Origin of the sequence: Streptomyces achromogenes subsp. achromogenes (genome assembly GCF_000720835.1) — a bacterium.
GTDB classification, from domain to species: domain Bacteria; phylum Actinomycetota; class Actinomycetes; order Streptomycetales; family Streptomycetaceae; genus Streptomyces; species Streptomyces achromogenes.
On sequence record NZ_JODT01000010.1, the window covers coordinates 169,615 to 284,573 of the forward strand.

The window sequence follows — 114,959 nt, forward strand, 5'->3', positions numbered from 1 at the left end:
TCCCGGCGGGGGACTGGGGCACCGCGCTGAAGTCGGTGAAGGAACAGCTGCGGGCCGTACCCGACCGCGGCCTCGGCTACGGCGTGCTGCGCCACCTGGCCCGCGACCCACGGCTCACCGGCACCCCCGAACCCGGCATCAGCTTCAACTACCTGGGCCGCTTCGACTGGTCCGCCGACGACGCCGCCCTGGTCCGGGCGGTGCCCGGCGGCCTGGGCGGCGCGGAGGCACCGGACACCGAGCGGCCGCACCTGCTGGACGTCGTGGCCCGCGTCGAGGACGACCGGCTGGAGATCACCTGGTACTACAGCGGCGGACGCCACCGCGAGGACACCGTCACCGCCCTCGCCGAGGGCATGCTGGACGCGCTCGGCGGCATCGTCGCCCACTGCGCCCGCCCCGGCGCGGGCGGCCGCACCCCGTCGGACTTCCCGCTGGCCCGGCTCGACCAGGCCGCCGTGGACCACATCGCCGGCGACGGCCGGGACGTGCAGGACATCTACCCGCTCACGCCGATGCAGGAGGGCATGCTCTTCCACAGCCTGCTCGACCCCGCCGGCCGCACCTACGTCAACCAGGTCCAGCTCGTGCTGGCCGGCGTCACCGATCCGCACGCGCTCGCCGAGGCCTGGCAGCACACCGCCGACGCCAACCCCGTGCTGCGCACCGGCCTGGTCTGGCAGGAGACCCCCGAACCCCTCCAGGTCGTCCGGCACCGCGCCACCGTGCCCGTCACCCACCACGACTGGTCCGCATGGCCCGACGAACGCCGCGCGTCCGAACTGGACCGGCTGCTCGCCGAGGACCGTGAGCGGGGGATCGACCTCGCCGCCGCGCCCCTCATGCGGCTGACCCTGATCCGGCTGGCCCCGGACCGGGTCCGCCTGGTGTGGACCTTCCACCACGTCCTGCTCGACGGCTGGAGCGCCGCCCAGGTCTTCGAGGAGGTGTGCGAGCGGTACGCCGCCCTGACCTCCGGGCACCGCCCGCACCTCCCCGAGCGCCGGCCCTTCGCGGACTATCTGCGCTGGCTCGCCGGACGCGACACCGGCCAGGCCGAGCGGTACTGGCGCACCACCCTGGCGGGTTTCCAGGCCCCCACCGCACTGCCCCGCGACCGGCGGCCCGCCGAGGCCCACCGCACCTCCTCCTCCGGATCCGTGCGCATGACCCTCGGCCCGGACCTCTCCGCCCGGCTGCGGGAGACCGCCCAGCGCCACGGGCTCACCCTCAACACCGTGCTCCAGGGCGCCTGGGCGCTGCTGCTGTCCCGCTACGGCGGCGGCAACGACGTGGTGTTCGGCACCACCGTCTCCGGACGGCCCGCCGAACTGCCCGGCGTCACCACGATGGTGGGCCTGTTCATCAACACCTTGCCCACCCGCGTCCACGTCGACGGCTCGCGCCCGCTGCCCGAGTGGCTGCGGGAGATCCAGACCGCGCAGTCCGAGGCCCGCCGCCACGATTTCGTCTCGCTCGCCCAGGTCCAGTCCTGGAGCGAACTGCCCGGCGGTACCAGCCTGTTCGACTCCCTCGTGGTCTTCGAGAACTACCCCTTCGACGCGGACGCACCGGCCCGGCACGGCCTCACCATGGAACCGGAGCGGGACCTGGAGCCGACCAACTACCCGCTCAGCGTGGTCGTCGCGCCCGGCGACACCCTCACCGTGAACCTGGACTACGACCCGGCCGCCTTCGACACCACCACGGTCACCGCGCTCGGCGAGAGCCTGCGCACCCTGCTCACCGGCATGGCCGGCGGTCTCGACCGCCGACCGGCCGACCTGCCGCTGCTGGACGCGGCCGAGGGACGCGCGCTGGTGGCCCGGTTCGGCGGACGGACCACCGAGGCACCCCGGGGCACCCTGCCCGACGTATTCCGCCGGCAGGCCGAGCGCACCCCCGACGCCCCGGCCGTCCGCCACGGCGACCAGGTGCTCACCTACCGGGAACTCGACGCCCGCTCCAACCGGCTGGCCCGGCGGCTCATCGCCGCCGGCGCCGGACCCGAACGCTTCGTCGCCCTCTGCCTGCCCCGCACCACCGGCCTGGTCACCGCGCTCCTCGCGGTGCTCAAGAGCGGCGCCGGCTATCTGCCCGTCGACCCCCAGTACCCGGCCGAGCGCGTCGCGTTCCTCTTCGAGGACGTACGGCCCGACGCCGTGATCACCGCCGCCGAGACCGAAGGCCGGCTCCCCGAGGGCCCCTTCACCCGGATCCTGCTCGACGACACGGCATCCGAGGCACCGGACACCCCGGTCGGCGACGACGAACGGCACACCGCCCTGCTGCCCGGCCACCCGGCCTACGTCATCCACACCTCCGGCTCCACCGGCCGCCCCAAGGGCGTCGTCGTCAGCCACGCCTCCGTGCTCGCCCTCACCGACTGGGCGGCGGCCGAGTTCGCCGGGCGGGGACTGCACCACGTGGTGGCCTCCACCTCGCTCAACTTCGACGTGTCGGTCTTCGAGATCTTCGCACCGCTGCTGTCCGGCGGCTGCGTGGAGATCGTCCGCGACCTGCTGGCCCTCGCCGAGCGCCCCGGACCCTGGCGCGCCGGACTGCTCAGCGCGGTCCCCTCGGCCCTGGACCGGCTGCTCGCCGAGGACGCCGTACGGATCACCGCCGACACCGTCGTCCTCGCGGGGGAGGGGCTGCCCGCCCGGACCGTACGCCGGGTCCGCGACGCCATCCCCGGCAGCGAGGTGCGCAACATCTACGGCCCCACCGAAGCCACCGTCTACGCCACCGCCTTCACCTGCGACCCGGCCGACCCCGACCGGGACCCGCCGATCGGCCGCCCGCTCGGCGGCGCCCGCGCCCACGTCCTGGACGAACGGATGCGCCCGGTGCCCGTCGGCGTGCCCGGCGAGCTGTTCCTCGCCGGGACCGGTGTCGCCCGCGGCTACCTCGGCCGCCCCGGCCTGACCGCCGCCCGCTTCCTGCCCGACCCGTTCGGCCCGCCCGGCAGCCGCATGTACCGCACCGGCGACCTGGTCCGCTGGACGGCCGACGGCGACCTCGTCTACCTCGGCCGCGGCGACGACCAGGTGAAGGTGCGCGGCTTCCGCATCGAACTCGGCGAGGTCGAGGCCGCGCTCGCCCGCCACCCGGCCGTGGCCGCGGCGGCGGCACGCGTGATCGAACACGCCGGACACCGCCGCCTCGTGGGCTACGTGGTGCCGCGTACACCGGCCTCGGCGGACGGTTCCGGGGTGCCGGTGTCAGCCGGGTCCACCGGCGCGGCCGGCCTGCCGGGGACCCGTCCGGTCGGCCCCGACCCCGCCGAGCTGCGGGCCTTCCTCGCCCGCAGCCTGCCCGACCACCTCGTCCCCGCCCTCGTCGTCCCGCTGGAGCGGCTGCCGCTGGGGGCCACCGGCAAGCTCGACCGGCGGGCGCTGCCGGTGCCCGAGTGGGCCGCGCCGGCCACCGGTACGGCCGGGCGGCCGCCGCGTACCGAGGCCGAGCGGACCCTCGCCGCGATCTGGACCGAGGTACTGGGCGTGCCCGAAGTCGGCGCGGAGGACAACTACTTCACACTCGGCGGCGACTCCGTCCTCGGCATCCGCATCGTGTCCGCCGCCCGCCGGGCCGGTCTCGCGCTGACCCCCCGGCACCTGTTCACCCACCAGACCCTCGCCGAACTGGCCGCCGCGGCCGAGCGGTTGCCGGTCTCCACCGTCACCGCCGAGCAGGGCCCGGTGACCGGCGACACCCCGCTCACCCCCGTACAGCACTGGCTGCTGTCCACACTCACCGGCGACCCCGCCCACTTCAGCCAGACGGTCGCCCACGAGCTGGCCGCCGACCCCGACGAGACGCTGCTGCGGGCCGCCCTGGCCGTCGTACTGGAGCACCACGACGCGCTGCGGATGCGCTACGAGCGCCAGGCGGACGGAAGCCTGCGGCAGTACGGCACCCCGCCCGGGGAGCTGGACCCGCATCTGGAGGTGCACCACGGGGCGGACCCGGCGGCGGTGGCCGAGACCCTCGGCGCCGGGTTCGACCTGGCCGGCGGGCCGCTGCTGCGGGCTGCGCTGTGCCGCCCGGCCGGCGGAACGGACCCGGCCGGCGGTGCGCGCCCGGTGCTGCTGCTGGCCGCCCACCACCTGGTCGTGGACGCCGTCTCCTGGCGGCTGGTCCTGGAGGACCTGGACGCCGCCTACCGTGCGCTGCGGGACGGCGGACGGCCCGCCCTCCCCGCGAAGAGCACCGCGTTCCGGGACTGGGCCCGGCGGCTCGCCGCACACACCGAGGCGGGCGGCTTCGACGCCGAACTCCCGTACTGGCAGGGGACGGACACCGGCACCACGCTGCCCGTCGACCACCCCGGCGGCCCGAACACCGTCGCCGACGAGGACGCCGTGACCGCCGGACTCGACGCCGAGGAGACCCGCCGGCTGCTCCAGGACGTGCCCGAGGCGTACCGCACCCGCGTCAACGACGTGCTGCTCACCGCGCTGGGCCGGGTCCTGGCCCGCTTCACCGGCCGGGACCGGGTGGCGGTGACCCTGGAGGGCCACGGCCGCGAGGAGCTGTTCGAGGACGCCGACCTGGCCCGCACCACCGGCTGGTTCACCGCGATGTACCCGGTCGCCCTGGACGTGCCCCGGGACGCCGGCATCGGCACCGCGCTGAAGTCCGTCAAGGAGACCTTGCGGGCCGTACCGCACGGCGGACTCGGCTACGGCGCGCTGCGCCACCTGCGCCCCACCGCCGGCCGTGACCTGCCCGCCCTGCCGCCGGTCTGCTTCAACTACCTGGGCCGGCCGGACGCGGCCCCCGCCCCCGGCGGACTGCTGCACGCCCCCCTCGGCGGCCTCACCGGCGGCATGGACCGCTCGGCGGACCGGCCGCACCTCCTCGACATCCTCGGCCAAGTCACCGAGGACCGCTTGGAGTTCACCTGGTCGTACTCGCGCGGGCGGCACCGGCGGGAGACCGTCGCCCGGCTGGCGGCCGAGCTGACGGAGGAACTGCGCGCGATCATCCGGCACTGCGCCGAACCCGGCGCGGGCGGGCGCACCCCCTCAGACTTCCCGCTCGCCCCGCTGGACCAGGCCGCCGTGGACCGGCTCGTCGGCGACGGCACCGGCGTCACGGACGTCTACCCGCTCACACCCACCCAGACCGGCATGGTGATGCACGGCCTGGACGAGGCCGAACACGGCCTCTACGTCGAGCAGATCACCTTCGTGGCCGACGGCGCGCACGACCCCGCGACGCTGGCCGAGGCCTGGCGGCACGTGGTCGACCGCACCCCCGTCCTGCGCACCTCCGTCGCCCTGCACGGCGTGCCGGTGCCCCTCCAGATCGTCCACCGGCACGTGAGCCTGCCGGTCACCGAGCACGACTGGAGCGCGCTGCCGGCCGCACGGCACACGGCGGAGCTGGAGCGGCTGCTCGCCGACGAGCGGGCCCGCGGCCTCGCCCTGGACCGGGCCCCGCTGCTGCGGCTCGCCCTGGTCCGGCTCGGCCCGGACGCGGTCCGGGTCGTGTGGACCTTCCACCACGTCCTGCTGGACGGCTGGAGCGTCTTCCACGTGCTGTCCGACGTCATGGCCGCGCACGCCGCCCTCACCCGGGGCGAGCGACCCCGGCTGCCCGAGCGCCGGCCGTTCGCGGACTACGCCGCCTGGCTCGCCGCCCGCGACACCGCCGCCGCCGAGGAACACTGGCGCGACACGCTGGCCGGGTTCGGCGCCCCGACCCCGCTGCCGTACGACCGGCGGCCCGCCCCCGGCCACACCGCCCGCTCCGGCACCTGGCTGTCCCGGCGGCTCGACCCCGGACAGACGCGGAGCCTGCACGAGTTCGCCCGCCGCCACCGCCTCACCCTCAACACCCTGGTCCAGGGTGCCTGGGCGCTGCTGCTGGCGAGGTGGAGCGGGGAGCGGGAGGTCTGCTTCGGCACCACCGTCTCCGGGCGGCCCGCCGCACTGCCCGGCGCCGACACCATCACCGGCCTGTTCATCACCACGCTGCCCGCCCGCACCGAGGTCGACGGCACCGCCCGCCGCGACACCTGGCTGCGCGCCCTCCAGGAGGCCCGGTCCGAGGACCGCCGCCACGACCACCTGCCCCTGAGCGCGCTGCACTCCTACACCGAACTCCCGCCGCAGACACCCCTTTTCGACAGCCTGGTGGTGTTCGAGAACTATCCGGTCGGGGACACCACCGCGGGCGCGCACGGACTCGCGCTGCGCGACCTGGACGCCCGGGAGGCCACCAACTACCCGCTCACCGTGGTCGTCTCGCCCGGCGACCGGCTCACCGTCGAACTCGGCTACGACCCCCGGTACTTCGAGCGGGCGACCGCCGACTCGATGGCGGAACAGCTGCTGCACACCCTGCACGCGCTGGCCGCCCCGGACGACACCGCCCGCCTCGACGACCTGGATGTGCTCCCGCCCGCACACCGCGCACGGCTGCTGCGCGGCCCGTCCCGGCCCGCGCTCGACCCGGTGCCCGCCGCCACCCTGCCCGCGCTCGTGGAAGCCGCCGTCGACCGGTGGCCCACCGCGCCCGCGCTCGACGCCCCCGGCACGCTGCTCACCTTCGCGGAGGCCGAGGTGCGGGCCAACCGGCTCGCCCACCGGCTCATCGCCCGGGGCGCCGGGCCCGGCGACCTCGTCGCGCTGCTGCTGCCCCGCTCGGCGGACATGGTGCTGGCCCAGCTCGCGGTGGCCAAGTCCGGCGCCGCGTTCCTGCCGGTGGATCCCGCCTACCCCGAGGAGCGGATCGCCCTGATGCTGCGCGACGCCGCCCCCGCCCTCACCCTGGACGCCAAGGAGATCGCCGCCCTGCTCGCCGCACCCCCGGACGACGCCCCCGGACACCGGCCCACCGACGCCGACCGGACCCGCCCGCTCGACCCGGACGACCCGGCCTACGTCATCTACACCTCCGGCTCCACCGGCACCCCCAAGGGGGTCGTCGTCACCCACCGGGGCCTCGCCGCGTTCAGCGCCGCCGAGGCCGCCCACTACCAAGTCGCCGCCGGGGACCGGGTGCTGGCCTTCGCCACGCCCAGCTTCGACGCCTCCGTGCTGGAGCTGTGCATGTCCCTGCCGCACGGCGCCCGGCTCGTCGTCCCCCGGCCCGGCCCGTTGCTCGGCGCCGAACTCGCCGGCGTACTGCGCGCCGGAGGTGTCACGCACACCCTGCTGCCGCCGGCCGCGCTCGCCACCCTGCCCGCGGACACCCCCGGCACCCTGCCGGACCTGAAGACCCTGATCGTCGGCGCCGACGCGTGCGGCGCGGAACTCGTCGCCCGCTGGGCCCCGCACCACCGCATGGTCAACTCCTACGGCCCCACCGAGGCCACCGTCGTCGCCACCTGGTCCGCCCCGCTGGAACCGGACGGCGGCGCGCCGCCCATCGGCCGCCCGCTGCCCGCCACCGGCGCCTACGTCCTCGACGCCCGGCTGCGGCCGGTCCCCGACGGCGTGCCCGGCGAACTGTGGCTGAGCGGACCGTCGCTGGCCCGCGGCTACCTCGGCCGGCCCGGACTGACCGCCGCCCGGTTCCGCGCCGACCCGTTCGGGCCGCCCGGCACCCGCATGTACCGCACCGGCGACCTGGTGCGCCGGGACGGCGCCGGGGAACTGCACTACCTGGGCCGCACCGACCACCAGCTCAAACTGCGCGGCCACCGCATCGAGGCGGGCGAGGTCGAGGCCGTCCTGGTGCGCCATCCGGGCGTGCTGGACGCCGTGGTGACCGTACGGGAGGAGGAGCCCGGCCTGCCGCGCCTGGTCGCCCACCTGCTCACGGCCCCCGGCGCCGAACCGCCCACCGCCGCCGCCCTGCGCGAGCTGGCCGCCCGCTCGCTGCCCGGGTACATGGTGCCGTCGGCGTTCGTGGTGCTGGACCGCTTCCCGCTCACCGAGAACGGCAAGACCGACCGGACCGCGCTGCCCGCCCCGGCACCGGCCGAGGAGGAGCGGGAGCGGCCGGAGTACGTGGCGCCCCGCACGCCCACCGAGGAGGCACTGGCCGCCCTCTGGGAGGAGACCCTCCAGACGGCCGTGGGCGCCGAGGACGACTACTTCCTGCTCGGCGGCGACTCCCTGCGCGCCCTGCTCATCGCCTCCCGCGCCAACGACGCGTTCGGCGTCACGCTCACCCCCCGCGACGTCCTGGTCTCCCGCACGGTCGCCGCCCTGGCGGAACTCGTGGAGGAACAGGTGCTGAGCGAACTGGAGGCCGCCGCGTACGGCGGTGACGGACCAGACCCCGCCCACGGCGGACCCGATGACGAAGACGCCGCGTACGGCGGCCCCGACCACGACGAACGGTGAGGATCCGACGACCATGACGTCTTCGACCCCTTCCCACCCCTCCGGCGCCTCCGACTCCGCCGCCGACTCCCCTCGCCCCGCACGCCCCACCCGGCCCGCCGGCGCCTCCGGTTCGTCCCGGCGGGACCGCGCCGAGGCGCTGCCCGAGGAGATGCGGGAGGCGCTGCGGCGGCGCCTGGCCGGCCGGGCCGCCGACGGCGCGCCGGCCGCCCGCAGGGGCATCCCGCGCGCCGACCGGGACCGCCCGCTGCCGCTGTCGTTCGCCCAGCAGCGCCTGTGGTTCCTGGACCGGCTGCGGCCCGGCGACGCCCGCTACAACAGCGCGGTCGCGGTCCGCTTCACCGGTACGGTGGACCACGAGGCGCTGCGCACGGCCCTCGCCACCGTCGTCGCCCGGCACGAGGCCCTGCGCACCACCTTCGAGGAGACCGACGGCCGCCCGGCACAGCGCGTCCACCCCGCGGGCCCGGTGCCGCTCCCGGTCCGGGACACCGGCGACCTGGACGCCGACCTGCTGGCGGAGTACTCCCGCCCCTTCGACCTGCGGCACGGGCCGCTGCTGCGCGCCCTGCTGCTGCGCGAGTCGGCGACCGCGCACGTCCTGCTGCTGACGGCCCATCACATCGTCACCGACGGCTGGTCGATGGGCGTGGTGCTGGACGAACTGTGCACCGCCTACGACGCGTTGGCGCGCGGCGCCGACCCCGGGCTGCCGCCGGTGCCGACGCAGTACCCGGACTTCGCGGTCTGGCAGCGCGCCCAGCTGACCGGCCCCCGCCTCGACCGCGAACTCGCCCACTGGAAGGAGAGGCTGGCGGGGACGGTGGCGCCCGAGCTGCCCCTGGACCGGCCGCGGCGCGGGGAGGAGGCGGGCGAGGGCGCCGTGCACACCTTCACCGTCCCGGCCCCCCTGACCGCGCGCCTGCGCGACCTCGCGGCCGAGCGGCACGGCACCCTGCACACCGCGCTGGTCGCCGCCGTCCAGGCGCTGCTGGCCCGCTGGTCCGGGCAGGACGACATCGCCGTGGGCTCCCTCACCCCCGGCCGGCCCCGCACCGACCTCGAACGGACCGTCGGGTTCTTCGTGAACACCGTCGTGCTGCGCACCCCAGTGGACACCTCCGGATCCTTCCGTGACCTGCTGACCAAGGCCGCCGACACGGTGAGCGACGCCTTCGCCCACGGCGACACGCCGTTCGAGAGGATCGTGGAGGCGGTGGGCGCGCCCCGCGAGGCCGGCCGCAACCCGCTGTTCGACGTGATGGTGCTGCTGCACCCCGCCCCGCCCGCCGCGACCGCCCCGCGCGGCCTGGCCACCACCCCGGTCACCGTGCCCCGGCGGGCGGCCACCTTCGACCTGAGCATCGAGTTCGTGCCGGACGGCGCCGGCCTGACCGGACTGCTGGAGTACCGCACCGACCTGTTCGACGCCGCCACCGCCGAGCGGCTGGCCGGACAACTGCTTCGCCTGCTCCAAGGCGCGGCCGAGGCACCGGACCGCCCGCTGGACAGCCTGCCGCTGCTGTCCGCGGAGGAACTGCGCCAGGTCCTGCACGACTGGAGCGCCGGCCCCCGGCAGCCCCTGCCCGAGGCCACCCACGCGGAGCTCTTCCAGCGTCGTGCGGCCCGCACCCCGGGCGCCCTCGCCCTCGTCGCGGGGAGCGAACGGCTGGACTACGGCACGCTCAACGCCCGCGCCAACCGGCTCGCCCACCACCTCATCGCGCTCGGCGCCGGCCCCGAACGGCTGGTCGCGCTGCGGCTGCCGCGCACCGCCGACATGATCACCGCGATCCTCGCCGTGTGGAAGGCCGGCGCCGGCTATCTGCCGCTGGATCCGGCACTGCCCGAGGAACGCGTCCGGTTCCTGCTGGACGACGTCCGCCCGGCCCTGGTCCTGGACGAGGCCGCGCTGCGCGCCGTACCCGCGACCGCCCCGGACACCGACCCCACCGACGCCGACCGGCTCGCCCCGCTGGATCCGGAGCACACCGCGTACGTCATCCACACCTCCGGCTCCACCGGCCGCCCCAAGGGTGTCGCCGTGCCCCACCGCGCGGCGGCCCACCTGCTGGCCGCGCACCGGTCCGGCTTCGTCGCCGAGGCGGGCGGCGGCCCGCTGCGGGTCGCGCTCACCGCGTCCTTCTCCTTCGACACCTCCCTCGAAGGCGTGCTGCTGCTGGCCGACGGCCACCCGCTGCACCTGGTGGACGAGGACACCCGGATGGACCCGGCCGCGCTGGTCGAGTACGTGGCCGAGCACCGGATCGACTTCCTCGACCTCACCCCCTCCTACCTGCGGCAGCTGCTGCCCGCCGGACTGCTCACCCACCCCCGGCACCGCCCCCGCGTCCTCATGCTCGGCGGCGAGCCGGTCGGGCCCGCGCTGTGGCGGGAGCTGGCCGCCCACCCGGACGTGACCGCGTACAACTTCTACGGCCCCACCGAGTGCACGGTCGACGCGCTGTCCTGCCGGATCGACGGCCGCGACCGCCCCCTGGTGGGCCGCCCCCTGCCCGGGCTGCGGGCGTATGTGCTGGACGCCCGGCTGCGGCCGGTGCCGCCCGGCGTCGGCGGCGAGCTGTATCTGGCGGGCCCGCAGCTCGCCCGGGGCTACACCGGCCGGCCGGGGCTGACCGCGGCCCGCTTCCTCGCCGACCCGTTCGGGGCGCCGGGGGAGCGGATGTACCGCACCGGCGACCTGGCCCGCTGGACCGCCGACGGCCGCCTCGACTACCTCGGGCGCGCCGACGACCAGGTCAAGGTGCGCGGCCACCGCATCGAGCCCGGCGAGATCGAGGCCGCCCTGCTCGCCCTGGACGGCATCGCCGCCGCCGCGGTCGTCGCCGTGCCCGACCCGCACGGCCACACCCGCCTGGCCGCCTACGTCGTCCCCGCGCCCGGCGCACCCCGGCCCGCCCCCGCCGACCTCAGGGCCGCCCTGCGCCGGGTGCTGCCCGAGGCCCTGGTGCCGTCCTCCTTCACCCCGCTTCAGGCGCTGCCGCTGACCACCAGCGGCAAGCTGGACCGCCGCGCCCTCCCGGCCCCCGAACACGCGCTCCAGGAGCGGGAGTTCACCGCGCCGCGCACCCCGGAGGAGGAGCTCCTCGCCGGTATCTGGGCCGAGGTGCTCGGGGTGGACCGGGTGAGTGTCACCGACAACTTCTTCGAGCTGGGCGGCGACTCCATCCTCGGCATCCAGGCCGTGTCCCGGGCCCGCGCCGCCGGGCTCGACATCGGCTCACAGGACGTCTTCCGGCACCAGACGGTCGCCGACCTGGCCGCCGCCGCGCCCCGCCGCACCGCCGCCGTACCCGCGCCCCGGCGCCCGCGGGAGGACGGGCCCGCCCCGCTCACCCCGGTCCAGGAGTGGTTCCTCGCCACGCACGGGCCGCTGCGCCACTTCAGCATGTCGATGCTGCTCGACCTGCCCCACGACCTCGACGCCGGGGCACTGGAACGCGCGCTGGACGCCGTGGTGGACCACCATCCCGCCCTGCGCACCCGCTTCACCCGCACCGGGGACACCTGGCGGCAGGAGCCCGCCACCGGCCCGGCCGGCGGGCTGCTGACCCGCTGCGCCCCCGGCACCCCGCCCGCCGAGGCGGCCCGCGCCGCCCGCGCCGCGCTGGACCCGGCCACCGGCACCCTGCTGCGCGCCGCCCTGCTCCCCGGCCCCGACCGCCCGCGACTCTTCGTAGCCGCGCATCACCTGGCCGTCGACAGCGTCTCCTGGCGGATCCTGCTCACCGACCTGGAGACCGCCTACCGGCAGGCCGCGGCGGGCCAGGAACCGCGACCGGAGCCCGAACACACCCCGTTCACCACGTGGGCGCGCGCCCTCGCCGAGCGGGTCCGGGCCGGCGGCCTGGACGACGACCTGCCCTACTGGACGGAGCAGACCGCCGAACCGCCCGCCCCGCTCCCCGTCGACCTGCCCGGCACCCCGCTCGCCGGATCCGTGCGCACGGTCCGCACCCGGGTGGACCGGGCCACCACCGAGGCCCTGCTGCGCAAGGTGCCCGGCGTCTACCGCACCCAGGTCAACGACGTGCTGCTGAGCGCGCTGGGCCGGGTGCTCGCCGACTGGACGGGCACCGACCGGGTGACCGTCGCCCTGGAGGGCCACGGCCGCGAGGAGGACCTGGCCGCGGGCGCCGACCTGGCCCGCACCGTCGGCTGGTTCACCACCCAGTACCCGGTCACCCTCACCCCGGCGGACCCCGACGACTGGGGCACCACCCTCAAGGCCGTCAAGGAACGGCTGCGGGCCGTGCCCCGGCGCGGCCTCGGCTACCAGGCCCTCGGCCACCTCGGCTCACCCCGGCCCGAGGCCCGGGCGCTCGGCGAACTCCCGCTGCCCCAGGTGTGCTTCACCTACCACGGCCAGTGGGAGGCGCCCGCCGGCGGCGACTTCGCGCCCGTCGCCGACGTACCCGGCACCGACAGGGACCCCGGCGCGCCCCTGGACCACCTCCTGGACGTCTCCGCCCTGGTCACCGGCGGCGAGCTGGAGATCACCTGGCACTACAGCGACCAGGTGCACCGCACCGGCACCGTACGGCGGCTGGCCGACGCCATGGTGGCCGCGCTCGGATCCATCGCCGAGCACTGCGCCCGGCCCGACGCGGGCGGCCGTACCCCCTCCGACTTCCCGCTGGCCCGCCTGGACCAGGCCGCGGTGGACCGCCTCGTGGGCGACGGACGGGCCGTGGAGGACCTGCTGCCGCTCACCCCGCTCCAGGAAGGCATGCTCTTCCACCGGCTGGTCGGCGGACCGGACGACGTGTACGTGGACCAGGCCGCCCTGCTGCTGGAGGGCGTGACCGACCCCGACGCCCTCGCCCTGGCCTGGCAGCGCGTCACCGACCGCACCCCGGCCCTGCGCACCTCGGTGGTCTGGGAGGGCGTCCCCGTGCCGCTCCAGGTCGTCCACCGGCACGTCACCGTACCCGTACAGCAGGTGGACTGGCGGGACCTGGACGCGCGGGAGCGGGCCGGACGGCTGGAGCGGCTGCGCGCCGACGACCTCGCGCGCGGCCTGGATCTCGGCACGGCACCGCTGATGCGGCTCACCCTCGTCCGGCTGCCGGACGCCCGGCTGCACCTGCTGTGGACCTCCCACCACCTGATCCTGGACGGCTGGAGCCTCGCCCAGGTGCTCACCGACGTGTTCGAGGAGTACACGGCCCTCACCTCCGGCACCGCGTCACGGCCCCCGGCGCGGCGGCCGTTCGGCGACTACGTGCGCTGGCTGGCCGGCCGGGACACCGAGGCCGCCCGCGCGCACTGGCGGACCGTCCTCGCCGGGTTCGCCACCCCCACCCCGCTGCCCGCCGACCGCGTCCGCCGCCCCGGCCACGAGACCCGCTCCGGCCGCGTGCACACCGCCGCCCTGACCGACGAGGTCTCCGCGCGCCTCGCCCGCACCGCCCGCGCCGCCGGACTCACCCTCGGCACCGTCGTCCAGGGCGCCTGGGCCCTGCTGCTGTCCCGCTACGCCGCCGAGCCGGACGTGCTGTTCGGCACCACCGTCGCCGGACGCCCCGACGACCTGCCCGGCGCCGAGTCCATGGTGGGCATGTTCATCAACACCCTGCCCACCCGCGTCCGCGTGGACGACTCCGCCACCGCCGCCGACTGGCTCCGGCGGCTCCAGGAAGAGCAGGCCGAGGCCCGGCGGTACGCCGACGTGTCCCTCGCCGAACTGACCGCGCTGAGCGACGTACCCACCGGCAGCCCGCTGTTCGACAGCATGGTCGCCTTCGAGAACTACCCCTTCGACCAAGCGCGTTCCGCCGCCGCCGGCATCCGCCTGGCCGACGTCTCCGCCCGCGACGCCACCAACTACCCGCTGGTGCTGCGCGCCTGGCAGGGCGAGCGGTTCGGCTTCGACCTCGGCTACGACCCCGAGCTGTTCGACACCCCGACCGTGCGCTCCCTCGCCGACCGGCTGTGCCTGCTGCTCACCGAGCTGGCCGACGACCCGGACCGGCCCGTGCGCGCCCTCGCCTGGACCACGGCCGAGGAGCGGCACCGGATGCTGACGGACTGGAACGGCACCGCCGAAGGCCGGCCCACCGACACCCTGGACGCCCTGTTCACCGCCCAGGCCGCCCGCACCCCCGACGCCGAGGCCGTCACCTGCGGCGGCGAACGGCTCGACTACGCCACCCTGGACGCGCGTTCCGGCCGGCTCGCGCACCGGCTCGCCGAACTCGGCGCCGGACCCGAGACGTTCGTCGCCCTCGCCCTGCCCCGCTCCACCGACCTCGTCGTGGCCGTCCTCGCCGTCCTCAAGACCGGCGCCGCCTACCTGCCCCTCGACCCCGCCCTGCCCGCCGAGCGCGTCCGGCACCTGCTGGACGACGCCCGGCCGGTGGCACTCGTCACCACCGGGCAGACCCTGGCCGGCACCGGCGTGCCCCGGGTGCCGCTGGACGACCCGGAGACGCGCGCCGACCTGGCCCGCCGCCCGGCCGCCGGCCCGCCCCGCCGCGCGCTGCCCGAGAGCCCCGCCTACGCCATCTACACCTCCGGCTCCACCGGCCTCCCCAAGGGCGTCGTCGTCCCGCACGCAAGCGTCGTCCGGCTGTTCACCCGCACCCGGGACTGGTTCGGCTTCGGCCCCGACGACGTGTGGACGCTGTTCCACTCCTACGCCTTCGACTTCTCGGTGTGGGAGCTGTGGGGCCCGCTGCTGCACGGCGGCCGGCTCGTGATCGTCCCCGAGGACACCGCCCGCTCCCCGGAGGACTTCCTGCGCCTGCTCGCCGACGAACGGGTCACCGTCCTCAACCAGACCCCGTCCGCCTTCTACCCGCTGATCCGCGCCGACGCCGAACTCCCCGAGGTCGGCCGGAGGCTGGCGCTGCGCACGGTGGTGTTCGGCGGCGAGGCGCTGGACGTCGCCCGGCTCGCCGACTGGTACGCCCGCCACCCGGACACCGCGCCCCGCCTGGTGAACATGTACGGCATCACCGAGACCACCGTGCACGTCACCTACGCCCCGCTGGACGCGGCGGCGGCCCGCGCCGGCACCGCGAGCCCCATCGGCACCGGCATCCCCGACCTCAGGCTCTACGTCCTCGACGGCCGCCTGGAGCCGGTACCGCCCGGCGCCGTCGGCGAACTCTTCGTCGCCGGCGAGGGCCTGGCCCGCGGCTACCTGGGCCGCCCCGGACTGACCGCCACCCGCTTCCCCGCCGACCCGTTCGGCCGCCCCGGCACCCGCATGTACCGCACCGGCGACCGGGCCCGCTGGCGGGCCGACGGCACCCTGGAGTACCTGGGCCGCGCCGACCAGCAGGTCAAGATCCGCGGCTACCGCATCGAACCCGGCGAGATCGAGGCCGCCCTGCACCGCCACCCGGGCGTGGGCGCGGCCACCGTCGGCGTGTACGAGGACACCGCCGGCACCCGCCGGCTCGTCGCCCACGTCGTCGGCACCGGCACCGGCGACCGCGCCGTGCCACCCCCCAGCGCCGCCGAACTCCGCGCCCACCTGGCGGGGTTGCTGCCCGCGCACATGGTGCCGGCCGCCTATGTGCCGCTGGCCGCGCTGCCGCTCACCGCCAACGGCAAGCTCGACCGGCGCGCCCTGCCCGCGCCCGGACCCGACGGCTTCGCCGCCGACGCCGCCCGGACCCCGCCGCGCACCCTCGCCGAACGGCTGGTCGCCGCCGCCTGGACGGACGTCCTGGACACCGACGAGGTCGGCGCCGACGACGACTTCTTCGCCCTCGGCGGCGACTCCATCCTCGCCGTCCGCGTCACCTCCCGGCTGCGCGCCGCCTTCGGCACGGACGTCTCACCCCGGCTGCTGTTCACCCACTCCACCCTGTCCGGCCTCGCCGCCGAACTGGGCGAGCCCCGCACCGGAGGCACCACCGCCGACGCCATCCCGGCCACCGACCCGGACGCCCCGGCCCCCTTGTCGTACGCCCAGCAACGCCTGTGGTTCCTCGACCGGTTCGAGCCGGGCGGCACCGCGTACACGACCCTGTCCGTGCTGCGGCTGCGCGGCGCCCTGGACACCGGCGCGCTGCGCGCCGCGCTGGACGGCCTGGTCGCCCGGCACGGGGCACTGCGCACCACCTTCGCCGAACACGACGGCCAGGCACGGCAGTTCGTGCACCCGCCCCGGCCCGTGGACCTCCCGGTGGACGACCTCCCGGACGGCGCGGCGCTGGACGCCCTGCTGGACCGCGAGGCCGCCACCCCCTTCGACCTGGCCACCGGACCCCTGCTGCGGGCCCGTCTGGCCCGGCTCGCCGCCGACGAGCACGTCCTCGTGCTGGCCGTCCACCACATCGTCACCGACGGCTGGTCCGGCGGCGTGCTGGCCCGCGACCTCGGCGAGCTGTACACGGCGGCCCTGGAAGGCCGCCGCCCCGACCTGCCGGCCCTGCCCGTCCGCTACGCCGACTACGCGGCCTGGCAGCGCACCCGCGCCGAGCGCGCCGAGGCCGACCTCGCCTACTGGCGCGAGGCCCTGGACGGCGTGGTCCCGCTGGAGCTGCCCACCGACCGGCCGCGCCCCGCCGTGCGCACCCGCGACGGCGCCCTGCTGACGTTCACCCTGCCCGCCGCCCTCACCGAGCGGCTGCGCGAGCGCGGCCGGGAAGCCGACGCCACCCTCTACATGACCCTGGTGACGGCCTGCCAGGTGCTGCTCGCCCGCTGGGCGGGCCAGCAGGACGTCACCGTCGGCACCGTCACCGCCGGCCGGGAACGGCCCGAACTGCACGACGTGGTCGGCATGTTCGTCAACACACTGGTGCTGCGCGCCCAGGTCCGCCCCGACCTGTCCTTCCGGGAACTGCTGGCCGAGGTGCGCACCACCGTCCTGGAGGCGTCCGCCCACCAGGAAGTCCCCTTCGAACGCGTCGTGGACGCCGTCCAGCCCGAGCGGGACACCAGCCGTACACCGCTGTTCCAGGTCATGGTCGCCCTGCACAACCTCGACGCCGGTCCGCCCCGGCTGCCCGGCCTGACGGTGGAACCGGTCACCCCGCCGGTCCGTACCGCCACCTTCGACCTCGCCTTCGACTTCGTGGAGGGCGACGACGGCCTCACCGGCCATCTGGAGTACAGCACCGGTCTGTTCGACGCCGACACCGCCGAACGCCTCGCCACCCGGCTGCGCCTCCTGCTGGAAGCCGCCGCCGACGACCCCGGGCAGCGGGTGGGCCGGCTCCCCCTGATGACCGGCGACGAACGGCACCAGGTGCTCCGCCACGGCCAAGGCGCCCCGCTGCCCGCGCCGGACACCACCTTCCCCGCCCTCTTCGAGGCCCAGGCCGCCCGCACCCCCCACCACACCGCCCTGGCCGCCCGCGACACCACCCTCGACTTCGCCGCGCTCAACCGGCGCGCCAACCGGCTCGCCCACCACCTCATCGCCCAAGGCGCCGGCCCCGAGGACATCGTGGCCGTACGCCTGCCGCGCACCACCGACCTGGTGGTCGCCCTGCTCGCGGTCCTCAAGGCGGGCGCCACCCTGCTCAGCCTGGACCCCGAACTACCGCAGCAGCGACAGGACTTCCTGCTCGCCGACGCCCGCCCGCACACCCTGCTCACCGGCCTCGACGGCGTGCCCTGGGACCGGCTGCCCGACCACGACCCGACCGACGCCGACCGGATCCGGCCCCTGCTGCCCCGGCACACCGCCTACCTCGTCTACACCTCCGGCTCCACCGGCCGCCCCAAGGGCGTCGCCGTCGAACACCGGCACCTGGTCAACCTCTGCCACGACCACCGCGAGAACCTGCTCGCCCCGCACACCACGGACGGGCGCCGGCTGCGGGCCGCGCTCAGCGCCTCCTTCTCCTTCGACACCTCCTGGGAGGGACCCCTGCTCCTCGCCCTCGGCCACGAGGTGCACCTCATCGACGAGGACGTCCGCCTGGACCCGCGGGCGTTCTGCGCCCAGGTCACCGAGCACCGCCTGGACCTGGTCAACGTCACCCCGACGTTCCTGCGCGAACTCACCGCCGCCGGCCTGCTCGCCCCCGGCCGCCACCACCCGCGCCTGCTGCTCGTCGGCGGCGAGGCCGTCACCCCGGCGCTCTGGCACGAACTCGCGCGTGCCGAACGGGAACTGGGGGTGGCCGTGTACAACATGTACGGGCCCACCGAGTGCACCGTCGACGCCGTCTACGGCCGCACCCAGGACCGCCCCGACCGCCCGGTCATCGGCCGCCCCGGCGCCGGCCTGCGCGCCTACGTCCTCGACGGCGCCCTGAACCCGGTGCCGCCCGGGGTGCCCGGCGAGCTGTACCTGGCCGGGGCACAGGTGGCCCGCGGCTACCTCGGCCGGCCCGGCCTCACCGCCGCCCGCTTCCTCGCCGACCCGTTCGGGGCGCCGGGGGAGCGGATGTACCGCACCGGGGACCGGGCCCGCTGGGACCGGGACGGGCTGCTGGAGTTCCTCGGCCGGGCGGACGAACAGGTCAAGATCCGCGGATTCCGCGTCGAGCCCGGCGAGGTGGAGGCCGCCCTGCTGGACCACCCCGACGTCACCGACGCCGCGGTGACCGTCCGGGAACACGCCGGCCGGCCCATGCTCGTCGGCTACGTGGTGCCCGCCGCCGGCCGCGTCCCGTCCGCCGACGCCCTGCGCCTCGCGCTGCGCCGCACCCTGCCCGACCACATGGTGCCCGCCGCGTTCGTCCCGCTCGCCCGCATCCCGCGCACCACCAGCGGCAAGACCGACCGGCGCGCCCTGCCCGCCCCGCCCGCCCAGCCCGACAGCACCACCCCCTACGTCGCCCCCCGGCCCGGCACCGAGGAACGCCTGGCCGCGATCTGGGCCGAGGTGCTCGGCGTCGAACGCGTCGGCGCCCGCGACAACTTCTTCACCCTCGGCGGCGACTCCATCCTCAGCATCCAGATCGTCTCCCGCGCCCGGCAGGCCGGACTCGCCCTCACCACCAAGGACGTCTTCCGGCACCAGACCGTCGCCGAACTCGCCCTGTGCGCCAAGGAGTCCACACCGCACACGGCCGTCGAGGAGACCGGAGAGGCGCCGCTGACCCCGATCCAGCACTGGTACCTGGACGGCCGCGACCCCGCCGAGCCGCTGCGGTTCACCATGACCCAGCGCCTGGAACTCGCCGCAGGCACCCGCTCCCCGGCGCTGGAGCGGGCCACCGAGGCGGTCGTCCGCCGCCACGCCGCCCTGCGCACCCGGTTCCGCCGCACCCCCGACGGCTGGCGCCAACAGGCGCTGCCCGAGGCACCGGACGGCGTGTTCACCCGGCACGACGTGGCCGCGCTGGACGACCCGGCGCTGGAGCGCGAGGTCCAGCGGCTGACGGAGCAGGCGCAGGCCGCCCTCGACCCCACGGCCGGGCGGGTCGTCCGCGTCCTGTTCCTCGACCGGGGCCCGCAGCGTCCGGGCCAACTCGTCATCACCGCGCACCACTTGGTGATCGACGGAGTGTCCTGGCGCATCCTGCTCGCGGACCTGGAGACCGCCCACCGGGCGGCGGCGGCCGGCCGGCCCGCCGACCCGCCCGCCGCCGGCACCCCCTACGGCCACTGGGCCGCCCGCCTGGAACGGCACACCCGCTCCGGCGCCCTCGACGCCGACCTGCCGTACTGGACCCGCACCGGCGAGGCCCCCGCCGAACTGCCCGCCGGACAGCCCGGGCCGAACACCCACGGCACCGCCGCCACCCTCACCGTCACCCTGGACCGGCCCACCACCGACGCCCTGCTGCGCCGGGTCCCGGAGACCTACCGCACCCAGGTCAACGACGTCCTGCTCAGCGCCCTCGGCCGCACCCTGGCCCGCTGGTGCGGACGCGACACCGTCCTGCTGGGCGTGGAGGGCCACGGCAGGGAGGAGCTGTTCGAGGACGTGGACCTGTCCCGGACCATCGGCTGGTTCACCGCCGAGTACCCCCTCGCCCTGCGCGTCGCCCCGGACGCCGGCTGGCACGACACCCTCCGCTCGGTCAAGGAACAACTGCGCGCGGTCCCGCTGCACGGCCTGAGCCACGGCGCCCTGCGCCGGCTGCTGCCCGAAAGCCCCCTCGCCGACGCCCCGGCCCCCCAGGTCGGCTTCAACTACCACGGCCAGTGGGACACCGACGGCACCGACGGCCTGTTCCGCGCCGCGCTGCCCCCGGCCGGCCGCGACACCGACCCGGACGAACCCCGCCCCTACCTGCTGGACATCACCGGCGTCGTCCAGCACGGCCGCCTCGAACTCGGCTGGACCTGCCCGGCGGCCGTCTACGACGAGACCACCGTCCGCCGGCTCGCCGAGGACACCCTCACCGCCCTGCGCGAGATCGTGGCGCACTGCGCGATTCCCGGGGCGGGCGGACGTACCCCCTCCGACTTCCCCCTCGCCGGCCTCGGCCAGGAACAGCTGGACCGGCTCGTCGGCACCGGCCGGCACATCGAGGACGTCCTGCCGCTCACCCCGCTCCAGTCCGGCATGCTCTTCCACGGCCTCGTCGACACCGAGCACGCCTACTTCGACCGCACCGCCGTACGGCTGTCCGGGGTGGCCGACCCGCGCGCCTTCGCCGCCGCCTGGCAGCAGGTCGCCGACCGCACCCCGGCGCTGCGCACCAGCGTCCACTGGCACGGCCTGCCCCACCCCGTCCAGATCGTCCACCGCCACGCCGAACTGCCCGTCACCCACCTCGACTGGCGCACCCTGACCCCCGCCGAGCGCGCCGCGGCCACCGAACGGCTGCTCGCCGAGGACCGCGCGGCCGGCCTGGACCTCACCAGCGCGCCGCTCACCCGGCTCACCCTGGCCGCCCTGCCCGGCGACGAGGTGCTGCTGCTGTGGTCCACCCACCACATCGTCCTCGACGGCTGGAGCACCGGACAGCTGCTCACCGAGGTCTGCGCACGCTACGCGGCCCGCACCGGCGGCCCCGAGGAGGCACCCCCGGCCCGGCGGCCCTTCGCGGACTTCCTGCACTGGCTGCGCGCGCAGGACGAGACGGCCGCCGAACGGCACTGGGCCGACGCGCTCGCCGGGTTCACCGCCCGTACCCCGCTGCCGTACGACCGCACGCCCGCCGAGGCCCACCGCGCCCGCTCCACCGCCGCCGTCCACCACGAGCTGGACCCGGAGGTCTCCCGGCGGCTGCGGGAGGGCGCCGCCCGCGCCGGACTCACCGTCAACACCGTGGTGGAGGGCGCCTGGGCGCTGCTGCTGGCCCGCTCCTGCGGCCGGGACGACGTGGTGTTCGGCACCACCGTCTCCGGCCGCCCGGCCGAACTGCCCGGCGTCGAAGGCATGATCGGCATGTTCGTCAACACCGTGCCGACCCGGGTCCGGGTCGCCGCCGGGCCGGTCCTGCCATGGCTGCGCGACCTCCAGGAACGGCAGAGCGACGCCCGCCGCTTCGACTTCCTCGCCCTGCCCCGCATCCAGGCCGTCAGCGAAGTCCCGCCCGGGGAACCGCTGTTCGACAGCATGGTGGTGTTCGAGAACTACCCGGTGGATGAATCGGCGACCGCCCGCACCGGCGTCCGGGTCGAGGAGGTGCGCGCCGACGACGCCACCACCTTCGCCTGGTGCCTGCGCGCCCACCTGGACGAACGGCTCGGCTTCGAGCTGGCCTACGACCCCGCCCTGTTCGACCCCGGCACCGCCGAGCGCGCCGCCGGCCGGCTGGCCGCGCTGCTCACCACCCTCGCCGACGGCTTCGGCACCGACCTGGCCGGCCTGGACCTGCTCACCCCGGCCGACCGCGAGCTGCTGGCCGCCTGGAACACCACCGCCCGGCCGGCCGCACCGCGCAGCCCCGTGGACCTGTTCGCCGAGCAGGCCCGCCGCACCCCGGACGCGATCGCGGTCCACGACGGCGACCGCGAGCTGACGTACCGCGAACTGCACGAGTGGGCAGCGGCGTTGGCCGGCCGGTTGCTGGCCGGCGGGCTGGCGCCCGAGGACCGGGTGGCCCTGCTGATGGACCGCTGCGCCGAACTCGTCGTCGCCCAGCTCGCGGTCCTGCTGGCCGGCGGCGCCTACGTCCCCGTAGACACCCGCGCCCCCGAGGAACGCCGCCGCACCCTGCTCACCCAGGCGGGCGCCACCACCCACCTCACGGCAGCGGACGTGGCCGCGGCCCGTACCGGTACGGCGGGGCACCGGTTGCCGCCCGCCGACCCCGACCGGCTGGCCTACGTGATGTTCACCTCCGGCTCCACCGGGCTGCCCAAGGCCGTCGCGGTACGGCACCGGGACGTGGCGGCGCTCGGTACCGACAGCCGGTTCGGCGGCGGGGTGTGCGAGCGGGTGCTGCTGCACTCGCCGGTGGCGTTCGACGCGGCCACCTTCGAGGTGTGGGCGCCCCTGCTCAACGGCGGCCGCGTGGTCGTGGCACCCGGCGACGGCAGCGTGGACGCGGCCCTGCTGCGCCGGCTCGCCGACGGCGGCGGGCTCACCGCGCTGTGGCTGACCGCCGGACTGTTCCGGCTGCTCGCCCAGGACGCCCCCGACTGCTTCCGGGGCCTCGCGCAGGTGTGGACCGGCGGCGACGTGGTCCCCGCCGCCGCCGTGCGCCGGGTGCTGGCCGCCTGCCCGGGACTGACCGTCGTGGACGGCTACGGCCCCACCGAGACCACCACCTTCGCGACCTCCTTCGCCCTCACCGACCCGGCGGCCGTGCCGGACACCGTCCCCATCGGCCGGCCGCTGGACGACATGCGGGTCCACGTCCTCGACGCCCGGCTGCGCCCCGTACCGCCGGGCTGCCCGGGCGAGCTGTACCTGGCGGGCGAGGGCGTCGCGCGCGGCTATCTGGGCCGCCCCGGCGAGAGCGCCGCCCGCTTCCTCGCCGACCCCTCGGGCCCGCCCGGCGCCCGCATGTACCGCACGGGCGACCTGGCCCGGCGGCGCCCGGACGGCACCGTGGAGTTCCTGGGCCGGGCCGACGACCAGGTCAAGATCCGCGGCTTCCGGGTCGAGCCCGGCGAGGCCGAGGCCGCGCTCGCCGCCCACCCGGGCGTGACGGACGTCGCCGTCCTGGCCCGCGAGGACCGGCCGGGCGCCAAACGGCTCGTGGCCTATGTCGTCGGAGAGGCCGGCCGGGACGCCGGGGAGCTGCTGGCCTTCGCCGCCCGCACCCTGCCCGACTACCTCGTGCCCACCGCCGTGGTCCCGCTGGCCGCCCTCCCGCTCAGCCGCAACGGCAAGGTCGACCGGGCCGCGCTGCCCGCGCCGGAGGCCCTGCCGGGGCGCGCCCGGACCGAGCCCCGCACCGAGGCCGAGCGCCGCACGGCGGCCGTCTTCGCGGAGGTGCTGGGCAGCGAACCGCCCGGCGTGGAGGACGACTTCTTCCAGCTCGGTGGCGACTCGATCCTGAGCATCCGGCTCGCCTCCCGCCTCGCCGAGGCCTTCGACACCGACGTCACCCCGCGCGCGGTGTTCACCCACCCCACCCCGGCCGCCCTGGCCCGCCTCCTCGGCACCCGGCACGGCTCCGGCCGCCCGGCACTGGCCCCGGCCGACCGCGACGCCGTCGCCCCGATGTCCCACGCCCAGCAACGCCTGTGGTTCCTCCAGGAGTTCGAGCCCGGCGGCACGGAGTACGTCACCGCGCTCGCCCTCAGGCTGCGCGGCACCCTGGACACCGGGGCGCTCCGCGCGGCCCTCGCCGCCGTGGTGGCCCGGCACGAGTCTCTGCGCACCACCTTCGACAGCGTCGACGGGCGCGGCGTCCAGATCGTCCACCCGCCCCGGGAGGTGCCGCTGCCCGTCCGCGACCTCGCCCACGTCCCCGACTCCCGGCGGGAGCCGGAGCTGCGGCGGCTGCTCGCCGAGGACCGCGCCCGCCCCTTCGACCTGCGCGAGGGCCCGCTGCTGCGGGCCGGCCTGGTCCGGCTCGGCGAGCGCGACCACGTCCTCTCCCTCGCCCTGCACCACATCGTCACCGACGGCTGGTCCACCGCCGTCCTGCTCGGCGACCTCGCCCACCACTACCGCGCCGAACTCGGCGTACGGCAAGAGGAGTTGCCGCCGCTGCCGGTGCAGTACGCCGACTACGCGCACTGGCAGCGCACCGCCGGGGACGGCGACGCCGACGAGCACCTCGCCTACTGGAAGGAGCGGCTGGCCGGCACGGAACCGCTGGAACTGCCCACCGACCGGCCCCGCCCGCCGGTGCGCACCAGCGCCGGCGCGACCACCCGGCTGACCGTGCCCGCCCCGGCCGTCGCCCGGCTCACCCGGCTCGCCCGGGACCACGGCACCACCCTGTTCACCACGCTCGTCGCCGCCGCCCAGGCCTACCTCGCCCGGCTCTCCGGCGCCGAGGACATCGCCGTGGGCACCGTCACCTCCGGCCGGGACCGGCCGGAGACCCAGGGCCTGGTCGGATTCTTCGTCAACACCCTGGTGCTGCGCTCCCGTGCCGAGGCCGCACGGCCGTTCTCCGCGTTCCTCACCGACGTACGGCAGACCGTCCGCGACGCCTTCGCCCACCAGGACGTGCCGTTCGAACGGGTCGTGGACGCCGTCCAGCCCGAGCGGGACACCAGCCGCAGCCCGCTCTTCCAGGTCATGGTCGTCCTCCAGAACACCCCGGCCGCCGACCTGGACCTGCCCGGCCTGGACGTCGCCGACGTCGAACCGGAGTCGGAGCAGGCCGCGTTCGACCTCACCGTGGAGTTCGCCGAGACCGGCACCGGCGCCCTGCACGGTCTGCTCACCTACAACACCGACCTGTTCGACGCGGCCACCGCCGAACGGATGGTCGCCCAGCTCACCACCCTGCTGCGCGCCGTGGCCGAGGACCCCGACCGCCCGCTGGGGGCCCTCCCGCTGGCCTCCGGCGACGAGCTGACGGCCCTGGCGGCGCACGGCCGGGGCACCTTCCGCCCGGTGCCCGAGTCCACCCTGCCCGCCCTGTTCGAACGGCAGGCGGCCCGTACCCCGGATGCCGTGGCGCTGATCGACGGCGACCGGGAACTGACCTACGCCGAGGTGGACCGGGCGGCCAACCGGCTGGCCCACCGGCTGCTCGCCGACGGCGTCGGACCGGAGCGCGTGGTGGCCCTGGCGCTGCCCCGCTCGGCGTCGGCCGTGGTGGCCCAGCTCGCCGTCGCCAAGGCCGGCGGCGCCTTCCTGCCCGTGGACCCCGACTACCCCGCCCCCAGAAGGGAGTTCATGATCCGGGACGCGGGCGCCCACCTGGTCCTCGGCGACCCCGCCGAGGTGTGGACCGCCGACGGACCGGACACGGCGCCCACGGACGCCGACCGCCCCGCCGCGCTCACCCCCGCCCACCCCGCCTACGTCATCTACACCTCCGGCTCCACCGGCACCCCCAAGGGCGTCGTGGTCACCCACCGGGGCCTGGCCTCCTTCGCCGCGGCGGCCGCCGAACAGTACGCGGCGGGCCCCGGCGACCGGGTCCTGCAGTTCGCCTCCCCGAGCTTCGACGCCTCCGTGCTGGAACTGTGCGTCTCCCTGCTCGGCGGGGCCGCGCTGGTCACCGGCGAGGAAGGGCCGCTGGTCGGGGAACGGCTCGCCGAGGTGCTCGCCGGGCGGGAGATCACCCACACCCTGATCCCGCCGGCCGCGCTGGCCACCGTTCCGCCCGAGACCGCCGCCGGACTGCCCCGGCTGCGCACCCTCATCGTGGGCGCCGAGGCCTGCCCCGCCGACCTGGTCGACACCTGGGCCCCCGGCCGCCGGATGATCAACTCCTACGGTCCCACCGAGGCCACCGTGGTCGCCACCTGGACCGGCCCGCTGACCCCGCACACCGGCACCCCCTCCATCGGCCGCCCCGCCGGCACCACCCGCGTCCAGGTGCTCGACGCCGCCCTGCGCCCCGTACCGCCCGGCGTGACCGGCGAGCTGTACGTCTCCGGGCCCGGCCTGGCCCGCGGCTACCTGGGCCGGCCGGGACTGACCGCCCGGCGGTTCCTGCCCGACCCGTCCGGGGCGCCGGGGGAGCGGATGTACCGCACCGGCGACCTGGTGCGGTGGACCGCCGACGGCCGGCTCCGGTTCGCCGGACGCGCCGACGACCAGGTCAAGCTGCGCGGCTACCGCATCGAACCCGGCGAGATCGAGAGCGCGCTGCGCCGCAGCCCCCTGGTCCGGGACGCGGCCGTCATGGTCCGCGCGGACCGGCCCGGCCGGCCGGCCCGGCTCGTCGCCTACGTCGTCCCGGCGGAACCGGACGGCACCGCCGTGCCCGTCGGCGAACTGCGGCTGCACCTGGCCGAGTCGCTGCCCCCGCACATGGTGCCGTCGGTGTTCGTCCCGCTGGAGCGGCTGCCGCTCACCCCGAACGGCAAGACCGACCGCCGTGCCCTGCCCGCGCCCGGCCCCGCCCAGGCCGCGGACGGACCGCGCACCGCGCCGCGCACCGACACCGAGCGCCGGATCGCCCGGATCTGGGCCGATGTGCTGGGCATCGAAGAGGTCGGCGCCGACGACAACTTCTTCGCGCTCGGCGGCGACTCCATCCTGAGCATGCAGGTCGTCTCCCGGCTGCGCCGCGACGGACTGCACGTGGCCACCCGGGACCTGTTCACCCACCAGACCGTCGCCGGCCTCGCCACCGTCGTCCGCACCGCGCCCCGGCGGTCCGCCGACGGCCCGGTCACCGGCGAGGTGCCGCTCACCCCGATCCAGCACTGGTTCCTCACCAGCCCGCGCGCCGCCCACCACCACTTCAACCAGTCGGCACTGCTGGAACTCGACGGCACCCCCGACCCGCGCGCCCTGCGCACCGCCCTCGACGCGCTGCTGGAACACCACGACGCCCTGCGCATGACGTTCACCCGGGAAGCGGACGGCTGGCGGCAGTTCAACCCGCCGCCCACCACCGGCCGGGACATCCTCACCCGGTACGACCTGACGGGCCTGTCCGCCGACGACGCCGACGCGGCCATGGCCAAGGCCGCCGACGAACTCCACGCGAGCTTCGACCTGGCCCACGGCCCGCACCTGCGCGCGGCCCTGTTCACCGGCGCGGCCGACCGGCCCGCCTTCCTCCTCCTCGTCGCCCACCACCTGGTCGTGGACGCCGTCTCCTGGCGCATCCTGCGCGACGACCTGGAGACCGCCTACCGGCAGGCCCGCACCGGCGGCCCGGTCACCCTGGGGGAGCGGAGCACCAGCTTCCTGGAGTGGTCCCGGCGGCTCGCCGCACACGTCGCCGAGGGCGGCCTCGACCACGAACTGCCCCACTGGGAACAGGCGGTGCACACCGAGGAGCCCCCGGCCCCGGCCGCCGATGCCGGACCGGCCGCCACGGTGAGCGTGGAACTCGGCGAAGAGGACACCACCGCCCTGCTGCGCTCCGCCCCCACCGCCTACCGCACCCGCGTCAACGACGCCCTGCTCGCCGCCCTCGCCCTGGCCCTGGCCCGCTGGACGGGACGCGACCGGGTCCGCCTGGACCTGGAGGGACACGGCCGCGAGGACCTGCTCGACGGCGTCGACCTGACCCGCACCGTCGGCTGGTTCACCACCGTCCACCCCGTCGTCCTGGAGGTGCCCGCCCCCGGCGACCTCGGCCCGGACCGCGACTGGCGGACCCTGGTGAAGTCGGTGCGCCGCCGGCTGCGTGCCGTACCCGCGGGCGGCATCGGCTTCGGCGCGCTGCGCACCTTCGGCCCGCCCGAGGTCCGCGAACGCCTCGGCGGCACCGCCCACAGCCAGGTGGTGTTCAACTACCTCGGCCAGTGGGACGCCCGCCCCGACACGGCGGACGGCGGCCTGGTCCGCGCCGAACACGGCTCCTTCGGCCAGGACCACGACCCCCGGGACCCCGGCTCCCACCCGCTGGAGGTGGTCGGCGCCGTCCAGAACGGCCGGCTCGCCTTCACCTGGCACCACCGGCCCGGCGTCCACGACACCGCGACCGTGCGCCGGGTGGCCGAGGAGTTCGCCACCGCCCTGCGCCACCTCGCCCGGCACGCCAGGGGAGGCCGGTGACGATCCCCCGCCCCCGCGCCCCGCACGGCCCCCGCGCACCGCCCGCCCGTCCCCGACCACCCACACGCCCAACCAGGACACCGGACACCGGACACCGGACACCGGACGACGAAGGAAGACGACATGGACGAGAACACCCGCTACCAGGTGCTGCGCAATGACGAGGAGCAGTACTCCCTCTGGCCCGTCGACATCGAGGTGCCCGCCGGCTGGCAGCCCGTCGGCAAGGAGGGCACCGAGGCCGAGTGCTCCGCCTACGTCGACGAGGTCTGGACCGACATGCGGCCCAAGAGCCTGCGCGAGCGCATGGAGAACGCCGGCGCCTGACCGCCGTACCGCCAGGACCCGCCGGGCCGGCCACGCGCCGGCCCGGCCCCCCCCGCACAGCAGTCGCGTACCGGCGCCCCACCGCCGTCCCTCCGCCCGCGCGGCACCGGCGCCCCACCGCCCTCGGCCCCGCCGCACCGCATCACTCCCGAGGAGCCCGCCATGACACCCGAGACCCCCGTCCTGCGCACCGAACGCCTGGAATTCCTCCCCTACCGGCCCGAACACGAGGACGACTTCGTCGCCCTGCTGCGCGACGAGGAGGTGTGCCGCTGGATGGGGCAGGACCTCGTGCCCGAACCGCAGCTGCGCGAGCTGTTCCGCGCCATCCTCACCGACGTCTACCCCCAGCGCCGGTTCGACGTGTGGGGCCTGTGGCTGGAGGGCACGTACGTCGGCCACGCCGAGGTCAAGCCGACCGGCAACGTCGACGGCCACGAACTGGTCACCGCGCTCGTCCCCGCGTACTGGGGACGCGGCCTGGGCGGCGAGGTGGTCCGCGGCCTGCTCCGGCACGCCGCCGACCACCTGGGCCTCACCGAGGCGTACGGCATGGTGGGCGCCGGGAACACCGCGAGCCTGGCCATGTGCCGCCGCCTGGGCTTCCGCCATGTCCGGGACGTCGTCGGCGACGACGGCTCGGTCACCAAGCTGCTCGTCATCCCGACCCGGGATCCGGGATGACCCGGCCCGGGACCCGGGATGAGCGGGTCGGCCGTTTCCGGTCGGCACCCTCTCCGTTTGTCCGGTTTTCTCGTTTCATCACCCTGGGCCCCGTCTCGTAGAGTGGCGCCGACCTGTTCCCGGAATCCGGGAGCAATACGGCGGGAAACGCGTTCCGCGCAGCCCAGGGAAAGGGGAATCCCGCAATGGGGCTCATCGAGACCAGCGGTAAATTCACGGGGACCAGTGTGGACCTTCCGGGTCTCACGGGCGTCCACACCAACCAGATCAGATGGGGGCAGCCCGCCACCGCCGGCGGCGCTGTGAGCGGCTACGACTTCGAGGGCCACCCCGTGGAGGCGATCCTCAACGGCCGGGAATTCCCGATAGGCCAGTTCACGCACCACAACTACCCGGTCCTGCTGTCGGGGCAGTCGCAGTTCTGGGTGTACCTCACGGTCACGGTGCATTTCGAGAACGGGAACTTCAACCACGACATCAATCTGCGTTTCCGTCATGACGAGACACCCAACCAAAGCGCACACCCGAACGACGCGGTCCAGCTACAGGAATTCCGGGAGCCGGAAAGGGTCTACATCGACAACGTCGAGTACGACGTGGAGATCACCGGATTCCGAAGGCTGACGGAGACCAGGACGGCGACCAGCTTCGACGTCAAGGAGGGCGGGTCGGACAACGCCTGGATCTTCGCCCGGTTCCAGCGCAGGGCCCCGGTGGAATCCTGACCCGCCGGGGGCCGGCCCGCGCACAGGGGCTGCGCGGGCCGTCGCCCCGCGCTGTAATGGCGAGGTGGTGAGAGAGGGCGCCGCGACCGGCGGAGCGGGGACGGCGCCGCGGCGCGCCGAAGCCGCCCTCGCCTCGCTGGAGGCGTCCCCGGCCGCCCCCGACCGGCTCCGCCGCATCCTGGAACAGGCACTGGTCCTCGCCGGGGCCTCCTTCGCCGGTGTGTACGCGCCCGGCGACGACCCCGCGCTGCTCCGCCTCGCCGAGTCGGCCGGCCTGCCCCGCTCCCTGTACGGACTGCCGGACGGCTACCCGACGTCCGGCGCCTCCCCGGTCGCCGAGGCCCACCGCACCGGCCGCCCTCTCTGGCTCACTCCCGCCCCACAGCCCACGACCCCGGCCATGGCCGCCCTGCCGCTCGGTCCGCCGGGTGGTGGATGCCTGCTGGTCGTCGGCGATCGCCCCGGCGGCTTCGGCCCCGAGGACCGCGCCTGTCTGGAGCTGATCGCCCGGGCGATCCCCGTACCCGCCCCGGCCGTCGCCGCCGACACCGGGGAACTCGCCGCCGACGCGTTCAGGCTGGCCATGGACACCGGCCGGATGGAGGCCGGCGCGGAGCTCCTGCGGCTGTTCGGGATCGCCCCGGACTCCTTCGACGGCCGGGTGGAGACCCTGCTCGCCCGCACGGTCCCCGAGGACCTGCCCGCGCTCATGTCCGTGGTCGAGGCCGACCACATGACCATCGGGGAACGGGAACTGGAGTTCCGTATCCTGCAGCCCGCCGGCCCGCCTCGCTGGCTGCGGCTGCGCGGCCGGCTGCTGCCGCGCGGCGAGGACCGCCCCGCCCGGCTCGTCGGCACGGTCGTCGACGCCTCCACCCTGCGCTCGGACGGCACCGACGTCGCCCGCGTACAGCGGCTCGCCGCCTCCCTCGCCACCGCCGGCACCGTCCAGGACGTCGGCCGGGCCGTCGTCGCCGCCCTGCGCAAACCCCTCCAGGCCGACCGGATCGCCCTGGCCGAGCTGGAGAACGACCGGCTGGTCGTCACCGTCCTCGACCCGCCCGAACCGGAGGCCTGGCCCGAGGTGTGGCGCAGCGAATGGCGCACCGAGTGGCCCGACGCCCCGGTGCGCGCCATGCCCACCCTGGCCGCCGCGCTGCGCGCGGGCCGCGCCCGGATCTGGCCCGCCGGCTCGGCGCTGGAGCCCGCCTTCGGCGAGGTCGGCCCCGGCGGCCTCGCCGTACTGCCGCTGCCCGCCGGCAGCCGGATGGCCGGTGCCTGCCTGATCGGCTGGGACCGCCCGCACCACTTCGCCCCCGACGAACGCGCCCTGCTCACCGCGTGCGCCGCGCTGACCGGTCAGGCCCTGCTGCGCGCCCAGGCCTTCGACGCCGAGCACGAACTCGTCGGCATGCTCCAGCGCACCCTGCTGCCCCGCCGGCTGCCCCGGCTGCCCGGCGGGGCCGCCGTCGCCCGCTATCTGCCCACCACGGCCGGCCTGGAGGTCGGCGGCGACTGGTACGACGTCATCCCGCTCGCCGACCACCACGTGGCCCTCGTCATCGGCGACGTCCAGGGCCACAACGCCGGCGCCGCCACCCTGATGGGCCAGATGCGCACCGCGCTGCGCGCCTACGCCGTCGAGGGCCACCCCCCGGACGTGGTCGTCGCGCACGCCAACCGGCTGCTGCTGGACATGGAGACCGGCCTCTTCGCCACCTGCGGTTACGTCGACGTCGACATGGAGCAGGGCACCGCCTGGTGCGTACGCGCCGGCCATCCGCAGCCGGTACTGCGCCACCCGGACGGCACCGCCGAGATCGTGCGGTGCGAAGGCGGCCCGCCGCTCGGTGTGCTCGACCGTGCCGAGTACCCGATGACCCCGCTGCGCCTGCGGCCCGGCACGGTGATCGCGCTGACCACCGACGGCCTGGTGGAATCGTCCGGCCTGGACCTGGACACCGGCATGGACCGGCTGGCCCGCGAACTGGCCGCCGCCGACCCCGGCCACCTGGGCCTGGTCGCCGACGCGCTGCTCGCCGGCGCCCAGCGCGACGACGACGTGGCGCTGCTGCTGATGCGCTACGACGGCATGGCCGTACGACCGCTGCGGGAGAGCTGGACGGTGTGGCGGGTACCGCAGGCGGCCCGGCACGCCCGCCGCTTCACCCGGCGCACCCTGCGCGCCTGGCAGCTGCCCCCGGACACCGTCGACGCGGCCCTGCTGGTGGTCTCCGAACTGGTCACCAACGCGCTCGTGCACACCGGCGGCCCGGTCCGGCTCGACCTCGACCTGGCCGGCCACCGGCTGCGGCTGGCCGTCACCGACTCCTCCCCGCGCGGCCCCGTCAAACCCGCCGGCATCGGCTGGGAGGCCACCGGCGGCCGGGGGATCCGGCTGGTGGAGGCCGTGTCGGCGGCCTGGGGCACGGTGCCGGTCAGCGGCGGCAAACAGGTGTGGGCGGAGCTGGTGACCGGCGGCTGACCCGCCACTCGGGTGCGGGTACGGCCGCGTACGGACGCTTCCGGCAGGTCGCTCTGGGCGGGAGCGCCGAAGCTGCCTAAGGTCGGTTGGCGTGTCGCACAACTTCGAAGAACTGGTCGCGAAACAGCGCGCGGCCGACGCCGCCCAGGCCCAGGTCCAGGAGCTGCGGGAGGCCTACGGTCCGCCGGCCGAGCAGCGGCTGACCGGCGTCCAGGCGGGCACCTACGAGACCGCCCTGCGCGCCTGGCGCGACCTCGCCCGCGATGTGCAGACGGCGGTGAGCGAGTACGCCAGGCAGACGGGCCGGCCCCGGGCCGAGGTCGAGGCGGAGGTGGAGCGCGCGGCGGCCGACGGGCAGGACGGAGCGCCGTAGGGCCGCCGGACCAGGCATTCGCCGCCCGCCCCCGGGTACCCGGCGCTCATGAACACTGCCATGTACCAAGCGGCCACGGGCGCGCAGGCTTTCGGATACGTCCTGATCCTGATCGCCGGAGTGGCCCTCGTCGCGGGAATCATCTGGGCCTTCCGGCTCGGCGCCAAGGTGCGTGAGCGCGAGCCCGCGCCGCCGCGCCCGGACGAGCAGCCCAAGATGCCGCCGGGCGGACCGGTGCGCGAGACCCGCGAGGTCCGGGAGCCCGACGAGGTGCCCCGGGCCGGCGACGAGAGCGAACGCCTCACCCCGCACCAGCTCGGCAACGTCGGCACCAAGCGCGCCGCCGACCAGAGCCGTCCCCGCTGGACGCCGGGGTCGAGCGGGTCCTTCGGCGGTGGCGGCGGCGGCCGCACCTGAGCCGGCCCGGGACCGCCCCGGCGCGGAATCGCCCCGGCGACTTTTCGGCGGGACCGGCCCGCGTCCGCGCGGGCACCCGGCCGGCCCCGCATCACTCCGCCGGGCCCGCGGCGGCCCCGGCGACGGCTCCCGCCCCGCGCGGGACAGGGAAGGACGACGAACGACATGACCGCGCACGCGGACACGAAACCGGCCATACCCTACGCGGAGACCGGCTGGGCCCAGGCCCGCCGGCGCCGGGACCGGGGAGCGCGCACCTGCCTCCCCGCGGTCCTGGACCGCACCACCGGGCGGTGGCCGGGCCCGGACACCGAGGACACCATCGTGCGCGGCGAGGACTGACGGCCCCCTGAGCGCGAGGCGGCCGGGGGAGGGACCACCCCCGGGCGCGCCCCCGTAAGCGACCGCGGGTCAGCCGCGGGTCAGCCGCGGGTCTTGGCCAGCAGCTCCACGATCTCGGCGGTCGTGCCGGTCTCGCCGAGCCGCGGGAAGATCCGCTCCACGCTGTTGGTGTGCGCCTCGCGGTCGGCGTCGGCCATGGCGTCCGTGGCGAGGGTGACGTGATAGCCGTGCGCGTAGGCGTCGCGGGCGGTGGACTCCACCCCGATGCTGGTCGCTATGCCGGTCAGCACGATCTGGGTGATGCCCCGGCGGCGCAGCTGGACGTCCAGGTCGGTGCCGTGGAAGGCGCTCCAGTTGTGCTTGGTGACCCGGATGTCGCCGGGGTGGCCGGACAGCTCGTCCACGACGACGTCCCACCCTTTAGGGAAGGCGAGCCCGCGCGCCTGGCGTTCGGTGCGGCCGGGCACCGCGTCCGCACCGTCGGCGGCGAAGGAGACCCGGACCAGCACCACCGGCAGTCCGTGCGAACGGAAGGCGTCGGCGAGTTCCGCGGTTCGGGAGACGACCTCGGGGCCCGGGCGGGGCTGGGTGGGCATGGCCACGATGCCGTTCTGCAGGTCGATCGCGACAAGGGCGGTACGGGGGTCGAGCGTGCTGAGCGACATGGTCGGTCGGGCCTTTCGGGTGCTTGGGGTGCTTCGATGCTTCGGGGGTGAGCCGGGCGAGGGAACGGCCGGGAGGGAGGGCGCGGCGAGGGCACATCGTGGCCGGCGAGGCGCGTGACCGGACTGCATGCCGTCCCGTGCCGTACGCCGCGGGGTCACGGCGCGGACAGCCGCTCCAGCAGCTCCAGCGCCGCCAGGACCGTCCGCCGCTCCTCCTCGGTGTAGCGGTCCTGGAAGGCACGGGCCAGCCATTCCTCGCGCACCTGCCGGTTGCCCTCGACGCGGGCCCGGCCGGTGTCGGTCAGGGTGACCAGCTGGCGGCGGCCGTCGTCGGGGTCGGGGGCCCGGCGGATCAGCCCGTGCCGCTCCAGCGCGGCCAGGGTCACGGCCATGGACTGCGGGCGCACCCCCTCGGCGGCGGCGAGCGCGCTGGCCGTGGCCGCGCCGTGCTTGCCGACCAGGGTGAGCGCCGACTCCTGCGAGGGACTGAGGTCGGTGTCCTGCGCGACCTCGCGGATGCGGCGGCGCAGCCGGCTGAAGACCACGCGCAGATCACGCGCGGCGCGGGTGGCGGAGTCGGAGATGTCGGCCATGCGCGCCAGGCTATGTCCGGCAGCCGTAACTGTCCAGTTCAAACTGTTCAGTTTTGGCTGACTGTTCGCCGGGGTACTCGCCGGGCCTCGGACAGGCCAGCACGGTGCAACCAAGGAGCGCAGATGACCCCTGCGGACAGGTCCGGCCTGGAGGCGGCCCTCCGCGCCGAGGTGGACGGCGAAGTCCGCTTCGACGCGGGCAGCCGCGGTGCCTACGCGACGGACGGCTCCAACTACCGGCAGCCTCCGATCGGCGTCGTCGTGCCCCGTACCGTGGAGGCGGGCGCCCGCGCGGTGTCGGTGTGCGCGCGCTTCGACACCCCCGTCCTCTCCCGGGGCGGCGGCACCAGCCTCGCCGGACAGTCGACCAACACCGCCGTGGTGATCGACTGGAGCAAGTACTGCACCGGTGTGCTCTCCGTCGACCCCGAACGGCGCACCTGCGTGGTGGAACCCGGCATCGTCCTGGACGAACTCAACCGGCGACTCGCCCGCCACAAGCTCCAGTTCGGGCCCAAGCCGTCCACCCACAGCCACTGCGCGCTCGGCGGCATGATCGGCAACAACTCCTGCGGAGCCTCCGCCCAGGCCTACGGCAAGACCGTCGACAACGTCCGCCGGCTGGAGATCCTCACCTACGACGGGCAGCGCGCCTGGGTCGGTCCCACCCCGCCCGACGAGCGGGAGCGGATCATCGCCGGCGGCGGCCGGCTGGCCGAGATCTACGCCGGCCTGGACCGTATCGCCACCGAGTACCTCGCCGACATCCGCCGCGGCTACCCGAAGATCCCGCGCCGCGTCTCCGGCTACAACCTGGACTCCCTGCTGCCCGAGAACGGCTTCGACGTGGCCAAGGCGCTCGTCGGCAGCGAGGGCACCCTGGTGACCGTCCTGCGCGCCGAACTCGACCTCGTGCCCGTGCCGGCGCACCAGTCCCTGCTCGTCCTCGGCTACGACGACATCTGCGCCGCCGCCGCCGACGTACCCCGCCTGCTGGAGCACTGCAACCCCACCCAACTGGAGGCCCTGGACGGCCGGATGGCCCAGCTGATGCGCGAGGAGGGCGCCTTCCTGGACTCGCTCGCCGTGCTGCCCGAGGGCGACAGCTGGCTGATGGTGCAGTACAGCGGTGACAGCCAGGAGGACGTCGACGCACAGGCGCACGCGCTGCTGCACGCCCTCGGCCGCGAGGAGAGGGACCCGGACGTCGCCTTCTCCGACGACCCCGAACGCGAGCAGAAGATGCTCAGGGCCCGCGAGGCCGGGCTCGGCGTGACCGCCCGCCCGCCGGACGACCGGGAGACCTGGGAGGGCTGGGAGGACTCCGCCGTACCGCCCGAACGGCTCGGCGACTATCTGCGCGACCTGAAGGACCTGTTCGCCGAGTTCGACTACGACCACCCGTCCCTGTACGGCCACTTCGGGCAGGGCTGCGTGCACACCCGCATCCCCTTCGACCTGCGTACCGCCGAAGGCGTGGCCGTCTTCCGGCGGTTCGCGGAGCGCGCCGCCGACCTCGTCTCCTCCTACGGCGGCTCCCTGTCCGGGGAGCACGGGGACGGCCAGTCCCGGGGCGAACTGCTCACCCGGATGTTCGGGCAGCGGCTCGTGACCGCGTTCGGCGAGCTGAAGGCGCTCTTCGACCCCGGCAACCGGATGAACCCCGGCAAGGTCGTCCACCCGAACCCGGTCGACGGACAGCTGCGGCTCGGCCCCGCCTGGCGGCCCGCCACCCCGGCCACCCACTTCGGCTTCCCCGAGGACGAACACTCCTTCAAGCGCGCGGTGATGCGCTGCGTCGGCATCGGCAACTGCCGCGGCCACACCGGCGGCGTCATGTGCCCCTCCTACCGGGCCACCATGGAGGAGGAGCACTCCACCCGCGGGCGGGCCCGGCTGCTGTTCGAGATGCTCGGCGGGCACCCGGACTCCGTGGTCGAGGACGGCTGGCGCTCCACCGCCGTCCACGACGCGCTCGATCTCTGCCTGGCCTGCAAGGGCTGCAAGTCGGACTGCCCGACCGGCGTCGACATGGCCACCCTCAAGGCGGAGTTCCTGTCCCACCACTACGCGGGCCGCGCACGCCCCATGGCCCACTACTCCATGGGCTGGCTGCCGCTGTGGGCCCGGCTCAGCCGCACCGCGCCCCGGCTGGTGAACTCCGCGCTGCACGCGCCCGGCCTGGCCGGTCTCGGCAAGCGGCTCGCCGGCGTCGACCCGGCCCGCGAGGCACCGGTGTTCGCCGAGGAGTCCTTCGTCCAGTGGTGGCGGTCCCGCGACCGGCCGGAGCCGGACCCGGCCGACCCGCGCACGGTCGTCCTGTGGCCGGACACCTTCAGCACCTACTTCCACCCCGCCATCGCCCGGTCCGCCGTCCGCGTCCTGGAGGACGCCGGCTTCCGCGTCGCCGTCCCCACCGAACCGGTGTGCTGCGGACTGACCTGGATCTCCACCGGCCAGCTCGCCACCGCCAAGAAGGTGCTGACCCGGACCCTCCGCGTGCTGCGGCCCTACCTGGAGGCCGGCACGCCCGTCATCGGCCTGGAACCCTCCTGCACGGCCGTCTTCCGCGCCGACGCCCCGGAGCTGATGCCCGGCGACCAGGACGTCCAGCGGCTGGCCGGGCAGGTGCGCACCTTCGCCGAACACCTCGTCCACCACGCCCCCGACGACTGGCAGCCGCCCCGGCTGGCCCGGCAGGCCACCGTGCAGACCCACTGCCACCAGCACGCCGTCATGAAGTCCGACGCCGACCGGGAACTGATGCGCCGCGCCCACCTGGACGCCGAGGTGCTCGACGAGGGCTGCTGCGGCCTGGCCGGCAACTTCGGCTTCGAGCGCGGCCACCACGAGGTGTCCCTGGCCGTCGGTGAACTGGGCGTCCTGCCCGCCGTACGCGCCGCCGCCCCGGACAGCCTCGTCCTCGCCGACGGCTTCAGCTGCCGCACCCAGATCGAGCAGGGCGCGACCGGCCGCCGCGCGCTGCACCTCGCCGAGGCCCTCGCGTTCGCCCTCGACGGCAACCTGCCCGGCGACCGGCCCGAACGGCTGGCCGTCCGCCCCGCCGAGCCGTCCCGTACGGCCGGCTGGGCGACCGCGGCCCTGGTGGCCGCCCTCGCCGCGGGCACCGCCGCCGCGGTGCGCGGCCGGCGCCGGCCCGGGAGGTACGCATGAGCGACCGGCCGGCCGTCGACGCGATCGGCACCGCCGTCTACACCGTGCCCACCGACGCCCCCGAGGCGGACGGCACCCTCGCCTGGGACAAGACCACCCTCGTCCTGGTCACCGCCCGTTCCGGCACCACCACCGGGCTCGGCTACACCTACGCGCCCGCCGCCACCGCCCACCTCGTCCGCGAACTACTCGCCGGCACCGTCACCGGCCTGCCCGCCTACGACGTGCCGCGCGCCAACGAGCTGATGTGCCGGGCCGTGCGCAACGCGGGACTGCCCGGCCTCGCCGCCCAGGCGATCGCCGCCGTGGACATCGCCCTGTGGGACCTCAAGGCCCGCCTGCTCGGCCTGCCCCTCGTCCACCTGCTGGGCGCCGCCCGCACCGATGTGCCGGTCTACGGCAGCGGCGGCTTCACCACCTACGACGCCGGCCGGCAGGAACGCCAGCTGCGCGGCTGGGCCGAGGACCAGGGCATCCCCCGCGTCAAGATCAAGATCGGGGAGTCGTGGGGCGCCCGGCAGGACCGCGACCTGGAACGCGTCGCCCGCGCGCGGGCGGCCATCGCAGACGCGGCCGAGCTGTACGTGGACGCCAACGGCGGCTACACCGGCGGTCAGGCGGTACGGGTCGCGGGCGCGCTCGCCGACCAGGGCGTCACCTGGTTCGAGGAACCCGTCTCCTCCGACCACCTCACCGTCCTCGCCGGCATCCGCGACCGGATCCCGCTCGACGTGGCCGCCGGCGAATACGGCTACACCCTGCCGTACTTCGAGCACATGCTGGCCGCCGGAGCCGTCGACTGCCTCCAGGCCGACGTCACCCGGTGCGGCGGCATCACCGTCTGGCTGCGCGCCGCCGGACTCGCCCACGCGCGCGGGACCGACATCTCCGGGCACTGCGCGCCGCACGCCCACGCCCACGCTGCCGCCGCCGTGCCCAACCTGCGCCATCTGGAGTGGTTCCACGACCACGTCCGCATCGAGCACCTGCTGTTCGACGGCGTTCTCGACCCGGCCGGCGGCAGCGTCACCCCGGGCGCCGACGGGGCACCCGGACTCGGCCTCACGCTCGCCGAGGAGCGGGCGGCGCCGTACCGGACGGGATGAGACCCAGGCGCGGGACACCGCGCCGTACACCGTCTCGTACACCGTGCCGGACATCGTGTCGTACACCGTGCCGGACATCGCGCGGGACACTGTGCTGGAAGAGGAGAAGGACATGCCCCCCACCGTCGTCATCACCGGCGCCAGCGCCGGCATCGGCCGCGCCACCGCCCGGCTGTACGCCCGGCGCGGCGCCGACGTCGTCCTGGTCGCACGCGGCGAGGGCGGTCTCCAGGCGGCGGCCGACGAGGTCGCGGCGCTCGGCGGCCGTCCCCTGGTCCACGCCGCCGACGCGGCCGACCCGGCGCAGCTGGAGGCGGCGGCCGAGGCCGCGGAGCAGGCGTTCGGACCGGTCGACGTCTGGATCAACTGCGCGTTCGCCACGGTGTTCGCGCCGTTCGACGAGATCACCGCCGAGGAGTTCAAACGGGTCACCGAAGTCACCTACCTCGGCTTCGTCAACGGCACCCGCACCGCCCTGAAGCGCATGCTCCCCCGCGACCGGGGCACGATCGTGCAGGTCGGCTCCGCGCTCGGGGAACGCTCCATCCCGCTCCAGTCGGCGTACTGCGGCGCCAAGCACGCCATCAACGGCTTCACCTCCTCCCTGCGCACCGAGCTGCTGCACCGCGGCAGCAACGTGCACATCACCGTCGCCCAGATGCCCGCCGTCAACACCCCGCAGTTCGAGTGGGTCCGCTCCCGGCTGGCCAAGCACCCCATGCCGGTCCCGCCGATCTACCAGCCCGAGGTGGCCGCCCGGGGCGTGCTGTACGCGGCCGACCACCCGCGCCGCAAGCAGTACTACGTCGGCGCCTCCACCGTCGCCACCCTCTGGGCCAACCGGCTCTTCCCGGCCCTGCTCGACCGCTATCTGGCCCGCACCGGCTTCGACTCCCAGCAGACCGACAGCATCCCGCCGGCCCACCTGGACAACCTCTTCGAACCGGTCGACCGCACCCCCGCCGACGACCAGGGCGCGCACGGTGCCTTCGACGACACCGCGCACCGCCGCTCCTGGCAGGAGACCCTGGTCCGGCACCCCGCGGCCACCGCCCTCGGCGCCGGCGCCGCCCTGCTGGGCACCACCCGCGCACTGCGCCGTCTGACGGGGCGCGCCGCCTAGACCGGAGCCCTTCCTCGTCATCGGGGTGGCCGGGCGTCAAGGCCGGGGAGCGTGGATGCCGGCGAGCTTGTCCGGGTTGGTGACCGAGAAGACGCCGGCGATGTGCTCGCCGTCCGGGGCGAGGTCCACCACCACGACGGCGAGCGGGCTTTCGCCGGAGAAGACGAGCGCGCCGGGGTCGCCGGCCACCGGCCGGTACCGGATGTCGACGCTGCCGGGAGGCAGCGCACGGGCGACCGCCGTGAACACGGCGGCGACCCGGTCCCGGCCGTGCACCGGCCGGAGGCTGACCGCCGGGCCCTTGCCGCCGCCGTCGGTCCACAGGGTCACGTCGGGGGCGAGGACTTCCAGGAGAGCCCGCAGGTCCCCGCCCAGCGCGGCCTCGGCGAAGCGTTCGGTGACCCGGGCGTGCTGGTCCCGCGGGGGCCGGTGACGCGGGCGGCGGGCCTGGACGTGACGGCGGGCCCGGGTGGCGAGCTGCCGCACCGCGGTGGGCGAGCGGTCCAGGATCCGCGCGATCTCCGGGTGGGCGAAGCCGAACACCTCGTGCAGGACGAACACGGCCCGCTCCAGCGGCGACAGCGTTTCGAGCACGACGAGGACCGCCATCGACAGCGCCTCGGCGCGCTCGGCGCCGTCGGACGCGTCGTCCCGCGCGACGAGCAGCGGCTCGGGCAGCCAGGAGCCCACGTACGTCTCCCGGCGGCGGCTCAGGTGGGCGCGGCGGGCGAGGGCCTGGTTGACCGCGACACGTGTGAGGTAGGCGCGGGCGTTGTCGACGGGCTCGGCGCCGGGACCGCGGTGGCGGGCGGCCCAGGCCAGCCACACCTCCTGGAGCGTGTCCTCGGTGTCCGTGACGCTGCCCAGCATGTTGTAGACCACCGAGAACAGCAGCTCGCGGTGGCCGAGGAACTGCTCGGTGACGGTGTCTTCGGCCGGATACCCCGGCGGTGTGGGGGTCATCTGCTCCTCCTGTGCCCCGGACCGTGTTCCGACCGAAGAGGTCCGCCGCGCCGCGAGTGTGACACGGGGACGGCCGGGTGTGATCCACACCACGGACACGGCCGCCGATGTCACAGCGGCCGACGGGAGTCCGCTCTGTGGTGCCGTCGGGGAGGAAGGGCCTCCACGACATCCAGAGGGAGGCTTCACCATGCGTACGCGCATCCACGGTGCCCGGCTGTTCGACGGCGAACACCTCCGGGGGACCACCGATGTGGTCGTGGAGGACGGGATCGTCGCCGCGGTCGGCCCCGGGGCGGGCGGCCGGGCCGACGCCGAGGTGGACGGGCGGGGCGGGACACTGCTGCCGGGGCTGATCGACGCGCACACCCACGTGTTCGACGGCAGTCTCGCCGAGGCCCTGCGGTACGGGGTCACCACCGAGATCGACATGTTCTGCCTGCCGCGCCCACTGGCCCGGCACCGGCGGCTCGCGGCCGACCGGGACGACGTGGCCGACCTGCGCAGCGCCGGCACGCTCGCGACCGCGCCGGGCGGGCACCCGACGCAGCTGATCGCGGCGCTGACCGGCACGGTGCTCGACCCGGGCGACGTGACGGACCTCGACACCGTCACCGACCCGGCGCAGGCCCCGGCGTTCGTCGCGGCCCGGATCGCCGAGGGCGCCGACTTCCTGAAGATCGTCATCGACGACGGCTCGGTGCACGGCGCCGAGCTGCCCGCCCTGACTCCCGAGGCCGCCGCCGCCCTCACCGCGGCGGCGCACGACGCCGGGCTGCGGGTCGTCGCCCACGCGATCACCGCCGCGGAGGCGGCCGTCGCGCTGGACGCGGGCGTCGACGGCCTCGCCCATGTGTGGGCCGATGTCGCGCCCGAGGACCCGGCGTCCCGCCGGCTCGCCCGACGCGTGCGCGAGCAGGGCGTGTTCGTCGTGACCACGCTCGCCTACTTCGAGGCGATCGACACACGGCAGCCCGGCGCCGCCGCCGGCTGCGCGCACCCGGGCCACTACGCCAACGCCGTCGGGGCGCTGCGGGCGCTGCACCAGGCCGGCGTCCCGCTGCTCGCCGGGACCGACGCCACCCCGTTCGCGCCGGCCCACGGCGCGGGCCTCCACCGTGAGCTGGCCCTGCTCACCGGAGCGGGCGGCCTGCGGGCCGAAGAGGCGCTGGCCGCGGCCACGAGCGCGGTGGCGGACCGCTTCGGCCTGACCGACCGGGGCCGCGTCGCGCCGGGTCTGCGCGCGGACCTGCTCCTCGTGGACGGCGACCCGGTACGGGACATGTCGGCCCTGGGCAGCGTGACCGCCGCCTGGCGGCGCGGGATCCGGCAGCCCCGCTGAACCCCTCGTACTCCCGACCCCCGAGGAAAGGAACGAACACCCCATGGCGTACGACCGTTTCCTGCTGCTCGATGCCGGCGAGGCACGGCCGGGCCGCGTCCCGCTGCCGCCCGCCTACGCCGTCAAGGCCACGACCGCCGACACCGAAGGCCGCTTCTCGCTGCTCGAAGTCGTCCTCGGCCGCCCGGTTCCCCGCCACACCCACCACCTCGCCGACGAGAGCGTCTACGTACTGGAGGGCGAGTTGCTGGTGACCATCGGGGAGCGCACCCACACGCTCGGCCCGGGCCAGTTCACGCTGCTGCCCCGCGGCGAACCCCACGCCCTGAGCCCCGGGGCGGGCGGCCCGCCGCGCGTGCTGCAGATCTCGTCGCCCGGCGGCTGGGAGTGCTTCGTCGAGGACATGATCGAGGCGGGACCCCGCCTCATGACCGACGGCCGGCTCGACCCGGCCCGGCTGAACCGGATCGCCGGCCGGCACGGCATCACATACGAGGAGGACGCGCGACAAGGGTCCGAGCCCCGGCCCTGACGGCAGGCCCGGCAGCGTGAGCGGGACGGCCCCCGGGCGACCCGCTTTTGCGCGGGGCCGCCCGGGACGCGCGACGGTACGTCGCGTCAGTGCCGGGCCCGGGCCCGCTGCCGTTCCCGCAGGACCGCGATGGTGCGCTCGCACCAGTCCCGGTTGCCCTGTTCGAAGGCGAGGCCGCGCAGGCACGTCAGATAGGGGCCGACGCGGTCGCCGTGGCGTAGGAACTCCTCCTCCGTACGGTCACCGCGCATGCCCCCCAGCAGCTTGCCGAAGAGGTCGATCTTGGCCCGGGCGAAGGCGGCGCGTTCGGAGAGCCGCGCGATCAGGGCCTCGGGGTCGACATGGTCGGCGGCCTGGACCTTGACGAGCAGGTCGTCACGGATGAAGGAGGGCTTGGCGGAGGCGGCCGTGAACTCTCCCAGCTCCGCCAGCCCGGCCTCGGTCACCCGGAACAGGCGCTTGGTGGGCCGCGACTGCTGGAGCACCTCGCGGCCCGCGATCAGGCCGTCCTTCTCCAGCCGGGCCAGCTCGGCGTAGAGCTGCTGCGGCTGGGCGTACCAGAAGTTCGCCACGCCGAGATCGAACGCCTTGGCCAGCTGGTAGCCGCTGAGCTCACCGTCGAGCAGTGCCGCCAGCACGGCGTGCCGTAGCGCCATCGGGCCGTCTCCTTGCCTGCCTCTGTCGCGGATGCTCGGACCATGATAGTCATAAAAATGACTAGTCACATTCATGACTATGAGGGTGAGGGCGCCGTGACCACTGCCGACCGTTTCCGTACTGCCGTGAACCGCCGTGACCTCGCGGCGCTGGACGACCTGTTCACCGAGGACATCCGCTTCTACAGCCCGGTGAAGTTCACCCCCTTCGAGGGCAAGCCGATGGTGCGGGGCCTGTTCCGGGTCCTGCTGCGCACGTTCGAGGACTTCCGTTACGTCGGCGACTACACCGGCACCGCGCGGACCAGCGCCGACGACACCTCCGCCGACTCCGCGGTGCTGCTCTTCCGGGCCAGGGCGGGCGGCAGGGAGATCCACGGCATCGACCTGCTGCACTTCGACGACGACGGCCGGATCAAGGAGTTCACCGTCATGGTCCGCCCGCTGTCCGCCGTCCGGGCCCTCGGGGAAGCGGTCCTCGCGGGCCTGGTCGCGGACGGCCTCGTACCGGCGCCCGCCGACCGGTAGCCGTGGACCCCGGCCGCCCCTGGAAGCCGGAGCACAGGGTGGCCGGGGCTCGGCGGGCACCGGTGTGCGGCCCTACCCGGCGTACGTCTCGAACTCGGCGACCTGCGGGGTGCCGCTCGCGCCGGTGATCTGGAAGGTGACCTTGGAGAGCGTCGTCCGGGGGACGGAGATGACGCCCGCACCGCTGCCGGAGGCGAGCTGTGCCCCGGTGTCGCCGTTGAGGACGCGCCAGGAGCCGATGCGGCCCGCGGCCCCCGCCGTCTCCCGGATGACGACCGACGAGATGGCGGTGGGCGAGCCCCACTTGATGGAGATCGAGCCGGTCGTGCCGGCCGGCGACCAGTAGGTGCTCAGGTCACCATCGCGCACGTTGCCGTAGCTCGTGCCGTCGGCCTTGCCGGAACCGTCGGAGCCCGCTCCGATGCTGAGGTTGGTCCCACCGGGCTGCGTCGGCGTGGGAGTCGGGGTCGGGGTGGGCGTCGGAGTGGGCGTGGGGGTCGGTGTCGGGGTCGGCGTCTGCGGTGTGCAGTTGCCGTCGGAGACGCGCAGCCCCTTACCGGCGCCCGCCGTCTGGCTCACGATGCCCGGCACGCAGCCGGCGGCGTCGAGCGTGTAGGCGTACGGGATCGCGACGGTGGTGGTGGACTTCGGGTCGGGGCCGGCCGGGTGGTTGTCGGTGCCGGGGCTGGACCAGGTCACGTTGTCGAAGGTGTTGCCGGAGACCTGCCAGTAGCCGAACTCGTCGGTGTAGAAGGTGCCCAGGACGTCCTTGGAGTCCTCGAAGTAGTTGTTCTCCACCTTGGCGCGGGCGCCGGCCCGGGAGTTGATCCCGGACTTGTTCAGGCTCACGTAGTGGTTGTCGTACATGTGGGCCGTGCCGCCGCGCAGCAGCGGAGCGCGGGAGTCGATGTTCTCGTACAGGTTGTGGTGGAACGTGATGTAGCTGTTCGACAGGTCGCTCTCGCTCGACCCGATGAGACCGCCCCGTCCCGAGTTGCGCAGGATGCTGTACGACAGGGTGACGTACTGGGTGCCGTCCTTCATGTCGAAGAGCCCGTCGAAGCCCTCGTCCTCCCCGCCCGAGGCCTCCAGCGTCGCGTGGTCGACCCAGACGTTGCGGACGTCGCTCTCCATGCCGATGGCGTCACCGCCGTTGGACGTGGGGGAGCCGGACTTCTTGACGTTCTTCACCGTCACGTTCTGGATGACGATGTTGCGGGACTCGCGGATGTGGATGCCCACCTGGTCGAAGACGGCCCCGCTGCCGACTCCGACGATGGTCACGTTGCTGATCTGCTTCAGCTCGATGACGCCGTCGGCGGTGTTGCAGCTGCCGCCGGACACCTTGCCGGTGTTCGCGTGGTTGATGGTGCCCTCGACCTGGATGGTGATCGGGGTGCTGCTGTCGGCCCGGGAGCACAGGGCCGCGTGGATCGCGGTGCCGGTGGTGGCCCGCACGGTCTGCCCGCCCGCGCCGCCGGTGGTCCCGCCGTTCTGTGTCGCGTAGCCCGTGGCGCCTGCGACGGCGGCCGATGCCCGCTCAGGCATCGCCACGACCATCCCGGTCGCGGCGGCCACGCCCAGCGTGGCCAGGGCCGCGTACAGTCGCATGGCGACTGGTCGTCTCATCGTCGTCTCCCACTCGGTCGTTCGCCGCCGGACGCGGCTCGGATGCTGTGTGGTGCTCCTCGTGCTCAGCCGAACTTGGGAAAGCGCTTTCCGCGCCGCGAGAATAGGGTTACCTCCGGTCAACGGCAAGGTTTCGGACAGTTACGGAATCCACGGCTCCGGATGAGAGCGGTCATCGGTGAGCGGTGGCAGAAAACGCTCACTGCCGGGCGCGGCGCCCCACGCCCCCCCTGCCGGCACCGTCGCGGTACTAGGCTGACGGTGTGCGCCTCCTGCTCATGTCCGACACCCACCTTCCCAAGCGGGCCAAGCGGCTCCCGGAGCAGCTCCTGGCCGAACTCCCGCACGCCGACGTCGTGTTCCACGCCGGGGACTGGGTCGACACCGCCACCCTGGACCTGCTGGAGAGCCGCAGCCGCCGGCTGATCGGTGTGTACGGCAACAACGACGGCCCCGAGCTGCGCGCCCGGCTGCCCGAGGTGGCCCGTGCCGAGCTGGGCGGCCTGCGCTTCGGCATGGTCCACGAGACCGGCCCCGCCCAGGGCCGCGAGGCGAGGTGCGCGGCCCGCTTTCCGGACCTGGACGTGCTGGTCTTCGGGCACAGCCACATCCCCTGGGACACCACCGCCCCCGGCGGCCTGCGCCTGCTCAACCCCGGCTCCCCGACCGACCGCCGCCGCCAGCCCCACTGCACCTACCTCACCGCGACGGTGACCGACGGAGCGCTCACGGAGGTGACCCTGCACCGCCTGCCGCGGGGTTAGGACATGTCCGGCGGTTCAGGCCACCGCTGCGAGTCTGCGGAGTGCGGTGAGCCATCCGCTGCGCGCTGATCCGCCGACGCTGCCCGTGAACCGCGCTCCGGCACGAGGGGAGTTCCGCCGTGGAGGGTGGATCCGCCGTAGAGGGGGAGATCGGCCGTAGCGGTCACCTCGCTTCGGCCTGTGCGAGGATGCCGGAATGATCTCCAGCGACGGCATACCCGACGTCGTACCCGACGGCCGGGTGGGTGTCGGCAGGCCCGATGCCGGACGTACGGGCGGGGCGGCCGTCGGCACGCCGGATGCCGGACTCGCGGGCCGGGCGGACGTCGGCATACCCGACGTCGTACCCGCGGGCCGCATGGCCGGCCACGAGCAGCCCGTGCTCGCCCTGCCGGGCGGCCTCCGGCTGCGGCCCTGGCGACCCGAGGACGCCGAGGCGCTGCTCGCCGCCGGGCAGGATCCCGACATCCGGCGGTGGAACCTGTTCACCGTGGCCGACATCGAGCAGGCCCGCGCCCGGATCGCCCGGATGCACGAACGGTGGCGGGCCGAGACCGGCGCGGTGTGGGCCCTCGCCCGGCCGGACGGCCCGGCGGCCGGACTCGCCGGGCTCAACGACGTGGACCTGGCGGGCGGCGGTGCCGAACTCGTCTACTGGCTGCTGCCCGGGGCCCGCGGCGCAGGCCTCGCCGTCGCGGCGGTCCGCAGGCTCGCCCGGTGGGCCCTGGACGACCTGGGCCTGCACCGCCTGCGCCTGTGCCACTCCACGGCCAACCCCGCCTCCTGCCGGGTCGCGGAGCGCGCCGGGTTCCGCTACGAGGGCACCCAGCGCAGCGCCCTCCTGCACGCCGACGGCTGGCATGACCAGCATCTGCACGCGAGGGTGGCCGGGGACCCCGAGTAGCGGCCGGCGTACGGTCGTCAGTCCGTCTCCCGGGGATGGATCGTCCCGCTCGTGCGGCTGAGGGGCGCGCCGGTGCCGCCCCGGCGCAGTGCCACGATCTCCGCCGCCACCGACACCGCCACCTCCTGCGGTGTCCGGGCGCCGAGGTCCAGCCCGATGGGGGAGCGCAGGCGGGCCAGTTCCGCGTCGGAGAGGCCGGACTCGACCAGGCGGCGCAGCCGGTCGTCGTGGGTGCGCCGGCTGCCCATCGCCCCGATGTACGCCGCCGGACGCCGCAGCGCCTCCCGCAGCACCGGCACGTCGAACTTGGGGTCGTGGGTCAGGACGCAGATCACCGTCCGTGCGTCGGTGCACGTGCCGCGCAGATACCGGTGCGGCCAGTCGACGACCACCTCCACGCCCTCGGGGAACCGGCGGGGCGTGGCGAACACCGGGCGGGCGTCGCACACGGTCACCCGGTAGCCGAGGAAGTCCCCGATCCGGGCCACGGCGGCGGCGTGGTCGACGGCGCCGAACACCAGCATGCGCGGCGGCGGCGCGAAGGACTGCACGAACACGGTCACGGTGTCCTCGCGCCGCTCCCCGTGCGGCCCGTAGTGCCGCAGGCCCGTCACGCCGAGGGCGAGTTCGCCGCGCGCGTCGGCGGCGACGGCCGCGTCCAGCCCCCGGGTGCCGAGGCTGCCGGCGGCCGTCCGCGGCCACACCGCGAGGGTGGCCCCGCGCGGTGCCGGCCCGTCGACCACGGTGGCCATGGTGACCGGCTCCCCGGCGGCGACGGACGCGGCGACCGCGCCGAACGCCGGATCCCGGGCCCAGGTCACCTGCCGGACCAGCACGGTGATCTCGCCGCCGCAGGTCAGCCCGACCGCGAACGCGTCCTCGTCGCTGTAGCCGAAGGACTCCAGCCGGGCCGTACCGGTCTCGGCGGCCTCCCGGGCCAGCTCGAACACGGCGCCCTCCACACAGCCGCCGGACACACTGCCGATCACCTCGCCGTCCGGACCGACCGCCATGGCGGCACCGGGTCCACGGGGCGCGCTGCGGCTGACCTCGACCACGGTGGCCAGCCCGAACGGCAGCCGGGCGGCGTACCACCGGTCCAGCGCCGCGAGAATTTCACGCATCGCCCGCTCCGTTCCCGTTGAACGTTCACCCGTCGGCGGTGCCTCATGGCCGTTCCGCCGCCCGGCACCGTCTCCAGAACATGACACCTGGTGCCCGGGCTCAATCCGGGCATCCCTCCCGCACCGGCGCGGGCGGGTCGGCCGCCGGGCGGCTTACCGGGGAGTCAGAAGCTGTTGACGTCTCCGGAGCTTCGCCGGACCGTAGTGGACATGCCAAACATTCGGACGCGTCTGCTGGCTGTCCTGGTCGTCCTCGGCGGATCCCTGGTGACCGCGGGAGTCCCGCCCGCCACCGCCGCGACCCCGCACGGCTCCCTCCCGGCCGGCTCGCCCGGCTCCCTCCCGGCCGCCGGCCCGCCCGGCTCCCTCTGGTTCGACGGCGCCCCGCTGACCGTGCGCGGCGGCCGGTTCACCGACGGGCAGGGCCGCGAGATCGTGCTGCGCGGCTACAACGTCTCGGGCGAGACGAAACTGGCGGAGAACGGCGGCCTGCCCTTCGCCTCCGTCGCCGACGCCCGCAAGTCCGCGACCGCGCTGCGCGCCCTCGGCGGCGGCAACACGGTCCGCTTCCTGCTCTCCTGGGCGCGTGCCGAACCCGAGCGCGGCCGGGTGGACACCGCCTATCTGGCCGCCGCCACCGAGCAGATGCGCGCGTTCCTGGACGCGGGCATCCGGGTCTACCCCGACTTCCACCAGGACCTGTACTCCCGGCACCTGTTCGGCCCCGACAGCTGGTACACCGGCGACGGAGCTCCCAACTGGGCCGTCGAAGCCGGGCGTTACCCCAAGGAGTCGTGCGGGTTATGCCTCTTCTGGGGGCAGAACATCACCCAGAACGCGCCCGTGCGCGAGGCCCAGTACGACTTCTGGCACAACTCCTACGGCGTCCAGGAGGCCTTCCTGGCCACCGCCCAGGCCACCATGGCCTACCTGAAGCAGCACCTCGGCGCCGGGGAGTTCGCGGGCATCACCGGCTTCGACCCGTACAACGAGCCCTACGCGGGCACCTACGACCCCGGGCAGACCTCCCGCACCTGGGAACGCGAACTGCTCTGGCCCTTCTACGAGAAGTTCCGCGCCCGCATGGACGCGGCCGGGTGGCAGGACAAGCCCGCCTTCGTCGAGCCGAACCTGTTCTGGAACGCCAACATCTCCACCCAGAAGCAGGAAGGCGGCCTGCTGGACGCGGGCACACTCGGCCCCGGCTATGTGCTCAGCACCCACTTCTACGACCAGAAGGCCATCTCCGGCATCCTGATGTGGGGCAAGGCGGCCGACGGCCAGTACGCCGCCGACTTCGCCGCCGTCCGCGACCGCGCCTCGGCCGCCGGCACCGCGGCCGTGGTCAGCGAGTTCGGCCACCCCCTGTCCGGCACGGTCGCCGACAAGGCGCCGACCGTCCTGAAGGCCATGTACCAGGCCCTCGACTCCCGCCTGGACGGCGTGAGTTGGTGGAACAGGCCCGCCGACTCCGGGCCCGTGCTGTCCGGCACCCAGTGGCAGTGGGACCTCTACAGCGGGCGGCACCACGAACTCATGAACGACAATCCCGGCAAGGTGCGCACCGCCGGGGACGCCTGGAACGACGAGGACCTGTCGGCGGTGCGGCTCGACGACGCCGGGACCGCCACCCTGCGCCAGGACGCCCGCCTCCTGGACCGCCTCTATCCGAGCGCCACGGCCGGCACCACCCTCGCCTTCACCTACGAGGACCGCTCCCGTGACGGCTCCGCCACCCTCACCTGGAACCCGGTCCCGGCCGCCCTGCCGAACGTGGCGAAGCTGGTGGGAACGGGCCGGTACGGGCTGCTCGTGTGGCGCTCCGGTGACGGCACCGCGCCCACCGAACTGCACCTGCCGGCGTCCTTCCCGCCCGCCGCGACCACGGTCGTCTCCGACCTCGGCACGGTGTACGGGCCGCCCGCCCACACGTCCGCCACCCCGGTCGGCCTGGCCCCCGAGCCCGGCGGCACCGGCAGCCGCCGGCTGCTGCTCACCGACGCCGACTCCGGTGCCCTGCACTTCGCCCTGGTCACCGACGGTGCGACGGCACCCCCGGCGGATCTGCTCGCCGCGGCGCGGGCCGAGCTGGCCGGGTGGGCGGCGGCGCGTTTCTGAGTACGGCTGAGTGGTCTCCGGGGTGAGTGGGGCACCCCGGAGACCACGGTATGAGGGAGCGTCAGTTACCGGCCGGGCCCGTCCAGTCGGCCCGTACGTGGCCCAGCCGGACGCGCTGCGGATGGTCGCCGACGGCGATCGACGCCACCTTCCGCCCGGTGGCGAAGTCGATCGCCGTCACCTGGTCGGCGCCGCTCTCGGAGACGACGCAGTCCTTGCCGTCCCCGCTGACCGTCGCCCAGTACGGCTTGGCCGCCGGGACCTGCGGCCCCTCCTGGAGCGAGGCCCGGTCCACCACGGCCGCGTAGTCGTCCATGGTGCCCGCCACGCACAGCTTGGTGCCCGCCGGGTTCATCGAAATGCCGTGGTGGCGCGAGTCGTTGACCCAGGTGGTGCGGTCCTCGCTGGTCGCCGGGTTCTTCGGCAGCGTCTTCATCCGGGTGATCTTGTCGGTGGCGACGTCGTACTCGAAGAAGCCGTTGAAGAACGACACCTGGAAGTACAGCTTGGACTCGTCCGGGGAGAACACGGCCGGGCGGACCGCGTCGGAGAAGTCCTTCAGCCCGAACGCGTCCAGCCGCTGCCGCATGTCGATGACCTTGACCTGCTGGAACGTCGTGGCGTCCACGACCGTGATGTGCCGGTCGCCCTTCGTCCAGTCCCAGCCCGGGCCGTCCAGAGCGGTGTTGACCTCACCGATGGACATGTTCCACAGGTACCTGCCGTCCTTGCCGAAGACGTTCTCGTGCGGCTTGTCGCCGGTCTTGAACGACCCCAGCTGCCGGCCGGTGGCGATGTCCAGCACATGCACGGTGTCGGCAGTGGACGCGGACACCGCCACCCGGGTGCCGTCCGGCGAGACCGCCATGTGGTCGGCGCGGTAACCGGCCACCGGGAAGCGCCAGTTGACCTTACCGTCGGCCAGGTCGATGGAGACCACGTCCGCGAAGCTCGGCCGGGACACCACCACCGACCGGCCGTCCGGGGTGGAGTACATGTCGTCGGCGAACTGGTCGTGCCCCTCGCCGACGCTGTCGCGGATCGCCTGGAAGTAGATCCACCTGATCGGGTCGGCGTTGATCTCCGCCATCCGTGCGGCCTTGTCCGGGACGACGCTGATCCGGCCGATCTTCGCGTAGTCGCCGGAAGACCGGATGACATCGGCGGTGCCGTCCCAGTTGTTGCCGACGAAGAGCACCTCGCGCAGGCCGTCGGGGGCGGCGGGGCGCGCGGAGGCGGCGGTCGCCGGCCCGGCGGCGGCCAGGGCGAGGGCGACGGCCACGGAGCACAGGTGCCTGGTTCTGGAGGCAGCCATGACGGCTCTCTTTCCTCGGGGAGGTCGGGGGCGAGGGAAGCCAGGGGGAGTCCGGGGATCTGAACACGGCCGCGTGCACAGTGAACTTACTGAAAAGTAAGGAGGAGGCGGCCTCTTCGGCAAGATGCGTGCACGACACGATGGGACGACCGCGGGGTACCGGCGGGGGACGGAGGAGGACGGAGGGGGCGGGTTGAGCGGCAGGCTGAGGGCGCCGACGGGACGCCCTCGCCGACGCGGACGGCCTGCCGCCGCCCGAGCACGCCGCGCTGGACGAGGCGGTGGCCGGACCGGTGCGGCCGCTGCCGGGCACGCTACGGCCGGAGGACTGGCGCCCCGGAACCCCCTGAGACGCAGTTCGCGCGGGCCGGCGGGGGCGCGGCCCGGCTCGGCGCGCGTCATCGCGCCGGAACTGGTCTGCTGGAGATGAAGGCCGTCGCCCCGTTTCCCGGAGAGCGCCATGAGTACCTATCGCGTCGCCCAGGTGACCACGCCCAACGGCACCTTCGAACTCGCCGAGCGGGAGATCCGGCCCCCGGGACCCGGGCAGGTGCGGATCGCCGTGGAGGCGTGCGGGATCTGCCACAGCGACGCGCTGTTCGTCGGCGGCGCACTGCCGGGCGTGACCTTCCCGGAAGTCCCCGGGCACGAGATCGCCGGGCGGATCGAGGAACTGGGCGAGGGCACCCGGGAGCGCGGCTGGAGCGTCGGCGACCGGGTGGCCGTCGGCTGGTTCGGCGGCGCTTGCGGCCACTGTCCGTCCTGCCGCCGGGGTGACTTCATCGTGTGCGCCGCCCTGAAGGTCCCCGGCTGGGCCTACGAGGGCGGCTTCGGCGAGCGGACGACCGTACCCGTCGACGCCCTGGCCAGGATTCCCGAGGCGCTCTCGGCGGCCGATGCCGGGCCCCTGGCCTGCGCGGGCGTGACCACGTACAACGGGCTGCGGCGCGGTCCGGCCGAGCCGGGCGACCTGGTCGCGGTGCTCGGGCTCGGGGGTCTCGGCCACCTCGGCGTGCAGTACGCGGTGGCGATGGGCTTCGAGACCGTGGCGATCGCCCGGGGCGCCGAGAAGGCCGACTTCGCCAAGCGGCTCGGCGCCCACCACTACGTCGACAGCACGGCGGCGACCCCGGTCGCCGAGGCGCTGGGTTCCCTCGGCGGGGCGAAAGCCGTCCTGGCCACCGCCGGCAACTCGGAGGCCATCACCGCGACCGTGGACGGCCTGGCCCCGCGCGGCGAACTGACCGTCATCGGCGCCACGCCCGAACCGCTGGGCATCAGCCCGGTGCAACTGATCATGAGCGGCCGGGTGGTCCGCGGGCACCCCTCCGGCACCGCGCAGGACATCGAGGACACCATGGCCTTCAGCGCCCTGCACGGCATCCGCCCGATGACCGAGACCGTGCCGCTGGAACGGGCCGGGGAGGCGTACGACAGGATGCTGTCCGGCGCGGCCCGCTTCCGCATGGTCCTGACCACCGGCTGACGCCCGGGGCGGCTCGGGCCGAGGGATGCGGGCGGCCCGGCAGGGGCCCGGCCGGCGAGCCGGCCGAACGGCACGTCGCCGGACGGCCCAGCACCGCCACCCTAGCGGCCGACCGGGCGCCCACCGGGCTCCGCACCCCCGCCCGCTGCCCGGCCGCCGGGCTCCGCGCGCCTGCCTGGTGCTCTGTCGCTGGGCTTGGCACGCCTGCCTGAGGCCCGCCCGCCGGGCTCGGCACGTCCGCCTGCGGCTCGGCCGCCGGGCTTGGCCCGCCTGCCTGCGGCCCGGTCGCCGGGCTCGGCGCGCCTGCCTGGTGCTCGGCCGCCGGGCTCGGCACGTCCGCCTGCGGCTCGGCCGCCGGGCTCCGCACCCCCGCCCGCTGCCCGGTCGCCGGGCTTGGCGCGCCTGCCTGGTGCTCTGTCGCTGGGCTCCGCCCGCCTGCCTGCGGCCCGGTCGCCGGGCTTGGCACGTCCGCCTGCGGCCCGCCTGCCGGGCTCCGCACGCCCGCCTGCGGCCCACCTGCCGGGCTCCGCTCCCCTGTCTGCGGCCCGCCTGCCGGGCTCCGCACGCCCGCCTGCGGCCCGGCCGCCGGGCTCCGCACCCCCGCCCGCTGCCCGGTCGCCGGGCTTGGCGCGCCTGCCTGGTGCCCGGTCGCCGGGCTCCGCCCGCCTGCCTGCGGCTCGGCTGCCTGGAACAGCACCGCCACCCCTGCGGCCAGCCGAGCGCCCGCCGGGCTTCGTCACCCCCGCCTGCGGCCCCCCCGCCTGCGGCCCACCCGCCCCCGCCGGTGACACCGAGCGCCACTACGCAGCCGGCGGCTCACCGCCGACGCCCCGGCCGGGGCGCGCACGGCGGCCCGCCGGTGAGCACCGACAGCGATGGTGCCGCGCAGCAGCCGGTCCGCAGTGGCGAGCGAGGTTCAGCCGGCCAGCCCGTCCACGGCGGTCAGCACCGGTGCGGTGCCGTCCTCGCGCCGGATCCCGGCGGCCAGGGTCTCGGCGCGCCGTCGGTACGCCGCGTCCCGGGTGGCCCGTACCAGTGCCGCGGCCAGCGCGTCCACGGTCAGCCGGCGCAGCGGTACGACGGCCGGGGCGACCCCCAGCGCGACCAGCCGGGCGGACCAGAAACCCGCGTCGAACTGCACCGGCACCGGAACCGCCGGCACTCCGGCGCGCAGCCCCGCCGCCGTGGTGCCCGCGCCCGCGTGGTGGACCACGGCGGCCATCCTCGGGAAGAGCAGCGAATGCGGCACCTCGCCGACGGTCAGCATGTCGTCGCCGTCGGCCGCGAGCCCGCCCCAGCCGCGCTGGATCACCCCGCGCAGCCCGGCCCGCCGCAGCGCCGCCACCACCCGCGCGCTCAGCCGCCCGGCGTCCGGCACGGTCGCGCTGCCCAGCCCGACGAACACCGGCGGCGGCCCCGCGTCGAGGAACTCCTCCACCTCATCGGGAAGCCGGCCCTCGCCGTCGTACGGCCACCAGTAGCCGCCCACCTCCAGGCCCGCCCGCCAGTCGGCTGGCCGGGGCACCACCAGGGGGCTGAAGCCGTGGTGCACCGGCCAGCGCCGCCGCTCCCGGGCCCGCCGGGCCGCGACGGCGGGAAGCGGGGGCAGGCCGAGCCGCTCGCGCAGCGCGGGCACGGCACCGGAGAAGACATGCTCCACGGCCAGGCTCACCCCCTGCCCGGCGAGCCGGTTCACCGGCCCGCCCCAGGCCCCGCCGCCGAGCACCGGCGGGGCGAACTCCCGCGTGGCGGCGAGCGGTTGCAGATACACGCCCAGGCTCGGCAGTCGCAGTCCCTCGGCGATCGTGTGCCCGAGCGGGGCCAGCGAGGCGGACAGCAGCAGCACCTCGCTGTCCCGCGCCGCGTCCAGCAGGTCCTCGGTCATCCGTCCCACCAGGTGCCGCGCCAGCTCCAGCACGCGCACCAGCTTTCCGGCCCCGCTGGCGCTGCGGTGCAGGCCCCGGCCGCGCGACGACCGGAGTTCCGCCAGCGGATCCACCGGCAGCGCGTGGAACCGCACCCCCGACCCCGCCACCAGCGGTGCGAAGCGGCCGTGGGTGACCAGCGTGACCTGGTGCCCGGCCAGCGCCAGCCGGTGCCCGAGCCCGGTGTAGGGGGCGGCGTCGCCCCGGGAACCCGCCGTCATGATCGCAACGCGCACGACGGCCAGTATGGCCGCTCCCGTGGCCGCCGCGCCCACGTGTCGGCGCGAATGTCCGGTACCCGGGGGTCGGGCCCGTGCGGGCGGCTGTGGGGTCAGGGGTGCGGCGTCCGCGCGAGCGCCTCCGTGGCGATGCGGCAGTGGGGGCGGGTGCGCACATGGAAGGCGAGCAGGGCCAGGGCGCTGGTCGCGGCGGACCAGGCGAACGAGAGCAGCCCGTACGACCAGGGGGTGACGGACGTGAAGGCCGCGGCCAGCGCCGACTGGCACGCACCGTACAGGGGCAGCGCTCTCAGGCCGGTGAGGTCGGCGACGTTCAGGACCGGGTTCTGCAAACCGGTGTCGACCAGGCTGAGCATGATGACGAGAAAGAAGCCCTCCAGTTCGCCGCGGACCAACGAGCCGAGCAGGAGACCGATTCCGCCGTAGGCGAGACCGGCGCTGAACACCGCGAGGGTCAGCGGGCCCGGCTGGTTCACCGGCAGCGAGCTGCCGAGCACGGCCATGGTGTACACGGCGACGAGAGCGGTGACGAGGGCGACCGCGGTGACCTTGGCCAGCAGCATCCGGAGTTTCGGGTACCCCGCCAGCACCAGCCGGCGGTCCGTCTCCCCGGCCTTGAAGGTCTCCATGAACATCGAGAAACCCGTGACCAGGGTGACAGCGGCGAGCGCGTTGGCCACCTGACTGACATGGTTCGCCGGCGCGAGGACATCGATGCCCTCCGCTTCCAGGGAGAACCGCAGCTTGCGGTCCGGTGCGCACAGCCGCGCCACCAGGATCCAGGCGGGGATGAAGGCGACCGCCAGCAGCACTGCCATGCGGCTGCGCAGGTGACCGAGGAGAGTGCAGCGCAGCATCTCGGTGTAGGCCGAGGGCCGGAACGTCATCGGAGGGGTCTCTCCATGTCCAGACAGCCGTCGCGCAGGTGGCCGACCGCGTCGAAGTGATGCCGATCGTGCAGCAGATGCGAGACCACGACGATCGACCTGCCCTGGTCGCGCAAGTGGGCGGCGAGCGACCAGAAACGCTGGTGCGTGTCCCAGTCGAAGCCCTGATACGGCTCGTCGAGCACCAGGAGCTGCGGATCGTGCATGAGGGCGAGCAGCAGGTTCAGCTTCTGCCGTGTGCCGCCGCTGAGCTCCCCGGCGCGCTGCCGGCCGCAGTCGGCGAACGCCAGGAGGTCCATCAGCTCGTGGGCTCGGGCGAGGGTCGGCAGCCGGTAGGCCGCCTGGAAGAGGCGCAGGTGCTGCATGACGGTGAACGAGTCGTTCAGCACGGCGTGCTGCGGGCAGTACCCGGCCTTGCCGGTGCGCTCCACCGTGCCCCGGTCGGGCGCCAGGTGCCCCATGGCGATCCGGAGCAGTGTGCTCTTGCCCGTGCCGTTCTCGCCGACGACACCGATCAAGGCTCCGGCGGGTACGTCGAGGTCGGCGCCGCGCAGCAGCTGTCTGCGGCCGTAGGCCTTCCAGACGCCACGGATGCGCAGGCGCGGCTGGTGGCGCAACGGCTGCGCGGCCTCTGCGGTCACGTCGGGGCCTTTCGTCAGCGAAGTGTGTAGACGGACGCGGCCAGGGCGAGGGTGTACCACTGTTCCACCAGGCGGTAGCTGCGCTGGTCCTGTTCCCGGCCCCGCGCCAGCACCACCCGGACGGAGAGCAGCAGGCTCAGGCCGCACAGGACCACGTCCGTGGCGATGATCCACCAGTGCGGGCCGGCGGGCTCCATGAGGAAGTGGTGGATGGCCAGGGGGCCGAGGGCGAAGCCGGCGCACAGGAAGACCCGGGTGGGCCTCTCGCCGAAGACCAGCGGCATGGTGGAGCGGTGGACCGCGCGGTCGCCGGTGATGTCGCGGAGGTCCTGGACGGACATGAGAAGGGTCACCGTGATCGCCAGGGTCACGATCCAGCGCCAGGCGTCCGGCGACATGGCGGTGACCATCTCCCAGGCGGCGGCCAGTTGGGCGACGACTCCGACGCCGGCGTAGAGGTTCCGGCCCAGCCAGTGCCGGCCCCAGCCGTACTCGTGCTGGAGCAGGGAGAGGATCTGCCACATCAGGGCCCACTCCAGGACGCCCAGACAGTACCCGTACACGGGGAAGAGGACCCGGACGGCGTTCAGGCGCAGCCGGGCGCCCCGGACGCTGCTCTGGCCGGTGACCAGGGGGCGGAACGGCTTGTTGACGCGGTCCTCCTCGACGCCGACGAGCTGGTTGGCCAGGGTGTGTTCGTAGACGAACAGCCAGAAGTACAGCGCACCGCCGACCAGGGTGACCGCGGCCGCGGACGGGGGCAGCCGGGCATGGACGACGGCCGCCGTGACGAAGCAGGTGGCGGGGAAGATGGTGGTCCAGCGGTCGGCGCTGATGAACAGCCAGCTCAAACGGATTTCCCGCCAGGCGGTCTGGAGGACCGCCGCGGGTGCGATCGTGGTCGTCATCACTGTGGATCCGTACTCCCTGGTGGGCCGGGCCGGTGGACGGCCGGGGCAGCTCCTGGTGCCGGCCGGCGGCCGGCCGGCTTCATGCCGCGCGGTGGACGACCGCCTCCGCGACGTCCTTCAGCGTGCGGACGGCGTCGGCGGGGAAGGGGGCCAGGGCCAGGGAGTCCAGGGCCTGCCGGTACCTCTCCTCGATCATCCGCTCGACCGCCTGCCGGGCTCCGGTGCTGGTGAGGATGGAGCAGACCTCCGTGGCTTCCCGCTCCCCGATGTCGGGGTCGCCGATCAGCGTGTGCAGCCGCCCGGCCTGCGCCGGCCCGCAGACCCGCAGCGCGTGGACGACGAGGCTGGTGCACTTGCCCTCGCGCAGATCGTCCAGCCGGGACTTGCCCGTCCGGTCCGGGTCCCCGAACACCCCGAGGATGTCGTCCCTGAGCTGGAAGGCCTCCCCGAGGGGGATGCCGTAGGCGCTGCACGCGTTCATGACGTCCGGCCCGGCACCGGCGAGGGCCGCCCCCACCTGGAGGGGGCGCTCGATGGTGTACTTGGCGGTCTTGTAGCGGATGATGCTCAGCATCGTCTCCACGCTCGCGTGGAGCCGGCCGGTGGTCAGCAGGTCCAGGTGCTGGCCGGCGATCAGTTCACTGCGGGCCAGGTCGACGCAGCGCAGCACCCTGGCCCGGTGGGCGTCCGGCATGGGCGTGGTGTGGAGCAACTCGTCCGACCAGACGAGGGCGAGGTCGCCGAGGAGGATCGCTCCGCCGGTGCCGTACTGCTGCGCGAGCCGTGGGATGTGGTGCCGGTCGGCCAGCGCCCGGTGGACCGTGGGGCGCCCGCGGCGGCTGTCGGACGCGTCCATGATGTCGTCGTGGATGAGCGCGCAGGTGTGGGCCAGCTCGATGGACGCGGCCAGCCTGACGGCCTGCGTGAGGTCACCCTGCCCCCCCGGCCGCGATCCATCCGGTCACGCACAGCAGCGGACGCACCCTCTTTCCCCCGGAGATGAAGTCGCGCAGCATCAGGATGAGCGCCGACTGGCCGGGTACGGGAGCGGTCTGCGCCTTTTCCGTCAGGAAGGCGAACAGCAGATCGTCGATCGCGGTGCGCGGCGCGAAGAAGTCCGACTCCACCGCCAGCGTTTCAGCACTCATCGCAAGGGCGCCTTTCACAGGGAGGCCGGTCATCTGTCCGGCTCCGTCGCTTCGTTCCGTTGCCGTCCCACCGATACGTCGCCCGTGTGCCGGACGTAACGGCCCAGCGCCATCAGGGGGAAGACGTGCCCGTAGTACCCGTAGTGCGCGGCCACGGCCCGGGGCACGAGTGTCCCGGTGAACTGCGGCTCCTCCCAGGTGCCGTCCTCCGTCTGCCTCTCGGTCAGCCAGCGCACCCCGTCCCGCACCACGGTGCTGTCGCGCTCTCCGGCCGCGAGCAGCCCGAGCAGCGCCCAGGTGGTCTGTGACGGGGTGGACGGGCCACGGCCGGCGCGGGCCGGATCCGCGTACGACTCCCAGCTCTCGCCCCAGCCGCCGTCCGCGTTCTGTACCGACGTCAGCCAGGCGACGGCGCGCCGGACGGCGGCGTGGCCGCGGGGAACGCCGGCGGCGACGAGAGCGGGAAGGACACTTCCCGTGCCGTAGACGTAGTTCACTCCCCAGCGTCCGTACCACGCACCGTTCGCCTCCTGCTGCCCGAGCAGCCAGCGCACGGCACGGCGGGTACGGGGGTCGCGTGCCCTGCCCAACGCGGCCAGCATCTCCACCACATGGGCGGTGATGTCGGCGGTGGGCGGGTCGGTGCAGAACTCACCGAAGTCGAAGAACGGGACCCTGGCGGGGAGGGTACTGGTGTTGTCCACGTCGAAGGCCGCCCATCCGCCGTTGCGGCTCTGCATGCCGAGACACCACCGCACCGCCCTGCCCAGCGCGTCGTCGACGCGGGTCGGATCGGGGTGGTTCACACGGTGCAGGGCGAGCGCCACCTCGCTGGTGTCGTCGTTGTCCGGGTAGGTCCGATTGTGGAACTGGAAGGCCCAGCCGCCGGGGGACAGCCGGGGCCGCCGCGCGGCCCAGTCCCCGGGCCGGTCGGCCTGCCGGGTGAGCAGCCAGTCGGCGGCCTTCACCAGCGCGGGATGGCCGGGCGCCAGGCCGGCGTCGAGGAGCGCGGTGGCGGACAGGCAGGTGTCCCACACCGGGCTGTGCACGGTGTGCAGTGCCCGCACGCCGTCTTCCGGCCACGCGCCGCAGTCCTCCAGGAAGCCCCAGGCGGCCTTGAGCACCGGATGGTCCGGAGGGTAGCCGTGCAGGTGCAGGGCGAGGACGACCCATGTGGTCATGGGGGTGCACGCCCCCCAGCTGCCGTCCTCTTCCTGACGCTCCAGAAGCCAGCGGACGCAGGCGTTCTCCGCGGCCTCGCGTACCGGGCGGGGGATGCCCTTGGAGCACACGCGCACCGTGGCGTTCAGACGCCAGAACAGCTTCTCCCGGCCGCCGGACGGGGCCGGCGGAACCGCGGAGGTGCCGGGCGGAGCGGAGAGCTCGTCGATGGCGAAGGGAGCCGGCCGCACCGGGCGGTGTGCGCTGATGATGCTGATGGCGACCAGCGCCACGCGCATGACGGAGCTGAACGAGTAGACGTTCAGCGGCGCCCACTTGGGCAGGGCGATGATCTCCGGTGGGACTTCGGGCAGGTCGTCCCAGCTCCAGCAGCCGAGCATGGCGAGCCACACCCGTGCCGTCAGCTGGGCGGCCGCCACACCGCCCCGCGCGCGCACCCACGCCGCGCACCGGAGCATGTGCTCCTCGTCCGGGCCGTCCCCGGCGAGCCGGAGGGCGGCGTACGCCTGCACCGTGGTTCCCAGGTGCCCCTCGCCCTCGAAGACGAGGGGCCAGGAACCGTCCGCGCTCTGCTGCGAGCGGATCCATCGCGCGCTCGCCTTGGCCAGACGTTCGTCCGGCACTCCGAGCACATGGCGCAGGAAGAGGTCGTGGGCGTCATAACTGACGTCCGTCGTGAACCGGCCTTTCCACCATCCTTCCGCGTCCTGCCGGGCCAGCAGGTGGTTCGCGGCCCGCACCACCGCATCGCGGGCCGCCTCCTCTTCCGGGCCGGACGCGGAGAAGGCGAACGTCACCCCGGCGTCACCCGCGACGACAGGGCCGTTCGCGTGCGGCACACCGCCAGCCGACATCGTCATGGCACTCCTAGACCACCGAATCCGTGAATGCCCCGCGTTTCGCAGATCATCTGAATTCCATGACGATTACGGTCGTTGACGCACCGAGTCGTCGCTGCTCCGGGGCGGCATCGATCCTTCCGGATCTCTTCGGCCGGTACATCCTGCATTCGAGTGCATGGTGCGGGCGTGAAGGGTCACGCCGTTCGCCGCCGGACGCGCCGTCGCGTTCGGCGGGCCGGTCATGCCTCGTGCGACCCCGGTCGCCCTGGCGTGCCCCCGCTACCTACACCCCGAGCTGCCGGGCGGCCGCCGTCACCGTCTGCTCCAGCAGCGTGGCGATCGTCATCGGGCCCACCCCGCCCGGCACCGGCGTGATCAGCGAGGCGCGCTCCACGGCCGAGTCGAAGTCGACGTCGCCCACGTTCCCCGGGTTGTAGCCCGCGTCGATCACGACCGCGCCCGGCTTGATGTCCTGCCCGCGGATCAGCCGCGGCCGGCCCACCGCGGCCACGACGATGTCGGCCTCGCGGACCGCCGCCGACAGGTCCCGGGTGCGCGAGTGGCAGTACGTCACGGTCGCGTCCCGCGCCAGCAGCAGCATGCCCACCGGCTTGCCGAGGATCGCGCTGCGGCCCACCACCACGGCCCGCTTCCCGGCCGGGTCGACGCCGTACTCGTCCAGCAGCTGCACGATGCCGCCCGGCGTGCAGGAGACGAAGCCCGGCAGCCCGAAGCTCATCGTGGCGAACGAGGCGAACGTGACACCGTCCACGTCCTTCTCCGGAGCGATCGCCTCGAACGCGGCCCGCTCGTCGATGTGGTCGCCCACCGGGTGCTGGAGCAGAATCCCGTGCACCCCCGGGTCGGCCGACAACTCCCGCAGCGTACCGACGAGTCCGTCCGTCGTGGTGGTGGCCGGAAGAGCGACGTGCCGGGAGGTGATGCCGGCCTTGCGGCAGCGGTTCTGCTTCATGCGGACGTACGTCACCGACGCCGGGTCCTCGCCGACCAGCACGGTCGCGAGACACGGCGCGGTGCCGGTGCGCCCGGTGAGGGCGGCGGCCTGCCGCGCGGTGTCCTCCACGATGCGGCGGGCGAGCGCGGTGCCGTCCATCAGACGGGCGGCCTGGGCCTGGGTCATGCTGCACACTCCTGGACTGGATCGATGCTTCTCGCCCAGGCGCGCGGCTGACCTCGCGGGCCGCTCCCCGGTGGTGCTCCACCTCAGCGCCAGTCACGGCCCGCGTACAGCGTAACCGAGCGTGTGTACGACCTTCGGACCACCTTTCCTCGGCGCCGTGCCGGGTCTACTCGTCCCAGGCCTGGATGATCAGCTGATCGGCGATCTTGCCGTCCCGCAGCGTGAGCATCGACTCGGCCAGGACCCGGGTGCCGTCCCCGTACTGGCAGGACTCGCTGTAGGCGGCGTGGTCGCCCTGGACGACGCACTGCTCCAGCCTGTGCGTCATGTCGCGGCGGTAGATGTCGTCCAGCAACTCGGCGATCTGCGCCCGGCCGTGCAGCACAGTGGGGTGACTGGGCCGGTGGACATGGTCGACGATGCGGATCCGCGCGTCGTCCGCGTAGAGCGACAGAAGGGTGTTGCCGGTGGTGCCCTCTATGCCCCGGCGCAGTGTCTCGGTGTCGAAAGCGGAGTCCGTCGCGCTGCCCATGATGACCTCCTTCAGGCGCCCGCGGCCCGCCCGTGAGCGGACCGCCACGGGTCCCCCCTGACGAGACTCCTCCGCTCCGGCGGCCCCGGCAAGCCCGGCCGCCCCGGTCCGCCTCACGGGTGAGCCCGCCCCGCCGCCCGTGTCCGGCCCGGGCACCGGGCCGTTGCTGAGGGCATGATCTCAACACGACGCATCGCCGCCGCCGTCGGTCTGGCCGCCGGGATCGCCGGCATCGCCGCACCCCAGGCGGACGCGGCGGGCTCCGGCGCCCCCCTCGTCGGAAAGCTCGCCGCGCTCTCCACGCTGGACTCGCTCACCGCCGGTGACATCCCGGCCCCGCACCGCGACCGGGTGCCGAAGGTCAGCCGGCAGGTGGGGGAGCTGAAGCACCTGCGCGAACTGAACCAGCTGCGCCAGGTGGAGCAGGTCATCGCCCCCGCGGCACCCCTGCTCGGGCTGGTCAACGCCGTCCCCGTCCGCCTGCGCTGACCGCCGCCCCCGCGGCGCGGCCGACGGCGGCCGGAAAGATCCGCGATCATGTGCGTGATCCTTCCCGCTGCCGGCCGGCCGCGTCGTAGGGTCGTCGGCGAAGGCAATCGATGAAGGGACAGGCCATGGCGCAGGAAGTACGCGGCGTGATCGCACCGGGCAAGGACGAGCCCGTGCGGGTCGAGACGATCGTGGTGCCGGACCCGGGGCCCGGCGAAGCCGTCGTACGCGTCCAGGCCTGCGGGGTCTGCCACACCGATCTGCACTACAAGCAGGGCGGCATCTCCGACGACTTCCCCTTCCTGCTCGGCCACGAGGCCGCCGGCGTCGTGGAGTCGGTCGGCGAGGGCGTCACCGACGTCGCCCCCGGAGACTTCGTCATCCTCAACTGGCGTGCCGTGTGCGGGCAGTGCCGGGCCTGTCTGCGCGGCCGGCCCTGGTACTGCTTCAACACCCACAACGCCCGGCAGAAGATGACCCTCGCCGCCACCGGACAGGAGCTGTCCCCGGCCCTCGGCATCGGCGCCTTCGCCGAGAAGACGCTCGTCGCGGCCGGCCAGTGCACCAAGGTCGACCCGGCCGTCTCGCCGGCGGTCGCGGGCCTCCTCGGCTGCGGGGTGATGGCCGGCATCGGTGCCGCGATCAACACCGGCGGCGTCGGCCGCGGCGACTCGGTCGCCGTCATCGGCTGCGGCGGGGTCGGCGGCGCGGCCATCGCCGGGGCGAACCTGGCCGGCGCGGCCCGCGTCATCGCCGTGGACATCGACGACCGCAAGCTGGCCACGGCACGCACCCTGGGCGCCACCCACACCGTCAACTCCAAGGAGACCGACCCCGTCGAGGCGATCCGCGAGCTGACCGGAGGCTTCGGCGCCGACGTCGTCATCGAGGCCGTCGGCCGCCCCGAGACCTACCGGCAGGCCTTCTACGCCCGCGACCTGGCCGGCACCGTCGTCCTCGTCGGCGTCCCCACCCCCGACATGAAGCTCGAACTGCCGCTGCTGGACGTGTTCGGCCGCGGCGGCGCCCTGAAGTCGAGCTGGTACGGCGACTGCCTGCCCAGCCGTGACTTCCCGATGCTGATCGACCTGCATCTGCAAGGCCGTCTGCCGCTCGACGCGTTCGTCACCGAGACCGTCGGACTCGACCAGGTGGAGCAGGCGTTCGAGCGGATGCACCACGGCGACGTCCTGCGTTCGGTGGTGGTGCTGTGATGACCGCGCGGATCGAACGCCTCGTCACCAGCGGCCAGTTCACCCTGGACGGCGGCACCTGGGACGTGGCGAACAACGTGTGGCTCGTCGGCGACGACCGGGAGGTGATCGTCATCGACGCCGCCCACGACGCCGAGGCCATCGCCCGTGCCGTCGGCGACCGCCGGCTGACCGCCATCGTGTGCACACACGCCCACAACGACCACGTCAACGCGGCCCCGCGCCTCGCCGAACTGACCGGCGCCACGATCTGGCTGCACCCCGACGACCTGGCGCTGTGGCGGCAGACCCACCCGCACCGTGAACCCGACCGGCACCTCCTCGACGGCCAGGTCATCGAGGCCGCCGGCGCCGACCTCACCGTCCTGCACACCCCCGGACACGCCCCGGGCGCCGTCTGCCTGTACGACCCAGGACTCGGCACCGTGTTCACCGGCGACACCCTCTTCCAGGGCGGCCCGGGCGCCACCGGACGCTCCTTCTCCCACTTCCCGACCATCATCGACTCCATCCGCGACCGCCTCCTCACCCTGCCGGCCGACACCGAGGTCCTCACCGGGCACGGCGACGCCACCACCATCGGCGCGGAGGCCCCGCACCTCCAGGAGTGGATCGACCGCGGGCACTGATCCCGGAAGCCCACCGAAACACCGACAGAAGATGTCCGGTATCCCCGTGAGAGTGGCAGGGCACAGCAAGCACGGCACACGGGAGGCAGGACATGACAGGACCGCTGGACGGCAAGGTGGCGCTGGTCGCCGGGGCGACCCGGGGCGCGGGCCGGGGCATCGCCGTGGAACTCGGCGCGGCCGGCGCCACCGTGTACGTCACCGGCCGCAGCACCCGCGCCCGCCGCTCGGAATACGCCCGCCCCGAGACCATCGAGGACACCGCCGGCCTCGTCACCGAGGCCGGCGGCCGGGGCATCGCCGTACCGGCCGACCACCTCGACCACGCGGCCGTACGGCACCTGGTGGACCGGATCGCCGGGGAACAGGGCCGCCTCGACATCCTCGTCAACGACATCTGGGGCGGGGAGAACCTCTTCGAGTGGGACACCCCCGTGTGGGAGCACGACCTCGACAACGGGCTGCGGCTGCTCCGCCTCGCCGTCGAGACCCACGCCGTCACCAGCCACTACGCCCTGCCGCTGCTGCTGCGCCGGCCCGGCGGCCTGGTCGTGGAGGTCACCGACGGCACCGCGGAGTACAACCGCGACACCTACCGCGTGAACTTCTTCTACGACCTCGCCAAGACGTCCGTCCTGCGCATGGCCTTCGCCCTGGGGCACGAACTCGGGCCGCGCGGCGCGACGGCCGTGGCCCTGACACCGGGCTGGATGCGCTCGGAGATCATGCTCGACGCGTACGGCGTGCGGGAGGAGAACTGGCGGGACGCCCTGGCCCGCGAACCCCACTTCGCCATCTCCGAGACCCCGCGCTTTTCCGGCCGGGCCGTGGCAGCCCTGGCCGCCGACCCCGACGTGGCCCGGTTCAACGGACAGTCCCTCTCCAGCGGCGGCCTGGCGCGGGTGTACGGCTTCACCGACCTCGACGGCAGCCGCCCGGACGCCTGGCGGTACCTGACCGAGGTACAGGACGCGGGCAAACCGGCGGACGTCACCGGGTACCGGTGATGCCGGTGCGAGTTCCTCGTGATTGACGGGCCCGGCGCCGCCGCCCCCGGCCGGGAGACGTCCGCGCCCAGCCGTTCGCCCACCCCCTCGGCCGGCCCCGTCACCCCGGCCGAACCGGACCCCGGCCCGCCGGCTCCGGCTGCCGCGCACGGCGGTCCCGGCCCGGGCGGAGGAGCCGCTCAGGGCGTGCGATACGGTCGGGACTTCACCGTTTCGTCACAGCCTGACCGGAACCACAACCATGCCCTCCCCAGCCGGGTCTAGTAGTCCGAGACCGCGGGAATCGAGCTGGAAAGCACCCGGGAGGACCGGGCGAGCAGACCAGGAACCGGAAGGAGAGAGGCCGCCATGGGGGGCATACGCAGACGAGGCATCGTAGGGCTGGGCGTGACGGGACTGGTGGCGCCGCTCGCGCTCGCCATCACCGCGGCACCGGCCCAGGCCGCGAGCTGTAGCACGAGCACCGGGCCGTACCAGAAGCAGGTGGAGAAGTTCCTGGGCCGGCCGGTCGACGGCAGGCAGTCCGCCGCCGACTGCACGGCGATCCGGGCGTTCCAGAGCAAGCACGGCATCACCCCGACGATCGGCTACGCCGGTTCGGTCACCTGGGGCGTGATGGACCTCATGAACAAGCAGAAGGCCGTCGGAAACAAGCCGAACAAGGACGGCAAGTGCCCGGTGAACAAGGGCCGGATCGCCTGTGTGAACCTCACGCTCCAGCTCAGCTGGATCCAGGACGGCAAGAAGCTGGTCTACGGCCCCGTGCCGGTGCGCACCGGCCGTGACCGCTACGAGACCCGCACCGGCCTGAAGAAGATCTACTGGCGGGACATCGACCACGTCTCGAACCTCTACGACGTGCCGATGCCCTACAGCCAGTTCTTCGACGGCGGCCAGGCCTTCCACTCGGTGGGCCTGAGCATGTGGAACCCGCCGGGCTCGCACGGCTGCGTCAACATGACGAAGAAGGACGCCAAGAAGTACTGGTCGCTGCTGAGGAACGGCGACGACGTCTTCGTCTACGGCCGCAAGCCGGGCACCTGAGCCCGGAGCCGGTCCCGTCAGGCCGCGGGGGCGTCCCCGAAGTCCGGGATCTCCAGCCGTACCCCGCCCTGCCGAGCCGACTCGTGCGCGACGATGCCCGGCAGGGTGTAGCGGGCGGCCACCCACGCGTTCACCGGGGGCAGCGTGCGCTCGGTCACGGCGGTGACGAAGTCGTCCACCAGGAAGTGGTGGCTGCCCTCGTGCCCGTTGGGCAGGTGGTCGAACTCACGGGGCAGCCGCGACCGGTCGTGCACCGGCGCCGAGCCCGAGGTGAAGGCCGCGCGCAGCTCGGGCGCGAGGGAGGCGAGCGACGGGTCGTCGGGCGCGACGGCCCGCTTCGGCTCCAGCAGCTCGGTGATGTCCTCGACGCCGTCGCGGTCCTGCCACAGGGCCACCGTGGCGAGCTGCTCCATGCTGGCCTCGGTCCCGAAGAACCGGAACCGGGACTCGCGCAGGTACGCGGGGTAGCCGACCCGCCGGAACTCGTTGGTGCGGAACGATCCGCCGCCCGCCACCTCGAACAGCGCGGTGGCGTTGGACACGTCGTTGTCGAACATGCTGACCGAGCGGTCGAAGACGCCGTCGTCGCCCTCGTCGCGGACGCCGATCGCCGACACGCTCACCGCGTGCGTCCGCCAGGCCCCGAGCACCCCGCCCACCGAGTGCGTCGGGTACAGCAGCGGGGGATAGCTGGCCGTCGCCCGCCAGTTCTCGCCGCCGCTGTACCGGTAGGCGTCGTAGAAGCCCAGGTCCATGTCGTGGACGTAGTCGCCCTCGGCGTAGAACACCCGGCCGAAGGCGCCCTCGGCGATCCGGGCGCGGGCGAGCACGGTCGCCGGGTGGTAGTGGCTGGTCTCGCCCATCATGTACGTCAGTCCGGTGGCCCGGACGGTGGCGACGATCGCGGCGACCTCCTCGGCGGTGACCGCCATCGGGACGGCCGAGAACACGTGCTTGCCCGCGTTCAGGCCCTGCATGACCAGCGGGCCGTGGGTCCAGCGCTGGGTGAAGACCGCGACCGCGTCGACGGCCGGTGACCTGAGCATCGCCGCGTACGAGGGGAACGTGCCCGCGAGGCCGTGCGCGGCGACGAGGCGCTCGGCGCGCTCGGGCAGGACGTCCGTCACATGGACGTCCCCCACGCCGGGATGGGCGTGGAAGAGCGCGGCGAACCGGGCGGAGAACTGTCCTGCGCCGACGATGCCGAGGGAGAAAGTCATATGGATCACTTTCGCGACGCGGGATTTTATGCGTCAAGAGCAGTGACGTGATGAGTAACACGGTCCGTAATGTCCGTATCGCTCGCACTTACTCACAGCGCCTTCACCTTGGTCGGCATATGCTTCACAGCATGTCCACCACTGTTGCAGCCGCCTCCGAGCGATCGGCCGCGGAGGTCAACGAGGAGATCCGGGCCCTGTGGCGCCGGTCGGGCGGGACACTGACCACCGAGCAGCGCGCGGAGTACCAGCGCCTCGTGATGGAGTGGGCCGCCGCGGCCCCCCGGTCGCACCGGGCCGCCTGACCGACCTCGCGCACACCGCGCCGTACCGCTGACCCACCCGCGCTCACCGCGCCGTACCACCGAGGGCACCCGCCACGACGCGGGTGCCCTTTTCCCGTCGGACGCCGTCCCGCCGTCCGCCTCCGCCTCGGCCTGCGCTCCCGGTCAGCTCCAGGTCGCCGAGTAGCGCCGCCGGTACGCCCGGCGATCCCGCTCGGCCCGCAGGTACCGGGTCGCGACCAGCGCCACCAGACTGCCCGCGACGACCAGCAGGCCCGGCCCGACGTTCCGGACGTCCGTCAGCCGGGCCGGCAGGGCGCGGACCGTGCCCGTGGCCGCCGCGCCCGGGGGGAGCGCGGGGGAGGAGCTGCCCGCCCGGGCGCCGCCGCCCGGGGCACCCGCCGCCCGGACCAGCCGGACACCCAGCGCCGACAGCGCCTTGGTCACCGGCTGGAAGAATGTCGTACCGCCCGTCGTGCAGTCGCCGTTGCCGCCCGAGGTGACACCGAGCGCGATGCCCTCCGCGAACAGCGGGCCACCGCTGTCGCCCGGTTCGGCGCACACCGTGGTCTCGACGAGTCCGGTGACCGTCCCCTCCGGGTAGTTGACGGTCGCGTCGAGCGCGGTGACCCGGCCGTCGCGCAGCCCGCTGGTGCTGCCGCTGCGGAACACCCGCTGCCCCACCGCCGGATCGGCCGCCCCGGTGATCCGTACGCCCTTGCCGCCGCCGACCGCCACCACGTCGGCGCCCGCCCCCGCCGTGCCGCCGGAGTACCGCACGAGCGAGAAGTCACTGCCCGGGAAAGCGCTGTCGACCGTGGTGCCGAGCGGCCGGCCGCCCAGGTCGCCGGCGAACCAGGCGGCCCCGGCCGGCCCGCAGTGACCGGCGGTGAGGATGAAGTCGGACCGCCCGTCGGTGACGTTGAACCCCGCCGAGCAGCGACCGCCGGCCGACAGGATCGGCCGGGCGCCGTTCAGCCGCGTGGCGAAGACGCCCTTCGTCCGCTCCATGTGCACGAAACCGCCGATCCGGTGGGCGACTTCGCTCAGCCGGGACCAGTCACCGGCGGACACCGTGCGGTCGGCGCGTACCACGACCCGGTTGGTCCGGTAGTCCACCGCCCACGCCGTGCCCGGCACCCGCGGCGCCGAACGCAGCGCCGCCGTCGCCGACTTCAGCTCGTCCATGCTGTGCGCGACGGTCCTCGCCTCGGCCCCGGCCCGGCGCACCTGCCGCGCCGCGGCCCCGTCGGTCACCGCCACCACGGCGCGTCCGTCGGCACCGATCCAGGTGCCCGCCGTACGGGCGGTGCCGAGCCGCGCCACCAGTGCCGCACCGGTGTCGCCGGGCCGTCCCGGCGGGGCGGCCGGGGGCTGGTCCGCCCCGGCGGCCCGGGCGACCATCGCGCCTCCCAGGAGGAGTCCGACGGCCGCCGCCAGGCGTGTCACCCGTCGGACGACCCGTCGTCGTGCGTGCCGCATGCAAGGCTCCCGAAGCCGGACCCGCGACGCCCGGGCGGGCACCGCGGGGCCCCCGGCCGGCCGGGGGCCCGCTCCTCCATACGGCGTCCGGCGCCCGGGTGTTCAGCGGCGGCCGGGCTCAGTCCTTGCGGGCCACCCCGCCGAACATGGCGACCTCCGCCGGCTCCGGCCTGTCCGCGGGCTCCGGCCGCCACCGCGAGCAGGACACCACGCCCGGCTCCAGCAGGTGGAGACCGTCGAAGAACCGGGCGACATCGGCGGGGGCGCGCTGGGTGAGCTTCGGGGTGCCGTGCTCGTTCCAGAACCGCACCGCCTCGTCCACGTCCGGCATCGACGGGCTGGTGACGGTGTGCGACAGCACCAGATGGCTGCCCGACGGCAGCCGGTCCGTCAACTGCCGTACCAGGCCGTACGGATCCTCGTCGTCACCGATGAAGATGACCACGCCGAGCAGTATCAGCGCCACCGGCTCGCCGAAGTCCAGGGTCCGCGACGCGTGTTCCACGATCGCGTCGACGTTGCGCAGGTCCTCGTCCAGATAGTCGGTACGGCCCTCGGGCGTGCTGGTCAGCAGGGCCCGCGCGTGCGCGAGGACCAGCGGGTCGTTGTCCACGTACACGATCCGCGACTCCGGCGCGATGCGCTGCGCCACCTCGTGCGTGTTGTCGGCCGTGGGCAGCCCGGTACCGATGTCCAGGAACTGCCGGATGCCCACCTCGCCGGCCAGGTGACGCACCGCGCGGCCCAGGAAGAGCCGGTCGGCGCGCGCGTACTCCCCGATGCCCGGGTGCAGTTGGCGGATCCGGTCGCCGGCCTCCCGGTCGACCTCATAGTTGTCCTTGCCGCCGAGCCAGTAGTTCCAGATCCGGGCGGTGTGCGGCTGGTCGGTGTTGATGCGGGCGCGCAGCGAGGCGGCCACGCCGTTGGCGGCTGCCGGGATGTCGGTCACGTGGGTCAGCTCCTGGAGGACGGGGGACCTTCGACGGGGATTACAGCGTGCGGGACGCAATCTAGCGCCCCGGCCGATCTTCGCCGTCTGGACCCCGGGCCCGGCGGGCGGGAGACTGCGCACATGGATCCCACACGGCTCGCCCGGCTCGGTGCCGGCCCCTACCTGCTGCTGACCAGCTACCGCCGGAACGGCACCCCCGTCGCCACCCCGGTCTGGGTGGTCCGGGACGGGGACACCCTCGGCGTGTGGACCGCCGGCGACAGCGGGAAGGTCAAGCGGATCCGGCGCCGCCGCGATGTCCTCGTCGGCCCCTGCGACCGGCGCGGCAACCCCACCGGCGACCAGCTGCCGGCCACCGCCGAGATCACCGGCGCCGACACCACCGCCCGCTACCGGAGCCTCATCGCCCGCAAGTACGGCGTCGTCGGCCGCCTCACCCTGCTGGGCAGCCGGTTGCGGCGCGGCCTGGACGGCACGGTCGGCATCCGGGTGACCCTCGGGGAGTGAGGGCCACCCGGGCGGCGCCGAGACCCGAAACCACCGGTCTTACGGCGCGCCGTGCACCGAGTCCATCGGTCCCACGGCGCGCCGAGCAGCGATCCCGTAGGCCCTACGACGCGTCGAGGACCGACCCCGTCGCCTCCAGGCCGCCGGTGCGCGGCTTGCCGGTCTGCGGGTCGAGCTGCCGGAACCGCACCGACTCGGTGGACTCCCGTACCCGGTCCTTGACCGTGGGCACGGTGAGGTCCGCGCTCGTGCGGCCCGCCGGGATGTCCGCCCACAGCCAGAGCCAGGACACCTTGGACAGCGGTCGCTCGGGGTCGGGCTTCTCCCCGGACTGCTCTCGCAGCCAGGTCGCCGGGACGTCCTTGGTGGACAGCTCCGGAGCGGTGGCCGGCGCGACCCCGAACCAGGCGTCCATGTCCACGTCCACCGGCTCCGACAGCGTCAGCCGCCACTTCAGCGACTGCCCCTCGGTCACCTTCGCGGCGACCGGGGTCAGGGTCATGGTGGGCGCCGGGTCGTCGTCGCGGACGGTGAGCCCGCCCCGGTAGGCGCCGACGACCGCGCCGTGGACCGCCTTGACCAGCACATCGTGGGACACATCGGTGCCGTAGCGGGTGTTGCCCCGCACCTCGACCGGCACATCCGCCTCATGGCCGCCCGGACGCACGGTCACCAGCCGGTCCGTCGCCCGCCCGGTGACCGGGTCGACGACGTACACCCGGACCTGGCCGCTGCCGCCCCGGCCCGTCACCCGCACCGGAACCCGGTAGGTGCGCGTGCCCGAGTCCCCCTCGGTCACGGTCGTCCGGCCGACGTCCACGCGGGGCAGCGCCTGCGCACGCACCGCGGGCGTCCCGGCCCGCCAGCCCCACGCGTCCATCAGCCAGGCCCGGCCGGAGGCCGAACGCGACGTCAGCTCAAGGGACTTGACCGAACCCAGCTTCAGTCCGGCGCGGCCGGCCGCCGCCAGCGGCACCCGGACCTCGCGCGCCCAGTAGGAGGCGGTGCGCTCGCTGCCGGGCAGCCCGTCCAGCGTGACGCGGCCGAGCTTGGCCTTCTTGCCGGCCGTGTCGGTCAGCGACACGTCCAGCCGCGTCCCGCGGGTGTTCGGCGGTACGAACACCCGCAGGGCCAGCTCCGTCGAACCCGACAGCGACACCGGCTTGTGGAGCGTCACCCGGGCCGGGCTGCCGGCGCGCGTCCAGCGCAGCGCGACCGCCTGCCGGCCGCTCTCCCGGTCGGTCTCCCACTGGGCGAAGTGCGGCGAGGCCCCCTTGGTGTTCGCGGCCAGGCAGCTGCGGGCCGGGCTCGGGTCCACCGCGGCGCACAGCTTGCCGCCGGTCACCGACACCCCGCCGTCCGGCAGGAACCCGCCGCCCCGGCGGGCGCCCACCGCGTGGCTCAGCACCCGCGCCGGGTCCGCCGACGGGGCCCGCTTCCCGGAGCCGTCCAGCAGCGGACGCACCCGGTCGTCGCCGGCGAGGAACAGCCGTGCGGCGGCGGCGATGTACGTGCTGCCGGCCCGGTGCTGCCGGTCGGCGGAGAGCCGGGTCGCGGCCCGCTTGCCGCACACCGGGTCGGGGTGGCGCGGCTCGTCGTAGAAGTCGTCCTCGGCCGGCGCCGCGGCCTGGCCCGGCGTCCACTCCGAGTTGAAGAAGTTGTGGTTGGCGCCGATCACGTACACGGCGCTGTGCAGCGCGTTGCCGTTGCCGACCGCGCGCGTGCCGTCGACGTACACCTCGCCCTGGAGGTCGGAGACGTCGCCGTCGCAGCCCGGCAGGATGGTCACCGACGGCACGTCCGGCACCGGGTTCTGGCCGAAGACGGTCGGGCCGATGAGGACGGTGCCCCGGATGGTCCAGCGCACCCGCCCGTGGTAGCCGTCCTGGTCGGCGGGCGGCGGGGCCAGGCTGTCCAGCGCGGCCCGGTTGACGCCCTCGCCGCCCCGGGAGTGCCCGACCAGCAGCACCTTCGACAGATCGGCGCGGGGTGCCTCACGGACCGCCGGCGGCGCCGACCGGGGGTGTTCGGCCCAGTCGGCCCACCGGGCCAGGTGCTGGCGCACCAGCGACGACCGGGCCTGCGCGCCGCCGTCCTCGGCCGCGAAGTCCTGCCCGTTGATGCCGTTGGCGGCGATGGACACGGTCACATAGCCCTGGGAGGCGAGCAGTTTCTGGTCGCGCAGATAGCCGCGGTGGCTCGGTATCGGCTTGGTGCCCGCCTTGCAGGGCCAGTCACCGCCGACCTCCCCGGCGCCCTTGTAGCACGTGGCGTGACGGCCGTGCAGGAACAGCGCGAGGGGCCGCTTGCCGGAGGCGCCCACCGGCGCGACGACCACCGCGCGCATCTCCACCGGCTCCGGGAAGCCGGGCAGCCGCACGGAGTTCAGCGCGTACTCGCCGGTCCTGGTGCGGAAGCCGCCGGGCTTGCCCGGATCCACGGTGTTCGCGGGCAGCGGGGCGGGCGGCTGGATGGCCGGCGCCGCGCCCGCCGCTTCCCGTGCGTCCAGCCGCCGACCGCCGGACCAGACCTCCAGCCCGCCCGGCCGCGAGCCCGGCAGGATGCCGCGCAGCTGGGTCAACCGCCGTTCGCCGAGCGGCAGTCGGAAGGTGTGGCCGTCCGCCGCCGGCCGCGGCACGCCCAACAGGCGTCCTCCGGCCCGGAATTCGACCCGTGCGTCACCCATCGGCACCGGCCGGTCGGACCGCCACACCAGCTGCGGCGCCGAGCCGTCGCCGGTCAGTCGCCACCCCGGCGGCAGCGGCGTGCCGTCCCGGGCCGTCAACACTCCTGCGTCACCTCTTGGTTGGGAGTCGGCGAGCGCCACCCCCGGGGATGCCCCGGCCACCGCGAGCAACGCGGCGGCCATCACCCCTATGTGCCGGGCACGGACCACTGTTCCTCCTTGAACCCCGACCTCGGACGTCCGGGCGGGGACCCGGATGTCCCTTCGCCCCCGGAGGATGGAAGGCGAAGGCTGTGGGTTGCCTGTGCGCGACGGGTAATGGATCACATCGCCGGGTGAGGGCCGACGGCAGTGCCGGACGGCTGGAGTCGGAGGCCGAGGAGAGCCGCCGGAGGCCGCCCGTCCAGGCAGGCGGGGGCGGCGGTGGTGCCGGGCGCGTCGAGCGGGCCGCCGCGCACGCGGGAGGGGTGCGGCTCACCCCGCGCCCGCCGGGACGGCCCTGCGGCGGTCAGGTCCAGGCCCGGTACGGCTCGTCCACCAGTTGGAAGACCGGTTCACCGCGCACCGGGTCCTTGGCGGTGGACAGCCGGACCCGGTCGCCGCTGTGGATGCCGATCGGCGGGCCCATGACCCGGCCGCGGACGACGAACCCCTCGGCCATCTCCACCAGCGACACATTGCGCGCCGCGGGCGTGTTGCGGTGCACCACGGTGGAGTGGCGGACCGTGCCGACCCCCTCGCTGCGCTCCGTGCGCAGTTCACTGCCCTGGCACACCGGACACAGCAGCCGGTGGTACATCGCGGTGCCGCACCAGGTGCAGCGCTGGAAGAGGAGGGCGTCCCGGGCGTCGGCGGCGGGGTCGAGAACACCCGTCGCGGAACCGGCCGCCGGCCCCGAGGTGCTTGCTGAGTGGTGGTACACGCTGGTCACTCCCTGCGCTCGGCCGGAAACCCGCGTGCCCGGGGGCGGACCGGGCACACGCGCGCACGGTCGGCGTGCCACCGTGCACGGCGTCAGCGTATGGCACTCAGTGTCACTCGTAAAGGCACTGCGTACCCCTAAATTCAGCCGACCACATACCTCGCGGCGGGTCAGGAACGGTCGAGGACCGTCTCCAGCTCCTGCACCACCCGCCACAGCGGGGCGTCCCGGCGCGAGACCACCACCACCACGTCCCCGTCCGGCCCCGGCCCGGCCCCCGCCGCGCCGCTCCGCACGGCCTGGGCGTCCGCCGGCCGCGCGTACGTCCTGTGCACATACGCCAGCGCGTGGTCCACGGCCGCGCCCGCGTCGCCCACACCGTCCGACCGCAGCCAGGAGCGCAGGGCGTTGTTGTGCGCGGCGACCACCGCCGCCGCGATCACATCGGCGCGCAGCGTCCCGTCGGGCCGCCCCGCGAACCGCCCGCGCAGGTACTCGGCGAGCGCCCGCTCGTAGCGCCACACCACCGACAGTTCATAGGCGCGCAGCCCCGGCACCTGGCGGGTGAGGCGGTAGCGCTGCACGGAGAAGGCCGGGTTCTCGGCGTACATCCGCAGCACCAGCCGGGCCGCGTCGCACACCCGCCGCACCGGCTCGTGCTCCGGTCCGCTCGCCGCGAGGAAGGCGGTCATCTCGGCCAGGCAGCCCTCGTGGTCGGGGAAGACCACGTCCTCCTTGGAGGGGAAGTAGCGGAAGAACGAACGCCGGCCGACCCCCGCCAGCGCCACGATGTCGTCCACGGTCGTCTGTTCGAATCCGCGTTCGAGGAAGAGCCGGAAGGCCGCCGCCACCAGGGCGTCCCGGATCGGCGGTTTCGCGGCCGGCACCGCACTGCTGGAGCTCATGGACGGGAACGTAACACCCGGACGGGTCTCCTGGCACTCAGTGCAGCCCGCGTGCCCGCTGAGGGTACTGAGTATCGCGCCTGCCGCGGCGAGGGGCGGACAAAGGGGGCCACACCCTGCGGCGTAACCTTTCCCCTACGCTCGCCGGCACCGGCCCGCACCCCCCAGGAGACCTCCCATGCCCGCCGCACGACCCCGCCTGCTCTACGTCACCGACCTGGCGTACCAGGCCCGCGGGCGCCGCTACTGCGACGAGGACATCCACCTCACCTCACGGCTGCGCGCCCACTTCGACCTGGCGCTGTGTCATCCGCTGGACGCGGTGGCCCTGATGGACGGCTTCGACGCCGTCGTGGTGCGCAACAGCGGGCCCGTCCTCGGCCACCAGCGGGAGTACGACGCCTTCCGCGCCCGGGCGCTCGCCGCCGGCACCCGTGTCTACAACCCGCTCACCGGGAAGGCCGACATGGCCGGCAAGCAGTACCTGCTCGACCTGACCGCCGCCGGCTACCCCGTGATCCCGACCGTCGACCGCGCCGCGGACCTGCCCGTGCTGCCGGCCGCCGAACGGTACGTGGTCAAGCCGAAAGCGGGCGCCGACTCCCTCGGCCTGCGGATCGTGCCCGCCGGGGAACTGAACGCGCTCGCCACCGGCGACGTCCTGATCCAGCCCTGCGTCGACTTCGCCTACGAGGTGTCCTTCTACTTCGTGGACGACGACTTCCAGTACGCCCTGTACGCCCCCGATCCCGCGCGCCGCTGGGAGCTGGAGCCGTATCCGGCCACCGCCGCCGACCTGGAGTTCGCCCGCCGGTTCATCGACTGGAACGCCCTCGGCTGCGGCATTCAGCGCGTCGACGCCTGCCGCACGGCCGACGGCGGTCTGCTGCTGGTCGAACTGGAGGACCTCAACCCCTACTTGTCCCTGGACGTGCTCCCGGAGCGGGACCGGGACCGTTTCGTCGCCGCGTTCACGGCGTCCCTGAGCCGGTTCGCGCGCGCGGAGGTCAGCCCAGCCCGACCGTGACCTGCTGCCCGGCCCCCGCCGTGCCGGACAGATCCCCGAACGTCAGCGTCAGCTCGGCCCCGGTGGCCGAGGAGACGAGGGTGGCCGGCGCGGACATCACCGCGGTGACCGCCCGCCGCCAGGTCACCGTCAGCCCGGTGCGCATGCGCATCGGATCGCTCACCACGATCACCGCCGTGCCGTCGGCCTTCTCGCGGACCACCACGCAGCACGGATCGCTCGCGGTGAGCGCGCCGGCCGTGCCGCCGAACCAGAAGTTCACCCCGGTGAACCCGGCCGACGGCACCGACACACCCTGCAGGCGGTTGGAATTGGCGAGCACGCTCAGCCAGCCGGTGTCCGCCGCCCGCGCCCGGGTGGCCTCCACCGTCGCGCCCGGCAGCAGCACATAGGCGTACGTGGCGTCCGTCGGGTCGGTGCCGTGGTCCACGTACAGGGTCTGGTAGGTGCGGGTCAGGACGGCCGTCGAGCCGCCCTTGTCGATCAGGCTCCAGCTGCCGTCACGGGCCTCGCGCAGCGCCCGCACCGTCGCCCCGCCCGGGAACACATAACCGCCGTGCCCGCCGAGGTGCGCCCACCCCGCCCCGGTGAGCGTCCGGGACCACGCGGCGCCGGCGGACCGCGCCGTGCCGTCCGCCGTGAACGGGGCGTCGCCCGCGGCACCGAGGTTGCGGTTGTCCACCGTCGTCTCCACGGCGGTGCCGTCGGCGCAGGTGATCCCCGCGCCGAGACACACCACCGCGTCGTCCAGGAAGAACCACGACTTCTTGGCCCGCAGCGACGACAGGAGGCCCTTCAGGTACTGGCCGACCGCCGCCCGCTGCCCGTCGGTCGCCCCGCCCACCCAGTGCACGTCGGGCTTGGCCGCGCCCCAGTCGCCGCCCGCCCCGTCCGCCAGCACCTTCCGGGAGGCCGTCGTACCCGGCAGCCGGTAGGGGTCGACGGTCGGCCAGAAGGCATCGGAGTACTGGTCGCCTCCGGATGCGGCCCACCAGTACAGCATCCCGGCACCGGTGTGCCAGCCGCGCAGGTTCTCGCCGTCACCCGTCTCGTAGTGGCTGATCCTGCGGTCGGCCATGCTCAGCGACGCCGCCCAGCCGGGCCGGCGGTGGGTGGCCCGGGCCATGCACGGGAACAGCCGGTGCCCCGTCGGCTCGGGCACCGCCGCCACCGACGCGTCGTCCTGGACGGCCTTCAGCCGGGCCAGGTGCGGCACGCTCAGCGTCGGGTCGGCGAGCGGCGGGCTGGTGCGGTCGCGCTCCATCCAGCCCTTCACCAGACCCCGCCAGCGCGCGTTCTCGGCCGCGCTCGCGCCCTGCCCGAGCAGCGTGATCGCGGCGAGGACCGCGTGGCCGCGCGTGTGGTCGTCCTGCTGGAGACGGGCACCGGCCGCGCGCCCCCGGCTGATCGCCCGGCCCGAGACGCCGTCCATGACCAGTCCGTCGTACACGAACGGCGCCCAGGCCCGCTCCACCGCGTCGAAGACGTGCTGCCGGCCGGGGTCCGTCACCTCCCAGCCGGAGCCCGCCAGCAGCGCGAACAGCAGGCCCAGCCCGCCGAGCAGCACCGCGCCGTAGGAGCCGGTGTACGGCACCGACCGGTGCTGGATGAAGGAGCCGTCGGCGTACAGGCCGTCGCCGGAGGTGACGTACCGGAAGACGGGGGAGAGGGCGTCCCGGGCGAGGGCCACCTTGCCCGCGTCCGCCCCCACCGCCCCGCGCAGCGCCAGCACCCGGCACAGGTCCACCCGGTTGGCGCCGGTGCTGTTCCCGGTGTAGCCGGCCACGACCGAGTCGGGCACGAAGTGGTCCACCGCGGCGAGGAAACCGGCCAGCCGTGCGGGCGGCAGCGCGTCGTACAGCAGCACGCACAGGTCCAGCAGCGCCTGCGGGATGCCGATCTGCCAGTTGTACCAGTTGCCGTACGGGACCTGCCCGGCGTGGTAGACGTCGTCGTGGAGGTGGCCGAGCCCGGTGAGGAGCGCGTCGCGCACCCGTGGGTCGCCGGTCAGGCCGGTGCCCGGCTGACAGTAGGCCTGCGCGAGTGTGCCCAGCCGCCCGTAACTGCCGTTCAGGCGGGACGAGAAGGCGTACGACTCCTCGTCCGTGTCCGGTTCCCGGTCCGCGTACACCAGGTCGGGCCAGAGGGAGCCGGCGGCCGGGGCCATGGTGGCGAGGTACCGTCCGGCCGTGCCGCCCAGGTCGGCGAGGCGGGACCGGAAGGGTTCGGCGGCGGGGTCGAAGCCCTCGCCGAGGATCAGGGTGCGCCACTTCGCCCGGAGCGCCGGGAACTCCTCCGACGCGGTGAGCGCCCAGGTGGTGCCGAGGCCCAGCACGGCGGCGGTGCCGGAACCGGCGGCCAGGAAGGCACGGCGTGACCAGGGGCGTGACCAGCGAGACATCATGGTGGCGCTTTTAGCACGAGGGCGATCGCCGCCGGGGACGACACGCGTCGCCCGCTCCGACCGCGCACCGGCTCCGGCTCCGGCGACGATTCGGGAACGGTACGCGGGGCACACCGCCAACAGGGGCCACATCCCACCGGCCGAGGGGCCGGACCGGGCGGCGACGGACGAGGAGCGGAGCACATGGGCGACGACAGCGGCACGGAGTACGCGGACGGCGCGCCGTCCGGCGGTGGGCGGGTGGCCCGCGCGGGGGACCTCGACGGCTTCTTCGACCGGCTGGACCCCGACATGTGCGTGGTCACCGCCGTGGCGGGCGGCGAGCGCGCCGGGTGCCTGGTCGGGTTCGCCTCGCAGTGCTCCATCCGGCCGCCCCGGTTCGTCGTATGGCTGTCCAAGGCCAACCGCACCTACCGCGTGGCCCGCGCCGCGCGGCACCTCGCCGTCCATCTGCTCACCCGCGACCAGCGGGACCTCGCCGAACGCTTCGGCGGCCGGACCGGCGACGAGGTGGACAAGTTCGCGGGGCTCGCCTGGCGGGAGGGGCCCGCCGGCACCGCCGTGCTGGACGAGGCGGCGGCCTGGTTCGCCGGCAGCGTGGTGCACCGCGTCGACGGCGGCGACCACGTCGGCCATGTGCTCGACCCCGTCGAGTGGGGCGAGGGCCGGCCGGGAACGCTGCTACGGCTCTCCGACGCCGCCACCATCGAGGCGGGCCACCCGGCCTGAGCCGGCGACCAGGCCCTAGGCGTCCGGCTCCGCGGGAGTTCCCACCGCGTCGTGCACCTCTTCCAGCGGCATCCGGATGTCCAGCACGCACACGTCGTCCCGCCGTTCGTCCGCGAGCATCGCCGCGAGCAGCGCGTCCAGCGAGCCGGAGTCGCCGCAGCCGTGCGCCCGCACCGCCTCGGCCAGCCGGGCGAAGCCCGCGTCGAGGCCCTCGCCGGGGCGTTCGACCAGACCGTCGGTGTACAGCAGCAGCCGGTCGCCGGGTTCCAGCCGCAGCTCCAGCGATTCGTAGACGGGCGCGGCCGTCGCGCCGAGCAGTATGCCGCCGGGACGGTCGAGGAAGCGCGCCTCGCCCCGGCGCACCAGCAGCGGCGGCGGGTGCCCGGCCTGGGCCCAGGCCAGCACGTGCCGACTGGGGTCGTAGCGGGCCAGGAACATGGTGGCGGTGATCTGGCCGTCACGGGAGTGCAGCAGCAGCTGGTTGAGCCGCGCCAGCGCCCCGGTCAGCGAGGAGCCGGTGCTGACCATGCCCTTCGCGGTGAACCGGAGCTGGGCCATGGTGGCGACGGCGTCGATGCCGTGGCCCGCCACGTCGCCGACCACGAACAGCGCGTCGTAGCCGGGCAGTTCGATGGCGCTGAACCAGTCGCCGCCGACGTGGATGCCGGCCTGCGCGGGCAGATAGGCGACCTCGACGCGCAGCCCGGCCAGCCGCACCGGTTTGCTGGGCAGCGGCAGCAGGGCGTGCTGGAGCCGGGCCGCCAGGGCGCGTTCGGCCTGGAGGGTGCCGTGCTGGAGCAGCATCGCGCGCTCGCTCTCCACCAGCGCGAGCTCCGCACTGCGCTGCGCGGTCAGGTCCTGGACGAAGCCGTGTACCTCGACCGGGGTGCCGTCGGGCGCCGTGACCGCCTCCGCGACCAACCGCAGGTGCCGCACGCCCGCGGCCGTCCCGGTCCTGAACGGCACGTCGAGGGGGTGCCCGCGGGAGACGAGGCTGGCGATCGCCCGGGCCAGCGGCCGGGTGTCCTCCGGCTGGGCCAGGTCGGGCAGCCGCTCCAGCGGCAGCGGCGGCTGGTCGGCACGCCGGCCGAGCACCGTGTAGGTCTGCGCGGCCCAGGAGATGTCACCGGTGAGCAGGTTCCAGTTCGCCCAGCCGAGATTGCCCAGCCGCTGCACGTCGGCCAGCCGCTGCTCCTGCCGGTCCTCCGGGTCGTAGCGCAGCCAGGACAGCACCAGGCCCTCGCCCAGCGGCGCCGCCCGCACCGTGTAGGTGGCGGTCACCGGCGCCGGGATGCCCGCGTCCTGGTAGGCGAACGGCTCGCTCTCGTACGGCACCCCCGTCTCCAGCACCCGCAGACAGCCCTGCCACAGGGGGGTGCCCGCGACCGCCGGGTAGTTCTGCAGGAGATGCCTGCCGACCAGGTCCCGGCCCATACGGCCGAACACGTCCGTCGCCTCCGGGGTGGCGGCGGCGATCCGGTAGTCCGTCACCCCGCCGGAGGCCGCGCGCAGCGGGGTCAGCAGCACCGCCTGGCCCGGCAGCGCGTCGAACACCGTCTGCACGGTCCCCGGGACGTCCCCGGCCCCGGCGTCGCGCGGGCTGTCGAAGGTGCGCAGCCGACCCGCGCACAGCCGCGCCACGGCCCGCAGCAGCTCCCGCTCGCGCGGCGTGAACGGCGCCTCGCGCCGGCGCAGCACCCCGACGGCGACGCGCGCGCCGTCACCCTCGGGCACGGGCACCCAGGCCCGGGTCGGCCACCGTTCCGGCGGCCCGATGAGCAGGTAGCGCGCGCGGTCCTCGGCGGGACGCTCCAGCCAGCGCGGCCGCCCGGACCGCAGCGCCTCCAGCGGGGGCCAGCCGGGCACCGGCGGGACGTGACGCCACTGGGCGGCGAGGGCGGGCGCGACGCCGGCGTGGCCGATCAGGGCGAGCCCGTCCTCGGGCAGCCGTTCGTACAGCAGTACGGCATCGGCGGCCACCTCGGGCGCCAGCCGGTCCAGCAGACAACCGGCCAGCTCGTGCGGTGAACCGATCCGGACCAGGGCGCGGCCGAGGGCTTCCAGCACCTCCGGGTGATCCCCGGTGTCCACGGGGGCGCTCTCCCCGGCACCGGCGTGCGCGGGCGGGGTCGCCGGGTGGGCGGGCCGTTCCCTGGGCGGCGGCAGCGCGCCGAGGGTGAGCCAGCACTGTTCGAGGAGCGAGCGGTTGCCGTCCTTGGCCCGCTGGAGGAGTTCCTCGTGCGCGGCGTCCGGCGCGCAGCCGGTGACGCCCATCAGCGCGCCCTTGGCCCGCTCCAGGACGGCCGCGGTGGCGGCCTGGTCCCGCAGTCGTTCCAGCTCGGCGCGCTGCCGGGCCACGACCTCGGCCGGTGCCGCCGGCCCGGGACCGGTGGCGGGGTCGCCCGGAAGTGAAGGCTCGCTCGTCACGCGACGAGCATCGCACACCTCGGCCGGTCGGATCACTCGTCTGCCAGGTCACGGTTCCGCCGACTCCCGTCTGCCGGGTTTCGGTTCCGGTGACCGCCGGGTCCCGGTTCCGGTGACTGTCGTATGAGCCGTCCGGCAGGCCGGGGCCGGGGTCAGCGGGCGGTGCCGCGGGCGGCCAGGGCCGCGCTGACGGCGCGGACGCTGCGCGCGATGTGCTGGAGCTGGAGCACCTCGGCGGCGTACAGCTTGATCGTGTGTTCGATCACCGATTCGGGGAGTCCCAGCACCGGCAGCTCGGTCCGCGCCGTCTGCAGGGCGGTCCGGGCGACCCGGATCTCCTGCTGCACCTGGAGCTGCGCGTGCCGGGCGAGCAGGACCGGGTGCCGGATGAGCGCCGGATAGCTGGCGTAGCGCGCCGGGATCAGCTCGCGCAGCCACTTGGCCGCCGAGCGCTCCCAGTCGTAGCTGCCCGGCGTCTTGACCTGGCAGGGCCAGTCGGGGCTGATGCGCGTGCTGGTCAGGGGCATGATCATCGCTTCCGGTGGGCGGCATCTCGGCTCGACGGTGACCGCCCCGCGTGCGGGCGGCCGACGGGGGCGGGGCGGCCCCGGCCTAGGGGATGACCGGGGCCGCCACGGGCGCGTCGCGCAGACGGCGCGCCCCGGCACACCCCCGGGCGCCGACGTGGGAAGGAAACGACGGCGGGGGGTGTCCGTGGGGGAGCCCCGGGTGCGGGGGACCGGCGCTGGGTGCGGGGGTGCGTGCGCATGGGCGGTCCGTCGGCTCTCTCGGGGCGGTGTGCGTGCGGAGCAGTATTTATATATGCGGACCGCTTTGCAAGGCGTATGAAAACATTCATGCGTCATATGCGGTGAATCATCCCCGTCCCGCGGGCCGATGACCGCAAGATCTTCACGACTGCCCGGCGCGAGCGGCAGGAACGGCTGTCCGCCTGCCGGTGGGATTCACCAGGAAGTCGTGGAGACCGGTCAGTCCCTCAGGAAGAACTGGTGCTGCTCCGACAGCTGCTCGTACTTCTCCAGCCGGGCCTGGGTGCGCTCCGGATCGGCGTCCGTCATGGCCTGGAGCAGCGCCGCCGCCAGCACCCCGGGCGCGGCGTAGGAGTCGAACACCAGCCGCGAACCGGTGCCGGTGGCGAAGGTGACGTCGGCCTCGTCGGCCAGCGGCCCCAGCGCCAGGTCCGTCACCAGGGCGACCTTCAGGCCCGCGTCACGCGCCACCCGCACGGCTTGCAGCGTCTCCTGGGAGTGCCGGGGCATGGCGAACGCCAGCACCCAGTCGCCGCCCGCCTCCCGGGCCTGCGACAGCGCGTCGTAGGCCACGCTGCCGCCGCGGGTCACCAGCCGCACGTCCGGGTGGATCCGGCGGGCGGCGTAGCCGAAGTACTCGGCGAGGGACACCGAGATGCGCAGCCCCAGCACGGTCAGCGGGGTGGAGCGGGACAGCTCGCGGCCGACCCGGATGACCCGGTCGGGGTCGGCGAAGTCGCGCCGCAGGTTCTCCAGGTTCGCGATCTCGGCGTCCACCGCCGCCTGGAGCTCGTTGGCCCGGTCCTCCTCGCCGGGCCCGCCCGCCAGACTGCTCAGCGCGATCGACTGGAGCCGCTCCCGCAGCGCGGGGTAGCCGCTGAAGCCGACGGCGGCGGCGAAGCGGGTGACGGAGGGCTGGCTGACCCCGACCCGGTCGGCCAGCTCGGTGATCGACAGGAAGGCGGCCTCGGTGAGGTGCTCGATCAGGTACTGGGCGATCCTCCGCTGCCCCGGCGAGAGCCGCGGCCCGTCGAACAGTTCCCGCAGCCGGGAGGTCGGGGCGGCCTCGGTGCCGGGGGCGGTCCGGCCCGATGTGATCGCTGATGCCTGTGCGCGTGCCTGCTGCGGCGAGGGCACGGGTCGGCCTCCTTTGTCTGCCACGATCACTCAACATAGCTCACCGCCCCTCGTGACCAGGGGGTTGATGCAGGCCCCTGACACCGGCACGGACCCTCCACCGGCAGGGGCCTCTCCACCGGCAGGGGCCTCTCCACCGGTACGGGACCCTCACACCGGCGTCGGAGGAGGAACACCCGGCGGCGGCACGGACGGGACCTCGGAGGTACCCGCACGTCAATGCAGCGCCGCTGCCGGCACCAGCAGGTCCGCCCGCTCCCGGGTCGCCGCGACCAGGTCGGCGTTGCGCTGGTCCGTGCCCAGCACCCAGGCCACGGCCGCCGTGTGCTCCTTGCCGAACTCCTCGTGCCGGGCGACCAGTCGGCGGATCCGCTCCGCCTCGTCGATCTCGCAGAACCACACCTCGTCCAGGCACGGCCGCACCCGCGCCCACGAACCCTCGGTCAGCAGCAGGTAGTTGCCCTCGGTCACGATCAGGCGGGCCTCGGGCGGCACCGGGATCGCGCCCGCCAGCGGCTGCTCCAGCACCCGCTCGAACCCCGGCGCGTACACCACCTCGCCGCTCTCCTCGCGCAGCCGCCGCAGCAGCGCCGCGTACCCGCCCGCGTCGAAGGTGTCCGGGGCGCCCTTGCGGTCCCGGCGGCCCAGCCGGTCCAGTTCGGCGTCGGCGAGGTGGAACCCGTCCATCGGCACCTGCGCGGCCCACCGCGATCCGTCGCCGTTCAGGGCCTCCACCAGGCGCTCGGCGAGGGTCGTCTTGCCCGAGCCGGGGCTGCCCGCGATGCCGAGCAGGGCGCGCCGGCCGTCCCGGGGCAGGGCGCGGGCACGGGCGAGGAGGTCGTCGAAGGTCCGCGGTACACGGTCGGTGGTCACAGGCACACCGGAAAGTGTGTCACCACCCGTCCGCGGCACGTGTGGTGTGCGCCACCCACTGGAGTGCCCCGGACGGGGAACAGTCCTCGGTATGACTCAGCTCGGTCTGCCCGACACCATCCAGGCCTGCCTCTTCGACCTCGACGGGGTCGTCACCAAGACGGCCGTCGTGCACGCGGCGGCCTGGAAGGAGGCGTTCGACGCGTTCCTGCGCGACTACGACGGCGAACAGGGGCGGCCGTTCGACGCCCACGCCGACTACGACGAGTACGTGGACGGCCGCCCCCGCGCCGACGGCGTCCGCGCCTTCCTCGCCTCGCGCGGCATCCACCTGCCCGAGGGCGAGCCCGGCGACCCACCGGACGCCCGCACCGTGCACGGCCTCGGCAACCGCAAGAACGAGCTGCTGCTGGAGAAGATCCGCACCGGCGGCGTCGAGGCGTACGAGGGCACCCTGCGCTATCTGGAGGCCGTGCGCGCCGCGGGCCTGCGCACCGCGATCGTCTCCTCCAGCGCCAACTGCCAGGACGTGCTGCGCTCGGTGGGCGCCGAGCACTTCTTCGACGTACGGATCGACGGCGTGGTCGCGGCCGAGCGGAACCTGCCGGGCAAACCCCGCCCCGACACCTTCCTCGCCGCCGCCCGGGACCTGGGCGTCGAGGCGTCCCGCGCGGCCGTGTTCGAGGACGCGCTGGCCGGCATGGACGCGGGCCGCGCCGGCCGCTTCGGCTGTGTCGTCGGCGTGGACCGGGTGGGGCAGACCGACGCGCTGTACGCGCACGGCGCCGACATCGTCGTCAAGGACCTGGCCGAACTGGGAGGCGAGCGGTGATCACCGACCGGTCGTACGCCGTCGAGCCCTGGACCGTCCGGGAGACCACTCTCGACCTCGGCGTGCTCGCCCAGAGCGAGTCGGTCTTCGCGCTGTCCAACGGGCACGTCGGCTGGCGCGGCAACCTCGACGAGGGCGAGCCGCACGGCCTGCCCGGCAGCTACCTCAACGGCGTCCACGAGGTGCACCCGCTGCCGTACGCGGAGGCCGGCTACGGCTACCCGGAGTCCGGGCAGACCGTCATCAACGTCACCAACGGCAAGATCATCCGGCTGCTGGTGGACGACGAGCCGTTCGACCTGCGCTACGGCCGGCTCGTCGCCCACGAACGCGTCCTGGACCTGCGCCGGGGCGTGCTGGAGCGCACCTGCGAATGGACCTCCCCGGCCGGTTCCACGGTCCGGGTGCGCTCCACCCGGCTGGTGTCGCTGACCCAGCGGGCGGTGGCCGCCGTCGCCTACGAGGTGGAGGCCGTCGGCGACAGCAGCCGGGTGGTGATCCAGTCCGAGCTGGTCGCCAACGAGAGCCTGCCCGAGCCCGACGGCGACCCGCGCGCGGCCCGCGCCCTGAAGTCACCGCTGGAACAGGAGGACGACTTCGCCTCCGGCAACCGGCTGCGGCTGGTGCACCGCACCCGGCGCAGCGGCCTGAGGGTCGCTGTGGCCGCCGACCACGTCGTCACCGGCCCCGAACGCACCACCACCCGCAGCGAGAGCGGCATCGACGTGGCCCGGCTGACCGTCACCTCCGTGCTGGAGCCGGGACAGAAGCTCCGGGTGGAGAAGCTGGTCGCGCACGGCTGGTCCGGCGCCCGGTCGCTGCCCGCGATGGCCGACCAGGTCGACGCCGCGCTCGCCGCCGCCGCACACGACGGCTGGCAGGGCCTGCTCGACGGCCAGCGGGCCTGCCTGGACGACTTCTGGGCCCGCGCCGACGTGGAGGTGGAGGGCGACGAGGAGATCCAGCAGGCCGTCCGGTTCGCGCTGTTCCACGTGCTGCAGGCCGGGGCCCGCGCCGAGCAGCGCGCGATACCGGCGAAGGGACTGACCGGCTCCGGCTACGACGGGCACGCCTTCTGGGACACCGAGATGTTCGTGCTGCCCGTGCTCACCCACACCGCGCCCCAGTCCGTCGCGGAGGCGCTGCGCTGGCGGTACAACACCCTGGACGAGGCCCGTGAACGGGCGGCCCAACTGGGGCTCGCCGGGGCCGCGTTCCCCTGGCGGACCATCGCCGGCCCGGAGGGCTCCGCCTACTGGCCGGCCGGCACCGCCGCCTTCCACGTCAACGCCGGCATAGCCGACGCCGCCGCCCGGTACGTCGAGGCCACCGGCGACACCGACTTCGAACGGGAGACGGGCCTGGAGCTGCTGGTGGAGACCGCCCGGCTGTGGCGGTCGCTCGGCCACCACGACAGCCACGGCGTCTTCCACCTCGACGGCGTCACCGGCCCCGACGAGTACAGCGCGGTCGCCGACGACAACACGTACACCAACCTGATGGCCCGGCGGAACCTGCGCGCCGCCGCCGACGCGGCCGAACGCCACCCCGACCGGGTCCGGCACCTCGGCGTGGACGAGGAGGAGAGCGCGGCCTGGCGGGACGCCGCCGACGCCATGCACATCCCCTACAACGACGAACTCGGCGTCCACGAACAGCACGCCGGGTTCACCCGCTACCAGCGCTGGGACTTCGACGCCACCCGCCCCGACCAGTACCCGCTGCTGCTGCACTTCCCCTACTTCGACCTGTACCGCAAACAGGTCGTCAAACAGGCCGACCTGGTGCTGGCCATGTACACCTGCGGTGACTACTTCGAGCAGGAGTACGACGAGGAGCAGATCGCCCGGAACTTCGCCTACTACGAGCCGCTGACCGTCCGCGACTCCTCCCTGTCCGCCTGCTGCCAGGCGGTCGTCGCCGCCCAGACCGGCCATCTGGACCTCGCCTTCGCCTACACCGCCGAGGCCGCGCTGATGGACCTCGCGGACCTGGAGCACAACACCCGGGACGGGCTGCACATCGCCTCGCTCGCCGGCACCTGGATGGCACTGGTCGCCGGGTTCGGCGGCATGCGCCGCGACGGCGACCGGCTGCGGTTCGCGCCCCGCCTGCCCGAACGGCTGCGCCGTCTCGCCTTCCACGTCGGCTTCCGCGGACGCCGGCTGCGCGTGGACATCGGCGCCGACAAGGTGACGTACGCGCTGCTGGACGGCGAGCCGCTGACCATCCGTCACCACGGCGAGCCGCTGACGGTCGGCACCGACGAGCCGGCGGTCCGCCCCGTACCACCGGTGGTACGCCGGCCCACCCCCGCCCAGCCACGGCACCGAGCCCCGAACACGGGCGGAGGGCGGTGAAGCGGGGATCGCCGTAGGGGGCGGGCCGTGTGACGGGTGCGATGAACCGGGGATCGCCCTAGGGGGGCGCGGGCCCGGCCCCCGGTCCAGGGCCTCGCGCACGGCCCGGGCCGTCAGCTCCGCGAGGTTCCTGGCCGGCCGGTACGCGCCGGCCCCGCCCTCCCCCTCACAGCGCGCAGGGCCGTCGGCCGGATGGCCCTGCCCGCCGGGCACGGCCGGGTGATCCGCGCGGGTCCGGCCGTGTTACCGCCGCCCGCCTGCCGGGACTTGAGGGGCGGCGGGGGACAGTGGACCCTACGACCTGACGGGGACGTAAGGGGTGGTCATGACCGGCAGCGTGCACGCGACACTCGACCCGGCGAGCCGCGCGCGCTCCCCCCACCCGCCCCCCGGCACCGCTCCCGCCGGTTGGCCGCTCGCGGCCGTCGCCGCCGCCTTCACCCTCGCCCAACTCCTCCTCGTCGGCACCGGCCTGGGCCTCGGCTGGGACGAGACGGTGTACGTCAGCCAGGTCGGCCACCACGCCCCCGCCGCCTTCTTCAGCGCACCCCGCGCCCGGGGCGTCTCGCTGCTGGTCGCGCCCGTCGCGGTGTGGTCGTCGTCCACCGCGCTGCTGCGGCTCTACCTCGCCGTGCTCTCCGGGCTCGCCTTGTTCTGGGCGCTGCGCGCCTGGCGCGGACTGTTCCCCGTCCGGGTCCTCGCCCTGGCCGGCGGCCTGTTCGCCTCCCTGTGGGTGACCCTCTTCTACGGCCCCCAGGCCATGCCCAACCTCTGGGTCGCCCTCGGCGCCCTCGCCGCCACCGGCTGCTTCCTGCGCGCCCGCACCGGCCGCACGGCCCTGTGGGGGCTGGCGGGCGGCGCGGCGCTGATGGCGTGGATGCGGCCGGTGGACGCGGTCTGGGCGACCCTGCCCCTGTTCGCCGCCGGCCTCGCGCGCCGGAAGTGGCGCCCGCTGCTCGTCCTGGCGGCCGGACTCGCGGCCGGCGCCGTCGAGTGGGTGGCCGAGGCCTATACGAGCTACGGCGGCCCGGCCCGCCGGCTGGCCGACGGCTCGGCGATCCAGGGCGGCCTCGGCTGGCACCTCGCCGTCGTGGACCAGCTGCGCGCCCTGGGCGGCCGGACGCTGTGCCGGCCGTGCGCCGGGGCCCTGCCGCACCCCGTGTACACCTTCTGGTGGTGCGCGCTGCCGCCGCTCGCCGCGCTCGCGGCGGCCGTCGCCGTCCGGGCCCGGCGCCCGGCGGCCACCGCGCTCCTCCTCGGCTGCGCGGCCACCGCCGCCTTCCCCTACCTGTTCCTGATCGGCTACGCGGCCCCCCGCTTCCTGCTGCCCGCCTACGCCCTGCTCGCCGTGCCGCTCGCCGACGCCCTCGTCCGCCTGCTCGCCGTCCGGCGCCCACCGGTCCGCGCGCTGGTCTGCGCCGCGCTCGCCGTGCACCTCGGAGCACAGCTCACCCTGGTCCACCGGGTGGCCGGCACCCACACCCGGGCGCGCGCGGCGTGGGCCCGTACCGCGGCCGAACTGCACCGCCGGGGTGTCGCACCGCCCTGCCTGCTCACCGGCCACGAGGCCATCCCGGTCGCGTACGCCGCCGGCTGCGCCTCGGCCGCGATGGCCGGGCACAACGCCAACACCACGCGGGACGCCCTCACCCGGGCCACCCGGCGGATCCCGGTCGCCGCCCTGGTGCCGGCCGGGGCCGCGCCGCCCGGTTACGCCCGTGACTGGCCGTCCACGGCCGTCGGCGCGGTCCGGCTGTACTACGTCGTCCCGGGCGCTGCCTCATGACCTCGCCGGCCGGCCTCACCGCCTCCCTCGGCCGCAGGCGCGCCTACTGGCACGCCGGCGGCTGCCTCGTCGTCCTGCTCGGCGCGCTGTACGTGGTCCGCAGGCACTGGCCCGCGGTGGAGAGCGGGGCCGGACGGCTGGCGGTCGCCGACCACGGCTGGCTGCTGACCGGCGCGCTGGCGGCCGTGGGCACCTGGGCGGCCTCCGCGCTCGCCCAGCAGGGCGCCGTCGTGGGGCGGCTGCCCGGACCCCGGCTGCTCGCCGCCCAGTTCGCCGCCTCCGCCGCCAACCACCTGCTGCCCGCGGGGATCGGCGCGGGCGCGGTGAACCTGCGGTTCCTGATGCGCTGCGGACTGCCCGCCGGGCGCGCGGCCGGCGCGCTCGCCGTCAAGGCCGCCACCGGCGCCGCCGTCCGCCTGGCGCTGATCGCGCTGCTCGCCCCGGCCTGCCCCGGACTGCTGCGCCTGCCGCGGGTGCCCCCGCCGGCCCTCGCCGCCGTCTCGGGCCTGGCCCTGCTGCTCGTGCTGCTGCTGGTCACGCCCTGGTGGTCGCGGTGCCGGCGGGCGCTCGCCGCCGTGCTGGCCGACCTGAGGGCGCTGCACGCCCGCCCGGCCCGCGCGGCCGCCCTGTGGGGCGGCTCGCTGGCCTTCGCCGCGCTGCACGCCGTGGTCCTCATCGCCGTCACCCGGGCCGTCGGGCTGCCGCTCGCCCCGCTCCAGGTGGCGCTGCTGTACCTCGCCGCGAGCAGCGCCGCGGCCCTGCTGCCCACCCCGGGCGGGCTGGGCTCGCTGGACGCCGCGCTGGCCCTCGCCCTCAGCGCCGCCGGCACCCCCGGCGCGGGCGCCGCGTCCGCGGTGCTCGGCTACCGGCTGCTGACCGTCTGGCTGCCGCTGCTGCCCGGCCTGCTGGTGCTCGGGGTGCTGGTGCGGCGCAAGGCGCTGTGACGTCCGGGAGTTTCCCGCCCGCCACCGGCAGGTAGGAGTCGGGTACATGCCATACGACAGGAGGGGGAGCCATGCCCGGGAACCACCGCGCGGGCCTGCCGGACGAAGCCTTCTTCACGCCGGGGACCTCGTCGTTCACCGAGTTCCTGACCGCTCACCGCCCCGGGCTGCTGCCCACCGCGCCCGCCCTGCCGGCCGGTGTCCAGGCGGCGCCCGGCCGGTTCCCGCACGGCACCACCGTGCTCGCGCTGACCTACCGCGACGGCGTGCTGATCGCCGGCGACCGGCGCGCCACCATGGGCAACCTCATCGCCCAGCGCGACCTGGAGAAGGTGCATCCGGCCGACGAGCACACGGCCGTCGCGTTCGCCGGCACCGTCGGCCTCGCCCTGGACATGGTGCGGCTCTACCAGGTCGAGCTGACCCACTTCGAGAAGGTCGAGGGCATCCCGATGACCCTCGGCGCCAAGGCGACCCGCCTCGCGGCCATGATCCGGCAGAACCTCGCCCAGGCCATGCGGGGGCTCGCCGTCGTCCCGCTGCTGGTCGGCTACGACCTCACCGCCCCCGGTGGCGGACGCGGCCGGATCTTCGCCTTCGACGCGGCCGGCGGGCTGTACGAGAAGCGCCACTTCCACGCCGAGGGCAGCGGCTCCCCGTACGCCCGGGGCGCCCTGAAGAAGCTGTTCCGGCCGGGCCTGACCCGCCGCGAGGCCGCCCTCGCCGCGCTCCAGGCGCTCTACGACGCGGCGGACGACGACTCCGCCACCGGCGGCCCCGACCTGCACCGCCGTATCTTCCCCGTCGTCTCGGTCATCACCGAGGACGGCTACGAACGGCTGCCCGCCGCGGAGACGGAGGAACTCGCCCGCGACATGATCCGCCGGCGCGCCGCCCGCCCGGACGGCCCGCACGCCGCACCGGACTGAGCGGGGCGGGGCGGCTTTCCCTGACCATGGGGCAGGCCTGCCCCGCTCTTTACTGCACAGGGGTTGCAGGTACTGAGAAATGGCATGAGGGTGGATCGGGTGCAGTACCGGGGGAAACTCCTCGCTGCCTGACGGCCGTCCCTGATCCCGCTCCGCCCCCTCCCCGCTCGGGCCGGGCCCGCCCCGGCCCCGGCACCGCGTCCGCGGCTCCCGACGCGGCAGGAGCGGATCAGGGGCGGCGACGTCGGCGGCCGGCGCACTCATGACCGGTGTGATTAAGGCTCCGGCCGGGGGAAACGCGGACCAGGACGGTCCATGAACCCCCAGGAGGCGACCATGAGCGACCAGCAGTCCGAGCAGACCCCGATGGCGGACGACGCCTACCAGCCGACCGGCGGCAACGAGGAACAGGAGGACGCCGGACCGCTGGACCTGCAGGACGCGGTCGGCGAACGCACCTACGACGACATGCTCGACGAGGGCTACTCCCCGCCCGAGCGTCCGCTGGGCGTCACCAAGCACGGCACCACCGCCGCCGAGCAGCACGAGGGAGAGACCCTGGACGAACGGCTCGGCCAGGAGGTCCCGGACGTCTCCGCGCCGCCCGGCGACGAGATCGGTGACCTGCCCGGCGGCGAGGGCGAACCACTCGACCCCGAGGCCGGCACCGCCCGCGCGGGCCGCCTGGTCGCCCCCGACGAGGGCAGCCACACCGACACCACCAAGGAGGAGGTCGCCCGGGACGTCGGCATCGACGGGGGCGCGGCGGGCGCCGAGGAGGCGGCGGTCCACGTGGTGGAGGAGGAGCCCTGAGCCCGCCCCGGCCGCTTCAGAGGGTCAGGTCCTCGCCCAAGGCCGGGGTGAGGACCTCGTACGGCTCCCCGGCCGCCGCGTCGAGGAAACGGGAGAGCTCGTCGGGCTCGGTGTGGTAGACGCCGTCGACGTGGAAGCCGTCGTAGTGGACGGGCAGGACGGCCTTCGCCCCGAGCAGCCGTGCGGCCACGGCCGCCTGCCGGGCGTCGAGCGCGCCGGGGTAGGGGCTCGGCGGCAGGCAGTGCGGAAAGCACAGGGCGGGCCCGTTGACGGGGGTGAGTACGGCGTCGAACGGGCCGTACCGGTGGGCGGCGCGCCACCAGTAGCCGTGGAACATGCTGTCGCCCAGATGGATCACACGCTTGCCGCCGGCCTCGACCGCCCAGGAGACCTGGGGGTCGCCGATCCCGTCGACGGCGGGCACGGCGGCGATGGTGAACGGCCCGATGGTGACGGTCTCCCAGGGGGCCACCGTCCGTCGGGGCAGCCGCCGGGCGGTGAGTTCGCCGTCGGCCTTGAGCAGCCACAGGTTCTCGTGGTCGTCGCCGCCGAACGACCCGGGGTGCAGGACCGGCGCGCCGGGCCGCAGGGCGCGGGCCAGGGCGGCGGCGTCCGTGTGGTCCCGGTGCAGGTGCGTGCAGAGCCCGGCGAGCACGTCGCCCTCCGTGTGCGGGCGGACGACCTTCGGCAGGGGTGCCGAGAGCCCGCTTCCCTCCAGCACCCCCTCGGGCTCGCCCAGCAGGTCGACGACCAGGCTCTCGCCCCCCGCCTCGAGCTCCACACCGGCCCAGCCCAGCCATCGGACACGCATGACCCCACCCCTTATTTGGCGAACGATCGGTTGCCAAAAATTAGCACACGGTCGTTCGCCAAAATGAGCGTGCACCGGAACGGCGGCTCACGGAACGGAAACGGCGGCCCCCCGGGCACGGTGGAACGGAAACGGCGGTCCCCCGGGCACGGGCGTACGGCGCGACGGTGGTGCGCCGAACGGCGCGGGCCGGGCGCCGCTCGCGCCCGGCCCGCCGGCCTGATCCTCCCGTCCTCTCGCGTCGGGACCCCGGACCGCCCTAGGGCAGCAGCCTCTCGACGGCCGCCGGGCCCTCCGACTCCATCTTGCGCCGCGCCCAGTCGAGGGTCTCGGGGGTGACGTCCCGGCCCGACGCCATCACCAGGTCCTCAGGGCTGACGTTCCCGGCGGGCGCGGAGTGGAGCAGGGCGTCCGGGGTGTGGACGTCGTCCGACGCGCGGGACTCTTCGGGTGTGGATGCCGACATGATGCCTCCTCCTCGGTCCGGATGACCGCATCCGTGCCGGTGCCTCCGAACGGGGCACCCTCTCACCATTGCCCGCCCCGGCCCACCCTGCATCCGGAAGGCGCCGGGAACGGGTGCGGAGCGCGTTCCCGCGCCACGGCGAACCAGTCCCTCCTAAGCTGGAAAACATCCCGTTCGCGGAGAAACACCCCGCGAACGGGAGACATCCGCGAACGGAGAGAACGCCCGCAGCCGGCCGGAATCCGCAAGCGGACACCACACCCCGCACCGCTCACCGGGAGGCCGCCGATGGCCGCGACGCCGTTCGCCGAGGACGCCCCCAGGCCCCGCCCCCGCTACCTGCCCATCGCCGACCACGGCCTCATCGGCGACCTGCGCAGCGTGGCCCTGGTCGGCACCGACGGCACCATCGACTGGTACTGCTGCCCCTCCTTCGACTCCCCGAGCGTCTTCGCGGCGATCCTCGACGCCGAGCGCGGCGGACGCTACGAGCTGGCCGCCGCCGTCCCCGCGCGCACCAAACAGTTCTACTTCCCCGACACCAACGTGCTGATCACCCGGTTCTTCACCGACGAGGGCGTCGGCGAGGTGCAGGACTTCATGCCCGTCGGCTGCGACGAGTCGCGCGAGGTGAGCCGGCACCGGCTGATCCGGCGCGTGGTGTGCGTGCGCGGCACCGTCCCCTTCCGGGCCCTGATCGCGCCGCGCTTCGACTACGGCGCCGCCCCGCACGCCCTGCGCACCGCGGACGGCATGGTCTTCTTCGAGTCCCCGGCCCTGTCCCTGGCGCTCACCTCGACCGTCACCGTGGAGACCGACGGCCGGGACGCCCGGGCCGAGTTCAAGCTGACCGAGGGCGAGACGGCGGTGTTCGCCCTCGACCAGCTCGGCGCCCGGGTGCCGCCCCGCACCTGCGCCCACGCCGAGGCGGAGCACGAGTTCAACGCCACCGTCGCCTACTGGCGCCGCTGGCTGCACCAGTCCCGCTACCGGGGCCGCTGGCGCGAGATGGTGCACCGCTCGGCCCTCACCCTGAAGCTGCTCACCTACGCCCCCACCGGGGCCATCGTCGCCGCGCCCACCACCAGCCTGCCCGAGCAGCTCGGCGGCGAGCGCAACTGGGACTACCGCTATGTGTGGGTCCGCGACGCCGCCTTCGCCGTCTACGCGCTGCTCAGGCTCGGCTTCAGCGGCGAGGCCGAGGCCTTCATGAAGTTCCTGACCACGCACATCAGCCCCGGCGACGGCGCCGCCTCGGGGCCGCTGCAGATCATGTACGGCATCGACGGCCGCGCCGACCTGCCCGAACGCGAGCTGCCCCATCTGGAAGGGCACCTCGGCTCCGCGCCGGTCCGGGTCGGCAACGCCGCCGCCGACCAGCTCCAGCTGGACATCTACGGCGCGCTGATCGACTCCGTCTACCTCTACGACAAGTGGGCGCAGCCCATCTCCAGCGGGCAGTGGGACGACCTGTGCCACCTGGTCGACTGGCTGTGCGAGCACTGGGACCAGCCCGACGAGGGCGTCTGGGAGACCCGCGGCGGACGCAAGAACTTCCTGTACTCCCGGCTGATGTGCTGGGTCGCCATCGAGCGGGCCATCCGGCTGGCCAACCACCGCGGGCTGCCCGCCGACCACCGCCGCTGGCGCCAGGCCCGGGACGCCGTCTACCGGCGGATCATGGACCGCGGCTGGTCGGCGCGGCGGGGCGCGTTCGTCCAGTACGAGGGCGCCGACGTCCTCGACGCCTCGGTGCTGATGATGCCCCTCGCCAAGTTCATCGCCCCCACCGACCCCAAGTGGCTGTCCACCCTGGACGCCCTCACCGAGGACCTCGTCTCCGACTCCCTCGTCTACCGCTACGACCCGAAGGTCAGCCCCGACGGCCTGCGCGGCGACGAAGGCACCTTCTCCATCTGCTCGTTCTGGTACGTCGAGGCACTGGTGCGGGCCGGCCGGGTCGACGAGGCGCGGCTGGCCTTCGAGAAGATGCTCACCTACGCCAACCATCTCGGCCTGTACGCCGAGGAGATCGGCCGCACCGGCGAGCAACAGGGCAACTTCCCGCAGGCGTTCACCCACCTCTCCCTGATCAGCGCCGCCTTCAACCTGGACCGCGCCCTCGGCTGATCCGCCCGGCACGTCCCGGACCGGCAACGGCCGTCACCGCCGTGTCACAGCCGGTCCGCGCCCCACAACCACCCCCGCCCCCGCCGGGTCCAACCACCCGACCGGCACCGACCAGCCGGCCGACGGACCATCACACACCTTCGGGGGTAAGGGACATGACCGACCACACCCGGCGCACCGCGGGCTCCGCCGCCGTAGCCGCGGCCTCCTTCCTGCTGCTGGCCTCGGCGGGCCTCCTCGCCGCCCCGGCCGCGTTCGCGGGCGTCCCCGGCGGCACCACCGCCGCCGACCGCAACAGCGACTTCGACGGCGACGGCTACACCGACCTGCTCACCGGCGTCCCCGAGGGCACCGTCGACGGCAAGGAGGGCGCCGGATACATCACCGTGCAGTACGGCGCCCCGAACGGCATCGGCAGCACCACCACCGTCCCCAAGGGGCGGGTCCAGGTCGTCAGCCAGTCCACCCCGGGCGTGCCCGGCGCCTCCGAGGCCTGGGACGACTTCGGCCAGGCCGTCGCCACCGGCGACCTCGACGGCGACGGCTACGACGACGCGGTGATCGGCGCGCCCGGCGAGGACGAGGGCACCGTCGCCGACGCGGGCCGGGTCACCGTCCTGTACGGCTCGAAGCAGGGCCTCGGCGCCGGACCGAACGCCTCGGTCACCGCCGCCCGGCCCGCCGCCGGCGCCCGCTTCGGCCTGGCGGTGGCCGCCGCCCGGTTCACCGGCGACACCGACTCCGACCAGCTCGTGGCGGTCGACCAGAACGTCGGCCTCACCGCGTTCACCTGGCACGCCGGCGTCCTGCGCCGGGTCGCCGCCCCGCACTCCACGGGCCACCGCCTCCAGCCCGGCCACGTCACCACCGGCGACTACGACCGCGACGGCTTCGCCGACCTGGTCGTCTCCGGCTACAGCCCCGACGACGACTACACCAAGGGCTGGTCGGCGTACTACGCGGGCGGCCCCGAGGGCCTCGCCCACCGGCGGGACCTGCACGGCGGCCTCGGCTCCGCCTCCGGCGACATCGACCACGACGGCTACGACGACCTCGTCCTCGGCCAGCTCAGTGCCGCCGACGAGGCCACCGGCGACGCCGACGCGCCCGGCGGCCTGATCGGCGTCTACTACGGCGGCCCGGACGGCCCGGCCGGCACCCAGGGCCCCGGCACCGCCCCGCAGTGGTGGTCGCAGAACTCCCCTGGCGTCCCCGGCACCGCCGAACCGGGCGACGCGTGGGGCGCCGACCTGTCCGCCGCCGACGTGGACGGCGACGGCTACGCGGACGTGGCGGTCGGCGCCCCCGGCGAGGACGTGGGCGACACCGCCGACGCGGGCGCGGTCTGGCTGCTGCGCGGCTCCCGCACCGGACTGACCGGCGACCACGCCCGCTCCTTCGACCAGAACACCGCCCACGTCCCCGGCACGGCCGAGGCCGACGACGCCTGGGGCGCCCAGGTCCGCCTCGCGGACACCGACGGCGACGGCCGCGCCGAACTGCTGGCCGCCGCACCCGGCGAGAACGCCGGCGACGGCGCCGTCTGGCTGCTCCCCGCGAGCGGCACCGGGCCGCTCGCCGAGGGCTCCTGGTCCTACGGCGCGGCCGGCCTCGGCGCCCCCGCCCACGCGGCCCGCTTCGGCGCGGTGATCGACGAGTAGCGGCACCCACCCGATCGGCCGGTGTGTGCGCAGGTCGCACGGGTACCCGGGGTCTCCCACAGCGGAATCGACGCAAGTCCCGACCAAGGAGGAGACCCCGGATGACCAGCACCAGCGAGACCGGTGACGTCACCGGCACCCGCGACAAGGACTACAACCTCATCTGGTACGTCGAGGCGTGCCTCAGCAACGCCCTGAGGCTGGAGCAGTACATCCAGGACGCCGAGCGGGACGGGGACAAGGAAGTCGCGGAACTGTTCCGCAAGGCCCAGTCCGACAGCCGCAAGGGCGCGGAACTGGGCAAGCAGCTGCTCCGCTCCCGCCTCGACGGCGGCTGACCGCCCCTCCCGCCCGGAGCGGACGCACACCTGGGACGGCCGCGAGCCGCACTCACGGCAGCGGCTGTTCCGCCCAGATGACCTTGCCGTGGGGGGTGTAGCGGGTGCCCCAGCGCTCGGCCAGCTGGGCCACCAGGAACAGGCCCCGGCCGCCCTCGTCGGTGCTCGCCGCGTACCGCAGATGCGGTGAGGTCGTGCTGCGGTCGGAGACCTCGCAGATCAGCGTGCGGTCCCGCAGCAGCCGTACCCCGATCGGACCACGCCCATAGCGGATGGCGTTGGTGACCAGCTCGCTCAGGACCAGCTCCGTGGTGAACGCCAGCTCCTCCAGACCCCAGTCGGCCAGCCGGCTGGACACCGAGGAGCGCACCTTGGCCACCGCCGCCGGATCGGACGGCACCTGCCACTGCGCGACCCCGTCAGCGCCCAGCACCCGGGTACGGGCCACGATCAGCGCCACGTCGTCGCTCGGCCGGGCCGGCAGCCGGTCCAGCACCGCCCGGCACGTCTCCTCCGGCGAGGCGCCCGGCGTCCGCCGCAGGGCGTCACCCAGCAGGGCGAGCCCCTCGTCGATGTCCCGTTCCCGGTCCTCCACCAGACCGTCGGTGTACAGCACCAGCCGGCTGTCCTCCGCCAGCTCCAGCTCCGCCGTCTCGAACGGCAGTCCGCCCAGGCCCAGCGGGGGACCCGCGGGCACGTCCGGGAACTCCACCGCGCCGTCCGGCCGTACCAGCGCGGGCGGCGGATGGCCGGCCCGGGCCACGGTGCACCGCCGGGACACTGGGTCGTAGATCGCGTACAGACAGGTCGCGCCCGTCACCACGGCCCCGCCCGCCGCCGCGGTCTCGTCCTGGTCGAGCCGCCCCACCAGCTCGTCCAGCAGACCGAGCAGCTCGTCCGGCGGCAGGTCGAGCGCCGAGAAGTTGTGCACGGCCGTCCGCAGCCGCCCCATCGTGGCCGCCGCGTGCAGCCCGTGCCCCACCACGTCCCCGACCACGAGCGCCACCCGGGCTCCCGACAGCGGCAGCACGTCGAACCAGTCGCCGCCGACCCCCGCCTGGGCCGGAAGGTAGCGGTAGGCGATCTCCAGGGCGCCCTGCTCGGGCAGGGAGCGCGGCAGCAGACTGCGCTGGAGGGTGATGGCCATGCTGTGCTCGCGGGTGTACCGGCGGGCGTTGTCGATGGACACCGCCGCCCGTGCCACCAGCTCCTCCGCCAGGGACACCTCCTCGGCGTCGAACGGCTGCGGCTTCTCCGCCCGCCAGAAGGTCACCAGGCCCAGCACCAGGCTGCCCGCCCGCAGCGGCACGGTGATCAGCGAGTGGATGCCGTAGTCCAGCACCTGGTCGGTGCGCTCCAGATCCTGCGCCCGCCAGCCGGGCGCCGCGCGCAGCCGCTCCACCACGACCGACTGCCCGGTGGTCAGCGCCCGGGCCTGCGGCGAGGTGGGCACGAACCGGATCCGCTCGCCGGGCGGATACAGCGGGGAGTCCTCGCGCACCCCCGCGCACGCCGTGCGGCGCAGCGCCGTGCCCGGGCGGGGCTCCTCCCCGCTCAGCACCGCGTCGAACAGGTCCACGGTGGCGAAGTCCGCGAACCGGGGCACCGCCAGAGAGGCCAGCTCCTCGGCGGTCCGGGTCACGTCCAGGCTGGTGCCGATGCCCACCCCGGCGTCGTAGAGCATGTCCAGCCGCTCCCGGGCCACCTCCGCCCGGCCCGACAGGGCCCGCAGCTCGGTGGAGTCGCGCAGCGTGGTGACGCTGCCGGCCGGCCCGCCGCGCAGATCCGTGGGCCGCTGGTTGACCGCCAGCAGGCGGTCCTTAACCAGGTGCACCTCGTCCGTGGCGACCCGCCCCGACGCCAGCAGGCCCGCCGTCTCGTCGTCCAGGCCCAGCTCCAGCACGTGCCGCCGCTCGGCGTCCGCGGGCAGGTCCAGCAGCCGGTGGGCCTCGTCGTTGGCGAGCAGCAGCCGGCCGTCGCCGCCGACGATCAGGACACCCTCGCGGACCGCGTGCAGCACCGCGTCGTGGTGCTCGTACATCCGGGTCATCTCGTACGGTCCCAGGCCGTGCGTCTGGCGCAGCAGCCGCCTGCTGACCAGGGCCGTGCCCGCGGTGGCCAGCGCCAGCGCGGCGGCGGCCGCCGCGAGCAGCAGCGGCAGCTGCCGGTCGGCGGTGCCGCCCACGTGCGCGGTGGTGATCCCGGCGGACACCAGCCCCACCACCTTGCCCGCCGGGTCCCGCACCGGCACCACGACCTGCACCAGCGGGCCGATGGTGCCGGTGATGTGCTCGGTGACCGTGCGGCCGGCCAGGGCGGGGGCGATCGTGCCGACGAACTTCTTGCCGATGCGGTCGGTCTTGGGATGGGTGTAGCGGATGCCCTGGGTGTTCATCACCACGACGAAGTCCACGCCGGTCGCCAGGCGGGCGGCCTCCGCGCGCGGCTGGAGCACGGCCGTGGGGTCGGGGGAGCGCAGGGCCTCGGCCGTGCCCGGCGCGTTGGCGAAGGTCTGCGCCACGGCCAGGGAGCGGTTGCCGGCCTCCACGTCGGTGTCGTGCCGCACCTGGAGCACCTGGGCCACCACCGCCGAGACGACCAGCAGCAGCACGATCACCACTTGCAGGAGGAACACCTGGCCGGCCACGCTGCGCCCGGTCACCGCCGACCGGAGCACCCCGGGCCGGCTGCCGCCCGGTCCGCGTGCCTGGGACGGCGGGCTGTGCGGTGCGCGGGGGTGCCCGAACGCTCGGGACGGCCGGGGAGCGGACCGGCCGGGCAGTCGCACCATGTGCCCATGTCTACACTGCCCGGCGCCATGAGGCGAGAGCGTCACCCGAGACGCCGACGGCCGACCGGAGGGCACCCGACCGGCACCGAAGGCGGCCACGACCCGAACGGGACTCCCCCGGAAGCGGTACGGCACGGGGGCGGGGACACGGTGGCGGCCCGGCCGGCTCACGGGCCGTACCGGAGGGCCGGCGGGGTCATGGCGGCGGCTCGGCCGGCTCGCAGGCCGTGGAGGAGGGCCGTGGCGGAGGCTCGGCCGAGTAGCGGAATGTACGGGGGCGCGGGCCGTGGCGGAGGCTCGTGGCGGTGGCCCGGCCGGCTCACGGGCCGCCGGGGCCATCGGCGGCCCGGCAGCCGCTCACGGCCCGTGGGCGGGCGCCGGGCGGTGGCCGTGGCGGCCCGGGACCGAGGGCGGCGCGTGGCGGGCGGCCAGCAGGAGGGCCACGTCGTCCGGGCGGTCGGCCGCGAGCCGGGCGGTGCCGGTGAGCCGGTCGGCGACCGCGGCCAGGGAACGCGCCCCCGTCCCGCCCCGCCGGCCCGCGGCGGCACCGGCCTTGGCGAGCGCCAGCCGCAGCGCCGCGATGCCCTCGTCGATGTCCGCGCCGGGCCGCTCCACCAGACCGTCGGTGTACAGGGCCAGGATCGCGTCCGGCACCAGCACCAGCTCCGTCACCGGGTACCGGGCGTGCGGATCCACCCCGAGGACGACACCACCGGGAACGTCCAGCACCCGGGTCCGGCCGTCCGGACAGCGCAGCAGGGGCGGCAGATGACCCGCCCGGGCGATCAGGGTCCGGCCGGTGGCGGGGTCCAGCCGCAGACAGCAGCAACTGGCGAACTGCCCCGGGTCCAGGTCGATCAGCAGATGATTGGTGCCGCTGAGCACCTCGTCCGGCGGCCGGTCGCCCAGCGCGAACGCCCGCACGGCACTGCGCAACTGGCCCATGGTGGCCGCCGCCTGCACCCCGTGCCCCTGCACATCACCGATGACCAGCGCGAGCCCGTCCCCGGACTCCACCACGTCGTACCAGTCCCCGCCCACGTCCATGCCCTGCGTCCCCGGCAGATAGCGGCCCGCGGTCTCCACCCCGGGGTGCGCCGACAGCCGGCGCGGCAGCAGCGCCTCCTGGAGCCCGCGGGCGAGGGCCGCCTCGCTGTCATAGCGGCGGGCCCGCTCCATCGCGTGCGCGATCAGCCCGGCGAGCGCGGTGAGCACCGTACGCTCCTGCGCGCTGAACCCGCGCGGCCGGTCGAAGCCGAGGATGCAGGAACCCACCGGCCGCCCCGAGGCGATCAGCGGCAGGAAGGCGCGCGCCCCCACCTCCGCGTCGAGGGCGAGCCCCGGATAGGCCGCCCCGAGTTGCGCCATGGACTCGAAGAACAGCGGCCGGCCGGTGGTCAGGGTCTCCACCCCGGGGATCCGCGTGTCCAGGCCGACGCCCTCGAACGGGTCGAGGAACCCTCGCGGGAACCCGGTCTCCCAGGCCAGGTGGAGCCGCCGCTCCTGGAGCAGGTAGATGGCCAGCCGCCGGCCGCCGAACGCGGGCAGCAGCTCCCGCACGACCACCGCCGACACCTGCCGGGCGGTCACCGCGTCGGTCAGCGCGATGGCGAGCGCGATCGGCCGGTACAGCGGTGCCATCGAGCGGTCGTCCGGCTCCGCCCCCTGGTCCGGGTGTGCCCCGGGCGCCGGACCGGTCGCCGGGTCCATGCGGCTGGCCGGGACGAGCGTGCAGGTCAGCAGGTCCGTACCGGGGTGCACCGATACGGCCAGCCAGTCACCCGCGCCGGGTCCGTCCTGGTCGCCGGCCGGCCGCCGCGCGTGGAAGCACACGGGCTCCGGGGCCAGCAGGGCGGCGCGCAGATGGTCGTCGTACGGCGGTCCGGTCAGCCACGGCAGCGCGTCCCACAGCGCCCGCCCGAGCAGCCACTCCCGGGACCGGCCCACGAGCCGGGCCGCCGCCGGGTTGGCGTACACGATCAGCCCCAGCCGGTCCAGGCAGAGCACGCCCTGCGGCAGCGGGTCGGCCGCTTCCTCGGCGAACGCGGCCGGACCGGCGTCGACCACCACCCCGGTGACGGCCGGGGCGTCCGCCGCCCACAGGTCCAGCAGCCGTGGTGTGCCGTCCCGCGCCCGCAGGCTCAGCGGCGCGGCCGGCGGTCTCCCGGCCGCGGTGTCGCGCAGCGCGGCCAGGATCCGGTGCGCCTCGGCCGGCGCCAGGGCGTCGGCGAGCGCGTCGGCCGTCCCCGCGAGCGCGCCGGGGTCCCGGCCGAGCAGGGCGTGCAGCCGGTCGTCCGCGCGCACCAGGGAGGTCGCCGGATCCCAGCTGAAGCGCCCCACGGCGGGCCGCGCGGTACGGCCCGGGGGCGGCCGTACGCACACCGGTGCCTCGTCCCAGCGGACCGCGTCCTCGTCCCCGCCGGCCAGGCCGAGCAGCTCGGCGCCCAGGCCCTCGGCCAGCCGCACCAGCAGCCCCCGGTCGAAGAGTTCGTCCCCGGTGTCCGGCGATGCCGGGCACAGCACCGTCAGCACCCCGAGCGGCCGCGTCCCGCCCGGCACCGGCACATGCGCCGACCCGAGGGGGAAGGGCAGACCGGCGGCGAACTGCGGGTACCGGCGCATGGTCTCCGTGGCGTTCGACAGGACCACCGGGCCGCCCAGCCGGTAGGCGTCGGCGACCGGGAAGGGACGGTCGGCGTGCAGCCGCCACCAGGCGCGGAACAGCGGACCGGGCAGTCCCGCCAGCACCGCCAGGCGCAGCACGTCCGGGGTGCCCGACCGCAGGTACACGCCCGCCGCCCGGCCGCCGGCCGTGCCGAGGACGGCCGCCGAGGCATCGGCCAGCAGCGCGGCCAGCCGGTCCCGCGTACGCGCCGCCCGCTCGCCGCTCCCAGCCATCGGCACCACCTCGTCCCGTGTGCCCGCGCTGGATGACACAGCAAGAATGCGCCACGGGGGGCGGGGAACGCACCCGGACGGCCCGTACGCCCTGCGGTGCCGTCGGCGGCGGCCGTCGGAGCTCGGGCGTCAGAGCTCGGGTGTCCGGCGCGGCAGCGGCAGGCTGCGCAGGGCGAGGAGCAGGACGCCGATGTCGTCCAGGTACACCGGGTCGGGCAGCAGGTCGGTGGGCAGCAGCAGATAGGCGACCGCGCCCCAGAACACCCACCGCGGGCCCGTCGGCAGCCCCGCCCGCCGCAGCGTGCGCCGGGCCCGCACCAGCCGCACCAGCAGGGCCACGGCGGCGGCGAGCAGCACCGCCGCCACGCAGGCCGCGATCAGCAGCAGGGTGGTGGTCGTGTCCATCGGGGCTCCTTGTAAGGGCTGTCCCGGAGGGTCAGGAAGGCTTCCCGTCCTCCGGCGCCGGCGGGTCGGCCGGTGCGGCGGTGTCGTCGGCCGCGCCGGACGGGGCGTCCTGCGCGGGTTCCGGCTGCGGGCGTCCCCACACGGGCAGTTTCAGCCGTTCGAACGTCCGCGTCAGCTGGTGCAGCGGACCCGGCGCGCGGGCACCGGACCGCTGCTGCGGCAGGGCGGGCGGGGGCACGTCCCGGTAGGCGGCCAGGGCCTCCAGCGCCTGCTCGGCGGCCTGCTTGTACAGGTCCCGGGACTTCGTCATGGCATCCAGCGCGTCGGCGTACATCGCGACCAGCCGCCGCTCGCGCTCCAGCTGCTCCTCGAGGGTCATCAGGGTCCAGTTCTCGCGCAGGTCCGTCAGCGCGTCGGCGGCGTCCTGGGACAGGGGGCGCGGCAGGGCGACGAAGTGCCGTAGCGCGGCGACGAGTCCGGCCGGCTCCGAGCCGTCCAGGAAGACGTTGCGCACGCTGTGTTCCCGGCCGTCGTAGTCCTTCGGCGCCGGGTCCGGCGGCAGCAGTACCGCGCCGCCGCGCGGCACCTCGACGCCCAGGTCCTTCAGCGCCCAGTTGACCCCGCGGAACTGCTGCGGCGTGGCCCGGTGCTCGATCACGCGGTGCCGCAGACCGGGCGGGAGCAGTGCCGTCAGCGGCAGCCGGCCCCGCTCGTCCGGTGTCATCGCCTCGTGCACGACGACGTGGACGCACCACGCCTCCCGGGCCGCGTCCCGCAGCCGGCGACGCATCTCCCTGTCGTCCTCGGGCAGCGGGTTGACGTGCCGGAAGCGCAGACCGGGGACGGAGGGGTGGTGGTCCCAGGAGCCGTCGTCGTCGCCGGAGCCGCCGTCGGGCCAGAACAGGGTCGCGGGCGAGGGCCAGGCGTCGTCCCACGGCCGCTCCGCCTCCGCGACCAGCCGCCACTCCCGCCCCTGCGGCCGGCCCTGCGGCGGCAGGAGGGTCAGCCGGGCCCGCACGGTCACCGCGCCGCCGGCCCGCCAGCGGGCCTCGAAGACCCGCCGGCCGGTATCCCCGGTCGCGGGCGGTTCGGCGAAGTCGTCGATGTCCCCGCTCTCCTTGTGCCGGCGCAGGGTGCGGCGGACGACGTCCTCGGGGGCGGGACCGGTGTGGCGGCCCCGCACGGCCCAGAGGGTCTGCGGGACGGTGGCGTGGTCGGCGGCGGAGTTCGACATGAGCCAATCTGCTGATGGGGGCGGGTGCGCCTCCCAGTATCACCGCTCGGCGGCGCGACGCGGGCGCGGGGGCCGAACCCCGCGCGTCGCCCGGGAGCACCCCCGGCGCACCGGCACGCGACCGCACGCCCGGATGCGGGACGGCGTACGCCCGCACCGCCGTACGGAGCACCGGTACGCCCATACGGGCCGCGACCTCGCACGGCGCTAGTGCGACTCCGCTGGGGGCAGACGCTGTTCGGTGAGGAACGCGTGGGCGGCGGTCACGAGGGTGACGTGGTGGTGCCGGCCCGTGCGGCCGAGGCGGCGGCCCGGACGGGACGCTCGAGGGCCCTGCCGGCCGGGCGGACGCGCACGGCGGCGAAGCGGGACCGTAACCGGCCGCGCGCCCTGCCGCCTGGGAAGCCGATTCTCGGCCAGGGCGACGTGGTCGGCGCGGGGCGCGGGCTGGACGGTGGTGGTCCGCAAGGGCGTGTAACGCTGTGGCGCAGGCGTCCGGCGGCAGCGACCCCCATCGCGGTGGCGCTGCCACGGGGGGCCGTCCGGTGGCTGACAAAACGCTGTTGTCGACGCCGGTGAGCGGCCGTGACCATCGAGTGACATCCACCGAGCGACCGGGAGGTCACGCCATGACGATCACGGCCGAACAGCCCGTCCCCTATCCGTTCAACGAGCCCGAAGGACTGAGCCTGGCGGACGCGTACCAGGCGGCGCTGGAGGAACCGGGCCTGATACGCGTGCGTCTGGCGTACGGGGAGCCCGCCTGGCTGGCCACCCGGTATGCCGACGCGCGCCTGGTTCTGGGCGACCGCCGCTTCAGCAGGGCGGAGGCGCTACGGCACGACGCACCACGTCATTCGGAGGGCAGCCAGGACAGCGGCATCCTCAGCATGGACCCGCCCGGGCACACGCGGCTGCGCAGGCTGGTGGCGAAGGCGTTCACCGTGCACCAAGTGGAGAAACTGCGTCCGGCGGTCCGGGATCTGGCGCACCGGCTGCTCGACGGGATGGAGGCCATGGGGCAGCCCGCCGACCTCGTGGAACACTACGCGCTGCCGATCCCGGTCGCCGTCATCTGCCGCATGCTGGGAGTACCGGAGGAGGACCACCCCAGGTTTCGGGCCTGGAGCGACGCGGCGCTCTCCACCAGCTCCCTGACGGCTGCGGAGTTCGAACGCAACAGGCGGGAACTGCGGGCCTACATGACCGGACTGGTGGCGGACCACCGGCGCAACCCGCGGCCCGACCTGATGACGGGCCTGATCGAGGCGCGTGACACCGGTGACCGGCTGAGCGAGGGGGAACTGGTCGATCTGTGCGACGCCATCCTCCTCGCCGGTCACGAGTCGACGGCCACACAGATCGCCAACTTCGTGCACACGCTGCTCGACCACCCCGAGCAGATGGAGATACTCCGCAAGAGCCCCGAGCTGCTGCACGGCGCGGTCGAGGAACTCATGCGCTTCGTGCCCCTGAGCAGCGGCGCGAACTTCCCCAGGTACGCCACCGAGGACGTGGAGGTCGGCGGTACCCTCGTGCGTGCCGGTGAGCCCGTCCTGGTCGCGATCGGGGCCGCCAACCGCGACGCGCTGAAGTTCGCGGACCCCGGCCGGCTCGACGTCACCCGGACCGGCGTCCAGCATCTGGGGTTCGGACACGGGGTGCACCACTGCCTCGGCGCACCGCTGGCCAGGCTGGAGCTTCAGGAGGCTCTGGGAGCCCTGCTCGAACGCTTCCCCGGTCTGCGTCTCGCGGACGACGTGCGGTGGAAGGACCAGATGCTGGTCCGTGGTCCGCGCGAGATGCCGGTCGGGTGGTGAGGACGGTGCCCTGGACGACCGGGGCCGAGGACGAACGCGCGCTGGACGCCGCGGACTCCTGCCCCGCGACGGCGATCTCAGTACGTGCCGGGCACCGGCTGATCGGGCCACGCCGGTGAGCGGTGCGTCCCGGGCTTCCCCGCCCACATACCGAGCAGTCGGGTCCTACTGGGGTCCCGGTAGCCCGGACGCCTCCCGGGCCCGTCGGCTCACCCGCCCGCCCGCCCGGGCCGGGAGCCGTTGGACGACCGCAAGGTGCGGTGCGGTCCGGACACGGCGGAGCCGTCGCGTGGGCTGTCCGGTATCGGATGTCGGGCGCGCCCCGCGCCGGCCCCGCCGCCTCTTCGTGCGGCCGGGACCTTACGCCCCGCTCTCCCGCAGCATGTCCTCGCGCTCGACGATCTTCACCCGCTCACGGCCCTGCGGCTCGCCCAGGGCGCGCTCGGCGGCGTCCAGCTTGTACCAGCCGTCCCAGGTGGTGAAGCGGACGTTCCGCTCGGCGAGGAAGGCGTCCACGGCCTCCGGCTCGGGCGCGGACGGGGTGTGCAGCCGGCCGTTGGCGAAGTCGTCCAGCAGGTTGGCCACGGTCTCGTTGGCGTCGCCCTTGGTGTGGCCGATGAGACCGACCGGGCCGCGCCGGATCCAGCCGGTGACGTACGTGGACTGCAGGTGGGTGCCGCCGTCCTCGACGACCCGGCCGCCCTCGTCCGGCACGGTCCCGGACTCCTCGTCCCAGGGCAGCTTGGGCAGCTTCTCGGAGAGGTAGCCGACCGCGCGGTAGACCGCCGTGACGTCCCAGTCCTTGAAGACGCCGGTGCCCTTGACGTTGCCGGTGCCGTCCAGGGCGGTGCGCTCGGTGCGCAGGCCGACGACCTTGCCGTCCTCGCCGAGGATCTCCGCCGGGGACTCGAAGAAGTGCAGGTACAGCTTGTGCGGACGGTCGCCGACGTCCCGGATCGCCCAGTTCTCCAGCGTCTTGGCGACCATGTCGGCCTGCTTGTTGCCGCGCCGGGTCTCGATGGAGCCCTCGTCGTAGTCGATGTCCTCGGGGTCGACGATGACCTCGATGTTGGGGGAGTGGTCCAGCTCGCGCAGCTCCATCGGGCTGAACTTCGCCTGGGCCGGGCCACGGCGGCCGAAGACGTGGATCTCCACGGCCTTGTTGGCCTTCAGGCCGTCGTAGACGTTCGGCGGGATCTCGGTCGGCAGCAGCTCGTCCGCGGTCTTGGCCAGGATGCGGGCCACGTCCAGGGCCACGTTGCCGACACCGAGCACGGCGACCTTCTCGGCTTCCAGCGGCCAGGTGCGCGGCACGTCCGGGTGGCCGTCGTACCAGGACACGAAGTCGGCGGCGCCATAGGAGCCGTCCAGGTCGATGCCGGGTATGGACAGCGCGCGGTCGGCCATCGCGCCGGTGGAGAAGATCACCGCGTCGTAGAAGGCGCGGAGGTCGTCCAGGTTGAGGTCCGTCGGGTAGTCGACGTTGCCGAAGAGGCGGATCTGCGGCTTGTCGAGCACCTGGTGCAGGGCGGTGATGATGCCCTTGATGCGCGGGTGGTCGGGCGCGACGCCGTACCGGATCAGGCCGAACGGGGCGGGCATCCGCTCGAAGAGGTCGATGGACACACCGGGGTCGGCGGCCACCTCGGATTTGAGCAGGGCGTCGGCGGCGTAGATCCCGGCGGGGCCGGCTCCGACGATGGCTACCCGCAGGGGGCGCGGCATGATCAGGTTCCCTTCGAACGTGAATGGGCGACTTGATCAGGAAGCCTAAACTAAGGCAGACCTTACCTGGTACGGGGGTCTGCTCTATGACCTCATAAGCCGTCCTTATGACTTGTCCAGGGTCGACTTATGTGCGACCCGTGCCCGCGGTCGACCGGCCGGGCCGGCCTCCGCCTGATCGCCGCGTCCCATGGCGGCCACGCGACGGCCTGGCCAACGTGCGTGCACCGTGTGAGGGTGGGGGCTTGGTGAACTCCCCGCCCGACCGGTGATCGCACAGAGGACGACCTTGGTACGCAACAGGCGCCGCAGCCCGACCCGTGCACGACGCCCGGCCCGCGCCCAGAACCGCGCGGCCCTCGCGGCGGCCGTCCTGCTGCTGGCCGGAGCCGGGCTCGTCGCCGCGCACCTGCGTTCACCGCAAGCCGCGACCCACGCCGGCCGTGTCCCCCCGGCCGGCAACGGACCCGTGGCCTCCGACTACGCGGACATCACCGCCGTACCGCCGCGGGAACCCGCCCCGCCCCCGGAGGCCGGCGCCTCGCGCGGCACCTTCACCTCCGACTGCGGAGTCAACGCGAACCGCCTGTTCAACTCCGACAACCTCATCGTCGCCCCCGGCGTCGCCAACGGCGCCCACCACGTCCACGACTACATCGGCAACCAGGCCGTCGACGCCTTCGCGAGCGACGAGGACCTGGCGGACGCCGGCACGAGCTGCGCGGACCGGCGCGACAAGTCGTCGTACTACTGGCCCGTGCTGCGCGTACGCGACGGACGGGAGCGCGACGCGGGAGTCCCGGGCGGCGGTGCGGAGGGCAACACCGGGCGGATCCTCACGCCCAAGAAGGTGACCCTGACCTTCCAGGGCAACCCGCGGGGCAAGGTCACCGCCATGCCGCGCCTGCTGCGCATCGTCACCGGCGACGCCAAGGCTTTCGTGCACGGCCCCGGCGACGCCAACGCCTCCTGGAGCTGCACCGGCTACGAGGACCGGCAGCTGACGGACAAGTACCCGCTGTGCCCGCCGGGCAGCGACGTGGTGCGCACCTTCCGGTTCCCGGGCTGCTGGGACGGCCGCGACATCGACAGCGCCAACCACCGCACCCACATGGCCTTCACGGCCGAGGACGGTTCCTGCCCGCCGGGCTTCCGGCCCGTGCCGCGGCTGGTGCAGCGCGTCGTCTACGGCGTCCGGGCGCCGAGCGTCGCGGACGGCGGCCGGACCGTCCCGCTGTTCGCGGTCGACTCCTTCCCCGAACAACTGCACAAACCCGTCACCGACCACGGCGACTTCATCAACGTCTTCGACGACGACCTGATGCGGGAGATGGTCGACTGCGTCAACTCCGGCCGGACCTGCGGGACTTCGGGCAGGTCCGGTACGACGCCGACGTCCGCGTGACCGGCCGCGGTGACGCGCGCCGGGTCGGCCCGCGCCGGCGGTCCAACCCGGGCCGGACCCTTGTGGAAGAGCTTGTGGGAGCGCTCCCAAAGGATCAGTATGGGGCCATGTCCTTCCCCGACCCGGCCCCCGTGATCCGGCCCTACCGCCCCGCCGACCGGGACGCCGTCGCCGACGTCTGCGTCCGCACCGCGCACCTCGGCGGCGACTCCCGGGCGCTCTACCCCGACCCGGACCTCATGCCGTCCCTGTTCGCCGAGCCGTACTGCCACTTCGACCCGGACCTCGCCTTCGTACTGGACGACAGCACGGGCCGGGCCGTGGGATACATCCTCGGCACCGCGGACACCGAGCGCTTCGTCGCGGACTTCCGGCGCGTCTGGATACCCCGGCTCGCCGGCCGCTACCCCGAGCCCGCCGGGCCGCCGCGCACGCCCACCGAGGAGATGATCCGGCTGCTGCACCACCCGGAGCGGATGCTGCTGCCCGAACTCGCCGCCTACCCCGCCCATCTGCACATCGACCTGCTGCCGCGTTGGCAGGGGCGAGGACACGGCCGCCGGCTGCTGCACACCTTCCTGGACGCCCTGCGCGGACAGGGCGTCCAGGCGGTCCACCTGGGCATGGTCACCGCCAACACCGCCGCCCGCGCGTTCTACGACCGGGTCGGCTTCCACCCGATCCCCGTACCGGACGCCGGGCCCCTCACCTACCTGGGCCGGGCCACGGCCAGGGACTGAGCGGGACCGGGCCTCGTGGCGGCGGCCCTCAGGAGAGCTTGAGCGTCTGCTTGGCGAGCTCGAACGCGGGCAGCATCTCCTCGTGCTCCTGGGTGTCCATGCCGCCGAGGTGCAGGACGACCGGGCCGTCGGGCGTGCCGACCGCGAAGGCGCTCTCCTTCTTGGTCTCCTCCAGGGCCTTGTTGGTCGACACGTACTCCACCTCCACGGCCGGGACGCCGCCGCCGGTCTTGAAGGAGTGGTACTCCGCCTTGCCGGCGCCCTCCTCGGCGGCGACGAAGGCGCGCAGCACACCGCCCGCGTCGGCGTCGCCGGGCTTGCCCTTCCATACCCGCAGGAAGCCGATGGTGCCGGACGGCTTGGCGTCTATCTCGCAGGCCGCGGTGACCGGCCCCTGCCGGAGCATGGCCGCGGCCAGTTCCCCGGCCAGGTCGGCGTCCTCGCCCTTGGAGAGCTGGGCCAGCTCCTTCTCGGCGTCGACGGCCTTGGGCTTCCAGTCCTTCGCCGTGTCGAAGCTGACGGGCAGTTCACAGGCCGAACCGGCCGGACCGAGGGTGGCGCCGCGGGCCGCCGTCGTGGCCTTCTTCCCCGCGTCCCCGGTAGCCGCCCCGGTGTCCCCGGTCGCCGCCCCCTTGGCGTCCGCCGACTTGCCCGCCGACGGCTTCCCGTCGTCGTCCGCCGTCCCCGCGCAGCCGCCGAGCAGCATCGCGACCACCGCCGCGACGGCCACACGGCCGCCGACTGTCCCCACCCTGACCTGCACTGTCGTCTCCCGTTCGATTAGGAGCCGCAACTCTAGCCGAGAGCACTGACAACGCCGGGCGGAACGCGGCTCACCGGCCCGCGGCCGGCCGGTCCGGGCGCCGGGCGTGCAGGAACAGGTGCGGTTCGGGCGCGGCCTCGGGCAGGTCCGGGACGAACCGGGAGCACTCCTCGGCCAGCACCGTCAGGCCGGCGCCGGTCACCAGGCCGGTGAACGCCTCCGCGCCGAAACTGGTCAGCCGTACCGGCTGTCCCATGAACACCCCCTCGGCGTCCTCCACGTCGAGGGGGACGGTGGCCAGCGCGACGAGGCCGCCGGGCCGTACCGCCCGCGCCAGCTTCGCCACGACGGCCGCCTGTTCGGCGCGTGACATCTGGAGCAGCGGGAAATACGCGCACACCGCGTCGAAGGAGCCTTCCGCGAGCGGCGTCTCACGGATGTCGGCAAGCCGGAACTCCGCCCCGGGCACCTGCCGGGCGGCCAGGTCCACCATGACCGGCGAGACGTCGAGGCCCAGCACCCGGTGCCCCGCCCCGGCCAGCGTGTGCGCGGTCGGCCGACCCGTGCCGCTGCCCACGTCCAGCACCCTGCTGCCCGGCGCCAGCCGCTCCAGCAACCAGTCCAGGGACGCCCGGTGCGCCGCGGAACCGGCGAACGCCCGCTCGTAGTCCAGCCCCAGCGCGTCGAACACCACGGCGGCCGGCGGCCGGCGGCCCTCCTCGGTCATGACGGCTCCTCTCGCCACCCCGGCGGCACGTCCCTCGCGCCGCCCGGCGCCACCCGCCGTTCGCGCCCGTTGCGGACGCCGTTCGTGCCGGCGGTGGACGCCGTTTGCGTCGGCGGCGGACGCACGGCAGGGTGCCGGGTGTGCCTACCCTGCTGATCGTCCACCACACCCCGTCACCGAACTGCCAGGCGCTGTTCGAAGCCGCCGTGTCGGGAGCCACCACGCCGGAGATCGAGGGCGTCCGCGTCGTACGCCGCGCGGCCCTCGCGGCCACCGCCTCCGACGTGCTGGAAGCCGACGGGTACCTGCTCGGCACGCCCGCCAACCTCGGCTACATGTCCGGTGCGCTCAAGCATTTCTTCGACCAGGTGTACTACCCCTGCCTGGACGGGACCAGGGGCCGCCCCTTCGGTTACTACGTCCACGGCGGCAACGACGTCACCGGTGCCGTGCGCGCCATCGAGACCGTCACGACCGGCCTCGGCTGGCGCCGGGCCGCCGACCCGGTGACCGTCACCGGCGAGCCGGGCAAGGCCGGCACCGAGGCGTGCTGGGAACTGGGTGCCACGGTCGCGGCGGGACTGATGCCCGGCGACTGAGCGGCGGCCCCGGCCCGCGCCGGACGGTGGTCCGGGGACACCGGTCCCCTCCGCGCGGCCACCGGAGTGATCCTGATGCGATTACGTGCGGTGACCGGCGTGGGCCCAAACCCGCTCAGAATTGCTCTGTTAGTCATATTTATGTGTTTATCGGAGCGCTGGTCGGGTGCGGACGAGCCGTCGGGACACGGCTTCCCGCGGTGCTGCCCCTGCTCATGGCCGTGTCGGCCGGAGCGGTGGACCGCGCCGTCGCCGACGGCGCGGGCACCCACGGGCTCGCCCTGGAGGTCACCGTCAACACCAGGCCCGGCACGGAGCCGACCCGGCCCGGCATCCGCGTCGGACACCCGTTGGTGAAGACGTACCGCCTGATCAACCGGACCGGGGCGGACCTCTACGACGTCCGGGTGAGCGACCCGGGCCTGCCCGACGCCGTCATCCGCTGCCCCGGCGGCGGCGACCGCATCCGCATGCTCCGCGGCCTCGACTCGGCGACCTGCACCGCGCGGTCCACCGCGCGCGAGGGCACCTGGATCGCGGACGTCACGGCCGTCGGCCGGGTCCCCTCCCTCGGCTACGAGTCCCGGGCGTCCGCCCGTTCCGGGTACGCGGGCGTCGGCGGGCGACTGTCGCTGACCGAGACCGTGACGACCGGCGGCGAAGTCCCCGACGGCGTCCTCCTCCTCGGCCGGGCCACCGTCTTCTACGACGTGACCAACACCGGCAACCGCACGGTGTACGACCTGCGGTTCACCGACCCGGTCCTCCAGCCTCCCGCCATCGTGTGCGCGACGGGCGACGACACCGTCCCGAGCCTCGAACCGGGCGTCACGGCACGGTGCGTGGCGACCGTCGAGCGGTTCCCGGGGGAGTACCTCAGCGAGGGGCACGTCAAGGGCACCGACCGGCTCACCACGCTCCGGCCCGACGGCTGCCCGGAGTGGCCCCCGAAGCTCAAGGCCTGGGCAACCGGCGGGTTCACGCTGTACCCGCCCCCGCCCCCGCCACCCCT

At 74.7% G+C, this 114,959-nt stretch carries 77 protein-coding genes, 1 pseudogene and 1 riboswitch (1 of these 79 running past the window's edge); of the genes and pseudogenes, 42 read left to right on the forward strand and 36 right to left on the reverse strand.

From position 1 onward, the window contains the following. From IH25_RS0112380 to IH25_RS41600, 9 genes are all read left to right on the forward strand, one after another. Window positions 1-8,303: the 3' portion of a non-ribosomal peptide synthetase gene (locus IH25_RS0112380; RefSeq protein ID WP_030607525.1), read on the forward strand. It extends 10,450 nt beyond the left edge of the window; the window shows 8,303 of its 18,753 coding nt (coding positions 10,451-18,753); the start codon falls outside the window, past its left edge; its stop codon occupies window positions 8,301-8,303. A gap of 13 nt (window positions 8,304-8,316) precedes the next feature. Further along, complete coding sequence (locus IH25_RS0112385; RefSeq protein WP_030607528.1) at window positions 8,317-28,239, forward strand: non-ribosomal peptide synthase/polyketide synthase; 19,923 nt, start codon at window positions 8,317-8,319, stop codon at window positions 28,237-28,239. Window positions 28,240-28,362: 123 nt separating this feature from the next. Continuing rightward, window positions 28,363-28,566, forward strand: a complete 204-nt coding sequence (locus tag IH25_RS0112390) for an MbtH family protein (RefSeq protein ID WP_014676677.1) — start codon at window positions 28,363-28,365, stop codon at window positions 28,564-28,566. Window positions 28,567-28,728: 162 nt separating this feature from the next. Further along, the gene (locus IH25_RS0112395; RefSeq protein WP_030607533.1) at window positions 28,729-29,250 is read left to right on the forward strand and encodes a GNAT family N-acetyltransferase; all 522 of its coding nucleotides are present in this window, start codon (window positions 28,729-28,731) and stop codon (window positions 29,248-29,250) included. A gap of 185 nt (window positions 29,251-29,435) precedes the next feature. Continuing rightward, a complete protein-coding gene (locus IH25_RS0112400; RefSeq protein ID WP_051753898.1) occupies window positions 29,436-29,975 on the forward strand; it encodes a choice-of-anchor K domain-containing protein in 540 nt (179 codons plus the stop codon). Window positions 29,976-30,039: 64 nt separating this feature from the next. After that, window positions 30,040-32,460 (forward strand): SpoIIE family protein phosphatase, encoded by a 2,421-nt coding sequence (locus tag IH25_RS0112405; protein ID WP_030607539.1) that lies wholly within the window; start codon window positions 30,040-30,042, stop codon window positions 32,458-32,460. Window positions 32,461-32,551: 91 nt separating this feature from the next. Beyond that, window positions 32,552-32,833 (forward strand): hypothetical protein, encoded by a 282-nt coding sequence (locus tag IH25_RS0112410; protein ID WP_030607542.1) that lies wholly within the window; start codon window positions 32,552-32,554, stop codon window positions 32,831-32,833. A gap of 48 nt (window positions 32,834-32,881) precedes the next feature. Further along, window positions 32,882-33,250 carry a DUF6479 family protein gene (locus IH25_RS0112415; protein WP_245172768.1) on the forward strand — a complete coding sequence of 123 codons (369 nt, stop codon included), beginning with the start codon at window positions 32,882-32,884 and terminating at the stop codon, window positions 33,248-33,250. Window positions 33,251-33,415: 165 nt separating this feature from the next. Further along, window positions 33,416-33,592, forward strand: a complete 177-nt coding sequence (locus tag IH25_RS41600; protein ID WP_167346021.1) for a hypothetical protein — start codon at window positions 33,416-33,418, stop codon at window positions 33,590-33,592. An 80-nt stretch (window positions 33,593-33,672) separates the two neighbouring features. On the opposite strand, the gene IH25_RS0112425 is transcribed toward IH25_RS41600, so the two are convergent. Next, window positions 33,673-34,257 carry an isochorismatase family protein gene (locus IH25_RS0112425; protein ID WP_030607548.1) on the reverse strand — a complete coding sequence of 195 codons (585 nt, stop codon included), beginning with the start codon at window positions 34,255-34,257 and terminating at the stop codon, window positions 33,673-33,675. Window positions 34,258-34,412: 155 nt separating this feature from the next. Continuing rightward, window positions 34,413-34,850, reverse strand: coding sequence for a MarR family winged helix-turn-helix transcriptional regulator (locus tag IH25_RS0112430; RefSeq protein WP_030607550.1), 438 nt, complete (start codon window positions 34,848-34,850; stop codon window positions 34,413-34,415). Between the two features lie 123 nt (window positions 34,851-34,973). On the opposite strand from IH25_RS0112430, the gene IH25_RS0112435 reads away from it, so the two are divergent. The 3 genes from IH25_RS0112435 to IH25_RS0112445 all read left to right on the forward strand — a co-directional run bounded on the left by IH25_RS0112435 (window position 34,974) and on the right by IH25_RS0112445 (window position 40,253). Next, a complete protein-coding gene (locus IH25_RS0112435; protein ID WP_030607552.1) occupies window positions 34,974-38,024 on the forward strand; it encodes an FAD-binding and (Fe-S)-binding domain-containing protein in 3,051 nt (1,016 codons plus the stop codon). Next, the gene (locus IH25_RS0112440) at window positions 38,021-39,130 is read left to right on the forward strand and encodes an enolase C-terminal domain-like protein (protein WP_030607555.1); all 1,110 of its coding nucleotides are present in this window, start codon (window positions 38,021-38,023) and stop codon (window positions 39,128-39,130) included. The genes IH25_RS0112435 and IH25_RS0112440 overlap by 4 nt, the downstream gene beginning before the upstream one ends. A gap of 112 nt (window positions 39,131-39,242) precedes the next feature. Further along, window positions 39,243-40,253 carry an SDR family oxidoreductase gene (locus tag IH25_RS0112445; protein ID WP_051753904.1) on the forward strand — a complete coding sequence of 337 codons (1,011 nt, stop codon included), beginning with the start codon at window positions 39,243-39,245 and terminating at the stop codon, window positions 40,251-40,253. A 36-nt stretch (window positions 40,254-40,289) separates the two neighbouring features. Here IH25_RS0112445 and sigJ read toward each other — a convergent pair whose 3' ends face one another. Continuing rightward, window positions 40,290-41,216 carry an RNA polymerase sigma factor SigJ gene (gene sigJ, locus IH25_RS0112450; RefSeq protein WP_030607561.1) on the reverse strand — a complete coding sequence of 309 codons (927 nt, stop codon included), beginning with the start codon at window positions 41,214-41,216 and terminating at the stop codon, window positions 40,290-40,292. Between the two features lie 190 nt (window positions 41,217-41,406). Here sigJ and IH25_RS0112455 point away from each other — a divergent pair, with 190 nt between their 5' ends. Both IH25_RS0112455 and IH25_RS0112460 read left to right on the forward strand, forming a co-directional pair. After that, complete coding sequence (locus IH25_RS0112455; protein WP_030607565.1) at window positions 41,407-42,558, forward strand: amidohydrolase family protein; 1,152 nt, start codon at window positions 41,407-41,409, stop codon at window positions 42,556-42,558. A 43-nt stretch (window positions 42,559-42,601) separates the two neighbouring features. Then, a complete protein-coding gene (locus IH25_RS0112460) occupies window positions 42,602-43,090 on the forward strand; it encodes a cupin domain-containing protein (protein WP_030607568.1) in 489 nt (162 codons plus the stop codon). Between the two features lie 86 nt (window positions 43,091-43,176). Here IH25_RS0112460 and IH25_RS0112465 read toward each other — a convergent pair whose 3' ends face one another. Continuing rightward, entirely contained in the window at window positions 43,177-43,746 is a 570-nt protein-coding gene (locus tag IH25_RS0112465; RefSeq protein WP_030607570.1) for a PadR family transcriptional regulator, read from the reverse strand. 57 nt (window positions 43,747-43,803) lie between these two features. Here IH25_RS0112465 and IH25_RS0112470 point away from each other — a divergent pair, with 57 nt between their 5' ends. After that, window positions 43,804-44,274 carry a nuclear transport factor 2 family protein gene (locus IH25_RS0112470; RefSeq protein WP_051753899.1) on the forward strand — a complete coding sequence of 157 codons (471 nt, stop codon included), beginning with the start codon at window positions 43,804-43,806 and terminating at the stop codon, window positions 44,272-44,274. A 72-nt stretch (window positions 44,275-44,346) separates the two neighbouring features. Here IH25_RS0112470 and IH25_RS0112475 read toward each other — a convergent pair whose 3' ends face one another. Then, window positions 44,347-45,903, reverse strand: coding sequence for a pectate lyase family protein (locus IH25_RS0112475; RefSeq protein ID WP_030607574.1), 1,557 nt, complete (start codon window positions 45,901-45,903; stop codon window positions 44,347-44,349). A gap of 263 nt (window positions 45,904-46,166) precedes the next feature. On the opposite strand from IH25_RS0112475, the gene IH25_RS0112480 reads away from it, so the two are divergent. Beyond that, a complete protein-coding gene (locus IH25_RS0112480) occupies window positions 46,167-46,667 on the forward strand; it encodes a metallophosphoesterase family protein (protein ID WP_030607577.1) in 501 nt (166 codons plus the stop codon). Window positions 46,668-46,863: 196 nt separating this feature from the next. Then, window positions 46,864-47,571 (forward strand): GNAT family N-acetyltransferase, encoded by a 708-nt coding sequence (locus IH25_RS0112485; protein ID WP_107058369.1) that lies wholly within the window; start codon window positions 46,864-46,866, stop codon window positions 47,569-47,571. Between the two features lie 17 nt (window positions 47,572-47,588). On the opposite strand, the gene IH25_RS0112490 is transcribed toward IH25_RS0112485, so the two are convergent. Next, window positions 47,589-48,695, reverse strand: a complete 1,107-nt coding sequence (locus IH25_RS0112490) for an XdhC family protein (protein WP_030607582.1) — start codon at window positions 48,693-48,695, stop codon at window positions 47,589-47,591. A 210-nt stretch (window positions 48,696-48,905) separates the two neighbouring features. On the opposite strand from IH25_RS0112490, the gene IH25_RS0112495 reads away from it, so the two are divergent. After that, complete coding sequence (locus IH25_RS0112495) at window positions 48,906-50,813, forward strand: cellulase family glycosylhydrolase (RefSeq protein WP_030607585.1); 1,908 nt, start codon at window positions 48,906-48,908, stop codon at window positions 50,811-50,813. 61 nt (window positions 50,814-50,874) lie between these two features. On the opposite strand, the gene IH25_RS0112500 is transcribed toward IH25_RS0112495, so the two are convergent. After that, window positions 50,875-52,128, reverse strand: coding sequence for a YncE family protein (locus IH25_RS0112500; protein ID WP_030607588.1), 1,254 nt, complete (start codon window positions 52,126-52,128; stop codon window positions 50,875-50,877). Between the two features lie 460 nt (window positions 52,129-52,588). Here IH25_RS0112500 and IH25_RS0112505 point away from each other — a divergent pair, with 460 nt between their 5' ends. Further along, complete coding sequence (locus IH25_RS0112505) at window positions 52,589-53,614, forward strand: alcohol dehydrogenase catalytic domain-containing protein (protein WP_030607591.1); 1,026 nt, start codon at window positions 52,589-52,591, stop codon at window positions 53,612-53,614. A gap of 916 nt (window positions 53,615-54,530) precedes the next feature. On the opposite strand, the gene IH25_RS0112510 is transcribed toward IH25_RS0112505, so the two are convergent. The 9 genes from IH25_RS0112510 to IH25_RS0112545 form a co-directional block, all read right to left on the reverse strand. Beyond that, window positions 54,531-55,760 carry a glycosyltransferase gene (locus tag IH25_RS0112510; protein WP_030607593.1) on the reverse strand — a complete coding sequence of 410 codons (1,230 nt, stop codon included), beginning with the start codon at window positions 55,758-55,760 and terminating at the stop codon, window positions 54,531-54,533. A 110-nt stretch (window positions 55,761-55,870) separates the two neighbouring features. Continuing rightward, window positions 55,871-56,665 (reverse strand): hypothetical protein, encoded by a 795-nt coding sequence (locus IH25_RS0112515; RefSeq protein ID WP_030607608.1) that lies wholly within the window; start codon window positions 56,663-56,665, stop codon window positions 55,871-55,873. Beyond that, complete coding sequence (locus IH25_RS0112520) at window positions 56,662-57,306, reverse strand: ATP-binding cassette domain-containing protein (RefSeq protein WP_245172769.1); 645 nt, start codon at window positions 57,304-57,306, stop codon at window positions 56,662-56,664. Before IH25_RS0112520 ends, IH25_RS0112515 begins: the two co-directional genes overlap by 4 nt. Before the next feature lie 14 nt (window positions 57,307-57,320). Continuing rightward, window positions 57,321-58,214 carry a UbiA family prenyltransferase gene (locus IH25_RS0112525; RefSeq protein WP_030607611.1) on the reverse strand — a complete coding sequence of 298 codons (894 nt, stop codon included), beginning with the start codon at window positions 58,212-58,214 and terminating at the stop codon, window positions 57,321-57,323. Between the two features lie 82 nt (window positions 58,215-58,296). Then, window positions 58,297-59,127, reverse strand: a complete 831-nt coding sequence (locus IH25_RS37500; RefSeq protein WP_342447350.1) for a polyprenyl synthetase family protein — start codon at window positions 59,125-59,127, stop codon at window positions 58,297-58,299. A 19-nt stretch (window positions 59,128-59,146) separates the two neighbouring features. Further along, window positions 59,147-59,365 (reverse strand): hypothetical protein, encoded by a 219-nt coding sequence (locus IH25_RS42270; RefSeq protein WP_245172770.1) that lies wholly within the window; start codon window positions 59,363-59,365, stop codon window positions 59,147-59,149. A 29-nt stretch (window positions 59,366-59,394) separates the two neighbouring features. Then, on the reverse strand, window positions 59,395-61,407 hold the full coding sequence (gene shc / locus IH25_RS0112535; protein WP_037654802.1) for a squalene--hopene cyclase: 2,013 nt from the start codon (window positions 61,405-61,407) through the stop codon (window positions 59,395-59,397). Window positions 61,408-61,672: 265 nt separating this feature from the next. After that, window positions 61,673-62,530: a bifunctional 5,10-methylenetetrahydrofolate dehydrogenase/5,10-methenyltetrahydrofolate cyclohydrolase gene (locus IH25_RS0112540; protein WP_030607614.1), complete on the reverse strand. Its 858-nt coding sequence runs from the start codon at window positions 62,528-62,530 to the stop codon at window positions 61,673-61,675. Window positions 62,531-62,556: 26 nt separating this feature from the next. Then, window positions 62,557-62,637: riboswitch (ZMP/ZTP riboswitch) on the reverse strand. Between the two features lie 59 nt (window positions 62,638-62,696). Beyond that, window positions 62,697-63,062 (reverse strand): nuclear transport factor 2 family protein, encoded by a 366-nt coding sequence (locus tag IH25_RS0112545; protein ID WP_030607616.1) that lies wholly within the window; start codon window positions 63,060-63,062, stop codon window positions 62,697-62,699. 174 nt (window positions 63,063-63,236) lie between these two features. On the opposite strand from IH25_RS0112545, the gene IH25_RS0112550 reads away from it, so the two are divergent. From IH25_RS0112550 to IH25_RS0112570, 5 genes are all read left to right on the forward strand, one after another. After that, the gene (locus IH25_RS0112550) at window positions 63,237-63,551 is read left to right on the forward strand and encodes a hypothetical protein (RefSeq protein ID WP_030607618.1); all 315 of its coding nucleotides are present in this window, start codon (window positions 63,237-63,239) and stop codon (window positions 63,549-63,551) included. A 125-nt stretch (window positions 63,552-63,676) separates the two neighbouring features. Next, entirely contained in the window at window positions 63,677-64,765 is a 1,089-nt protein-coding gene (locus tag IH25_RS0112555; protein ID WP_030607620.1) for an S-(hydroxymethyl)mycothiol dehydrogenase, read from the forward strand. Continuing rightward, the gene (locus IH25_RS0112560; RefSeq protein WP_030607621.1) at window positions 64,765-65,394 is read left to right on the forward strand and encodes an MBL fold metallo-hydrolase; all 630 of its coding nucleotides are present in this window, start codon (window positions 64,765-64,767) and stop codon (window positions 65,392-65,394) included. The genes IH25_RS0112555 and IH25_RS0112560 overlap by 1 nt, the downstream gene beginning before the upstream one ends. A gap of 92 nt (window positions 65,395-65,486) precedes the next feature. Beyond that, entirely contained in the window at window positions 65,487-66,401 is a 915-nt protein-coding gene (locus IH25_RS0112565) for an SDR family oxidoreductase (RefSeq protein WP_030607624.1), read from the forward strand. A gap of 348 nt (window positions 66,402-66,749) precedes the next feature. Beyond that, window positions 66,750-67,445, forward strand: coding sequence for a L,D-transpeptidase family protein (locus IH25_RS0112570; protein WP_030607627.1), 696 nt, complete (start codon window positions 66,750-66,752; stop codon window positions 67,443-67,445). A 17-nt stretch (window positions 67,446-67,462) separates the two neighbouring features. On the opposite strand, the gene IH25_RS0112575 is transcribed toward IH25_RS0112570, so the two are convergent. Continuing rightward, a complete protein-coding gene (locus IH25_RS0112575; protein ID WP_030607629.1) occupies window positions 67,463-68,665 on the reverse strand; it encodes a Gfo/Idh/MocA family protein in 1,203 nt (400 codons plus the stop codon). 119 nt (window positions 68,666-68,784) lie between these two features. Between IH25_RS0112575 and IH25_RS0112580 the strand changes: the two genes are divergently transcribed. After that, on the forward strand, window positions 68,785-68,970 hold the full coding sequence (locus IH25_RS0112580; RefSeq protein ID WP_030607632.1) for a hypothetical protein: 186 nt from the start codon (window positions 68,785-68,787) through the stop codon (window positions 68,968-68,970). A 144-nt stretch (window positions 68,971-69,114) separates the two neighbouring features. On the opposite strand, the gene IH25_RS0112585 is transcribed toward IH25_RS0112580, so the two are convergent. Together IH25_RS0112585 and IH25_RS0112590 are read right to left on the reverse strand one after the other, a co-directional pair. Next, complete coding sequence (locus IH25_RS0112585; protein ID WP_030607634.1) at window positions 69,115-70,431, reverse strand: S1 family peptidase; 1,317 nt, start codon at window positions 70,429-70,431, stop codon at window positions 69,115-69,117. A 118-nt stretch (window positions 70,432-70,549) separates the two neighbouring features. Next, entirely contained in the window at window positions 70,550-71,380 is an 831-nt protein-coding gene (locus IH25_RS0112590; RefSeq protein ID WP_030607637.1) for an SAM-dependent methyltransferase, read from the reverse strand. 123 nt (window positions 71,381-71,503) lie between these two features. On the opposite strand from IH25_RS0112590, the gene IH25_RS0112595 reads away from it, so the two are divergent. Continuing rightward, window positions 71,504-71,890: a PPOX class F420-dependent oxidoreductase gene (locus IH25_RS0112595; protein ID WP_030607640.1), complete on the forward strand. Its 387-nt coding sequence runs from the start codon at window positions 71,504-71,506 to the stop codon at window positions 71,888-71,890. Window positions 71,891-71,993: 103 nt separating this feature from the next. Here the strand turns inward: IH25_RS0112595 and IH25_RS0112600 are convergent, their stop codons facing one another. From IH25_RS0112600 to IH25_RS0112610, 3 genes are all read right to left on the reverse strand, one after another. Continuing rightward, a complete protein-coding gene (locus IH25_RS0112600; protein WP_394298428.1) occupies window positions 71,994-74,759 on the reverse strand; it encodes an alpha/beta hydrolase family protein in 2,766 nt (921 codons plus the stop codon). A 325-nt stretch (window positions 74,760-75,084) separates the two neighbouring features. Beyond that, window positions 75,085-75,498 (reverse strand): Zn-ribbon domain-containing OB-fold protein, encoded by a 414-nt coding sequence (locus IH25_RS0112605; RefSeq protein ID WP_030607646.1) that lies wholly within the window; start codon window positions 75,496-75,498, stop codon window positions 75,085-75,087. A gap of 170 nt (window positions 75,499-75,668) precedes the next feature. After that, on the reverse strand, window positions 75,669-76,403 hold the full coding sequence (locus IH25_RS0112610) for a TetR family transcriptional regulator (protein ID WP_030607649.1): 735 nt from the start codon (window positions 76,401-76,403) through the stop codon (window positions 75,669-75,671). A 178-nt stretch (window positions 76,404-76,581) separates the two neighbouring features. Between IH25_RS0112610 and IH25_RS0112615 the strand changes: the two genes are divergently transcribed. Next, a complete protein-coding gene (locus IH25_RS0112615) occupies window positions 76,582-77,430 on the forward strand; it encodes an ATP-grasp domain-containing protein (protein ID WP_030607652.1) in 849 nt (282 codons plus the stop codon). Here IH25_RS0112615 and IH25_RS0112620 read toward each other — a convergent pair. Next, window positions 77,411-79,834: a polysaccharide lyase 8 family protein gene (locus IH25_RS0112620; RefSeq protein ID WP_030607655.1), complete on the reverse strand. Its 2,424-nt coding sequence runs from the start codon at window positions 79,832-79,834 to the stop codon at window positions 77,411-77,413. The two genes, IH25_RS0112615 and IH25_RS0112620, sit on opposite strands and share 20 nt — an antisense overlap. A gap of 183 nt (window positions 79,835-80,017) precedes the next feature. On the opposite strand from IH25_RS0112620, the gene IH25_RS0112625 reads away from it, so the two are divergent. After that, window positions 80,018-80,563: a flavin reductase family protein gene (locus IH25_RS0112625; RefSeq protein ID WP_037654805.1), complete on the forward strand. Its 546-nt coding sequence runs from the start codon at window positions 80,018-80,020 to the stop codon at window positions 80,561-80,563. 15 nt (window positions 80,564-80,578) lie between these two features. Here IH25_RS0112625 and IH25_RS0112630 read toward each other — a convergent pair whose 3' ends face one another. The 4 genes from IH25_RS0112630 to IH25_RS0112645 form a co-directional block, all read right to left on the reverse strand. Then, the gene (locus IH25_RS0112630; RefSeq protein WP_051753900.1) at window positions 80,579-82,990 is read right to left on the reverse strand and encodes a SpoIIE family protein phosphatase; all 2,412 of its coding nucleotides are present in this window, start codon (window positions 82,988-82,990) and stop codon (window positions 80,579-80,581) included. Between the two features lie 152 nt (window positions 82,991-83,142). Further along, a complete protein-coding gene (locus IH25_RS0112635) occupies window positions 83,143-83,523 on the reverse strand; it encodes a hypothetical protein (RefSeq protein ID WP_030607664.1) in 381 nt (126 codons plus the stop codon). Between the two features lie 456 nt (window positions 83,524-83,979). After that, window positions 83,980-84,897, reverse strand: a complete 918-nt coding sequence (locus IH25_RS0112640; RefSeq protein ID WP_030607668.1) for a MurR/RpiR family transcriptional regulator — start codon at window positions 84,895-84,897, stop codon at window positions 83,980-83,982. Window positions 84,898-85,113: 216 nt separating this feature from the next. Next, window positions 85,114-85,770, reverse strand: coding sequence for a nucleoside/nucleotide kinase family protein (locus IH25_RS0112645; protein WP_030607670.1), 657 nt, complete (start codon window positions 85,768-85,770; stop codon window positions 85,114-85,116). A gap of 91 nt (window positions 85,771-85,861) precedes the next feature. Between IH25_RS0112645 and IH25_RS0112650 the strand changes: the two genes are divergently transcribed. From IH25_RS0112650 to IH25_RS0112675, 6 genes are all read left to right on the forward strand, one after another. Further along, the gene (locus IH25_RS0112650; RefSeq protein WP_030607672.1) at window positions 85,862-86,602 is read left to right on the forward strand and encodes an HAD family hydrolase; all 741 of its coding nucleotides are present in this window, start codon (window positions 85,862-85,864) and stop codon (window positions 86,600-86,602) included. Continuing rightward, window positions 86,599-88,962 carry a glycoside hydrolase family 65 protein gene (locus IH25_RS0112655; RefSeq protein ID WP_030607674.1) on the forward strand — a complete coding sequence of 788 codons (2,364 nt, stop codon included), beginning with the start codon at window positions 86,599-86,601 and terminating at the stop codon, window positions 88,960-88,962. The genes IH25_RS0112650 and IH25_RS0112655 overlap by 4 nt, the downstream gene beginning before the upstream one ends. 325 nt (window positions 88,963-89,287) lie before the next feature. Then, window positions 89,288-90,748, forward strand: a complete 1,461-nt coding sequence (locus IH25_RS0112660) for a hypothetical protein (RefSeq protein WP_030607676.1) — start codon at window positions 89,288-89,290, stop codon at window positions 90,746-90,748. Then, complete coding sequence (locus IH25_RS0112665) at window positions 90,745-91,692, forward strand: lysylphosphatidylglycerol synthase domain-containing protein (protein WP_030607678.1); 948 nt, start codon at window positions 90,745-90,747, stop codon at window positions 91,690-91,692. Before IH25_RS0112660 ends, IH25_RS0112665 begins: the two co-directional genes overlap by 4 nt. 71 nt (window positions 91,693-91,763) lie before the next feature. Continuing rightward, entirely contained in the window at window positions 91,764-92,621 is an 858-nt protein-coding gene (gene prcB, locus IH25_RS0112670) for a proteasome subunit beta (RefSeq protein ID WP_030607682.1), read from the forward strand. 336 nt (window positions 92,622-92,957) lie between these two features. Next, on the forward strand, window positions 92,958-93,434 hold the full coding sequence (locus tag IH25_RS0112675) for a DUF5709 domain-containing protein (RefSeq protein WP_030607685.1): 477 nt from the start codon (window positions 92,958-92,960) through the stop codon (window positions 93,432-93,434). A gap of 16 nt (window positions 93,435-93,450) precedes the next feature. Here the strand turns inward: IH25_RS0112675 and IH25_RS0112680 are convergent, their stop codons facing one another. Both IH25_RS0112680 and IH25_RS0112685 read right to left on the reverse strand, forming a co-directional pair. Then, the gene (locus tag IH25_RS0112680) at window positions 93,451-94,245 is read right to left on the reverse strand and encodes an MBL fold metallo-hydrolase (protein ID WP_030607688.1); all 795 of its coding nucleotides are present in this window, start codon (window positions 94,243-94,245) and stop codon (window positions 93,451-93,453) included. Window positions 94,246-94,504: 259 nt separating this feature from the next. Continuing rightward, complete coding sequence (locus IH25_RS0112685; RefSeq protein ID WP_030607691.1) at window positions 94,505-94,711, reverse strand: hypothetical protein; 207 nt, start codon at window positions 94,709-94,711, stop codon at window positions 94,505-94,507. A gap of 288 nt (window positions 94,712-94,999) precedes the next feature. On the opposite strand from IH25_RS0112685, the gene IH25_RS0112690 reads away from it, so the two are divergent. From IH25_RS0112690 to IH25_RS0112700, 3 genes are all read left to right on the forward strand, one after another. Beyond that, the gene (locus IH25_RS0112690; RefSeq protein WP_030607694.1) at window positions 95,000-96,841 is read left to right on the forward strand and encodes a glycoside hydrolase family 15 protein; all 1,842 of its coding nucleotides are present in this window, start codon (window positions 95,000-95,002) and stop codon (window positions 96,839-96,841) included. Window positions 96,842-96,996: 155 nt separating this feature from the next. Further along, window positions 96,997-98,502: an FG-GAP repeat protein gene (locus IH25_RS0112695; protein WP_030607697.1), complete on the forward strand. Its 1,506-nt coding sequence runs from the start codon at window positions 96,997-96,999 to the stop codon at window positions 98,500-98,502. 101 nt (window positions 98,503-98,603) lie between these two features. Continuing rightward, complete coding sequence (locus IH25_RS0112700; protein WP_030607700.1) at window positions 98,604-98,840, forward strand: hypothetical protein; 237 nt, start codon at window positions 98,604-98,606, stop codon at window positions 98,838-98,840. Window positions 98,841-98,892: 52 nt separating this feature from the next. On the opposite strand, the gene IH25_RS0112705 is transcribed toward IH25_RS0112700, so the two are convergent. From IH25_RS0112705 to IH25_RS0112720, 4 genes are all read right to left on the reverse strand, one after another. Continuing rightward, window positions 98,893-101,631, reverse strand: a complete 2,739-nt coding sequence (locus IH25_RS0112705) for a SpoIIE family protein phosphatase/ATP-binding protein (protein WP_245172771.1) — start codon at window positions 101,629-101,631, stop codon at window positions 98,893-98,895. A 357-nt stretch (window positions 101,632-101,988) separates the two neighbouring features. Next, complete coding sequence (locus IH25_RS0112710) at window positions 101,989-104,529, reverse strand: SpoIIE family protein phosphatase (RefSeq protein WP_030607706.1); 2,541 nt, start codon at window positions 104,527-104,529, stop codon at window positions 101,989-101,991. A 129-nt stretch (window positions 104,530-104,658) separates the two neighbouring features. Beyond that, a complete protein-coding gene (locus tag IH25_RS0112715) occupies window positions 104,659-104,934 on the reverse strand; it encodes a DUF1232 domain-containing protein (RefSeq protein ID WP_030607709.1) in 276 nt (91 codons plus the stop codon). A 31-nt stretch (window positions 104,935-104,965) separates the two neighbouring features. After that, window positions 104,966-106,168 carry a hypothetical protein gene (locus IH25_RS0112720; protein ID WP_051753901.1) on the reverse strand — a complete coding sequence of 401 codons (1,203 nt, stop codon included), beginning with the start codon at window positions 106,166-106,168 and terminating at the stop codon, window positions 104,966-104,968. Window positions 106,169-106,797: 629 nt separating this feature from the next. On the opposite strand from IH25_RS0112720, the gene IH25_RS0112725 reads away from it, so the two are divergent. Continuing rightward, window positions 106,798-107,988, forward strand: a complete 1,191-nt coding sequence (locus IH25_RS0112725; RefSeq protein ID WP_030607714.1) for a cytochrome P450 — start codon at window positions 106,798-106,800, stop codon at window positions 107,986-107,988. Between the two features lie 360 nt (window positions 107,989-108,348). Here IH25_RS0112725 and IH25_RS0112730 read toward each other — a convergent pair whose 3' ends face one another. Then, on the reverse strand, window positions 108,349-109,713 hold the full coding sequence (locus tag IH25_RS0112730; RefSeq protein ID WP_030607717.1) for an FAD-dependent oxidoreductase: 1,365 nt from the start codon (window positions 109,711-109,713) through the stop codon (window positions 108,349-108,351). Between the two features lie 454 nt (window positions 109,714-110,167). On the opposite strand from IH25_RS0112730, the pseudogene IH25_RS0112735 reads away from it, so the two are divergent. After that, window positions 110,168-111,097: pseudogene (locus IH25_RS0112735) on the forward strand (DUF1996 domain-containing protein); the annotation flags it as partial. 128 nt (window positions 111,098-111,225) lie between these two features. Then, on the forward strand, window positions 111,226-111,858 hold the full coding sequence (locus IH25_RS0112740) for a GNAT family N-acetyltransferase (protein WP_030607723.1): 633 nt from the start codon (window positions 111,226-111,228) through the stop codon (window positions 111,856-111,858). A gap of 28 nt (window positions 111,859-111,886) precedes the next feature. Here the strand turns inward: IH25_RS0112740 and IH25_RS0112745 are convergent, their stop codons facing one another. Both IH25_RS0112745 and IH25_RS0112750 read right to left on the reverse strand, forming a co-directional pair. Then, window positions 111,887-112,621 (reverse strand): lipoprotein, encoded by a 735-nt coding sequence (locus IH25_RS0112745; RefSeq protein ID WP_030607727.1) that lies wholly within the window; start codon window positions 112,619-112,621, stop codon window positions 111,887-111,889. Between the two features lie 70 nt (window positions 112,622-112,691). Beyond that, window positions 112,692-113,348: a class I SAM-dependent methyltransferase gene (locus tag IH25_RS0112750; RefSeq protein ID WP_037654807.1), complete on the reverse strand. Its 657-nt coding sequence runs from the start codon at window positions 113,346-113,348 to the stop codon at window positions 112,692-112,694. Window positions 113,349-113,488: 140 nt separating this feature from the next. Between IH25_RS0112750 and IH25_RS0112755 the strand changes: the two genes are divergently transcribed. Together IH25_RS0112755 and IH25_RS0112760 are read left to right on the forward strand one after the other, a co-directional pair. Further along, complete coding sequence (locus IH25_RS0112755; RefSeq protein WP_030607734.1) at window positions 113,489-113,947, forward strand: flavodoxin family protein; 459 nt, start codon at window positions 113,489-113,491, stop codon at window positions 113,945-113,947. Between the two features lie 200 nt (window positions 113,948-114,147). Continuing rightward, on the forward strand, window positions 114,148-114,959 hold an 812-nt coding region (locus IH25_RS0112760; RefSeq protein ID WP_030607737.1), incomplete at its 3' end, for a hypothetical protein.

Coding starts and splice junctions, on each gene's coding strand:
- IH25_RS0112385 (WP_030607528.1), top strand. CDS start 8,317: ATGACGTCTTCGACCCCTTCCCACCCCTCCGGCGCCTCCGACTCCGCC.
- IH25_RS0112390 (WP_014676677.1), top strand. CDS start 28,363: ATGGACGAGAACACCCGCTACCAGGTGCTGCGCAATGACGAGGAGCAG.
- IH25_RS0112395 (WP_030607533.1), top strand. CDS start 28,729: ATGACACCCGAGACCCCCGTCCTGCGCACCGAACGCCTGGAATTCCTC.
- IH25_RS0112400 (WP_051753898.1), top strand. CDS start 29,436: ATGGGGCTCATCGAGACCAGCGGTAAATTCACGGGGACCAGTGTGGAC.
- IH25_RS0112415 (WP_245172768.1), top strand. CDS start 32,882: ATGAACACTGCCATGTACCAAGCGGCCACGGGCGCGCAGGCTTTCGGA.
- IH25_RS41600 (WP_167346021.1), top strand. CDS start 33,416: ATGACCGCGCACGCGGACACGAAACCGGCCATACCCTACGCGGAGACC.
- IH25_RS0112425 (WP_030607548.1), bottom strand. CDS start 34,257: ATGTCGCTCAGCACGCTCGACCCCCGTACCGCCCTTGTCGCGATCGAC.
- IH25_RS0112430 (WP_030607550.1), bottom strand. CDS start 34,850: ATGGCCGACATCTCCGACTCCGCCACCCGCGCCGCGCGTGATCTGCGC.
- IH25_RS0112435 (WP_030607552.1), top strand. CDS start 34,974: ATGACCCCTGCGGACAGGTCCGGCCTGGAGGCGGCCCTCCGCGCCGAG.
- IH25_RS0112440 (WP_030607555.1), top strand. CDS start 38,021: ATGAGCGACCGGCCGGCCGTCGACGCGATCGGCACCGCCGTCTACACC.
- IH25_RS0112445 (WP_051753904.1), top strand. CDS start 39,243: ATGCCCCCCACCGTCGTCATCACCGGCGCCAGCGCCGGCATCGGCCGC.
- sigJ (WP_030607561.1), bottom strand. CDS start 41,216: ATGACCCCCACACCGCCGGGGTATCCGGCCGAAGACACCGTCACCGAG.
- IH25_RS0112455 (WP_030607565.1), top strand. CDS start 41,407: ATGCGTACGCGCATCCACGGTGCCCGGCTGTTCGACGGCGAACACCTC.
- IH25_RS0112460 (WP_030607568.1), top strand. CDS start 42,602: ATGGCGTACGACCGTTTCCTGCTGCTCGATGCCGGCGAGGCACGGCCG.
- IH25_RS0112465 (WP_030607570.1), bottom strand. CDS start 43,746: ATGGCGCTACGGCACGCCGTGCTGGCGGCACTGCTCGACGGTGAGCTC.
- IH25_RS0112470 (WP_051753899.1), top strand. CDS start 43,804: ATGACTAGTCACATTCATGACTATGAGGGTGAGGGCGCCGTGACCACT.
- IH25_RS0112475 (WP_030607574.1), bottom strand. CDS start 45,903: ATGAGACGACCAGTCGCCATGCGACTGTACGCGGCCCTGGCCACGCTG.
- IH25_RS0112485 (WP_107058369.1), top strand. CDS start 46,864: ATGATCTCCAGCGACGGCATACCCGACGTCGTACCCGACGGCCGGGTG.
- IH25_RS0112490 (WP_030607582.1), bottom strand. CDS start 48,695: ATGCGTGAAATTCTCGCGGCGCTGGACCGGTGGTACGCCGCCCGGCTG.
- IH25_RS0112495 (WP_030607585.1), top strand. CDS start 48,906: ATGCCAAACATTCGGACGCGTCTGCTGGCTGTCCTGGTCGTCCTCGGC.
- IH25_RS0112500 (WP_030607588.1), bottom strand. CDS start 52,128: ATGGCTGCCTCCAGAACCAGGCACCTGTGCTCCGTGGCCGTCGCCCTC.
- IH25_RS0112505 (WP_030607591.1), top strand. CDS start 52,589: ATGAGTACCTATCGCGTCGCCCAGGTGACCACGCCCAACGGCACCTTC.
- IH25_RS0112510 (WP_030607593.1), bottom strand. CDS start 55,760: ATGACGGCGGGTTCCCGGGGCGACGCCGCCCCCTACACCGGGCTCGGG.
- IH25_RS0112515 (WP_030607608.1), bottom strand. CDS start 56,665: ATGACGTTCCGGCCCTCGGCCTACACCGAGATGCTGCGCTGCACTCTC.
- IH25_RS0112525 (WP_030607611.1), bottom strand. CDS start 58,214: ATGACGACCACGATCGCACCCGCGGCGGTCCTCCAGACCGCCTGGCGG.
- IH25_RS42270 (WP_245172770.1), bottom strand. CDS start 59,365: ATGAGTGCTGAAACGCTGGCGGTGGAGTCGGACTTCTTCGCGCCGCGC.
- shc (WP_037654802.1), bottom strand. CDS start 61,407: ATGACGATGTCGGCTGGCGGTGTGCCGCACGCGAACGGCCCTGTCGTC.
- IH25_RS0112540 (WP_030607614.1), bottom strand. CDS start 62,530: ATGACCCAGGCCCAGGCCGCCCGTCTGATGGACGGCACCGCGCTCGCC.
- IH25_RS0112545 (WP_030607616.1), bottom strand. CDS start 63,062: ATGGGCAGCGCGACGGACTCCGCTTTCGACACCGAGACACTGCGCCGG.
- IH25_RS0112550 (WP_030607618.1), top strand. CDS start 63,237: ATGATCTCAACACGACGCATCGCCGCCGCCGTCGGTCTGGCCGCCGGG.
- IH25_RS0112555 (WP_030607620.1), top strand. CDS start 63,677: ATGGCGCAGGAAGTACGCGGCGTGATCGCACCGGGCAAGGACGAGCCC.
- IH25_RS0112560 (WP_030607621.1), top strand. CDS start 64,765: ATGACCGCGCGGATCGAACGCCTCGTCACCAGCGGCCAGTTCACCCTG.
- IH25_RS0112565 (WP_030607624.1), top strand. CDS start 65,487: ATGACAGGACCGCTGGACGGCAAGGTGGCGCTGGTCGCCGGGGCGACC.
- IH25_RS0112570 (WP_030607627.1), top strand. CDS start 66,750: ATGGGGGGCATACGCAGACGAGGCATCGTAGGGCTGGGCGTGACGGGA.
- IH25_RS0112575 (WP_030607629.1), bottom strand. CDS start 68,665: ATGACTTTCTCCCTCGGCATCGTCGGCGCAGGACAGTTCTCCGCCCGG.
- IH25_RS0112580 (WP_030607632.1), top strand. CDS start 68,785: ATGCTTCACAGCATGTCCACCACTGTTGCAGCCGCCTCCGAGCGATCG.
- IH25_RS0112585 (WP_030607634.1), bottom strand. CDS start 70,431: ATGCGGCACGCACGACGACGGGTCGTCCGACGGGTGACACGCCTGGCG.
- IH25_RS0112595 (WP_030607640.1), top strand. CDS start 71,504: ATGGATCCCACACGGCTCGCCCGGCTCGGTGCCGGCCCCTACCTGCTG.
- IH25_RS0112600 (WP_394298428.1), bottom strand. CDS start 74,759: ATGGCCGCCGCGTTGCTCGCGGTGGCCGGGGCATCCCCGGGGGTGGCG.
- IH25_RS0112610 (WP_030607649.1), bottom strand. CDS start 76,403: ATGAGCTCCAGCAGTGCGGTGCCGGCCGCGAAACCGCCGATCCGGGAC.
- IH25_RS0112615 (WP_030607652.1), top strand. CDS start 76,582: ATGCCCGCCGCACGACCCCGCCTGCTCTACGTCACCGACCTGGCGTAC.
- IH25_RS0112620 (WP_030607655.1), bottom strand. CDS start 79,834: ATGATGTCTCGCTGGTCACGCCCCTGGTCACGCCGTGCCTTCCTGGCC.
- IH25_RS0112625 (WP_037654805.1), top strand. CDS start 80,018: ATGGGCGACGACAGCGGCACGGAGTACGCGGACGGCGCGCCGTCCGGC.
- IH25_RS0112635 (WP_030607664.1), bottom strand. CDS start 83,523: ATGATCATGCCCCTGACCAGCACGCGCATCAGCCCCGACTGGCCCTGC.
- IH25_RS0112650 (WP_030607672.1), top strand. CDS start 85,862: ATGACTCAGCTCGGTCTGCCCGACACCATCCAGGCCTGCCTCTTCGAC.
- IH25_RS0112660 (WP_030607676.1), top strand. CDS start 89,288: ATGACCGGCAGCGTGCACGCGACACTCGACCCGGCGAGCCGCGCGCGC.
- IH25_RS0112665 (WP_030607678.1), top strand. CDS start 90,745: ATGACCTCGCCGGCCGGCCTCACCGCCTCCCTCGGCCGCAGGCGCGCC.
- prcB (WP_030607682.1), top strand. CDS start 91,764: ATGCCCGGGAACCACCGCGCGGGCCTGCCGGACGAAGCCTTCTTCACG.
- IH25_RS0112675 (WP_030607685.1), top strand. CDS start 92,958: ATGAGCGACCAGCAGTCCGAGCAGACCCCGATGGCGGACGACGCCTAC.
- IH25_RS0112680 (WP_030607688.1), bottom strand. CDS start 94,245: ATGCGTGTCCGATGGCTGGGCTGGGCCGGTGTGGAGCTCGAGGCGGGG.
- IH25_RS0112685 (WP_030607691.1), bottom strand. CDS start 94,711: ATGTCGGCATCCACACCCGAAGAGTCCCGCGCGTCGGACGACGTCCAC.
- IH25_RS0112690 (WP_030607694.1), top strand. CDS start 95,000: ATGGCCGCGACGCCGTTCGCCGAGGACGCCCCCAGGCCCCGCCCCCGC.
- IH25_RS0112695 (WP_030607697.1), top strand. CDS start 96,997: ATGACCGACCACACCCGGCGCACCGCGGGCTCCGCCGCCGTAGCCGCG.
- IH25_RS0112700 (WP_030607700.1), top strand. CDS start 98,604: ATGACCAGCACCAGCGAGACCGGTGACGTCACCGGCACCCGCGACAAG.
- IH25_RS0112705 (WP_245172771.1), bottom strand. CDS start 101,631: ATGGTGCGACTGCCCGGCCGGTCCGCTCCCCGGCCGTCCCGAGCGTTC.
- IH25_RS0112710 (WP_030607706.1), bottom strand. CDS start 104,529: ATGGCTGGGAGCGGCGAGCGGGCGGCGCGTACGCGGGACCGGCTGGCC.
- IH25_RS0112715 (WP_030607709.1), bottom strand. CDS start 104,934: ATGGACACGACCACCACCCTGCTGCTGATCGCGGCCTGCGTGGCGGCG.
- IH25_RS0112720 (WP_051753901.1), bottom strand. CDS start 106,168: ATGTCGAACTCCGCCGCCGACCACGCCACCGTCCCGCAGACCCTCTGG.
- IH25_RS0112725 (WP_030607714.1), top strand. CDS start 106,798: ATGACGATCACGGCCGAACAGCCCGTCCCCTATCCGTTCAACGAGCCC.
- IH25_RS0112730 (WP_030607717.1), bottom strand. CDS start 109,713: ATGCCGCGCCCCCTGCGGGTAGCCATCGTCGGAGCCGGCCCCGCCGGG.
- IH25_RS0112740 (WP_030607723.1), top strand. CDS start 111,226: ATGTCCTTCCCCGACCCGGCCCCCGTGATCCGGCCCTACCGCCCCGCC.
- IH25_RS0112750 (WP_037654807.1), bottom strand. CDS start 113,348: ATGACCGAGGAGGGCCGCCGGCCGCCGGCCGCCGTGGTGTTCGACGCG.